Origin of the sequence: Chryseobacterium gambrini (genome assembly GCF_900156825.1) — a bacterium.
Taxonomy (GTDB): domain Bacteria; phylum Bacteroidota; class Bacteroidia; order Flavobacteriales; family Weeksellaceae; genus Chryseobacterium; species Chryseobacterium gambrini.
Genome location: NZ_FTOV01000005.1, coordinates 115,344 through 230,686 on the forward strand (window position 1 = coordinate 115,344; position 115,343 = coordinate 230,686).

At 36.9% G+C, this 115,343-nt stretch carries 79 protein-coding genes, 24 tRNA genes and 1 pseudogene (2 of these 104 cut by a window edge); 18 read left to right on the plus strand and 86 right to left on the minus strand.

Features of this window, described 5'->3' with window-relative positions; all coding sequences use genetic code 11:
• The 35 genes from BW951_RS11190 to BW951_RS11355 all read right to left on the minus strand — a co-directional run.
• Positions 1-1,233 carry the 5' portion of a T9SS type A sorting domain-containing protein gene (locus tag BW951_RS11190; RefSeq protein ID WP_076392814.1) on the minus strand. It extends 174 nt beyond the left edge of the window, so the window shows 1,233 of its 1,407 coding nt (coding positions 1-1,233); its start codon is at positions 1,231-1,233; the stop codon falls past the left edge of the window.
• Positions 1,234-1,358: 125 nt separating this feature from the next.
• Complete coding sequence (locus BW951_RS11195) at positions 1,359-1,922, minus strand: metallophosphoesterase (protein WP_076392820.1); 564 nt, start codon at positions 1,920-1,922, stop codon at positions 1,359-1,361.
• A gap of 196 nt (positions 1,923-2,118) precedes the next feature.
• Entirely contained in the window at positions 2,119-2,988 is an 870-nt protein-coding gene (locus BW951_RS11200; protein ID WP_076392821.1) for a nucleoside hydrolase, read from the minus strand.
• A gap of 45 nt (positions 2,989-3,033) precedes the next feature.
• Positions 3,034-3,978: an MBL fold metallo-hydrolase gene (locus BW951_RS11205; RefSeq protein WP_076392823.1), complete on the minus strand. Its 945-nt coding sequence runs from the start codon at positions 3,976-3,978 to the stop codon at positions 3,034-3,036.
• A gap of 199 nt (positions 3,979-4,177) precedes the next feature.
• Entirely contained in the window at positions 4,178-5,194 is a 1,017-nt protein-coding gene (locus BW951_RS11210) for an RNA ligase, Rnl2 family (RefSeq protein WP_076392825.1), read from the minus strand.
• A 137-nt stretch (positions 5,195-5,331) separates the two neighbouring features.
• A complete protein-coding gene (locus tag BW951_RS11215) occupies positions 5,332-5,895 on the minus strand; it encodes a DinB family protein (RefSeq protein ID WP_084196418.1) in 564 nt (187 codons plus the stop codon).
• Positions 5,889-6,260, minus strand: a complete 372-nt coding sequence (locus BW951_RS11220) for a cyclic-phosphate processing receiver domain-containing protein (protein ID WP_084196419.1) — start codon at positions 6,258-6,260, stop codon at positions 5,889-5,891. Before BW951_RS11220 ends, BW951_RS11215 begins: the two co-directional genes overlap by 7 nt.
• Before the next feature lie 10 nt (positions 6,261-6,270).
• The gene (locus BW951_RS11225; protein WP_076392827.1) at positions 6,271-7,047 is read right to left on the minus strand and encodes an ATP-grasp domain-containing protein; all 777 of its coding nucleotides are present in this window, start codon (positions 7,045-7,047) and stop codon (positions 6,271-6,273) included.
• A 23-nt stretch (positions 7,048-7,070) separates the two neighbouring features.
• Complete coding sequence (locus BW951_RS11230) at positions 7,071-7,883, minus strand: ATP-grasp domain-containing protein (RefSeq protein WP_076392829.1); 813 nt, start codon at positions 7,881-7,883, stop codon at positions 7,071-7,073.
• Between the two features lie 99 nt (positions 7,884-7,982).
• A complete protein-coding gene (locus BW951_RS11235; protein ID WP_076392831.1) occupies positions 7,983-8,468 on the minus strand; it encodes a ribonuclease H-like YkuK family protein in 486 nt (161 codons plus the stop codon).
• Between the two features lie 121 nt (positions 8,469-8,589).
• A tRNA-Trp gene (locus tag BW951_RS11240) sits at positions 8,590-8,660 on the minus strand.
• An 8-nt stretch (positions 8,661-8,668) separates the two neighbouring features.
• A tRNA-Gln gene (locus BW951_RS11245) sits at positions 8,669-8,741 on the minus strand.
• An 88-nt stretch (positions 8,742-8,829) separates the two neighbouring features.
• Positions 8,830-8,902, minus strand: a tRNA-Phe gene (locus BW951_RS11250).
• Between the two features lie 90 nt (positions 8,903-8,992).
• Positions 8,993-9,066 (minus strand) — tRNA-Leu (locus BW951_RS11255).
• A 313-nt stretch (positions 9,067-9,379) separates the two neighbouring features.
• Positions 9,380-9,452: transfer RNA gene (locus tag BW951_RS11260), tRNA-Glu, on the minus strand.
• 162 nt (positions 9,453-9,614) lie between these two features.
• Positions 9,615-9,701: transfer RNA gene (locus BW951_RS11265), tRNA-Tyr, on the minus strand.
• 691 nt (positions 9,702-10,392) lie between these two features.
• Positions 10,393-10,466: transfer RNA gene (locus BW951_RS11270), tRNA-Met, on the minus strand.
• Between the two features lie 100 nt (positions 10,467-10,566).
• A tRNA-Met gene (locus tag BW951_RS11275) sits at positions 10,567-10,640 on the minus strand.
• 100 nt (positions 10,641-10,740) lie between these two features.
• Positions 10,741-10,814: transfer RNA gene (locus BW951_RS11280), tRNA-Met, on the minus strand.
• A 100-nt stretch (positions 10,815-10,914) separates the two neighbouring features.
• A tRNA-Glu gene (locus tag BW951_RS11285) sits at positions 10,915-10,986 on the minus strand.
• A 6-nt stretch (positions 10,987-10,992) separates the two neighbouring features.
• Positions 10,993-11,064, minus strand: a tRNA-Pro gene (locus tag BW951_RS11290).
• 68 nt (positions 11,065-11,132) lie between these two features.
• Positions 11,133-11,204: transfer RNA gene (locus BW951_RS22745), tRNA-Asp, on the minus strand.
• Between the two features lie 5 nt (positions 11,205-11,209).
• A tRNA-Ser gene (locus BW951_RS22750) sits at positions 11,210-11,294 on the minus strand.
• 5 nt (positions 11,295-11,299) lie between these two features.
• Positions 11,300-11,373: transfer RNA gene (locus BW951_RS11295), tRNA-Arg, on the minus strand.
• A gap of 101 nt (positions 11,374-11,474) precedes the next feature.
• Positions 11,475-11,548 (minus strand) — tRNA-Ile (locus BW951_RS11300).
• Positions 11,549-11,637: 89 nt separating this feature from the next.
• A tRNA-His gene (locus BW951_RS11305) sits at positions 11,638-11,711 on the minus strand.
• An 853-nt stretch (positions 11,712-12,564) separates the two neighbouring features.
• Positions 12,565-13,584, minus strand: coding sequence for a tetratricopeptide repeat protein (locus tag BW951_RS11315; RefSeq protein WP_076392834.1), 1,020 nt, complete (start codon positions 13,582-13,584; stop codon positions 12,565-12,567).
• Positions 13,577-15,274, minus strand: coding sequence for a hypothetical protein (locus tag BW951_RS11320; protein ID WP_076392836.1), 1,698 nt, complete (start codon positions 15,272-15,274; stop codon positions 13,577-13,579). The genes BW951_RS11315 and BW951_RS11320 overlap by 8 nt, the downstream gene beginning before the upstream one ends.
• Positions 15,264-17,660 carry a hypothetical protein gene (locus BW951_RS11325; protein WP_076392838.1) on the minus strand — a complete coding sequence of 799 codons (2,397 nt, stop codon included), beginning with the start codon at positions 17,658-17,660 and terminating at the stop codon, positions 15,264-15,266. The genes BW951_RS11320 and BW951_RS11325 overlap by 11 nt, the downstream gene beginning before the upstream one ends.
• Positions 17,651-18,394 carry a hypothetical protein gene (locus tag BW951_RS11330; RefSeq protein WP_076392840.1) on the minus strand — a complete coding sequence of 248 codons (744 nt, stop codon included), beginning with the start codon at positions 18,392-18,394 and terminating at the stop codon, positions 17,651-17,653. Before BW951_RS11330 ends, BW951_RS11325 begins: the two co-directional genes overlap by 10 nt.
• Positions 18,367-19,500 (minus strand): AAA family ATPase, encoded by a 1,134-nt coding sequence (locus BW951_RS11335; protein ID WP_076392842.1) that lies wholly within the window; start codon positions 19,498-19,500, stop codon positions 18,367-18,369. Before BW951_RS11335 ends, BW951_RS11330 begins: the two co-directional genes overlap by 28 nt.
• A 641-nt stretch (positions 19,501-20,141) precedes the next feature.
• Complete coding sequence (locus BW951_RS11340) at positions 20,142-20,840, minus strand: hypothetical protein (protein ID WP_076392844.1); 699 nt, start codon at positions 20,838-20,840, stop codon at positions 20,142-20,144.
• Positions 20,841-20,842: 2 nt separating this feature from the next.
• Positions 20,843-21,442, minus strand: a complete 600-nt coding sequence (locus BW951_RS11345; protein ID WP_076392846.1) for a DUF4919 domain-containing protein — start codon at positions 21,440-21,442, stop codon at positions 20,843-20,845.
• A 272-nt stretch (positions 21,443-21,714) separates the two neighbouring features.
• Positions 21,715-22,329, minus strand: a complete 615-nt coding sequence (locus BW951_RS11350) for a hypothetical protein (protein WP_139326146.1) — start codon at positions 22,327-22,329, stop codon at positions 21,715-21,717.
• Between the two features lie 188 nt (positions 22,330-22,517).
• Positions 22,518-23,180 carry a hypothetical protein gene (locus tag BW951_RS11355; protein WP_076393131.1) on the minus strand — a complete coding sequence of 221 codons (663 nt, stop codon included), beginning with the start codon at positions 23,178-23,180 and terminating at the stop codon, positions 22,518-22,520.
• A gap of 139 nt (positions 23,181-23,319) precedes the next feature.
• Between BW951_RS11355 and deoD the strand changes: the two genes are divergently transcribed.
• Positions 23,320-24,030, plus strand: coding sequence for a purine-nucleoside phosphorylase (gene deoD, locus BW951_RS11360; RefSeq protein ID WP_076392850.1), 711 nt, complete (start codon positions 23,320-23,322; stop codon positions 24,028-24,030).
• Between the two features lie 55 nt (positions 24,031-24,085).
• Here deoD and BW951_RS11365 read toward each other — a convergent pair whose 3' ends face one another.
• The 15 genes from BW951_RS11365 to BW951_RS11435 form a co-directional block, all read right to left on the minus strand.
• Positions 24,086-24,871, minus strand: coding sequence for a TatD family hydrolase (locus BW951_RS11365; protein ID WP_076393133.1), 786 nt, complete (start codon positions 24,869-24,871; stop codon positions 24,086-24,088).
• A 440-nt stretch (positions 24,872-25,311) separates the two neighbouring features.
• Positions 25,312-26,139 (minus strand): SIR2 family NAD-dependent protein deacylase, encoded by an 828-nt coding sequence (locus BW951_RS11375; RefSeq protein WP_084196426.1) that lies wholly within the window; start codon positions 26,137-26,139, stop codon positions 25,312-25,314.
• Between the two features lie 285 nt (positions 26,140-26,424).
• Positions 26,425-26,495, minus strand: a tRNA-OTHER gene (locus BW951_RS11380).
• 6 nt (positions 26,496-26,501) lie between these two features.
• A complete protein-coding gene (locus BW951_RS11385) occupies positions 26,502-28,430 on the minus strand; it encodes a hypothetical protein (protein WP_076392854.1) in 1,929 nt (642 codons plus the stop codon).
• Positions 28,417-28,926: a hypothetical protein gene (locus BW951_RS22385; protein WP_084196420.1), complete on the minus strand. Its 510-nt coding sequence runs from the start codon at positions 28,924-28,926 to the stop codon at positions 28,417-28,419. Before BW951_RS22385 ends, BW951_RS11385 begins: the two co-directional genes overlap by 14 nt.
• Positions 28,927-29,038: 112 nt before the next feature.
• Positions 29,039-29,110, minus strand: a tRNA-Gly gene (locus tag BW951_RS11395).
• Positions 29,111-29,117: 7 nt separating this feature from the next.
• Positions 29,118-29,190, minus strand: a tRNA-Arg gene (locus tag BW951_RS22755).
• 7 nt (positions 29,191-29,197) lie between these two features.
• Positions 29,198-29,269, minus strand: a tRNA-Asp gene (locus BW951_RS11400).
• A 2-nt stretch (positions 29,270-29,271) separates the two neighbouring features.
• A tRNA-Gly gene (locus tag BW951_RS11405) sits at positions 29,272-29,343 on the minus strand.
• Positions 29,344-29,347: 4 nt separating this feature from the next.
• Positions 29,348-29,422: transfer RNA gene (locus BW951_RS11410), tRNA-Ala, on the minus strand.
• 9 nt (positions 29,423-29,431) lie between these two features.
• Positions 29,432-29,502, minus strand: a tRNA-Asp gene (locus BW951_RS11415).
• Between the two features lie 85 nt (positions 29,503-29,587).
• Positions 29,588-29,658 (minus strand) — tRNA-Val (locus BW951_RS11420).
• 5 nt (positions 29,659-29,663) lie between these two features.
• The gene (locus BW951_RS11425) at positions 29,664-31,028 is read right to left on the minus strand and encodes an SDR family NAD(P)-dependent oxidoreductase (protein WP_076392856.1); all 1,365 of its coding nucleotides are present in this window, start codon (positions 31,026-31,028) and stop codon (positions 29,664-29,666) included.
• An 851-nt stretch (positions 31,029-31,879) separates the two neighbouring features.
• Positions 31,880-32,542: a hypothetical protein gene (locus BW951_RS11430; protein WP_076392858.1), complete on the minus strand. Its 663-nt coding sequence runs from the start codon at positions 32,540-32,542 to the stop codon at positions 31,880-31,882.
• Between the two features lie 475 nt (positions 32,543-33,017).
• The gene (locus BW951_RS11435; RefSeq protein ID WP_076393137.1) at positions 33,018-33,731 is read right to left on the minus strand and encodes a DUF434 domain-containing protein; all 714 of its coding nucleotides are present in this window, start codon (positions 33,729-33,731) and stop codon (positions 33,018-33,020) included.
• Between the two features lie 276 nt (positions 33,732-34,007).
• Between BW951_RS11435 and BW951_RS11440 the strand changes: the two genes are divergently transcribed.
• Complete coding sequence (locus BW951_RS11440; protein WP_076392860.1) at positions 34,008-35,036, plus strand: LacI family DNA-binding transcriptional regulator; 1,029 nt, start codon at positions 34,008-34,010, stop codon at positions 35,034-35,036.
• 416 nt (positions 35,037-35,452) lie between these two features.
• Here the strand turns inward: BW951_RS11440 and BW951_RS11445 are convergent, their stop codons facing one another.
• Both BW951_RS11445 and BW951_RS11450 read right to left on the minus strand, forming a co-directional pair.
• Positions 35,453-36,514 carry a hypothetical protein gene (locus tag BW951_RS11445; RefSeq protein ID WP_139326147.1) on the minus strand — a complete coding sequence of 354 codons (1,062 nt, stop codon included), beginning with the start codon at positions 36,512-36,514 and terminating at the stop codon, positions 35,453-35,455.
• Positions 36,515-36,729: 215 nt separating this feature from the next.
• Positions 36,730-36,963, minus strand: a complete 234-nt coding sequence (locus BW951_RS11450; protein ID WP_076392864.1) for a hypothetical protein — start codon at positions 36,961-36,963, stop codon at positions 36,730-36,732.
• Between the two features lie 297 nt (positions 36,964-37,260).
• Between BW951_RS11450 and BW951_RS23045 the strand changes: the two are divergent.
• Positions 37,261-37,506 (plus strand): annotated as a pseudogene (locus BW951_RS23045) (REP-associated tyrosine transposase); the annotation flags it as partial.
• A gap of 290 nt (positions 37,507-37,796) precedes the next feature.
• Positions 37,797-38,126: a hypothetical protein gene (locus BW951_RS11460; RefSeq protein ID WP_076392866.1), complete on the plus strand. Its 330-nt coding sequence runs from the start codon at positions 37,797-37,799 to the stop codon at positions 38,124-38,126.
• Positions 38,127-38,486: 360 nt separating this feature from the next.
• On the opposite strand, the gene BW951_RS11465 is transcribed toward BW951_RS11460, so the two are convergent.
• The 8 genes from BW951_RS11465 to kduI form a co-directional block, all read right to left on the minus strand.
• The gene (locus tag BW951_RS11465) at positions 38,487-40,103 is read right to left on the minus strand and encodes a UxaA family hydrolase (protein WP_076392868.1); all 1,617 of its coding nucleotides are present in this window, start codon (positions 40,101-40,103) and stop codon (positions 38,487-38,489) included.
• Positions 40,104-40,109: 6 nt separating this feature from the next.
• Complete coding sequence (locus tag BW951_RS11470) at positions 40,110-41,573, minus strand: tagaturonate reductase (protein ID WP_076392870.1); 1,464 nt, start codon at positions 41,571-41,573, stop codon at positions 40,110-40,112.
• A gap of 450 nt (positions 41,574-42,023) precedes the next feature.
• The gene (locus BW951_RS11475; RefSeq protein WP_076392872.1) at positions 42,024-43,553 is read right to left on the minus strand and encodes an MFS transporter; all 1,530 of its coding nucleotides are present in this window, start codon (positions 43,551-43,553) and stop codon (positions 42,024-42,026) included.
• Between the two features lie 6 nt (positions 43,554-43,559).
• A complete protein-coding gene (locus tag BW951_RS11480) occupies positions 43,560-44,222 on the minus strand; it encodes a beta/alpha barrel domain-containing protein (RefSeq protein WP_076392874.1) in 663 nt (220 codons plus the stop codon).
• Between the two features lie 235 nt (positions 44,223-44,457).
• On the minus strand, positions 44,458-45,462 hold the full coding sequence (locus BW951_RS11485) for a sugar kinase (protein WP_076392876.1): 1,005 nt from the start codon (positions 45,460-45,462) through the stop codon (positions 44,458-44,460).
• Between the two features lie 533 nt (positions 45,463-45,995).
• On the minus strand, positions 45,996-47,393 hold the full coding sequence (gene uxaC, locus BW951_RS11490) for a glucuronate isomerase (protein ID WP_076393139.1): 1,398 nt from the start codon (positions 47,391-47,393) through the stop codon (positions 45,996-45,998).
• Between the two features lie 16 nt (positions 47,394-47,409).
• A complete protein-coding gene (locus tag BW951_RS11495; protein ID WP_076392878.1) occupies positions 47,410-48,192 on the minus strand; it encodes a gluconate 5-dehydrogenase in 783 nt (260 codons plus the stop codon).
• A gap of 8 nt (positions 48,193-48,200) precedes the next feature.
• The gene (kduI, locus tag BW951_RS11500) at positions 48,201-49,037 is read right to left on the minus strand and encodes a 5-dehydro-4-deoxy-D-glucuronate isomerase (RefSeq protein ID WP_076392880.1); all 837 of its coding nucleotides are present in this window, start codon (positions 49,035-49,037) and stop codon (positions 48,201-48,203) included.
• Between the two features lie 852 nt (positions 49,038-49,889).
• Here kduI and BW951_RS11505 point away from each other — a divergent pair.
• The 14 genes from BW951_RS11505 (at position 49,890) to BW951_RS11570 (ending at position 68,104) form a co-directional block, all read left to right on the plus strand.
• A complete protein-coding gene (locus BW951_RS11505) occupies positions 49,890-52,904 on the plus strand; it encodes a SusC/RagA family TonB-linked outer membrane protein (RefSeq protein WP_076392882.1) in 3,015 nt (1,004 codons plus the stop codon).
• A gap of 10 nt (positions 52,905-52,914) precedes the next feature.
• The gene (locus tag BW951_RS11510; RefSeq protein WP_076393141.1) at positions 52,915-54,747 is read left to right on the plus strand and encodes a RagB/SusD family nutrient uptake outer membrane protein; all 1,833 of its coding nucleotides are present in this window, start codon (positions 52,915-52,917) and stop codon (positions 54,745-54,747) included.
• Positions 54,748-54,827: 80 nt separating this feature from the next.
• Positions 54,828-55,850, plus strand: a complete 1,023-nt coding sequence (locus tag BW951_RS11515; RefSeq protein ID WP_076392884.1) for a pectinesterase family protein — start codon at positions 54,828-54,830, stop codon at positions 55,848-55,850.
• Between the two features lie 32 nt (positions 55,851-55,882).
• The gene (locus tag BW951_RS22550; RefSeq protein ID WP_228427541.1) at positions 55,883-56,020 is read left to right on the plus strand and encodes a hypothetical protein; all 138 of its coding nucleotides are present in this window, start codon (positions 55,883-55,885) and stop codon (positions 56,018-56,020) included.
• A 53-nt stretch (positions 56,021-56,073) separates the two neighbouring features.
• Positions 56,074-57,069, plus strand: a complete 996-nt coding sequence (locus BW951_RS11520; protein WP_076392886.1) for a DUF4861 family protein — start codon at positions 56,074-56,076, stop codon at positions 57,067-57,069.
• A gap of 11 nt (positions 57,070-57,080) precedes the next feature.
• Complete coding sequence (locus BW951_RS11525; RefSeq protein ID WP_076392888.1) at positions 57,081-58,340, plus strand: glycoside hydrolase family 88/105 protein; 1,260 nt, start codon at positions 57,081-57,083, stop codon at positions 58,338-58,340.
• Between the two features lie 251 nt (positions 58,341-58,591).
• Positions 58,592-60,235, plus strand: a complete 1,644-nt coding sequence (locus BW951_RS11530) for a glycoside hydrolase family 43 protein (protein WP_076392890.1) — start codon at positions 58,592-58,594, stop codon at positions 60,233-60,235.
• Between the two features lie 136 nt (positions 60,236-60,371).
• Entirely contained in the window at positions 60,372-61,193 is an 822-nt protein-coding gene (locus BW951_RS11535) for a rhamnogalacturonan acetylesterase (RefSeq protein ID WP_228427542.1), read from the plus strand.
• Positions 61,194-61,197: 4 nt separating this feature from the next.
• Entirely contained in the window at positions 61,198-62,865 is a 1,668-nt protein-coding gene (locus BW951_RS11540; RefSeq protein WP_076392894.1) for a glycoside hydrolase family 28 protein, read from the plus strand.
• Between the two features lie 206 nt (positions 62,866-63,071).
• Positions 63,072-63,980: an alpha/beta hydrolase gene (locus BW951_RS11545; RefSeq protein ID WP_076392896.1), complete on the plus strand. Its 909-nt coding sequence runs from the start codon at positions 63,072-63,074 to the stop codon at positions 63,978-63,980.
• A gap of 181 nt (positions 63,981-64,161) precedes the next feature.
• The gene (locus tag BW951_RS11550) at positions 64,162-65,133 is read left to right on the plus strand and encodes a pectinesterase family protein (RefSeq protein WP_076392898.1); all 972 of its coding nucleotides are present in this window, start codon (positions 64,162-64,164) and stop codon (positions 65,131-65,133) included.
• 266 nt (positions 65,134-65,399) lie between these two features.
• Positions 65,400-66,137, plus strand: coding sequence for a rhamnogalacturonan acetylesterase (locus BW951_RS11555; protein ID WP_076392900.1), 738 nt, complete (start codon positions 65,400-65,402; stop codon positions 66,135-66,137).
• 172 nt (positions 66,138-66,309) lie between these two features.
• Positions 66,310-66,663, plus strand: coding sequence for a cupin domain-containing protein (locus BW951_RS11560; RefSeq protein ID WP_076392902.1), 354 nt, complete (start codon positions 66,310-66,312; stop codon positions 66,661-66,663).
• Positions 66,664-66,985: 322 nt separating this feature from the next.
• Positions 66,986-68,104, plus strand: coding sequence for a pectate lyase family protein (locus BW951_RS11570; RefSeq protein ID WP_076392906.1), 1,119 nt, complete (start codon positions 66,986-66,988; stop codon positions 68,102-68,104).
• A gap of 99 nt (positions 68,105-68,203) precedes the next feature.
• Here BW951_RS11570 and pelA read toward each other — a convergent pair whose 3' ends face one another.
• The 26 genes from pelA to BW951_RS22390 all read right to left on the minus strand — a co-directional run.
• Positions 68,204-69,229, minus strand: coding sequence for a pectate lyase (gene pelA / locus BW951_RS11575; protein ID WP_076392908.1), 1,026 nt, complete (start codon positions 69,227-69,229; stop codon positions 68,204-68,206).
• 11 nt (positions 69,230-69,240) lie between these two features.
• Positions 69,241-70,425 (minus strand): DUF4861 domain-containing protein, encoded by a 1,185-nt coding sequence (locus BW951_RS11580; RefSeq protein ID WP_076392910.1) that lies wholly within the window; start codon positions 70,423-70,425, stop codon positions 69,241-69,243.
• A gap of 441 nt (positions 70,426-70,866) precedes the next feature.
• Positions 70,867-74,052 carry a VIT domain-containing protein gene (locus BW951_RS11585; RefSeq protein WP_076392912.1) on the minus strand — a complete coding sequence of 1,062 codons (3,186 nt, stop codon included), beginning with the start codon at positions 74,050-74,052 and terminating at the stop codon, positions 70,867-70,869.
• A 267-nt stretch (positions 74,053-74,319) separates the two neighbouring features.
• Positions 74,320-77,016: a helix-turn-helix and ligand-binding sensor domain-containing protein gene (locus tag BW951_RS11590; protein WP_076392915.1), complete on the minus strand. Its 2,697-nt coding sequence runs from the start codon at positions 77,014-77,016 to the stop codon at positions 74,320-74,322.
• 81 nt (positions 77,017-77,097) lie between these two features.
• Complete coding sequence (locus BW951_RS11595) at positions 77,098-78,678, minus strand: T9SS type A sorting domain-containing protein (RefSeq protein WP_076392917.1); 1,581 nt, start codon at positions 78,676-78,678, stop codon at positions 77,098-77,100.
• A gap of 86 nt (positions 78,679-78,764) precedes the next feature.
• Positions 78,765-80,465 carry a family 16 glycosylhydrolase gene (locus BW951_RS11600; protein ID WP_084196422.1) on the minus strand — a complete coding sequence of 567 codons (1,701 nt, stop codon included), beginning with the start codon at positions 80,463-80,465 and terminating at the stop codon, positions 78,765-78,767.
• A gap of 248 nt (positions 80,466-80,713) precedes the next feature.
• Positions 80,714-81,610 (minus strand): glycoside hydrolase family 17 protein, encoded by an 897-nt coding sequence (locus BW951_RS11605; protein WP_076392921.1) that lies wholly within the window; start codon positions 81,608-81,610, stop codon positions 80,714-80,716.
• A 114-nt stretch (positions 81,611-81,724) separates the two neighbouring features.
• Positions 81,725-84,073, minus strand: coding sequence for an MFS transporter (locus BW951_RS11610; protein WP_076392923.1), 2,349 nt, complete (start codon positions 84,071-84,073; stop codon positions 81,725-81,727).
• Positions 84,074-84,094: 21 nt separating this feature from the next.
• Positions 84,095-85,579, minus strand: coding sequence for a glycoside hydrolase family 30 protein (locus tag BW951_RS11615; RefSeq protein ID WP_076392925.1), 1,485 nt, complete (start codon positions 85,577-85,579; stop codon positions 84,095-84,097).
• A 133-nt stretch (positions 85,580-85,712) separates the two neighbouring features.
• Positions 85,713-86,924, minus strand: coding sequence for a glycosyl hydrolase family 17 protein (locus BW951_RS11620; protein WP_228427543.1), 1,212 nt, complete (start codon positions 86,922-86,924; stop codon positions 85,713-85,715).
• Between the two features lie 80 nt (positions 86,925-87,004).
• Positions 87,005-90,427, minus strand: coding sequence for a hypothetical protein (locus BW951_RS11625; protein ID WP_076392929.1), 3,423 nt, complete (start codon positions 90,425-90,427; stop codon positions 87,005-87,007).
• A 147-nt stretch (positions 90,428-90,574) separates the two neighbouring features.
• Positions 90,575-91,402 (minus strand): glycoside hydrolase family 16 protein, encoded by an 828-nt coding sequence (locus BW951_RS11630; protein ID WP_076392931.1) that lies wholly within the window; start codon positions 91,400-91,402, stop codon positions 90,575-90,577.
• An 18-nt stretch (positions 91,403-91,420) separates the two neighbouring features.
• Positions 91,421-93,304, minus strand: a complete 1,884-nt coding sequence (locus tag BW951_RS11635) for a carbohydrate binding domain-containing protein (RefSeq protein WP_076392933.1) — start codon at positions 93,302-93,304, stop codon at positions 91,421-91,423.
• An 11-nt stretch (positions 93,305-93,315) separates the two neighbouring features.
• Positions 93,316-96,444, minus strand: a complete 3,129-nt coding sequence (locus BW951_RS11640; protein WP_076392935.1) for a glycoside hydrolase family 2 TIM barrel-domain containing protein — start codon at positions 96,442-96,444, stop codon at positions 93,316-93,318.
• A gap of 564 nt (positions 96,445-97,008) precedes the next feature.
• Positions 97,009-101,631 (minus strand): FG-GAP-like repeat-containing protein, encoded by a 4,623-nt coding sequence (locus BW951_RS11645; RefSeq protein ID WP_076392937.1) that lies wholly within the window; start codon positions 101,629-101,631, stop codon positions 97,009-97,011.
• Positions 101,632-102,069: 438 nt separating this feature from the next.
• Positions 102,070-103,203, minus strand: a complete 1,134-nt coding sequence (locus BW951_RS11650; protein ID WP_175608812.1) for a HupE/UreJ family protein — start codon at positions 103,201-103,203, stop codon at positions 102,070-102,072.
• Positions 103,204-103,207: 4 nt separating this feature from the next.
• Positions 103,208-104,575, minus strand: coding sequence for a DUF3500 domain-containing protein (locus tag BW951_RS11655; protein WP_076392941.1), 1,368 nt, complete (start codon positions 104,573-104,575; stop codon positions 103,208-103,210).
• A 112-nt stretch (positions 104,576-104,687) separates the two neighbouring features.
• The gene (locus BW951_RS11660; RefSeq protein WP_076392943.1) at positions 104,688-106,889 is read right to left on the minus strand and encodes a TonB-dependent receptor; all 2,202 of its coding nucleotides are present in this window, start codon (positions 106,887-106,889) and stop codon (positions 104,688-104,690) included.
• Positions 106,890-106,964: 75 nt separating this feature from the next.
• Entirely contained in the window at positions 106,965-108,104 is a 1,140-nt protein-coding gene (locus tag BW951_RS11665) for a DUF3500 domain-containing protein (RefSeq protein ID WP_076392945.1), read from the minus strand.
• A 105-nt stretch (positions 108,105-108,209) separates the two neighbouring features.
• On the minus strand, positions 108,210-108,887 hold the full coding sequence (locus BW951_RS11670) for a LytR/AlgR family response regulator transcription factor (protein WP_076392947.1): 678 nt from the start codon (positions 108,885-108,887) through the stop codon (positions 108,210-108,212).
• Positions 108,884-109,915, minus strand: coding sequence for a sensor histidine kinase (locus BW951_RS11675; RefSeq protein WP_076392949.1), 1,032 nt, complete (start codon positions 109,913-109,915; stop codon positions 108,884-108,886). Before BW951_RS11675 ends, BW951_RS11670 begins: the two co-directional genes overlap by 4 nt.
• A gap of 1,065 nt (positions 109,916-110,980) precedes the next feature.
• Positions 110,981-111,307 carry a transposase gene (locus BW951_RS11685; RefSeq protein WP_076392953.1) on the minus strand — a complete coding sequence of 109 codons (327 nt, stop codon included), beginning with the start codon at positions 111,305-111,307 and terminating at the stop codon, positions 110,981-110,983.
• 92 nt (positions 111,308-111,399) lie between these two features.
• Complete coding sequence (locus BW951_RS11690) at positions 111,400-111,831, minus strand: transposase (protein ID WP_076392955.1); 432 nt, start codon at positions 111,829-111,831, stop codon at positions 111,400-111,402.
• 354 nt (positions 111,832-112,185) lie between these two features.
• Positions 112,186-112,392, minus strand: coding sequence for a hypothetical protein (locus BW951_RS11695; RefSeq protein ID WP_076392957.1), 207 nt, complete (start codon positions 112,390-112,392; stop codon positions 112,186-112,188).
• Between the two features lie 68 nt (positions 112,393-112,460).
• Complete coding sequence (locus tag BW951_RS11700) at positions 112,461-113,039, minus strand: hypothetical protein (RefSeq protein WP_076392959.1); 579 nt, start codon at positions 113,037-113,039, stop codon at positions 112,461-112,463.
• Between the two features lie 71 nt (positions 113,040-113,110).
• On the minus strand, positions 113,111-115,343 hold the 3' portion of the coding sequence (locus BW951_RS22390) for a DUF11 domain-containing protein (protein ID WP_084196423.1). Its footprint extends 1,121 nt past the window's final position; 2,233 of the gene's 3,354 nt are visible here — the last part of the coding sequence; its start codon lies off the right edge, out of view; it ends in the stop codon at positions 113,111-113,113.

Sequence of the window (115,343 nt, forward strand, 5' to 3'; positions counted from 1 at the left end):
CACTAAATTTTGTTTTACAGGGTTTTCAAAAGTAATTTCACTATTATTTTTTGCGTTTTCTGCTGTAAATAATGTAGCATTACCATTTAAAAGATATTTAACAATTTCAGTTGTAGAACCATCTCCTCTGACAATTATACTATTATCAAAAACTTTTATTGCATTAACATAATGATATAGTAAATTAGGATCACTTTCTATATATTCTCCAAATACAGGATCAACAGTTCCATTCTGATTAAGTTTAGTGATATAATAAGCAGGTGAATTATTAAAATCAGCAAAACCTCCAATATAATAATAGCCATTTCTTTCAAAAATATCCCAGAACTCAAGACCAAGAGTCCCATTATAACTGAATGTAGTATCTTGTGTCCCGTCAGAATTAATTCTTCCTATTTCAGCAGGATTTGTTGAGGCAATTTTTGCATATATGATTCTGTTACTGGAATCTATTTTTACAATGTTAAAATTATCATTAAACAAAACCTCTCCATTGTTCCCAAAACCCGTCAAAGGTTGCCCATCAGGAGTATATTTTTTTATTGTATAATTACCCATAACAATAATATTGGACTGATTATCTAAAAGTATATTAGGAAGTCCATAAGATAACAATTCCCCATTATTTGCAAAGCTGTTGTCTAATGTACCATCAGAGTTTAATCTGAATGTATGCGTATTATAGTCAAAAAATCCGGTAACAGGATCCACACCAACTCCAGAAACAAGAATTTTATTTCCTTGTTCTATAAGATTCCTTTTTAAGTCGAAATTGTTTTGAAAGAAATTGGTTAATACTTTTATTCCACCATTTGCAAAAGAGATGTCCGGCTGTCCGTTTGAGAGTAATCGAATAACATCCAAATAATTAGTATTGCTGGTAGAATCATATCGATTGAGCAGTAAAGTCAACTTATCATTGGTATGTCTTATAAATCCTACAAGAGAGCCTTGTGCATAATTATTAAATGTAACTTTGCCATTAGTTCCAAAAGACAAATCTAAAGAACCATTGTAACTTGTATTTTTAGAAATTATTATTTGATTTGTATTGGAATTAAAGGATTCGTAAAATACCGCATTGGATGTTTCTGTTAACTCCCCTAAATAAGAGCTTCCAACCGGAATATTGTAAATCCCGTTTGAAGCAAATGCAGGATCTTTAGAAATAATTTGTGCTAAAAAAGTTTGTAGTGTGAAAATAAGTACACATGATAATTTTTTTTTCATCGTTTGTTTTTATGATTTGTATACTGCTTATACAAAACAAATGTAAAAAGTTAAGGCAGCAAAAATACTTTTAATGCGGCCTATGTCCTATACCATATTTAAGGTATTTTACATATCTTTTTAACTTAATTTCTCGGTGCAAACGGCGGTGTCCACTTTTTCCTTTTCATGATTTCCTTTACTTCTTCGTAAGAAACCGGATAAAAATTATGGCAATCTACTCCTACATCGAAACTCAGAGCCATTTCATCGTCGGGCAATGTTCCGTGCGAATGTCCGTAGAGCTGCCAAACGCCGCGGTGCGAACCGTTCCATGTTCTCATGGCGTAATGAAAGAGGATGATTTTCTGTTTGCCGTTGCTGTTTTCAGACTCATCAATTTTCAGTTCGTGATAATCTCTGATGGAAGCAAATCGTTTTGGATAAGTTAACGCTGCACCTTCATGATTTCCTTTTATCAAATGAATGTTTCCGTTTAACCGATCCAGAATTTCTTTTGTAAAATCCGGTTTGCCTAAACTTACATCCCCTAAATGATAAACGGTATCATCTTTACCTATTTTCCCGTTCCATCTTTTGATGAGTTCTTCGTTCATCTGTTCCAAAGACTCAAAAGGTCTTTCGGAGAATTTTATAATGTTTTCATGACCAAAATGATGGTCTGCTGTAAAAAATATATTGGGTTTCATTTTTTTAATTGTTTGTTTTTTAACTACAATATTTCACTATTTCCTCTGTCATTCTGAACGGAACGAAGTGGAGTGAAGAATCTCTAAAATCTTTATGTGAGATTCTCTGAACTTCGTTCGCATCCCTTCAGGCTGTGTCAGAATGACAACTTAATGCATAAATTTTGTAATTTTAGTTTAATAAATATTTAATTCGTTAAGGTTTCATCACCATCCACAGATCTTTGAAATCCGGAATATGAGTTGTAATCAATGATGAGTTGTGTCCGGAGCTTTCTTTTACTTCACGGGAGCCCCATTCACCACGTTGTCTGTAAGGAATTACTTCTGCCCAGACTGCTTTTGACGGGTCTATCGCCAATAAAGCTGCCACAGTATCATGAAGTGCCTTTTCTTTGAGTTCCACTGCTTTAAGAAACAGCTTCAATCCTTTGCTTTCATTTCGAAACGGGATCAGGATTTCGGCATCTTTCTTTGTAAAAACAGCAGCATGACAAACATTTTTACTGATCATCCGTCTCTCAGTCATTGGTATTGAAAGCAGCTTTTCAGCAGCCAACGGATTTCCGTTCAGATTGAATGTCGCACAGGTAAGCTTTCCGTCAAATTTTTCCAGTCGATGTTCTTTTGGGACAATATTATCGCCTGCAAAACCGCCCTGACAAAACCAGCGATCAAAGAAAACTCCGGTTTCCCACAATGAATGCGGATTTGTAAGTGCTGCTCCCGTCAGTAAAGTACAATCTGGAAATTGATGAAGTGTTTCAGCCATAATGTTTGCTGCCGTATCATCCGCTTCTGATTCCTCAAATTTTCCGATCCAGTCTTGGTAAAACCCCGAAACACGGCTCGCCGAAGATTTTGGAGTTCCTGCGCCGACGCGGACATCTTCCCTATCCAGAATTTGCAGAACACGTTTTACAAATCCTATCTGATCTTTTCCTCCCGGATGTATGGATACGCTTGCGAGATGAACCTTGGGATGCGTTGCCAAAACAGCCAACGTCATCGAATCATCAGGATCAGCCGTTTCCATATCGAAATGAAAAGGTAATTTATTTTGCATGATTATTTTTAGTTTTTTAAATTTTAATTGAATAAATAGTTTTAATTAATTTCCCTGAAATGCTTTATAAAAAGCGGTTTCAATTTCCAGTTGATCGCTTTCGACATATCTTCTTGAAAAGTGAATCGGAATGGTTTCTTTCACTTCACATTCTTTCATGATTTTTCCCGATGCAGAAGCAAAACTGTGATAGTTGATCTTCGCAAATTCCTGATCTTCATCTTTGTAGAATGTTTCGATATACACCATATCCGCTTCCCTGAAAACTGTTTTTATCTTTTCATAATTATCTTCGCAGACCGCGTGATCCATGATTACGCCTAATTTATATCCTTTGTTTCGAGTCAGAAAGTGAAATAAATCGGAGGCTTTATAAACCGTTCCTTCGATTTCAATTTCTTTGTCGGAATCGTTGTTTTCAAAGGCTTTCTTCAATTCGCTGATCCATTTTCCTTTTTTGAATTCTAAACCGTTTTCATTAAAAGTCACCGAATCTTTTTCCCTGAATAAATAGGCGATGGAATCTGTTTTGTGATCCAAAATTGCAAAATCAACATTTACATATTCGTCTTCAAAAAGGAAATTCTGAGTTTCTATCAATTCCAGATTCCAATGTGGGGGACGAATTTTATAGACATTAATTTCTTCTTTAGAAATGATTTCTCTAATCTCATATTCAATCGCATTTTCATCAATTAAATTCCAAGTGTAGGATTTTAACCTTGCTTCAATCTGCCGGTGAATATTTTTCGGTCCGCAAATCACGATTTTCTCGCCACTTCCAATCTGATGTCTGAAAATTCCGTCGAAATTGGAAAAGTGATCAATGTGAGTATGACTGATGAATATCGCTGAAACCGACTGTACTTCTTTTACCGTCAGTAAACTCGCTTCACCGCAATCACACAAATAATGATTTGCTGAATTCGGGACTTTTATTAATATACTGATGTCTTCTTTTAATAGACTTTTTATTTCTGCCTGTAACATTTTTTTAAATTTTATCAACTATAAAGCTTTACACTCAGTTTGTCATTCCGTAGGAATCTAAGTGTATAATTTTTTATTATTTCTACAAACTTTGCCTAGATTCCTACGGAATGACAAGGAGTGCGTTTAATAATAAAATATTTTAACTTTTATAGCTCAATTTAACACATAAAAAGTTCCGGTAAATATATTACCGAAACTACACTTTTAGAGTCATTAACTCTTCTTTTATCACATCAATGACCAAAGAATTCAGTTTTTTATTGATTCTTTTCTGTTCTTCTTTTTCTATGGTGGTGAAAACTTTCGGGAAATCTTTTTCAAAATCTTCTAAAATATCCTGAGCAAAAAGACCAATGACTTTACCAACCATTTTGGGTTCAAATTCGCCAATTTTGCTGACCACGTTGTTTAGCCTGTTTGCAGTTGCATATTTTTGGATTTCTTCCCAGATATTCTGAGCTTTTTCGCTAAAGCTGATTTGCTTTTGAACGGTTTTTTCCTGTTTTCTTACCACTTTAGATTTCTCGATCCATTTTTCATTTTTATTTTTCAAAATGACTCTTGAGCCGTTGCCAAAATATCTGGTTTTCAAAGTTTTAATAATAGTTCCTTCACACATATTGTTCTCGATTTCAGGAAGTCCAAGCCAGCCCGGAATTTTAGAATCGAAAACATTCGGAAACTTCAAAGCATCTTCCAAAGTTCCCTGATAAAGAATTTTTGCATAGAAAAATCCGGTTTCTTCGAAAATTTCATTCACCACATCGGTATCCAGATAAGTAGTTCCGTTCAGCTTGATGTCGAATGCGTAAAATTCGTTGTTAGGTGCATATTCAACACCTTTCTGCACTTTTACCGCATCTTTTACAGGTTCCACTTCTTTGTGTTTGTAACCGCCACCGAACAATTCACCGTAGATTATGACCGTTTCAACATACGGATGAATATTTTTCACTTTTTCGAATACTTCGATGACGTTTTTTCTGTAACGTTCTAAAATCTGATGTGCGTTGAAGAATTTTTCATCCTTTTCGATAAAAGCGGTTCTTTTGCCGATTTTAATTTCCTTTCCGTCGGTAAAGAAAGAGAAATTAGCTCCGTGAACCTTCTCCTGCACGATGAAAATCTCATCCCAAAAACCCTGAATCCTGATCTGATCGATCACGCGGTTTTGGTAAGCATTTTCTATAGAGTTATATGTTTTGAAAATCATTTTTTTAAGTTTTTAATTTATTTTAACCACAAAAGAGACAAAAGATTTAACACTTTAGGACACTTAAGTTTTTAAAGCTTAACACTTTGAAAACATTAAGTACACATAAGAGAAAATCATAGATTTTCATTTGTAGTTTAACTTATTTCTAATTCGTTATTCCTCATCTGGGTAACGTGTCTTTGGGCGTGAAGCGACAGGAAATAAATGTATTCGTACACATTGATTTTCCCCAGTTCATTTACTGTCATTGTTGTTTTGCAGAGGAGACCTTCACCGTTTTTCATCAAGTCTAAATAACTTGAACATTGATGATATTGCTGAGTAATTAAATTTCTTATTTCAGTTAAATTTAATTCTCCTTTCGGCTCCATATGCTCTGGTCTTATCCATTCAAAAGATCCATACTTGCCTACTTTTTCAAACTTTTCTTTATCGAAACTGTAATTTTTTATTTCAAGATTTAAATCAAGATGCAGATAATTCCGCATTGCTTTTTTCGATCCTTTTTCAATGAGTATCAACAGATAAAAGTTCGTGAGATAAATGTGTTCCAAAATCTGCTGAACCGTCCAACCTCCATTTGATGGCTGAAAATTCAACGTTTTATTGTCTTTATCAAACCACTTGTCAACCTCATCAAAACTGAATTTCAAATGTGTTTTTATGTCTTCTATCAATCTAAAAATATCCGTTACCATTTTTTAAAGTTTTTTAAAAGGCTTTCAATATTTTGCTTTCCAACAGGATTCATGGAGTGGCAATAGAACTGTGGTAAATCCAAATAGTTATCCATACAATATTCTACCAGCCATTTTGCACAATCGTAGCCTGTTTTTTCCACAAATTCCTGAGAATCGGGTTTCAAATAATGTTCATCGGCAAGGTCGTGGTCAAAAGAGATCATTTCCGGAAGTCCTTTTTCCAAAATCCTGTTGACAAACTGTTCGTAATTCCGAACGATATGCCAGTCTTTTATGAGGAAAATATCCTGTTTTGTATAATGATATGCCTCGATTGGATATCTTATATCGTCCAGAAATAATAATCTTTTTGTTAGTTCCATCGCTTTAATTTTAATTTGAAAAGTAAATATTCAAAGCTTTGATAATACTTTTCACGTTTGTATTCGGATAAAATCCTGAACTGTTGATGCAGTTGATTTCAACAATCTTCCATCCTTCATCTGTGAAGCAAATATCCATTACAAAAGCTTTTTCCAGATTGAAAAGCCGGATCATTTTATTGGCGAAATTCAATCCGTCTTCTGAAACTTTTTCCTCAAAAGGAGCATTATCATTGAATTTATAATATCCGGCATCGATAATCTGTCCGCCAACAATCCAAAGTCTTGCTTCTTTTATTGTTCGTTTTGCTTCAGAAATCTGAACCAAAGAATCTTCTGTAATTCTGTTGTTTTGATTTTGCAATGCTTCAAAAGCAAAATCTTTCCATTCCGTTTCGTTGAAGACTTTTCCTGTAAAAATTTTCGCTTCATTGTAAGGTTTGATGAATTTGAGTTCATCTTTTTTCCAAATCAATTCTTCCGAAATTTTATGAACGGAAACTTTGTTATTCAAAAGGTTTTCACCATAATATTTGGAATACACTTCATACAAATGATTACCTCCGTAAAAAGAACCTGGAAACCAATCTGTATTTTGCTTTGCCAATCTTGCAATCGTCACCGAACCGTATACGAAAACATCTTTTCTGTCTGTTTCGAAGTCAATTTTTTGTGCGGTTGGAGGAATATTAATTACGCTGTAATCAATATTTAATTCTTCCAAAGCATCAAAAATCCTGTAATGATCGGGATCTAAATATACATTAGCCTGAACTATAAAATACATGGTTATTTGTTTTTAGGGTTCTTTTATTTGCTTTTTACAATACCCGCCAATTCCAGTTTTGCATCTTCAGGAAATCCTGAAAGTCCGGGAATATCGTTGTATTCTACAATTATTTTTTCTCCGTTTTCTGTTTCCAGAACATCAATCGCCACAATATCTGCTTTGATGTTTTCCTGTAACAGTTTTACTTTTTCTATCCATTCTTTTTCGGGCTCGATGAGTTGATATTCCTGAGTTAAAGAATTGGCTTTCCAATATTTGCCTTTTCTTTTCATCGCCCAGACTTTATCATTGACAGCCAGATAACGAATGTCATATTGATAATCAATAAATTTCTCTGTCGTCACATAATCCTTATGAATAAAGAGTAAATCTTTCAGTTCTTCCCATTGTTCTTCGGTTGAAACCAGACTTTTTCCATATCCACCATGATGATTTCCAACTTTAACCACGAAAGGAAACTGCATTTCCAGATTTTTCAATTGAGTTGTATTGGTTGCGACATTAAAATCAATCACAGGCAATCCAAGCTTTTTCAATCTGTTTAACATGGATAATCTTTCGTAACCTATTAATAATGTTGAAGCTGAATTCACGCATGGGATTCCTGAATATTCAATCAATTCCAAAATGTTTCTGTGTTTTGCTTCAGGATTGATCGCTCCCAATCTCCAAAAAATAACATCCGGTTTGCAGACTCCATTCTCATCAATGGCATACAGTTCAGCATTTTTTACGATAAATTCTGAGGTCTGAACTTTCTTCTGAACCACATCAAATCCTGCAAAGTAATCCTGCCAGTATTTTTCTCCGTTGATGATTAAAATTGTTTTCATTATTTTATTTTTTTTGGATGGAGGCTAGAAGCTGGATGAGGGAGGTAATCGAAGCGTTTTAAACTTCCGTATCCCATCATCCCACTTCCAGCTATTTTATCACACCATCATATCAGCACAACTGGAACTTGCGAAGGCGTAAGGTTTTGCTTTAAACACATATCCCATTCCAAGAATATATCCCATTGCGTCTCTTAAGGCAACATTGGATTTGAAATCCGGATCGGTGTTAATGTCTGCGTGTACCTCCATTTCCACTCCATAAGCATCCAGAACAGCGCAAATAGCGTAAGCAATTTCTACGGATTTGTTCACCTCGTTCAGCATACGTTCTTTGATACTGATAGTCTGTATTTCTCTTTCTTTTCTGATAAAGGTAAACGCTCCTTTTCCCTCACGAATAAATACTACTGCCGTAGCATAATTAATGGCATCCCCGTATACATGGGAGTCTGAACCTACACAAACCTTCAGTCGGTGTCCATTTGCCTGTTCGCGGATGATGGCTTCTTCTACCAGCTGTATGATAGAGTTTTGGAAAATTTTTCCTGTCATGTTCTGCCATACTTGTTGTTGCGTTTCCATTTTTTCTACATGTTTTTTGTTTTGTTTAAATTTTAATAATTACGTCAATTGTCAATTCACTGTATTGTCAATTTAAAATTCACTTGCGAAGCAAATTGACCATTGACCATTAACATTCCTGCACTCCGAATCGGATTCGAACCAATACCATCAGTTTTGGAGACTGAGATGCTGCCATTACACTATCGGAGTAGTTTTTGTTGATTCATCAGGACTCGAACCTGAACAACAAGAGTCAAAGTCTTGTGTGCTGACCAATTACACTATGAATCAGTTTTATAAGTAATGAGTAATAGGTAATTAGTAATTTTTTTGCGCATAATTCATTACTTATTGCACATTACTTATTACTTATATCTCGTGGAACAGACAGGAATCGAACCTGTACCTTTAGTTTTTCAGACTAACGTGCAGACCTGCTACACCACTCTTCCAATTTTATAGGTAATGAGTAATTGGTAATCAGTAATATTTTTTGCCTGCAATTTATTACCCGTTGCTTATTACCGATTACTTATATTCTGTACGGGAAGAGGGATTCGAACCCCCAAAACCTTGAGCCTAAATCAAGTGTGTCTACCATTTCCACCATTCCCGCGGATTTCATTAGTAATGAGTAATTGATAATCAGTAATAAAAATTATCTTCTATAAATTTATAATTCGTATTAACCTTCAATAATTATTCATTGCTCATTACTTATTACTTATATTTTTAGGTTCGAGAAAAGCCTGTCTATATTTATAAACTATGCCTGTAATGTTTTTTTAAAGATCTTCTGCGCTCGACAGACCTTTCTCTTTCCATTTAACCTATTTCTTTGTGAATTGTCAATCGTCAATTTACTTCGTAGTCAATTCTTAAAATTCACTTGAGGAGCAAAATTCACCATTCACCTTTTCACTTTCCTGTACTCTATAAGGGAATCGAACCCTTGTTTTCTGCTCGAAAGGCAGGCGTCCTGAACCGTTAGACGAATAGAGCATTTTTGTTATGAATTGTTAATCGTCAATTTCTTTGCAGTCATTTTTTTTAAATTGACAATTGACTATTTACCATTCACTTTTCTTTGACCATCTGACCAGGAGTCGAACCTGAACAACAAGAGTACATTTCCTGCATGCTGCCATTACATTATCAGCGGTGTGGTGGAAGTAGCAGGATTCGAACCTACTCAGCAATGAAGCAACAGATTTACAGTCTGCCCCGACTCTCCAACTTCGGCGTACTTCCCTTTTTTCATGAGTAATAAGTAATTGGTAATGAGTAATATTTTCCAACTAACTTTTTAATCTTTAATTTTTGAAGAAAAACAAAGCCTGTCTTAATTTTTAGTTTGATGTAAGAACTTCTGCGCTCGACAAACTTTTTTCTTTCTTCGGAACTAATCTCATTTTAGTTATTTGAGATGGTTATGGGATTGTTCATAACCTTTTTATTCTTTTTTATCTGAATTCACGAATGTTTCACATTTCAAACCCACTCAGCTTACGCAACGGTTTTGCAGACCGCCCCGACTCTTCCGCTTCGGCGAACCATCGTTTTTGCAACTATTTGTTCGTTGCTGGTTGATCGTTTTTAGATGATATCACATCTCTAAATTCTAATCAAAAAAATAAAGCCTGTCTTAATTTTTGTTTGATGTAAGAACTTCTGCGCTTTGACAAACTTTATCTGATCTAAAATTTATATTATGTTTAAAACTTTCATTATCCCGCTTCAAAATGAGTTAAGAAAAAGCCTGTCTATATTATATCGTGTTTTTTTGGCTAAAGATCTTCTTCTCTCGACAAGCCTTTTCTTTTTCTCTTTGAAACAATTAACTTAGTGTGAATTGTGAATAGCCAATTGTCAATTTGCTTTGCTTGTCAATTTTTAAATTCACTTACGAAGTAAAATTCACTATTTACCATTCACTTTTCTGTAATTTCGGAAGGACTCGAACCTTCAACCTTCGGCTTATGAAACCGATACTCTAACCCATTGAGCTACGAAATCGTTTTTAATTTGGTGAATAATCAATTGTCAGTCTGCTTTGCTTGTCAATTTTTAAATTCACTTACGAAGTAAAATTTACCATTGACCATTCACTTTTCTGTAATTTCGGAAGGACTCGAACCTTCAACCTTCGGCTTATGAAACCGATACTCTAACCCATTGAGCTACAAAATCGTTTTTAATTTGGTGAATAGTCAATTGTCAATTTGCTTTGCTTGTCAATTTTTAAATTCACTTACGAAGTAAAATTCACCATTTACCATTCACTTTTCTGTAATTTCGGAAGGACTCGAACCTTCAACCTTCGGCTTATGAAACCGATACTCTAACCCATTGAGCTACGAAATCGTTTTTAATTTGGTGAATAGCCAATTGTCAATTCGCTTTGCTTGTTAATTTTTAAATTCACTTACGAAGTAAAATTCACTATTGACTATTCACTTTTTTGCACTCCATAAGGGAATCGAACCCTTGTCGTTCGGTAGAAAGCCGAATGCACTAACCTCTATGCTAATGGAGCAAACTGTCTGGAAAGCAGGGTTCGAACCTGCGACCTCCCGCGTCCAAGGCGGGTAAACAACCACCGTTATCTTTCCAGTTTTGCAGATTCACTTTCATTTTCTTTTCCGGGAGACAGCCGGAGCCGAAATTTTCCGTGAATCTTTGCGGTCTATGCGAGAATCGAACTCGCAGTGCCCGAGAGACAGTCGGGAAGGTTAACCATTACCTCAATAGACCTTTTGCGGAGAGCAAAGGAATCGAACCTTCACTACTGTCGTAGAACTCATTAGCAGTAAGCCGCAAAAAACCAGTATTTGCCTACTCTCCTTTTGTGATTCCGACAGGATTCGAACCTGTAACCCTGGGTTTAGAAAACCCATGCTCTATCCAATTGAGCTACGGAACCTTAGTATTGTAAATGGTCAATGATCAATTGGCAATTTGCTTTGCTTGTCAATTTTGAATTCACTTATGAAATAAAATTCACTATTGACCATTCACTTTTTGTAATCCCAGAAGGACTCGAACCTTCAACCTTCGACGTATCAGGTCGATGCTCCAACCAATTGAGCTATGAGATTGTTTTTATATTTTGTGAATTGTCAATTTGCTTTGCTTGTCAATTTTGAATTCACTTGAAATAAAATTCACTATTGACTATTCACATTTTTGGGGTATCTCCGGGGATCGAACCCTGTTCTTCGGTGCCACAAACCGACGCTTTACCAAATAAGCTAGAGAAACCATATACCATAAAAAAAGCGCCTCTTTTCGGGAGGCGCTTTATATTTCTGGACGTGTCAGTTCATTAGCTGACCCATTTATAAGCACCTTTTTCCCACAAATTCACTATCAAGAAGAATAACACAAGCATATCTTTGCCCCATCGGTTCTGTACCGCATTGTCTTGAATATAAATTAGATATGTTATGTAATTGTTTCATTTTATTCTTGTTGTTTTAAAAATTTTTTTTGAAATGCTTGAAAACCTGTTGCTTTCAATTTTCGGTTGCAAAGTAAATATGATTTTTTTTAACTCGCAAATTTATTTTTCATTTAAGTATTTGAAAATCAATTAATTATTAGCTAATTTCAGAATAGAGAATTTCCGTCCGCAATACTTTGCAGATGTCTCAAATACCTAAATGACTGTCTCTCATCGGGTTACTGATCACGCTCTATTTTCTTATTAATTGTTCATTTGTTATTAAATAATTTTCATTTTTATGGTTATTTTTTTTCATTCTAAATAATTTCTGCTCTAAAAACACAAAAAACGCCTCGGTAATCGAGGCGTTTTTGCAGTATTTTGATAAAATTTTTACGGTTTTACAGTAAATAATTTTCAAAGCAAGCACATTTCGCCTCATAAGATATCATCCATTCATACCCAAACGATCCCTTTATTACAGGGCGATCGCATAGATTTAAACTGATATGTGCTCTTTGTATTGTCATTATTTTATGGTTGCAAAGATAAATCTTTTTCTTAAAAGTTTTTTATTTTGTCATTGCGAACTGAAAGTGAAGCAATCTTATATTATATCATTTTACTTTGAGATTGCTTCGTCGCCTTGCTCCTCGCAATGACGAATCATCAATTCCTGAATATCCTGTTCCTTCCCGTCTTATATCTGGAAATATCTTTCAAAATCACTTCATCATCCGGATTGAAATACTTCAGTTCATTGACGATTTCTGAGCGGGTTGCTACTTTTTCGGCGATGATTTCGTAGGCGATATTTCTTGTGGTCGATTGAAGTTTCGGATCTTTTTTAAATTCATGCTTCATGGCTTCAAGATAGGTAATCTTCTTCTCCGAAGGCGTTTTCTGATAAAGTTCCTGAATTTGCTGATCGAGTTTTTTCACATCAAAAATATTGGCAAAATAATTATTGAGACAGTTGAAGGCATCACGGTCTTCTTCCCAGCCTTTCAACAGAATTTTCTGTGCTTCTTCGGGCAATTCCATTTTTTTACGGTAAATTAAAGAACCTTTTACCATCTGACTGTTGTTTACATAATCGTCCACCACCATCTGATAATAGATATTGGCATTTTTGGCATCATTCATTTTCCTGTAGAGATCGCCTACTTTTTCTTTCTGTTCGAGTTCTTTGTACAAATCGATTGCTTTTTTATACTGCTTTGCTTTTTCGTAGCAGTTTGCGGCTTCCGATTTATTCTTCAGTTTTTTAAGATAAATTACTGCGGCTTCATTGTATAAACCTCCGTCTTCCAGTGTTTTTGCTCCGCGATAGTAATCTTTCATCAAGTTCATGTATACTTTTGCCGCTCTTTTATAATCTTTTTCGCTGATGTATTTTTGGGCCAGTTCTTCGTATTTATTCCTGATCTTATCGAAAAGGGATGCTTCCAGATAAAAATTTCCCCCTCCGTTTCTGCCTTTTCCCGAAGAGTTGTTTTCTTTTTCCTTTTTTTCCAACTGCATGAGTACCACAAAAATGATGAACGCAACAATGGCAAAAATCACCAAAGTTCCCACCACACTCCAAAAACTCTGATGGAAAAGCTGCGCCAGAATTCCGATTATTTTGATGATGGCGAGAATGAAAAATGCCGCCATAAATTTGTCTGTAAATTTCTGTCTATTCATCCTTATCAGATTTTAAAATGGTTTCATCTTCGCTGAAAAGACGGTAAAGAAGCAATACAATGCCGATAATAAGAATCCATACAAACCAGTTGTACCCGAACATTTCGATCAGCGGATAGAAAATATACGCCAACATCGCCATCAGAATAATCATTAGGAAAATCTTGGTTCCCGCCGGAACATTATCACCGCCTACATTCAGTGATTTTCTTTTGACGAAGAAAGAATACAGTCCTACTGCTCCTGTCATCGCAACAATCAGCCAGAAAATTTCTGTAAAAGAGGTGCTTTTTTCTTCCGGATTACTTTTTTCAGCGTTCAATGTCGAAATAGCAGGCGGAGTCTGTGGAAGTTCTTTCGTTCCGTACAGCCTTCCCAATGAATCTTCCACCAAAATGGCTTTCTTTTTCATAATGGTTTTTACAACTCCTTCATCAGCAGGTTTCCCTGAACCTGATTTTTGAATGGAATCTTTAATTTTTTCTCTGATTTTTCCTTCATTCTGAGCCAGATATTTTACAATTTTCTTTCGATACACTCTTTTTAATGAATCGGTTGCCGCATCTGTTTTGTTATTCAGCTTAAAAATATCATTCTGAATTTTATTAAGCGGTCTTCCTCCATTGTTAAGATATTCCTGATAACTTTTTTCACCCGGTTTGCTCATGCTTAGAGAGGCACTCATATGTTCTTTCATCAGTTCTCTCCGCTTTTTTCCGTACATGGAGTCGATCTTCATATCAATATCGGTAACTCCTGATTTGTACGCCACTACGGGAGCCATCATTGTTTTATCCGGAGTCTGGACTTTACCTGAAGAAATGGATTGAGATTCTTTATCTCCATCTTTATTAAGGTTCATAAAAACCCTGGCTAAGCCGATCATTAAAAGGACAACCCAGAATATCCAACGGTAATTTCTACCGGAAGATTTTCCATCCAAATTGTCTTCCTCTTTTTTACCAAATAGTTTTTCGAGCCATGAATTTTTAAATTTAAAAATCCCGAAACCATCTCCTCTCGAAGTTCCCATAATATCCAACGGAACGCCAAGCTCTACTGCTCTGTCCGGATATTTTTCGATATATTTTAGATATTTTTCGATTTCCTTTTTATTTCCCGCCATTACCTTTTTCATGTCAAACGGCAGATTTTTCATCCACTCTTCTTCGGTTTGCGGTTTTTCGAGAGATTCCAGAACTTTTTCATCGTCCATTTCAACGGTAAAACTTTCGATTTTCTGAGGAATCTGTACTCCTTTCGAGGGTTTTCTTACTTTATCTTCCGAGATTTCCGGATTCTGAATAATGGAAATCCAGTCGATTTCTTCATTTAATTTAACCAGACCAAATTCAGGATGCATGATGAGATATTCCGCATCTATATTCTGCCACTCTTCAGGATTCACTTTTGGATAAAAGACCGTGTTTTCCAGAATAAAAAATCTATTGTCGACGCATTGAAAGTAAGAATTTCTGCCAATTTCGTTCGGAGCCAGATTTTTAAACACCAAAAAACATCCGTATAAAATATTCGGCTCTGTGGAAGGAATCGGGAACGACTGAACATCATGCAAATCTATTCCTAATATTTCCATTTCATGAAGCCATACAAGCGGTGAAGAACCTTTGATTAAAAGTCCTTTTTTGGGGTAGTTATTTTTCGGAAAGGGTTTAATTCTAAGTTCCATATTCCCAAATTTGATCTATAAACCGTTCCATATATTCAACATACATTTCTTTCATCGTTCGCACTTTCAAAAGTGTATTCTGCGGAAGATAATATTCTGAGCCTCCGAATTCCGTGTTGGTTGCCAACGCCAGATTTCCATATTCTGTGGAAGGAATATAAAATTCGGGGATATTTTTGTTGCTGCTCTTAAAAGTCAGCATTCCGCGATTGTCCGTGATAATTTCGCTTCCGTCTGAAAAGGTAAATTTGTTTTTATTCTGCTCCGCACAGATTTCCAGCGGATAATTATTTCTGTAAAACGTGATGGAATCTTCGTTATGTAATGTATTCAGTTCATTATTTGAAATAACGAGCTTTTTTTCTGTATTGATTCCGATATTGTGGAAATTATTCAGAATTTTTAATCCACTGTGGATTAATTTGTTAAGTTCAGATCCAACTCTTAAATTATTTTTATAAATTTCTTTCTCATTCACAAATACCTCTTCAAAACTAACATTTCCATCTATGGTAATTTTATTGCTGTAAGGAATATTATCCAGATACAGATAAAAACTTTTACTAAAGTAAATAAGTTCAATTTTAACAGGGATATTTTTTCCTGTCAAATTCAGTTCAGAATATTCTTTAGTATTTAAATTCAATTTGGAAATCAGTTTTTTATCGGGTTGATACTGGCATAAAATAAAGTCTCCCTGCTTATTTTTTGCCAACGCAAACTGACCTTTTGGCTTTACAGAAATATCATCAATTAAAATTTCGCAGCCATGATGCGTTTTATACGTGTCATAATAATTGCGGTTGTAATAATTGTCTGAAAGATAGGTTCTCAGCAACTGTTTTTTATTGCTTAAAATAAAAAATTCCCCTTCATACAGAAAGGTTGCGATTTTATTGATTGGCGCAGGAAACAAAATCGGATAATTGAACGGAACATTTGCTTTTTTGCCGTTTCCTGAAAATTTACTTTCCCTTCTCTGTCTTCGTTCCGGCGGATTTGCCCACAATTCCTGTAGTGGAAGCATAATTTTCTGGATATGTTTTCTTGTTCCTTTATGATATTTGTAAAAGTTAAGTTCACCGTTTGCAGAAGTCGTCACCAAAAATTTCAGGCGGTCTCTGTTTTCGTGAATGATTTTCTGAAGATTTTGATGGCTTAAATTTTCCTGATTCGTGATGAAAAAAACTTCCAGATCTTTTTCTTTATGTTCTTCATTAAAAAACTTTTCAAGTGCTCCTGAAACTTCCAGAACCGGACTTACATGATTGAGATTTTCCACCACTTCATCCACTTTATCCAGAGACATCGGGATGATATTTTGTCCCAATGCAAAAACTTTGCATTCGGAAAGTGCTTTCGGATGTTTGATGACCGCAATTGCCGATGCAAATGCCAAAACTTTCGGAGTTCCCCAGTTTTTCAGGGAAGTATCGATTAAAATAATTCTTTCAAAAATATTTTCTTCGGGCGGAATTTCTCTTTGGATAAACAACGCTTCATTGTTTGCTACACGGTTCATGAAAATGTCATCTTCATTGGCAAATTCAGACAAAAGCATTCTGTGAAGTTCGCCTTTATTCGTCATATCCGAGATTCCTCCAATCGGCTGTTCTCCGGGCGAAAGATGACGCATCGGGATTTTCAGACCGCTCCAGATCCTTTTAATTAAACTTCCGACCTGAAACGTTTTCGGCTCTTCAATGAGTTCCTGAATAAAATCTTTATCGGTTTCAACGGTGGTTTCTTCTTCCACCACTTCATCTTCCAATTCCGAAATATCTGTGAAACCTTTCATGGCATTGATGATGGATTTTCTAGTCGGAAATTTATTCTGAAGAAGCGCTAAAGTTTTAATATCTCTGTTAACCGCAATGGAAGTCAGAGGCTTTTTAACAGCAGCTTCGCCGATGATGTGAGGCTTAGTTTCAAATATTTTTAAGATTAACCCTGAATTTACCGAGGAAACCCGATTGTGACTGTCTTTAAAAATGGTCTGTAAAAGAATGATTTTATTCTGTCCCCGCTTTAAAGAACTTCCGATACTGCTCAGATTTTCTAAAAATTTAATGGCAAGATCTACATCGGATTCATTTTCCGCAAAATTATCTTTCTGTCTGTTCAGATAATAAAAAACGCCGTCTAAATTTAAGTAGCCATCATGAAGCGCATACAAAACAAGCAATAAAGAACCGAAAGGCGGAAGACCCTGTTCTTTAAGTTCCTTAAGAATTTCCATTACGTAAGGTCTGTACGCAATTGCGCCTACATTCGGGATCGAAATAAGGTTGTTTTCATTATATCGGGTGTCGTCCGGAACATCTTCATCAGTTGTCCATTCCCAGAAATAATTGATATATGATTGGAAATATGCAATTATATCCATTCCTGTGATTTTTCGGTCAGTCGGAAAGAGCTTACGGATAATTTGCGGAAATCTTCTTTATTTAGGTACAGAACATTTCCGTTTTCGTTCCATAAAAGCCACTGATCACGACCTGCGTTATATTTTCTCTGTAATAAAGAGCTCATGTTTTTAAATTCAAAATCGTACCCTGTCGGTAAAAGATGTCCGCCTTTTGACCAAAATGTTTTTCCCGGAAAACTTAATAAAGGACTTCCTATAAACAAAGCATTGTCATTAATCACCATCCAGTCGATTTTCTCCAATTTAAATTTCGGCAGTGTGATTAAGGTTTCCCTGATTTCTTTCATTGAGCATAACAATGCTGTTGCAGGATGCTCTTCTTCGCTTGGTTTCAGTTTAATTTCAATTTTTCCGTCAATTCCGAAAAAATTATTATTGAATGAAGGAAAAGTTAAGCGCAAAGCTTTATCAATGGGAGTCCACAGTAAAGCCGTTCTCATTTTTTTGCTCGGAACCAAAGCGTCTTTCCGGAATAAAAGTCCGTCTCTTAATTCGTACAGCAGGAAATTCGGCAACTGTTGAATTTCAGAAGAAACCGCCTGTTCATCGGTGAAACCTTTCAGCCATATCACATCTTCCTCCAAAGCGATCTGAACATTTTTCCAGTCACGGATGGAGCCCAGAACATCTTCCTCTGCACGCGGAATTTCTGCCCAGAATTCTTTTAAACTGTTTGAAGAATCTTTTGCCATAGACTTTCAATTTCCTGTTGAATGTACTGTTTCTGCTCAGGGTTTCTGATCCATTCGCATCGCGTCTGAAGGTATCTTAGTTTATCTTTAATGACATTCTGCTCTTCAAAACTCAAAGATCCCTGATTCCATTTTTCGACTAAGATTTTTACGTCTTTCATCACTTCTTCCGGATTCGGCGTTTTGTTTTGCAACGCCTGTGGATGAGACTTCGGATGGTCATCTTTTTCAATGGTTCTGTTGATGATGCCTTCAAGAATTTCAATCTGTTCTTCGGTATCCCAAATATGTTTCAGCACCCATAAATCTGATAAAATCGCTTCGTTTCTGCCACAAATTAAAGCACTTGCGGCGATAAGGTTCTGCAATTTTACGGCTCTACGGTCGGAAATGGCAATTCCTGTATTTCGGAGACTGATGATGGTGTTTAAATAGACTTCGTAAATGGGTCTTAGATCTACTGTTTTACACAAATCCTGAAGTTCTTTTATTTCGTAGGAAAGAATTTCGGGAGTTTCTGTTTCGATATTATTTTCCAGTTTTCTTCCGGCTAAAAGCACCTGGTGAAGAAGATCGGGATGTACATAATCTACATTAATTCTGATGAGAAAACGGTCGAACAACGCGTTCAATGCTTCGTCTTCGGGAAGAACGTTACTCGCTCCCACGAACATGAGTGCAGGAAGATGTTTGGTTTCTTTTCCTCTTTTAAAAATCTTTTCATTTAAAGCCATCAAAAGGGAATTCAGAATGGCTGAATTGGCATTGAAAATCTCATCCAGAAAAACCATGGATGCTTCGGGCATCATTCCTTCGGTGTTGGTTAATAATTCTCCTTCTTTTAATTTTCTAATATCAAAAGGGCCGAAAATTTCGTTCGGCTCGGTGAAACGGGTTAATAAATATTCGAAGTTTTTTCCGTCTTTTACGGTTTTTGCCAACGTTCTTACAATGGCAGATTTTGCGGTTCCGGGAGGTCCGTACAAAAAGGCGTTTTCTCTTGCCAGAAGACAGATTCCCAATAAATCGACGACATCGTTTTTTCCGACAAAGGTTTCTTTAACGTGGTTAAGAACGGTGTTTAATTTTTCTATATTTTGAGTCATTTGTTTTTATGTTATTTTTCTTTTTTGATGAAAACTTTTGTTTTTTTTAACACAAAGCCCGCAAAGTTTCTTTTAACTACTAGCTGTTTTTAAGTTCGCAAAGGTACTTCGACAAGCTCAGCATAAACTATTCACTTAACAAAGCGAGCAAAGGTTTAAATTTATTGTTATTTTTCTTTCTTGACGAAAATTATTGTTCTTTTGAACTATTTTTTTAACGCAAAGTCCACAAAGTTTATTTTAACTAATAACTGCTTTTAATTTCGCAAAGGTACTTCGACAAGCTCAGTATAAACTATTCACTTAGCAAAGGAAACAAAGTTTTTATTTACTTTCTATATATTTTAACCATTAAGATTTATTAAGGGTTTAAGATTAGTTAAGAGAAATAAATTTCTTAAGCTTGCCTTTAATTTGCTTGCAAATTCTTAATTCGTCTTAACTTCTTACCTATTCTTAATTGTTTAATTTTTTGCGTGATTTTAGGTTTTGAACGCAAAGTCCACAAAGTTTCTTTTAACTACTAAATGCTTTTAAGTTCGCAAAGGTACTTCGACAAGCTCAGTATAAACTATTCATTTAACAAAGCGAGCAAAGGTTTAAATTTATTGTTATTTTTCTTCAAAGTAAAAGATTTAGTTTTATTTAATAAAAAATCTTAACAGGAAAAAGTAGATAAACTGGCTTATGGTCATTGCAAGTAAAATATCAATATAAAATGATAGCGGAAACATAAAAAAAGTCAGATCATATACAAAATAAAGCACAATCAGAATACCCAGACTTATAAATCCCAAATATTTCCAAAGTGATGATGTTAAATTTAGCAAGAAAGAAATAATCATCAGCAATAAAACAACAAAGCACAGAAAGAATACCCTTCCATACATCTGATAATTTTTTGCAACAACAGGAATCAGTTGATTATAATCTATCTTTTTCGTAATCAACTCGTAAGCAATTACTAAAATCTCTCTGCAAATTTTAACAGGATTATGCCCAAAAATTAAAGCCACCGAAAAAAGTACAAAAACAAGTATGCCATGATAGATCACATTGATGATGTTTGATCTTCTCTGAGCATATTTTATCTGTTCTTTATCATCCAGATCATCTGCATCTTTAAATTCTATTGAACTTCCGGGAAGGTATCCGAAATTAATTTTAATGCCATTCTTTAAAGTGTAACTGTATAAAGGTTTACCAAAATGGATCAGCATAGAGATCCCTTTTATGTCTTCCTTCAATAAAAATTTATTGATATAGTAAGGAATAACACAGAATAAAAACATATAGGAAGCAATAATTATTCCTATTACAATTGCCGAATTTATTTCCATAATTAGTTTTTACTTAAAAAATTCCACCAGCTTTTCTTTTTCGGCCTTTCAGTTTTTTCTTCTTCTTTTTCTGCCTCTGCATTTCTTTTGTTGAATGAGAAAGCAATTCTGCGGTAAGGAACAGAAATATCGAAGTAAACTTCAGAACCGTCGTTCAGCGTGAGAACATCCATTATTTTATCTTCTCCTTTAACGAGCCTCTGCATCGTATCTTCTTTATTGAAGTGATACCTTATCAGATCTCTTTCATCAGAAATTCTTGTGACAATGTAAGGTGAATCTTCTGTGCCGTCACCTGTTTTTTCGATACATTCAAAAATGATCTGTGCAATGGTCATTTCAATGTTCATTGCTTTTTCGTCGCCCAATTCTTTATAGGCAAAATATTTAAAGATATGAACACTCGGACTGAGCAAAATATTCACGTTTACATATTTTACGACCTCCTGAAATTTTCCTTCATTTAATAATTTCTGAATATTTCCTGTATCTTCGGAATAAGGATCATATTCCGGATCGTTAATAACGAGTTCTCTACACTTCAAAAAAGTTTCTCTCGTAGGATTGCTTAAAAATTCAAATACTTTTTCGTAGGTTTCCATTTATTGGTTATTGTTTTTTTGTCTTTTTGAATAAACATTGTTTTTAACACAAAGTCCACAATTTTTTTTTATCAACTAACTGTTTTTAAGCTCACAAAGGTTGTTTAATTATGGCAAATTACGCATAATCAGTTGTTTTTTGTCTTTTTTGAAAAGCTGCTTTTATCATTTGTTTTTAACGCAAATTTCTCAAAGTTTTTTCATAACTAAATGTTTTTAAATTCACAAAAGCGTTTCCACTTAACAAAATATACAAAGGTTTATGATTATTTTTATTTAATGAAAAATCTTAATGATAAAAAATATAAAAATCCGCTTACGGTAAGTGATATCAGTAAATCTATATAAAAGCTAATCGGCAATTCAAAATATTTGAGACCCACTATAACATAAGATCCTAAAAGCAAAAACATGACAAGTATATTGGTAAAGACCGAAAATGGTGCTAATGCCAAAAGAAATGATACAAAAACAAAATACGTCATTACCGCAAAAAACAGATAAAAATACTTTCCATACATTACATATTGGCTGTTAACCATTGCTTTAAATTCTGAGAAACTCTGCTTTCCTGATATAAGATCATAAAAACTTTCTACCAAATCTCTGAAAACAGTAACAGGATTGTATCCCAATGCAAGACTTACAATGCTTGTAACAGCGATAATTAAGACCATTGTAATCATCTGCAATAAAAAAATATTTTTAGCCAGATTTCTGAAATATCTTTTTTCTTCAGAAGAGTCTATTGCAAAATCTTCCAGATGGAATTTAAGACCATAATTAAGAGGAATATAACCAAAGTTTATTTTTACTCCGCTTTTTAAGCTGTAGGAATAGAGAAATTTACCGAATGTTGAAAAAATGTGTACTTCCTCTACTTTCAATTTTAAAAATCTGCTGCTCAAATAATAAGCAAAAATGCAGAACAGAAAACCGTAAGTCGAAAAAATGATGCCGAGAGTGAAAGCTGTATTTATTTCCATGGTTAGTTTTACTTAAATGCATTCTGCATTTATTGATTATTAATTTCTATGTTTAAGAAAATTTTCTTTTGTGAAATCTGTTAAAAAAATCAGATCCTGTCCTGTCTTTCATTTTCTTCCGTTATCGTTTTTAATTCTTTCCAAAATACGTCTTTATGCAAGCCAAATTCGGCAGTCAACAGATTATTGAGGTAAGGAATTTCAGCAAGCTGATAGGATTTCTTTTCTACAATTCTTTCCAGATATAATTTCCGGTAGGTTTTGTCTTTTAATTCTTCTTCCCAGTTGATGTCTTCGAGATCGAGATCCATTCCTACTGCTGAATAATGAAATTGTTTCAGAATATTTTCCAGCATTTTCACCAAAGGATCTTCCGGATCTGAAACCTGTAAAGCAGAAACAATCTGTGGTAAAAACCGAAGTGATAAATCCGCAGATAACATGGCTGAAATGTCTTTTTTCCCTTTGAAAGACGGAATTAATTTGTTTAAATCTTTAGCCGTATTTTCTCTTATTAAATGAAGCTGCGCACTGTGATAGACTATTTTGGCAGCCCAGACTGCTGTTTCTGTATCGCAGACAAGTGTGTCGGATAAAAATTCAAGCCTTTCTTTCTCAAACTCAGCCTGAAAATAATCTGCGGCATCCTGCTCTTCTTTTTTGGAAATTTCATGAATATTTGAGAAAATGGTGATGCATTCTTCTTTTCGAAGCAGAAATAAAGTGTCTAAAAAAGCTGATTTTTTTTCCATCATTTAACAAAAATAAAAAATATTCTTTTCGAATTGAAAATTTTGAAGGTAAGTTGATTATAAATCTTTAATTAAAAAATTATTGTTCAAGGATTAAGAAATCACAATTTTATATCTTTGCCCTTTCAAATAAAAAATTATGAGTATCCACATCAGTGCAAAAAAAGGAGAAATTGCTAAAGTTGTTTTACAACCCGGAGATCCGCTGCGTGCCAAATACATTGCGGAAAACTTTTTGGAAGATGCTAAACTGGTAAGCCAGACCAGAGGAATTTTATATTACACAGGGTTATATAAAGGGAAAGAAATCTCTGTGGGAGCAAGCGGAATGGGCTTTCCAAGCATCGGAATTTACTCTTTTGAGCTTTTTACAGAGTATGATGTAAATACGATCATCAGAATCGGAACCTGCGGTGCGTATACCACAGATCTGAAAGTGTATGATCTTCTGAATGTGGAAAATGCAGCCAGTGAAAGCACCTACGCAAAATTCGCATGGGGAATTGAAGAGGAAAGCATTTCTCATCAGGGAAATATCTTCAATACCATCAACGAAACGGCAAAAGAAATGTCTTTAACGGCAAAAGCGACGAACATCCACAGCAGCGATATTTTTTACAGAAAAGATCCTGCAGTTCCTGCCATTGCTACAAAATATAACTGTCCGGCGGTAGAAATGGAAGCTTTCGGATTATTTGCCAATGCTAAACATTTAGGAAAAAATGCGGCAACGATTCTTACGGTTTCGGATATTATTCCTACCCACGAAAATATTTCGGCTGACCAGAGAGAAAAGGCTTTGAAACCAATGATTGAGCTTGCTTTGGAAGCGGGGATTAAGAGTTTGTAATCATTATCAATCATCCAAAATAAAAAGAGTTTTACATCATCTGTAGAACTCTTTTTTATATCCTGAAAAAATTACGGGCAACTTCCGTGGTTTCATCTGCAACTTCTGCTATGCTGATTTTCTTCAGATGGGCAATCGTCTGTGCTACATACGGTAAAAAGGAAGGTTCATTTCTGCGGTTCTGCATTCTCGGCATATTTTTCGGCAGCATAAAAGGCGCATCGGTTTCAATCATCATCCGGTCGAGAGGAACGTATTTTATCACTTCTTCCAAATGTTTAAACCTGTTCTGATCGCTGATGGCTCCCGTAAATCCTAAATAAAAGCCTTTATCCACATATATTTTGGCTTCCTGTAAAGTTCCTGTAAAACAATGAACGACGGCTTTTGGAAGTTTAGACAAATATTCATCCGTTATTTCATTAAATCTTCTGAAGGCAGATCTTTCATGAAGAAAAAGCGGTTTATTCACTTCAACCGAAAGTTCAAGCTGGGCGCGGTAACATTTTTCCTGAACAGGTCTTGGCGAAAAATCCCTGTCGAAATCCAGTCCGCATTCTCCTACGGAAACAACGTGGTCTTGTTTTAATAATGTTTTTAATGCAGGAATACTTTCGCTGTTGAAAGATTTTGCATCATGAGGATGAATTCCCGCTGTCGAAAACAGAATCTCGGGATAGTCTTCTGCAATTTCCGCTGATTCTTTGCTTCCACGGACGCTCGTTCCCGTGAGAATCATCTGTTCTACTCCATTGTCGAGTGCGCGGTTGATTATTTCTTCCTGTTCGTCATAAAATTGTTTATTGGTTAAGTTTATACCAATGTCGATTAATGTGTTCATTTCTTTATTAAATTTAGTTTTATTGGACATATTTCTTTTGCCTTGAAGCAAAAGAAACAAAAATTCAAGACCTGGAATCTGAATGCTAAAAATTAATAATGTTCTCTAAAAATTCTAAACTCGCGCGAATTTCACATTTGTCCTTCGGCTCTAAATAGCTACCGCGCTCAAACAGTAGAATTTTTTTAACGTTCACATGATTAATTTTCTTAACGCTTCAGCTTCCTATGTCCTTTAGTGACTGTTTATTTTTAATTCTATTATTTTTCTAGTCATATTTTTAGTTCCAAAAGAATTTTTATCTGTTTTCCTACCCTTCCTATCTCTAAACCAGCAAGACAAAAAATGAATCAAAAAAAGGTAAACAGGTAGGAATTGAACCTGCAACTCATCTTAGAATGATGCGCTTTTCCGTTAAACTACTGCTTCCGTATGAAAATTTAAGCGTTTATAATTTCTTCAATCATCATTTTTAATTCAGGAAGTGCTTTTGAACTGCTTTCCTGTACCGAAAATAATGTTTTGCTTCTTTTTAAAATATAATCAAAATACGTGTCGCTTTCAGGATTGATCAGGACGATCCATTTTGCACGGATTTTTACCGTTTCCACAATGCTTACAGGCAAAGCCGTTGATCCCGAAGTTCCGACTACAAATAAAATATCTGTATGGTCTGCAATGTTGTAAGCCGTATCGAAATGATAGTATTTTTCATTATAACTTTCATCAAACCATAAAGTATGAGGACGAAGCCAGTTTCCGCACTTTTTACATTTCAGATCGTCGATATCATCTGCTGTTAAATCTTCGGTATATTCTTTATACTTAATATTTTCAGGAAAATCGAAAGGTTCGCTGCATTCTTTTGAACATCGGACTTTCTGTTTGCTTCCATGAATTTCATAGACATTCTGCGTTCCCGATCTTTGGTGAAGCCCGTCAACATTTTGAGTAATTAGCTTAAATCTTTCACCTAAAAGTTTTTCAATTTCCGTAATCGCCAAATGTCCGGGATTAGGTTTTGCTTCGGCAATCATTTTCTTCCAGAACAGATTGTACTGCCATACTTCTTCCTGATTCTGGCTGAAATATTTATACGTCCCGAATTCTTCCGGACGGTGATATTTTGTTCCTTTAATCCAGATTCCGTCGATCGAGCGGTAAGTCGGAAGTCCGCTTTCCGCAGAAATTCCGGCTCCGGTAAGGAAAGTAATGTATCCTTGCTTTTCTTTAAGGATGGTATTTAATATGGTTTGTAATTCTTTCATGATTTTCATTTTAATTTTCTTTTGCCTTGAAGCAAAAGAAACAAAAGTTCAAGACTTGGAATCTTACGCTAAAAATTAATAATGTTCTCTAAAAATTCTAAAACTCGTGCGAATTTGGTATTTGTTTTTTGATTTAATATTTTACTCGCGCTCAAACAGTAGAATTTTCTTAACGTTCACATGATTAATTTTCTTAACGCTTCAGCTTCCTGTGTCGGCTTAATGAAAAAAAATCTGCGAGAGAAAAAGATTAATCCTAAAATGCTTTTTAAATTTAAAAAAAACAGAAACAGGCAGGATTCGAACCTGCAACCCTCCTGGGTTCGGAGTGCTTTTCCAGATTAAACTACTGTTTCTTATGATTAGGTTTCAGCTTCCAGAAGACCGAAATATTCTGAAGCGGTTAAAGCTCTTACTGCTCCACGCGGCGGAATTTTTTTATTCAATTCGCAAATCAGCAGATCTCCCTGTCTTTTTAAACATCTGATGTGCGGGATGATGTTTTCATGAATTCTGAAAGTGGATGCAATTGCCGTTAACGCATTGTCTTTATACGCTTCCTCAATCCACAGCCAATGTTCTTTTTCCGTAGAGGGACACCAGCATTTTACAGCATAAGAATAACGGTTTGCAGAACCCCAGACGAATATTCCGAGTTTTTCATTTTCAACCTGATGAACTTCATACTGATTGATTTTCTTCGTTATATATTCATTTCCATTATCATCATATCCAAAATAATTTACCTCAATTTCTGCCTGATTGATCTTTTCGGCTTTCAGGTTTTTCATTAAATTCCCGACTCCGAAATAACTGAAACAGAAAAGCTTAAAGTTTCGGTCTTTGTCATTGAAAAATTCATCAAAACCGATCGGCTCTACCTTCTCCCATAATTTTTCAATTCTATTTAAAACATCATTAAAAACCGGAGTATTGTAATGCGTCCACTCTCTTTCAAATTCCCGTGTTTTAAAATTCTGAAAGCTGCTGTGTCTAAGTTTTAAAATAGAAATCAGCTTTTTAAAATAATGACGTTGCAAATTCAAAACAAAAGTAAAATTTGACCTTCCGATAATAAACTGATCTTTTGTAATGCAAAGACTGTCCGTAACTCTAAAATAAATATTTTTTGCCACATTCTCCAGTCCGGTATGCGTTCCGTAAAAATAATGCGTAACCTCCTTCAAAGCAGGAAACTCAGAGCCTGCTAAACTGGCATTATCTAAAATTCCTACATGTTCCAGCGCTTTAAGCTGAACTTTTGAAGAACCCAGTATTCTTCCGCTGACTTTCTTTAAATGATCAAATCTATTATGAGTATATGCATGAATGTCTAAATCTCCACCAATTTCAACAATATTTGGAGCAAAAACCTGATAGGTACAAAACGTATTTTTTATCTTTTCCAGTGCATTTAAGTAACAGGTTTCCGAACCATGATTTTTCAATGCTCCGTTTATTTCTTTCAATACGGGAAAAGAAGCTCCGGACCGATGATTGATCATAATTCCGCCAGAGATTTCCAAAGCAGAGAAGTTAACATACGAACCATTTTCAAGATGAATGGTGCCCGTCATTTCCTGAAGTTCAGGAAAAGAAAGTTTTGCCCGCACAAAGCGAAGATTACCTGTCATTTTTTTCAGCACAGGAAAATCATGGGTGCATTCATCGGCTAAAGAATCGGTGATTTCAATTTTAAGCCCTCCATGAACGAATTCCAGATTCGGAAAGGAAATATCTTTACCAAAAATGTTGATCCTTCCGCGGATTTCCTGATGCGGTATCATAATATGGTCTCCGAAAATATCAATATTAAAGATTCCGTCTTTTGGAAGATTTTTAACTTCATACTGATGGTTTATCGGGATAACGACTCTTCCCTGTACCAGCTTTTTACTTTTTGCGTACACGGCAGCGTTTTTCAGTTCAATGCTTCCTCCTATTGCTGCTAAGTTTGTAAAGCTGAAATCAACAATACATTTAAAATTACCTCTTACTTTTTCCAGCCGGTCCAACATTGCAGGGCAATGCATCGTAAAATTTTCTTCTACCATTTTCAGCTCCGGAAAACAACAGTCGGGAGCATCTATGGAGAGATTCCCTTTTACAGTCTCAAGATTCGGAAAATTGCAGCCTTCCCCTCTCAACACGAGATTTCCTTTAATTTCAGTACAATCAAAGGTTGTGTTTTTAGCATAAATTTCTATGGATGCATTCTCATCAAAAACAGCTTCCGTGAAGTCTTTTACGGAAAATATTTTATATCGTTGTATGGGTTTAGTCGTATGCATTTTCTATGAGTCTTGTTATGGGGTTATATTCCTGCTGGATATATTTCACAAAACATTCGCTTTGGATGCGGAGCGTTTTGTGTTCGTTATGCGTGATAAAAGAATCCTCTGAAGTAATGAATGTTTCCGTTACTCCGTTTTTATCATAAATACTGTAATTTTTAGCTTTCAGCATATGCTGGTTGCTTGTTTTTTCAAGACAGTAAGTTTTAAAATCTTTGGTGAATTCTGAGAAGTTTTCAATTGGATCCTGATTATTAACCGGTCTTTTTCTTTCAGTTCTGGTTAATTTTTTTTCAGGCTTTTCCAATGTTTTTTCTACAGATTGGGGAACAGGTTTTGGCAAAGTTTCCAAAATGACTTCTTCTGTTTTATGTACCAAAGATTTAGACTTTTCAGGAAGCTTTTCAACAACCGGTCTTTCTTTCCACTGCATCGGAACAGGGGTATATACTTCATCAATAATTCCGAAAAAAACTAATACTTTTTTTAACATGGCTTTTATTTTTAAGATAAAGCAAAAGAAGGTCGGGATCGAACCGACAACTTATTCGGTCGGAATATATTTTTCCGGATTAAACTACAACTTTTGTCTTATGTATTCATTGTGAAATGGGCAGGATTCGAACCTGCAGCCTCTGACTTGGAAGGTCAGCGCTCTTCCATTGAGCTACCATTTCCGTTTTGGGAGACAAGCAGGACTCGAACCCGCAACTCATTTTAGAAGAATGTATTTTTCCATTTTTATTACTATTGTCTCCATTTTGGGAGCGCAGCAGGACTTGAACCTGAATTTCCGGCACGATAAGCCGGTGTCCTTCCATTTAGACGATGCGCTCTTAGAAACGGGCGGGATTCGAACCCGCAACCCTTAGTGAGGAAGACTAATGCTCTTCCATTGAGCTACCGTTTCTGTTTGGGGAGATAAGCAGGATTTGAACCCGCATCTATTCCGTGCAGGGAATACATTTTTCCGATTAAACTATTATCTCCGTTTTGGAAAGCGTGTGGGACTCGAACCCACGACCTCCGCCGCGACATGGCGGTATTCTTCCTGCTGAACTCACGCTTTCTATTTGGAAACTCAACAGGGCTCGAACCTGTAATTTTGCATAGAAAGTGCAATGTTTTTCCAGTTATAACTATGAGTTTCTTTCTAAAAAGTACAGGACTTGAACCCGTGACCTTCTGGGCGTCAACAGATGCTCTTCCTCTGAGCTAACTTTTTATATTTTACCAGTCATTAATTTTATAATTTTTCAATAAAACTCCGCTGAAATAATTTCCGTTGATTCCTTCCACAATAGGATGCAGAATTCTCGCAGCTCCGTCCACAGAATCCAATGGCGGAATGTATCCCTGCTCAAACTGTTTCTTTCTTAAACTTTCCTTCGCACCTGTAGAAATCCATCCTACATCTACTGCCGTCATATAAATCTGATCTTTTTCAAATTCTTTAGCGGAAGTAAGCGTCATCATATTCAAAGCTGCTTTCGTCATATTGGTATGCGGATGAAACATCGTTTTGTTGTTATAACTGAAAATACCTTCTGAAGATGTTACATTAACGATGAATTTTTCTTTGAAAGAAGAAGCCTTCATTAAAGGTTTTAATTCTTTGATCAGGAAATACGGCGCAATGTGATTGATTAAATTCACCTCAACCAATTCGTACATCGAAATCTCTTCCAGAGTGGAATTCCAGCTTGTTTTATCACGATTATCCACCGGTTGTCCGAAACGTGTTAAAGCGACATTTGTTTCTTCATTTTCCGCATATTCCAGTTTTCCGACCTCTGCGAAAATGGGGGTTGCGTTCGGAATCAATTTATGATTGTTTTTAAACTCAACGAGCATTTCGTTTTCACGTCTGATGATCGGAAGGTAATACTGATCGGGATATTTAATCGTCTGTGCCGCATTATTGATGAGAATATCAAGCGTTTCAAATTTCGACTGATAAAAGTCTATAAATTCCTGAATTGCCTTCAGATTTCTGAGATCGAGACCATAGATCCAAAGTCTGTCTTTCCATTCTTCATAATCTGCTTCCTGCTGCAAAGTTTCCAGTGCCAAAGCCGGAAAACGGGTCGTCAAAACCAAATTGGCACCATTTCTCAGGAGCTTTAAAGCGGCTGCGAAACCTACCTTTACACGTCCTCCGGTTAAAATGACATTCCGTCCCGTTAAATCTGCCGAAAGAAAACGTTTTTCATAATTTTCATCCGCACATTTCGGGCATAATCTGGTGTAAAAGGAATGGGCATACTGATAACTCTGGTTACAGCAGTAGCAGTTTTTGGGAATCTGTAATCTGGTGAGTTGGGTATCATTTTTTTCATCATCATAAAAAGCAGAAACTCCCGCCAAAGCTTTTTTCATCAGTACCGATTCTGAATTAATTTCAAGATCGTGCGTTTTCATCTGAGAATAACTTTCCAGACGGTTTTGTTTTTTGGCGTTCTTATGAATTTTCGTGATCAACCCGGAAAAAGTTTGGTTGTCCGGATTAAGAAATGGCTCATCTTTCAGGGCTTTTAATACCTTGAGACATGATTCCCATTCGTTTTGCGTAAAGTTTTGGTTAGAAAAATCCATTGCTTTTTATTTTACGCTTACAAAATTATCTGCGTAATGCGCAATGTTTTTACGTAGAGATAAAAAATTTTAAATCATTAAGTTTTTTTAAATTCTGATCATCCGTAATATGCTATAAATCAATGTTTTTTACTGTAATCATTATTTTTTTACCACAACGTACACTAAGGTTATCCACAAAGCTCACAACTATTGTGTTCCCTGTGAAACCTTTGGTGTTCTTCGTGGTTAAAATTCAAGTATGATAAATAACGGATATTCAATTTTAAATAGATAAGTTGAGTTAAGATTAAATCATTCTGATTTTGTTGTTTGCTGTAATCATTATTTTTTTACCACAACGTACACTAAGGTTATACACAAAGCTCACAACTATTGTGTTCCTTGTGAAACCTTTGGTGTTCTTCGTGGTTAAAATTCAAGTATGATAAATAACGGATATTCAATTTTAAATAGATAAGTTCAGTTAAGATTAAATCATTCTGATTTTGTTGTTTGCTGTAATCATTATTTTTTTACCACAACGTACACTAAGGTTATCCACAAAGCTCACAACTATTGTGTTCCTTGTGAAACCTTTGGTGTTCTTCGTGGTTAAAATTTAAGTATGATATGATAAATAACGGATATTCAATTTTAAATAGATAAGTTCAGTTAAGATTAAATCATTCTGATTTCTAAGGTTTATACAAAATTTGAATCAACTAATCTCATAATTAACTACAAAAGGCACAAAAGATAATGTTAAAGCGAATCAAAGCGCTCAAAAGAATAAAAATCGAAGTTTTTTTTAAAAGCTACAGCAATATTTTTTATTATCACAAACTCATCATCAACTTCAATAAAACTTATTATAAAGAATTTTCGTCATTAATAAAAAACTCCAGAAAGCCGATCAAATCTTTTCCACCGTGGCTCCAGCGGACTCCGTGACCTTCTTTTTCCCTGACCTCAAAAACCAGTTCGTGTTTATAATGAAAGAAAACATTCCACCATGTGGTATGGTCGAGAATGTAATTGATTTTCTCCATCACTTTTTGCTGTTTCTGCTGATTATTTCCTTTTACTTCGCCCCAGAAATCGTCATTCAGCCGACCAACGTGTTTTTCCCACGCTCTCTGCGCAATGGTAATTTCGCTGTTGAAAGGCTTTTCGCAGGCTTCGATCAGTAAACTTCTTAAAGGCGGAACGGCGTTTTCATCACGAAGACTTGCCGAAGTGAGGCGTTGTCCTAAAATATTCAGCCAATGTTCTAAAGGAATTTCCTCAAGCTGTTTAGCTTTAACCTCATCAGGATTTTCAGATTCTAAAACAGAGATGAATAATTTAAAACTTTCATCACGGTCGATTTTAATTTCTTCATTAAAATAGGGCAGATCCCAATCTAAATTCTGATTTTTAAATTTCTGAATGTTTTTCTGTAAATTTTCAATATGTTCCTCGGCTAGAATGGCGTGATATTTTTCTTTCCATTCCGCAGAAAATAATGATGTATATTTTTGAAATGATTGCATGGTTTTTATTTTTAAAACACGAATAACGCTAATGTCTTTCACAAATATCACAATAAATTATTTGTGTTTTTAGTGTTAATATTTGTGCCATTTGTGTTTGCTTAAACACGAATAACACTAATATTTTCACAGATAGCAAAATAAATTATTTGTGTTTTTTAGTGTTTTTATTTGTGCCATTTGTGTTTACTTAAACACGAATAACACTAATGTTTCCGCAAATATCACAATAAATTATTTGTGTTTTTAGTGTTAATATTTGTGCCATTTGTGTGTACTTAAACACGAATAACACTAATGTTTCCGCAAATATCACAATAAATTATTTGTGCTTTTTAGTGTTGATATTTGTACCATTTGTGTTGGCTTAAACACGAATAACGCTAATGTTTCCGCAAATATCACAATAAATTATTTGTGTTTTTAGTGTTGATATTTGTGCCATTTGTGTTTAGATGTAGCATTTGTGTTTAAATCAACACATTTTGATAACATTAGCCGAAAGGTTTGCTTCCTGAATTAAATATCCGATGAGATTGAACCAGCTTTTGCAGTGATCCAGAATCCATGCATCTGAAGATATTACAATTTCAGCATTTTCTGCTAAAAATTTATCGGGATTAAATTCCAGTTCAACGTTCCAGTTGAGATTATTTTCAATGGCAAAGTCCATAACGATCTGCTTGATTCTTCCGCTGTTTGAAACTGGTTTATCGAAAATCCAGATCAGCTTTTCCGCATGAGATTTATGAAAAAATGAAGCAACGAGTTCAATAGCTTCCTGCGTCTGATTTACTCTTTTGTATGTTCCGAAAACACCGGAAAGATCTCGGAAACAGCCATCTGTTCCTTCGAAAGTATAAGCTCCGGAAAGAAGACTTTCGAGCAAAATCAGGACATTGAAGCCATCGAGATATAAGGTTTTAGCTTTCAATTCAGAAATTTTGAGCTGTTTAGATTTTCTGTTCTGAAGCTGAGTTTCTGAAGCGGAAGCTCCTCGAACCGCCTGAATCTGTCTTGTTTTGAGGCGGTAATGATTTCCGACAAGTTCCGACGAAGCTTTTTCAGCATAATTCCGGCTTAATAAATACTGCATATCCTGAACTGCCGATTTCATCTTTTCAAGCTGTTTTGCGGAACCGAATAAGGTATCGTCTCCTGTATTTTTTCCCCGATTTCTGTTGCTCATGCCCAAAAATAACACAAAACCACTGAAACGGAACATACATCACGAAAATTATAAGCATAAAATACAGAAAAAAATCTGCCGTAAACGCTGATTTACTCTTCACCAAAGAGCAATTAATGCAAATAAAATCAGCAATTTAAGCATACCTTTTTTTTATAATGACAGTTCTCTGTTATAATATCATTTCAATTGCTTTTTAATCTCCATAATTTGATTAAATTTACCTCAATAACGTATTTCGTTTTGAAGTACATCATCATCCTGAAAAAAGTTTTTATGAATAAAAAAAGTGCCACGATATACGATATTTCGAAAAAGCTAAATGTAAGTGTGGCAACGGTTTCCAGAGCATTAAACGATCATCCGAGAATAAGTGAAGCAACGAAGGAACTGGTAAGAAAAACTGCCAAAGAAATGAACTATAAGCAGAACAATCTTGCCAAAGCCTTAAAAAGCGGTGAAACGAAGAATGTGGGAATTATTGTTCCGTATATCAATACCAACTTTTTTTCTTCTGTTATACGCGGCATTGAAGAGGAACTTTCGCCTTTCGGTTATCATGTGATTATCTGCCAGAGCCATGAAGATGTGACCATTGAAAAAAAACATCTGAATACGCTTCTTAATGCGCAGGTTGACGGTATTTTCATGTCAGTTTCCAGAACAACTGTTGAAACGGAGCATATCCAGAATATTTTAGATACTTCAAATACGCCGATCATATTTTTCGACCGTAAAAAGGATATTCCGGGAATAAGTACGGTTACGATTGATGATTACCGGGGTGGTTATATTGCTACGGAACACCTCATCAGCGAAGGTTATAAAAACATCTGTCATTTTTCGGGAGATCTGAATCTTGAGATTTACCGCAACCGTCTTAATGGCTATAAACAGGCACTCATCGATCATCATTTTTCTGTAAAAGAGGAAAATATTATTTCTACAGGAAGTTCTATTGACGCCGGAATCGATGCTATTAAAAAGTTGTGGGAAAGAAAATCTGTTCCCGATGCTATTTTTTCGTCCAGTGATTTTGCTGCTTTGGGAGCCTGTCAGGAACTTAAGAAAAGAAAGATTAAAATTCCTCAGGAAGTTGCCGTAATTGGCTTTTCCAATGAACCTTTTACCCAGTTTATGGAGCTTCCGATGAGTTCTGTAGACCAGACTCCGGTAACGATGGGGAAAATGGCAGGACAGGTTTTTATTGAAAGTGTAAAAGAAAACAGCTTTGGTGTTTCCATAGAGAAAAAGGTGGTTCTGGCTCCTCAGCTTCATATCAGAAAGTCTTCGAAGAGGAAGTAAGTTTTTTATCTTTTCTGAAATATTCTCCTGTTCATTTTCATCAGAAAACATTTACAAAATGGTTTTCAATATCATGGAAATACTGTATATTGCGTAAAAACAGCCCTTACTTAATTGAAAAATATGAATGATTCTAAAACTATAATCACCCAACTCGAAAATACCCTTAATATCAGATTTGAAAAGAAAATTCCAAAGACGAAAACCTTTGTTATATGTCAGACAGATTAGTGAGTAATTTTTTTCTAAAAATTGATTTTATATTTTTTAATAGTTAAATTATTTTCTCCTTAAATCGTAAATAGCAGCTTAGTATCTCAAAGACCTTCAGTATTTTAATTGATCAAATCTTAGTTGTTAACTACCTCAAAATAAATTATAAAAAAAGACTGTCCTTTTGGAACAGTCTTCTTAGTTTATCTCAAATCCGTTATATGAGTTACTTTTTGCGTCTTTTTATCAATGCTTATCATCACATCAGACCACGTCCAATACTCGCTATACTCAGAAACATCTATGCTTCTTGGCTTATTAAATCCTTCTTCCAGCATAGCTTTTGTCATGCCAATAATAATTTTACTGTTGAAAACAGCCTCTCCAAAAGTTTTTCCATATTTTTTAATTAGCGCTGCCTTTCTCTGCTCTGTCTGCTGTGTTTCTTCTTCTTTGGTTTTAAATTTTTCGTCATCCAAAAGATAATTTACATTGATCGTAGGAAAGTATTGATTTTTAACTTTCTTAGGCATGTTATAGAAAAAATCAACTTTAAAATAATTGTTGAAAAAATCTCCCATCGTAAAATAATAATCAGATAAACCTTTATTAATGGTAGAATTATTCTCATAATCAATAAAATGAACTTTACGGGGCTTGTCATACTCAGTTAGTATTTTTTTAATTTCCTGCCTTGCCTTAAATGCCTGCTCTTCAGAAAAATTTAAAGAACTCACATCAAAATTTCGTATAATCTGTTCCATTTTATGAGTTTCTATCTGATTGAAATAATACCTGTCGATAACACTTTTTACCATTTTAATGTACTCAGGATTAATATCATTTTCCTTCTTAAACTTATCCAGTCTTTCCAAAGATTCTTTGTAAGCTAATGCTGCATTCTGATAATCATTTTTCCACAAATAATAATTTGTTTTTATCAGATAGCAATTGGCAACATCATAAGAACCTCTTTCCTGATTATCCATACCTTTGAAACAATTATTTACATAGTTAATAATAATATCGTACTTATTATCATCAAAATTAGGATCAAAGCAGAATGTAGCTAATTGTTTTGCATCTTTGGTAAACCAATAATTAGAATTGTTTACACCGCCTTTTTCTTTTAGGTAAGTTAATGCTTCAGAATATTTTTCTCCTTTAATAAATTTATTGTACTTACTCTCATTCAACTTCATCTGTGCATTAAGACTAAGACCAAAAGTTATTAATAATGATACAAATAGTTTTCGTGTTATCATGGTAATTAATTTTATTGGGGGCAAAAGTAAATAAAATTTTCAGAAATATATGTAGAAATGGGTTTTTGATAAGTTGTTTAATAAATAGTAAATGATGGTTTACAAAACGCTATATGTATTCTAAACTTGTAGGGATAAATGTACACCTCATCTTTTGATTAATATTATAAAAAAAAAGCGGTTGAAAAAACCGCTTTACTTTTACCAAAGATTTGCTAGTAAACACATCCGCAACCTGTTTCCCATTCCTGACAAAGACGAATAGGCTCATTACACCATCCGCCGCCACCTCCACCGCCGCCGGTTACTCTGTAGCATATACCATCATTACAGTAATAAGATCCTACAGTGGGTGGACAGTTTCCATCCAAATCGCAGACTGCATACGCAACGTCGCCGCCGCTGATGAGCACCAGCTGACTTCTTTTTAATTTTTTTAGATTTTTCATAATGAATATTTTTAATTTGCTGATTACTAAGGTATAAAATTTTTAAATCACATACAAGTGTTTTATATAAAACCGAAATTTTAAAGATTATGAACGAAAAGAAAATGCTCTTCGCGGAAGCAAAAAGACTTTTCAAATAATTATTATAAACAAATTTAGTGTCTGAATAAAAATTTTTACTACATTCGTTTTCATTAAAAAAACACACGATTTTATATAAACAGTATTAACCTTTAAAATCAAAAATGATGGGATTAACGAATCTGAACTCCGTTCATTTGAGCAGTGCAAAGATCACTGGATTATTTTAAAAAATCCTGCGAACATTTATCTCGTGAACAAAAATTCAAAGTTTGGCAAGATGGATATCATGCCGAGGAAGTTTTTTCTAACAAATGGATTAAAGAAAAAATAAATTATATTCACCAAAATCCTGTGAAACAGAAAATTGTGACAGAACCTGAGCATTATTATTTCAGTAGTGCACGGAATTATGCAGACTTCGATAATCCTTTGGATGTTCTTGTGGTTTTTATGGGGTGAATTGTTGCGAGTTGTAGTCACGGATTGCAAATCCGCGACATCGGGAAAGCTTTATCTCACGATGCAGAATTCCGACGGAGCAGGTTCTTATGCTGCAATTTTTGTATTTCAAAACGGAAAATTTTTAGAAAAACAAGTTGTTGCTCCTTTTTAAGAATCGTAAGACAATCAATACGAATATATTTAATTTTTTTCTTGTCATTATTTCGCTTTTATATCATTGCAAAGAAAATGTAGGAAATGAAATGTAATAAGTATAAGAATGATGATGAAGAATAAATACAATTTTTATGAAATACTCTGAAAAAGATTTTGACATTAAAAGGCTCATACGAAAATTAGATGCCGAATTTATTCTCCAGTTGTTGTTGCTAGAAAAATTGCCACCTTCAATGCAAACTATTTTGGATGCAGAGATAAAAGCGGGAAACAGAATTGTAGATGTTATGGAAGATTATCCAGATCCCCATTCGGTCTGCGTTACATTAGGTGAAAAATTTATAGTAAAACATAAAAACTTAGATGAAGATGAAGTAGAATTTTCCCTTTGCAACGATCCGCATTATTGGTTTGCAGACTATACATCAAAAACATATCCTAAACATCTCATTATTTGTTGAAGCTATGGGAATATTTTTTTACATATTATCACTTATACCTTTCTTTTTTGTCCGATGTCGCGGATTTGCAATCCGTGACTACACTATCGGTTCAAAGCAAATAAAATATTATAGTTCCTTATTGTAAATATGAAATCAGCACGGATTGCAAATCCGCGCTATCAACAATTACAAATCCGATGTCGCGGATTTGCAATCCGTGACTTTACGCTCAATGAAATGTTATCAAAATGTTAGAGCCACTTATTTTAAGTAGGAAATATGCACGGATTACAAATCCGCGCTATCGCCCAAAAAGAAAATGCTCCCCACACAAAGCAGAAAGCATTTTCAACCCTAATATTTAATATAAGTAAATCATTACAAAGAGACCCCTCGTCTCCATGGAATGAAATCATTCTGATTCAGTAAGTCGGCTTTGGTTTTCACTTCACCGCTTGCCACTTTAATGATGTATTCGAGCAGTTCGTCTGCTGCTTCCAGAATTGTTTTATCTCCGCTGATGACCGTCCCTGCATTGAAATCGATAATATCAGACATTTTTTCAGCCAAAACAGTATTTGAAGAAACTTTAATCACCGGAGCTATCGGATTTCCCATCGGTGTTCCGAGACCTGTGGTGAAAAGGACAACTGTTGCTCCAGAACCGACTAAAGCAGTCGTACATTCGGCGTCATTTCCGGGGGTACAAAGCAAATTCAGTCCCGGTTTTGTTGCGTATTCTGTAAAATCCAGAACCTCAACAATCGGAGCAGAACCACCCTTTTTAGCTGCTCCTGCGGATTTCATGGCATCGGTAATCAAACCGTCTTTGATGTTTCCGGGAGACGGATTCATATCGAAACCTGAACCTGCCGCCACAACAGATTTTTCAAAATCTTTCATCAACTGGAGGAATTTCACACCATCTTCATCATTGATGCAACGGTTCACCAACTCCTGCTCTACTCCGCATAATTCAGGGAATTCGGCAAGCATCGTTGTTCCGCCAACTGCTGCCATAATATCCGAAACTTCCCCCAAAACTGGGTTTGCAGAAATTCCGGAGAAACCGTCGGAACCACCACATTCCAAACCGATATTCAGCTTTGTGATGGGGGCAGGTTTTCTTTCAATATTATTAGCCTGTTTAATTCCTTCATAAGAATCTTTGATCACGCCGGTCAGCATTTCATCAATCGTTCCCGATTTTTGCTGTTCATAAACAACAATCGGTTTTTTATTATTGGGAGCCAAAGCGTGAAGCGCATCCATAAAAATCTGCACCTGAAGATTCTGACAGCCTAAGCTGAGAACCGTAGCACCGGCAACATTAGGGTTGTTTACATATCCTGCAAACAGCCTTCCCAATGCTTCCGCGTCCTGACGAATTCCGCCACAACCGCCTTGATGGGTGATGAATCTTACATCGATATTTTTAAATACTCTGGTGTCTTCTTCCTCTTCCACTGCAGTATGAGAGGTTTCGCCACCATTTAATAATGATCTTAATAAAAGCTGATGTTTATTTGCTTTTTCGTGTAACAGCTCTTTTTCAAAAATATCTTTCAGCGTTTCGATATTTTTGTTTTCACAGAATACCAAAGGGAAAAACAGCCAGATGTTTTCCGTTCCCACCTGTCCGTCTTCACGGTGGTATCCCATGAAAGTACGGTCTTTCCATCGGTCTATATTCGGGGGAATCCAGCCTAAAGTTTCAGTTTTGCCTTCTACTTTTGCGCTTTGGTGTTTTACGTTTTCAGTCGTAATGACTTCTCCTTTTTCGATGGACTGATTGGCTTTTCCGACAATGACACCATACATAATGATCTGATCTCCTTCTTGAAAATCTACCGCAGCAAATTTATGTTTAGCCTTAATGTCTTTTACCAACGTGTATTCTGCACCGTCAAGATGTACCGATTCTCCGGCAGATAAATCAAGCAGCGCTACAATAACGTTGTCGTTGGGATTTACTTTCAGGACTTTCTTTTGCATGATTTTTTAAGAATTGAATTCTACAAAATTGTTATACGCAGTTTCCATGTCATTATGATCGATTTCATACAATGCATTTGCCACTGCTGTTTTCAAACCTTCAATCTGAGTAAGATCCGTATCCCAGAAAGAAGTTTCAGAAAGTGCCAATTCAGCGACTTTTTCATATTCTTCGTTTGTCCAGATTTCTTGGAATTTAGCAACGATTCCTTCTTCATCATTTAAAGGAAGCGCTTTTTCGCCGAAACTTCCCTGATAGAATCTGATGAGACCTGCCAACGAAAAGGTAAGGTTTACCGGCAATTTTCCGTTGTTTTCAACATAGGTGAGTAAACTCGGCAATACTCTTACTTTAAATTTAGATACAAAATATAAAGCAATACTTACCAAATGATGCTTAATGAAAGGATTTCTGAAACGGTCGAAAACTTCTTCCGCGAATTCTTTCAGTTCTGCTTCATCTAAACCTAATGTCGGATTGACTTCATTAAAAATAGCATCCTTCAGGAACTTTCCGATAAATTGGTCATCCACAGATTCTTTAACCGTTTCTTTTCCCGATAAAATTGCCGGAGCCAACATTAAAGTGTGACCGCCATTCAGAATTCTGACTTTTCTTAAACGGTATGGCTGAATATCATCCACCACCAAAATCTGTTCGTTGATTTTATTGAAAGGAATTCTTTCATTTAAATTTCCTGCTTCCTGAATGACAAAAAGTAAGAATGTTTCCGAAACCACCATCATCTGATCTTCATACTCCAGCTGATCTTCATAAGATTCTGCATCATCTTTCGGATAGCCCGGAACAATCCTGTCTACCAGTGTATTATGGAAATAATTGTTTTGATGAATCCACTCTAAAAATGCATCTTCTAAATTCCAGAGTTGAGCATATTTGATGATAATATCTCTTAAAACAAATGCATTGTTTTCAATTAATTCGCAGGGAATAATTCTCAATCCTTTATCAGCCGCTCCATTGAAGTATTTAAATCTTTCGTAAAGTAAAACCGCTACTTTCGCAGGGAAATTTTTGTGCGGGCCTTCGTAAAAAGTTTCTTTTTCATCAAAAGCAATTCCTGTTTCCGTGGTATTGGAAAATACAAATTCCAGCTCTTCTTCTTTCGCTAAAGCTAAAAAATCCTGGTAATCAGAATATGGATTAACTGATTTCTGAATGGCAGAAATAACGTGCTTTTCATCAATAATTTCTCCTTTTTTAATTCCTCTCGTGAAAAGGGTGTATAAATTATCCTGCTCTTCCATTTTCTGAATAGAGCCGTTTGGCGTTGCCTGTAAGTTGACAATACCCCCTTTCCAGTCGGTTTCTTTATTCAATTTATCAATTACATAATCTGTGAATCCACGCATGAAATTTCCGCCACCGAACTGAACGATTTTAATGGGAAGTTTTTCCTGAGTATTGTTTAATTCACGATTTAATTTTTGTTTTATCTGATTTTCCATTTTTCTAATTTGAATTAAACTGTGTTTTTAATTCTGCTAAATCTTGCTGCAGGACGTTTTTTAAAGCAAAGTCCGCAAAGATTTTTTAATATCTCATGTATATTTTTAAGTTCGCAAAGGCGTTTCACTTCAATAAGATCACTAAGAGTTTTTACTTACTTTCTATATATTTTAACCATTAAGATATATTAAGGGTTTAAGAAAAGTTAAGGGAAATAAATTTCGTAAGATTGAATTTAATTTGCTTGTAAATTCTTAATTCTTCTTAACTTCTCATCTATTCTTAATGGTTTAATTTTTTACGATGACTTGGAGTTTTGACCACAAAGTCCGCAAAGATTTTTTTAATATCTCACGTATATTTTTAAGTTCACAAAGGCGTTCTACTTAGCAAAGGATTCAAAGTTTTTATTTGAACTGGTAAGAGTTCTTTTAAAATTTCATCAAAATTTATTTACTGATCACTTTGTATTTAGGAACCAATGTTTTCATTACTGTCCAGGCAATAAGGTAAGCTACGGCGCAGATTGAGAAAATAATCATGTAGCCTTTATCAATTCCGTCCTTAACGATTGCTCCGGATTTTTCCAACTGCTCAAAAAATCCATCCGGTAATCTTTCGTTGATGTATTGAGGATATTTTTCCAGTAAAGGAGTTCCGTCAACTGTTGACCATGCTTTGTGTGCGTGATCGAACAAAACTCCTGAAGATTTATTAATTAAAAAAGAACCGATTCCGCCTGCCATTCCGCCAATTCCGGTAATCGTAGCAATGGCTTTTTTAGGGAACATATCGCCGACCGTCGAGAAAATGTTTGCCGACCAAGCCTGATGCGCTGCTCCGGCAACTCCGATAATCAAAACAGGAATCCAATACGTTGCCGAACCTAAAGGCTGTGCCAAAAGTGCCAAAAGCGGAAAAAACGCGAAGATCAACATGGCTTTCATTCTTCCTGAATAGGCGTTCATTCCTTTCTTTTCCACAAAATATTTTGGAAGCCATCCTCCGATAATGGAGAATAAAGTGATCATATACAATACAAATAACGGGAATGCACTTTGCGTAGAATCCATTTTGTAGACGGAACTTAAATACGCCGGAGTCCAGAATAGAAAGAACCACCAAACACCGTCCGTCATGAACTTTCCGAAGGCAAAAGCCCAAGTCTGTCTGTAACTGAAACATTCTTTAAACGTAAATACTTTTTCCGGAACCGAAGTATCTTCACTCGGAAGATCGTCCTGATCCTGATTGATATACGTTAATTCGTGTTCATTAACTCTTTTATGATGATGAGGTTTTTTGTATACAAATATCCAAAGTCCCATCCATACAAATCCCAAAGCACCAATGATGATAAATGCCCATTCCCAACCCATCGATTTGGCAATGAAAGGAATTGTAACAGGTGCTGCCAAAGCTCCGACCGTTGCTCCTGCATTCCAGATACTGGTAGAAAATGCTCTGTCTTTTTTAGGAAAATATTCTGCCGTGGTTTTAATTGCTGCCGGAAAATTCCCTGCTTCACCAATTGCCAAAACGAAACGTGCAAAAATGAACAACGTAACACTTGTACTGATGATCGCAGAAGTATTGGAAACTGTAGAAATCAATTCTTTAGATCCTTGAAAACCTGCAAACCATTTTCCGGTAAGAATTCCTGAGGTAGCGATTCCGCAAAAAGCGTGTAGAACTGCACCGACTGACCAAACTCCGATTGCCCAAAGGAAACCTTTTTTAGTATCCATCCAGTCGACAAATTTCCCTGCGAAAAGCATTCCTACGGCATAGAAAATGGAAAATAAAGCAGTTATATTTCCGTAATCGTTGTTATTCCAATGAAATTCGGGTGCTATAAAGTCTTTCCAGGTTAAAGATAATACCTGTCGGTCTAAATAATTGATTGTTGTCGCCAAAAACAGCAGCAGACATATCGTCCATCTGTAGGTTGTTGGTTTAACAGTATTAGCTGAACTCATAGTAATCTATTTAGTTAAAGCCTGAATAATTTCCAGCACTTTTTTAGTTTCATTTTCTATTGTCGTATAATCTTTGGCAGCCATCAAATCTTTGCTGATGAGTTTGCTTCCCATTCCTACCGCAGAAACTCCGGCTTTAAACCAGCTTTCAATGCTTTCTTTCGTAGTATCTACTCCGCCTGTCGGCATAAATTTCAGATTCGGGAAAACATCTTTGATGGAACTCATAAATCCTGCTCCCAAAGCATTTCCGGGAAATAATTTAATAAATGTTACTCCTGCTGCTTCAGCGGTGATGATTTCAGTCGGCGTCATACAACCCGGACTGTACAATAGGTCTTTCGGAATTAAAAATGCGGCAACTTCAGCTACAAGACCTGGACTAATGAAAAAATCTGCTCCGATTTCATAATATTCTTCAGCCTGCTGTAGATTTTTAATCGTTCCGATTCCCAGAAGCATTTCCGGCATTTCTGCGTTACGGATTTCTATCATTTTTTTTAAATTTCTTAATGCAGATTCTCCGCGACTTGTATATTCTACTGCCCGAATTCCTGCTTTGTAAAGCGATTTCAGTATGTTTATGGTTACCGTTTCATCATCATTATAATACAAAGGCAAAGCTCCCTGATTGATGATGGTGTTTGTAACTAATTGAATTTTTGTCATTTTGTTGAATTATCTTGTTTAAAAATAATTTTTGATGGGGTTTTGTCTATCCTTTAGTATGTTGTAATTTCAGCACCTCTTTATTTTTAACGCAAAGGGCTCGAAGATTTTCTTTTTAAAACTCGATGTATATTTTTAAGTTCGCAAAGGCGTTTCACTTAAATAAGATCACTAAGTTTTTTGATTTAATTCTAAAAAGAATCGCTATAAACTATAAACCAGCAACTAAAAACTATTATCTCTTAATTCTTCCTCCGGAATTTCCTGCCATTACTTCAAGAATGTCTTCTGCGCTGCAATAGTTGATGTCTCCTAAAATCGTGTGTTTGATGGCACAGGCTGCATTGGCAAAATTCAATGCTTTTTCGTCGTCGAAGTTTTTTAAACCATAAATTAAACCTGCTGCGAAAGCATCTCCTGTTCCGATTCTATCGACTACATTGTCTATTTCTAAAAATTTGGTTTCAAAATAATTTCCGTTGACCAAAGCTCTTCCCTGCGTTTGCTGAGAACTCGCCGTAACCCCAATTCTTATCTTATCGAAAATTTTATGAATGGATGGGCATTGTCTTTTTAATTCTTCACAGGCTTCTAAGAATCCGTTTTTATCTGATGAAAACTGAGTTCCTAAGATTTCGTTGATTTCATTTACTCCACCAATGAAGTTGGTTGATAGAGAAACCAGTTCCTTCAACACTTCGTTTCCGTTTTTTCCATATTTCCAAAGATTGGAACGATAAGCCGGATCGGTCGTGATCTCAATTTCTAATTCACGAGCGGTTTGTAAACCTTCTTTGAGACTTTCATACGCCGATTTTGAAATTCCGGGGCTGATTCCTGTCCAGTGAAAATAATCGCAGTCTTCCAAAGCTTTTTTCCAGTCGATTTTCTCTGCTTCTATGTTGGCAAATGAACCATTTAAACGGTTATAAGCAATTCTGCTTGCCCGAACCGATGATCCTACTTCTAAGAAATACAAACCTAAAGGATGTTCATTTTTAGAAATAAAACCAGTATCAATTCCGAAGCTTTTGACAAAAGAAAGTGCCGATTCTCCTACAAAATCGTCTGAAACAGCACTTACATGCTTTACTTCGCATCCCATGGTTGACAATGAAGAAGCGACATTGAGCTCTGTTCCGCCGAAGAAAAATTCCATTTCGTGGCTCTGCTTCATGGTTCTGTTTCCGGGAGGAGAAAGTCGCATGATGATTTCTCCGAAAGTAAGTATTTTACCCATAAGTTTTTACTAACCTTAATTTTTTGAATATCTGTTGATTTTTTTAAAGCGAAGACCACAAAGACTTTTTATTAAAAAATTACAGATATTTTTATTTAAAACCATTAAGATTTATTTAAGGAGTTTAGAAAAATTAAGTGAGCTTCGCTTTAAGTGCTTTTGCTGAATTAAAATCTTTGATTTTATCTTAATCAAAACTTAACTTCTTAATTCTCCTTAATGGTTTAAAATATTTTTTATTTCTCGCCGATTTAGATGATGACGCAGGTCATTTTAAATCTGCAAAATTTGCTCAATCTGCAAGATTTTTAATTTTAACCATTAAGATTTATTTAAGGAGTTTAGAAAAATTAAGCTGAGCTTCGCTTTAAGTGCTTTTGCTGAATTAAAATCTTTGATTTTATATTAATCAAAACTTAACTTCTTAATTCTCCTTAATGGTTTAAAATATTTTGAATCTCCCGCAGATTTAGCTGCTGACGCAGATCATTTTAAATCTGCAAAATTTGCGAAATCTGCGAGAGTTTTTTCAATTAAAAATCAAAATAATTTTTAGCATTATGGTAACAGATATCGGAAATAATTTTCCCAACGTGTTCCATATCCTGTGGCAATTCTCCGTTTTTCATTTCTTCTCCGAAAAGATTACAAAGAACTCTTCTGAAATATTCGTGTCTCGGGAAAGAAAGGAAACTTCTTGAATCGGTTAACATACCTACGAAACAGCTTATCAATCCCATGTTTGAAAGGGCATTCATCTGTTTGATCATTCCGTCTTTCTGGTCTAAAAACCACCATCCTGAACCAAACTGTACTTTTCCTTTGATACTTCCATCGTTGAAATTTCCGATCATCGTTGCGAAAATTTCGTTGTCGGCAGGATTTAAATTGTATAAAATGGTCTTCGTTAATTTATCTTTTCCATCTAAAGCGTTTAATAATTTAGACAAAGTTTCTGCCTGAACGAAATCGCCGATAGAATCCCATCCTGTATCGGGACCGAGAATTCTGTGCATTCTTTCGTTATTGTTTCTCAAAGCTCCCAAATGGAACTGCTGAACCCAGCCAAATTTGTGATACGCTTCTCCTAAGAACAGTAAAATGGCTGTTTTAAACTGATTCACCTGCTTTTCGGCAATTACTTTTCCTGAAAGTTTATCATTGAAAATGGCACTTACTTCCGCTTCTGTAGCTTCTTCAAAAGAAATATTGTTCAGTCCGTGGTCGCATAATCTGCATCCGTTTTCGTGGAAATATTCAATTCTTTTTAATAATGCATCGCACAAAGTCTGGTAAGAATTGATCTCAATTCCTGCCGATTCGCCTAATTTGGCAATATAATCTGCAAAGTTGTGGTTTTCAATTAAAATCGCTTTATCAGGACGGAATGCGGTACTTACTTTTACTTTCCAGCCGCTTTTTGCCAGATCCTGATGATAATTCAAAATATCTGTTGGATCTTCTGTTGTACACAGAGATTCCACATTCATCATCTCCAATAAACCTCTTGTTGATTTTTCGGGAGTCTGCAACTGAGCGTTGATGTTATCATAAATTTCTGAAGCGTTGTTTTCATTCAGCAATTCATCAATTCCGAAATATCTTTTCAGTTCTAAATGCGTCCAGTGATACAGAGGATTTCTCAAAGTATACGGAACCGTTTTAGCCCACGCTTCAAATTTTTCTTTATCTGAAGAATCTCCGGTAATGAATTTTTCGTTCACGCCCATGGTACGCATCGCTCTCCATTTGTAATGATCGCCCGAAATCCAGACTTTAGAAATATTATCAAAAACCGTGTTTTCTGCAATATCTTTAGGAGTCAAATGATTATGATAATCAATGATTGGCTGTTTTTCTGCGTAGTTGAAGTATAATTCTTCAGCGTATTTATTTTGTAATAAAAAAGTATCTGTAATAAAAGAGTTCATTCTTAAAGTTCTAGTGTTATTCATTAGCAGGTTTCCCGATGGTTGCTAAAATTCCGCCGTCAACGTAAATAATCTGTCCGTTGATGAACTTACTTGCATCTGAAGCAAGAAAAATAGCGGTACCGGCAAGGTCTTCCGGATTTCCCCATCTTCCTTCCGGAGTTCTGCTGATGATAAATTCGTTGAACGGATTTCCGTCCACCCTTATGGGTTCTGTCTGCGACGTTGCAAAATATCCGGGGCCGATTCCGTTTACCTGAATATTATGTTTCGCCCATTCTGTTGCTAAATTTTTGGTGAGCATTTTAAGTCCGCCTTTTGCCGAAGCATACGCAACGACGTTATCGCGTCCCAGCTCACTCATCATCGAACAGATGTTGATGATTTTTCCGGATTTTCTCTTGATCATGTATTTCCCCACTAATTTGGACATGATAAAAGGTCCGGTAAGGTCTACATCGATTACTTTTCTAAAGTCTTCCACTTCCATATCAATTGCCGGAATGCGTTTGATGATTCCTGCATTGTTGACAAGGATGTCTATTTTTCCATGAGCAGCTTCCATTAAGGCTACTTTCTGGGCGGCTTCCCGTTCGTCGGTCACATCGAAAATATATCCGGTTGCTTTGTATCCTTTGGAATGATAATATTCCAGAGCTTCGTCTAATTTTTTCGGTGTTGTACTTGTGATCGCCAGTTCGGTTCCCGCTGCGGCAAGACCTTCTGCCATTGCCATTCCCAATCCGTGAGTTCCGCCTGTAACAACGGCAACTTTACCGGATAAATCGAATAAATTCATGTGGAAAATTACTTGAGTTCGTTAGTTTTTACAGGATCCATATCGCCATAATCCATGTTTTCCCCCGCCATTCCCCAAATGAAGGTGTAATTGGAAGTTCCGACTCCTGAATGGATAGACCATTCCGGAGAAAGTACGGCTTCGTTGTTTTTCATAAAGATATGACGCGTTTCATGAGGCTGCCCCAGAAAATGACTTACCGCCTGACCTTCTTCCAGATCGAAATAGAAATAAGCTTCCATTCTTCGGGTATGCGTATGAGAAGGCATGGTGTTCCAGACACTTCCTTCGTGCAGCTCCGTCATTCCCATCTGTAATTGGCAGGTTTCCAGTACGCTGTTTACAATCAGTTTATTGATTGTTCTTCTGTTCGCATATTTTGTTTCGCCCAATTCTACAATTTCCGCTTCGTTCTTTGTAATTTTCTTTGTAGGATAAGAATGATGAGCGGGTGCAGAATTGAAATAGAATAAGGTCTGCCCTTCGTTTCCGTTTTCAAAAACCACATCTTTTGCTCCTTTTCCGATGTATAAAGCTTCTTTATTTCCCAGTTCGAAAACTTCGCCGTCAACGGTCACCTTTCCGGCTGCCCCTACGTTGATGATTCCCAGTTCTCTTCTGTCTAAGAAATGTTCAGCCTTTAAATCGTCAGTCGGTTCCAGCTTCAATTGCCTTTTTACCGGCATTGCGCCACCGACAATCATTCTGTCGTACATAGAATACACTACATTGATCTGATCTTCATGGAATAAGTTATTCATGAGAAATTCCCTTCTTAAATCCTCTGTTGTATATTTTTTTACATCTTCGGGATGATGGGCGTAACGAAACTCAGATTTTGTCATCTTCTTTACTATTCATTTTTGCGGTTTTAACAAAACCGGTTAAACATTGTGTAATCGATTGCATAAATTACACCGAAAATTTGCAGAAATACTTTCGGGATAAATATATAATTAATATTCAAATGATCAATAAAAATTTAAAAAAATATCGTAAATAATTATAAATCAATATTTTAAATAATAAAAACAATTCATAAGTTAATAAAATATGACCAGAAATTTAATCATTATTTAACCAAAATAATGCTTCAGGATTTGATTGAAATAAAAATCTATTAGAAAAATAGTTGGACTTTAACAATAATGATTCTGTAAACATAATTCAAAATAAATTTATTCTATACATATAATAAGGCTAAACTTTATCACTAAAAAATTTCTCTCTAAATTTCCTTTTAAAAAACTGATAAAAATCAGGAAAATGCATTAATTTTTGTTCTTGATGATGAATTTGGGGAAATCCTGAGTCTTAAAAACATGTAAATTTTAAGATTTTTTTAAGTTATTCTATAATCCGGACAGAAAAATTTAAAGAAAAAAAATATAGAATAATAATCCATAAAAAACTGATTAACAACTATTTAAAATTCTAAATTAATTATTAATTACAGCATTTCACTTCAAATTAATGAAAAAATAATATTTTTTTCTTTGCATATTCAAAAATAATATTAGTTTAGAAGCGAGAATATTTTGACTTGAAAAATTACGCAATCGATTGCACTACGGAAAGTGTAAGATTTTCTAAAATATTTACCACTAAAAAAGCAGTAGAATACTTCCAAGATCCACCAATGAAAACAAAGATTGAAAAAAAACTTTCAACCAAAATTAAAACTATAAGGATACAAAATGGATAAAAAAGTACAATCAGTAAAGTGGTTATATTTAACTGTCTTTCTACTTCCTGTCCTTGCAATGGCTCAAGAAAAAGAAACAAAGAAAGAAAAAGAAACCAAAATCGACGAAGTGGTTTTGGTGGGATATACAAAAGTTTCTAAAAAAGACGTTACCAATGCTGTTTCTTCTGTAAAAGCAGAAGCTATAAAAGATATGCCTTCTACCAATGCTGCAGAAGCAATACAGGGAAGAATGGCTGGAGTACAGGTGTCTCTGAGTGAAGGTTCACCGGGAGCCGATGTAGATATTGTAGTAAGAGGAGGAAACTCCATTACAGGGAGCAATGCTCCATTATATATTGTAGACGGCGTACAGATGGATAATGCGCTTTCTATCCTTTCTCCTAAGGAAATTCAATCGATTGAAGTGTTAAAAGACGCCTCTTCCACAAGTATTTACGGAGCAAGAGGCGCTAATGGTGTTGTCCTTATTACCACAAAAGGAGGTCGTAAGAGAGCAAAAACTTCAATTAATTACAACGGATTTTTAGGGGTAAGAAAAATCCAGAATACCATAGATGTTTTAGATCCTTATCAATACGTGCTTTACCAATACGAAGTGTACAACAAAGGCGGTGTACAGACTGATATTGATGCATTCAAAGCGAGATACGGAACTTTTGCAGATCTGGAAAAATACAAATCCGTAAAAAAGAGAGACTGGCAGGATGAAGTTTTCGGAAGAGAAGCATTCAATTTTACGCATAATCTTTCCGTAACGGGAGGATCTGATAATTCTTCTTTCTCATTATCCTTAAATAATGTACAGGAAGACGGAATTATGATCGGTTCCGGATTCAAAAGAAATATGGCAAACTTTAAGTATGATTATGATGTTTCGAAAAAAATCAGCATCACATTAAATGCCAGATACAGCCGCCAGATGATCTATGGAGCAGGAACTTCTTCCACCGGTTCGCAAAGTACCAACAGACTGAGAAATGCTGTGAGATATCAACCGTTTGAAGGTGGTTCCAATGTAAATGTAGATGAATTCGATCCTTTATTTGCCAACGAAACCAACCTTGTAAACCCTATCCTTTTAGCGAACAGCGAGGTAAAGGAAAACGGAAGAAACGACCTCCTTTTAAATGGAATCATCGAATACAGAATCAATAAAGATTTCACTTTCAGAAGTGTGATCGGATATGTACAGAGAGATGAAATGGTAAATCAGTTTTCCGGACCGGTTACTTCTCTTGCAAGACAAAACAACGATCAGCCTGTGGTTTTCCTTAGCAAGGCTCAATCCAGAAGAATTACGAATACCAATACATTAAATTTCAGAAAAACTTTCGGAAATCACAAACTGGATTTACTGGCAGGACAGGAAACCGTAAAAACAGATGCAGAATCTTTAACGATGAACATCAAATGGTTCCCGAAATCAATCAGCGCAGAAGAGGCATTTGCCAATATTCAGGCGGCCTCTCCTCCATCGGGACAGGTTCAGGATATTCCGAAAACAAACGTTTTACCGGATCGTTTGGTTTCATTTTTTGCAAGAGCCAACTATATTTTTAACAACAAATATATCTTTACTGCTTCCATGAGAGCGGATGGTTCCAGTGTATTCGGGCCCGGAAACAGATGGGGCTATTTTCCGGCGGCTTCAGTTGCATGGAAAGTAAATGAAGAAAATTTCCTGAAAGACAGTAAAGTAGTGAGCGAATTAAAACTTCGTGCAGGATACGGATTATCCGGAAACAACAGAATACCGGCATTTTTATATAGTACGTTTTTCACGACATCATCAGATTACGGGTATGCATTCGGGAACAATGTAACACCGGGAGCTACAACAGGAGCGATTATGTCTAATCTTAATGTAAAGTGGGAATCGGCGGCTTCTAAAAATATCGGGGTAGATTTTGGATTATTCAACGGAAGAGTTTACGGAACGGTAGATGTTTATCAGACCGATACAAAAAACCTTTTATTGCTGGCTAAAATTCCTCAGACTTCAGGATATGAATACCAATATCAAAACTCGGGAAGCACTTCCAATAAAGGAATTGAATTTTCTGTAGGCGCTGCGATCATCAACAAAGAAAACTTTAACTGGAAAATTGATGCGAATTTATCTTCCAATAAAAATGTGATTAAAAGTCTAGGAAACAGTGCTTCCGCAAGTGCAAATTCTTATCTATATCCTTCAGGATGGCAAAATAACCTGAACGATTTCCTTGTACAGGTCGGAAAACCGGTAGGAACATATTGGGGGTATATTACCGCAGGAAGATACGAAGTAAGCGATTTCGATTATAATCCTACCACTCAGGTTTATACTTTAAAAGCAGGAATCCCGAGTTCTGCAGCAGCAGCAAACGGAGCGAAAGCTGTACAGCCTGGAGATCTTAAACTTGCAGACCTTAACGGTGACGGAATTATCGATAATAAAGATATGACGGATCTGGGAAGCGCACAACCGAAGTTTTACGGAGGTTTCAACCAGACATTCCGATACAAAAACTGGGATATGAGTTTGATGTTCAATTTCTCTGTAGGAAATAAAGTATATAACGCGAACAAAATAGAATATTCTACTCAGTATCTTTACCGAGACAACAATATGCTTGCTGAAGTTGCCAACCGATGGAGATGGTTTGATGATGCAGGAAATAAAGTGAATGATCCTACCGCTCTTGCCGCCTTAAACGCCAATACAACAGGATTTACACCGCCTGCAGGAGCTTACTTCCTTCACTCGTATGCTATTGAAGACGGTTCTTTCCTGAGACTGAACAACGTTACAATAGGATATTCTTTAGGAAAAGATTTCACCAAACAATTGGGATTATCCAATTTCAGATTGTATTTTACGATGAACAATCTGTTCACGATTACAGGGTATTCCGGATATGATCCTGAAGCCAATACGAGAAGAAACCCGTTAACACCGGGAGTAGATTATGCAGCATATCCGCGAAGCAGATTTATTTTATCAGGAGTTGATATCACTTTTTAAACCTAATATTATGAAGAAAAATAAATTTTTAGCCATTCTTTTTTCTGTCATCGGAATATTTTCTCTGAATTCTCTGAATTCTTGTGAAGAATATTTAGATGTAGAAAGCTTATCCAATACTTCAGAAAAACAGCAGTTTGATTCCGCGGCAGACACATTTTCCGCTTTGGTCGGAGTGTATAATGCAACCATGGGAGACAATACCTACGGACAGAGAATGAACCTGATTCTTTCTCAATCCGGAGACGACATGAGAACTTCGGGAGATTATAACGCAAACGACCGAAGAGGGGTAAGCTGTTTCGGAGCGATTCCAACGAATACTGAGCTTTTAAGACCGTTTTTAGATACGTACGCAGGAATTGAAAGAGCCAATCTAGTGATTAAAAACATTCCGCTTTCTCCTGTGTATCAGACGGGTTCAGCAGCAGATAAAAAATTAATGGACAGATATTTAGGAGAAGCTTTAACTTTAAGAGCACACTTCTATCATGATCTGATCAAAAACTGGGGCGACGTTCCTTTTCAGGATGTTCCTTCTGCTGATCTTCCGAGCGTGTATCTCCCAAAAACAGACAGAGACGTTATTTATGATAAGATTCTGGAAGATCTTTTAAAAGCGGAAAGTTTAGTTCCTTGGAGATCCGAAGGCGGAACCACCGCTCAGAGAATTTCGAAAGCAGCGGTAAAAGGATTACGAGCAAGAATTGCACTGGCAAGAGCCGGATATTCATTAAGAAGAAGCCCTCAACAGATGATGCAGGGTTCCAATCCTCAGAAATATTATCAGATTGCTTATGACGAATGTAAAGACATCATCAATTCCGGACAGCATCAGCTGAATCCGAGTTATGAAGGATTATTCAGATCACTGCATACCAACAGCGCAGATACATCCAACGAAGTAATTTATGCCATCGGAGCTTTCGGAGGAAACTCCAGAACAGACAGTAAAATAGGATATTACAATGGTTTAAGACATGATGATACCGACTGGAAATCTTCCGGAGGAATCAGCGCAATTCCTGTTTATTTTTATGAATTTACAAAATATGATCTGAGAAGAGATGTAAATATTGCCATCTTCAGGGTAAATACTTCAAAGCAGGAAGAGCTTCAGACTTCCATCAACTGGAACGACGGAAAATTCAGAAAATCGTGGACTTCCATCACAGGAACTTCACAAAACCTTGGAATCGACTGGCCTTTGCTGAGATATGCAGATATTCTATTAATGTTTGCCGAAGCCGATAATGAGCTTAATAACGGACCTTCTGCACAGGCAGTGAATGCAGTTCTTTCGGTAAGACAGAGAGCGTATGCAGGAAATTTAAGTCAGGTGGGAACAATTCCGACCGACAAAACAGGATTCTTTAATTATATCGTTAAAGAAAGACAACTGGAATTCGGAGGTGAAGGTCTTAGAAAATACGATCTGATCCGTTGGAATCTTTTAGAAACGAAAATCAACGAAACAAGAGCTAAACTTACCCAGTTTATGAACGGTACAGGAGCTTATGCCAACGTTCCGGAATATATCTTCTACAAAAAAGTAGCGTATAACAAAGACAGAACGGCACAGCAAAACGTTTCGGATATCGATTTCTACACCGCAACCGGAGTTGCCAAAGCAGATATTTTCTACAGCCCGAACCAAAGTGTTGCAACGCCTTCCGGATACACAAAAGTAAACTGGAGACTGGCGATGACGCAGCCTTACATCAGTGGAGATCCTGTGAAAAGTTATGCGTATTATTTTCAGGCCAACAGAAAGGAATTACTGCCGATTGCTTTAGACGTAATCAACTCCAATTATAATCTTACGCAGGATTACGGATATTAGAAAATAGTTCACATTCATATCAGAAAAATACAGGCTTCATCTCCAAAGTGGAGTCTGTATTTTAATCAAAAAAAATTTCAATGAAAGCTTCCTTTTTTCTTAAAAATTTAAATTCTTTTTTTGCTTTTTTGATCGTTTTGCTCAGTTTTCTTTCTTTTAAAGCCAATGATAAAACCATCGTGGTTTCAAAAGACGGAAAAGGAAATTTCTCCACCATTCAGCAAGCCATAAATGCAGCAGAAAACGGATCTTCCGTAAGAACGAGAATTATAGTAAAAGAAGGAATTTACAAAGAAAAAATTACCATTCCGGAAACAAAAGGCGCTATTTTGCTTGAAGGTGAAAATCCTGAAAAAACCATCATCACCTACAATGATTTTGCATCAAAAAAGAATCCGGAAGGAAAAGAATTCGGAACGACAGGTTCTTCAACGGTTTTTATTTACTCAAATGATTTTACGGCAAAAAATATTTCATTCGAAAACAGTTCAGGAAAAGTAGGACAGGCAGTTGCTGTTTTAACGACGGGCGACCGAATAGCTTTTGAAAACTGCAGATTCTTAGGAAATCAGGATACGCTGTATTTAAAAGGCGTTCAGGATTCATCAGACAAAACAAAGCCTTCCAGAAATTATTTTAAAAACTGCTACATCGAAGGAACAACCGACTATATTTTCGGAGCAGGAACCGCTGTTTTTGAGGACTGCATTATTTATTCCAAAGAATCGGCAAGCTATGTTACTGCAGCTTCTACTCCACATGAAAACGAATTCGGATTTGTTTTTATCAATTCGAAAATAGCAGGAAACGCAAAAGAAAATTCAGTCTATTTAGGAAGACCGTGGAGACCATTTGCCAAGACCGTTTACCTTAATTGCGAAATGAATTCCACCATACAACCGGAAGGATGGCACAACTGGAACAAGCCCGATGCAGAAAAAACCACGTTTTATGCAGAATTTAACTCCAAAGGAAGCGGTTCAGATCACTCCAAAAGAGTATCATGGTCGCATCAGCTAACCAAAACCGAAGCCAAAAAATATACAAGAGAACAGGTTTTAAAAGGAAAAGACAACTGGAATCCGCTAATAAATCTTAAGTAAATTCTAAACACCACAATTTTTATAATGACGGAATGCCCGACGAATGGGAAATTAAAAACAGACTGAATCCTGAAGTTGCCAATGCCAACGGAAAAGATCTGTATAAAAACTATGACAATATTGAAGTTTACTTTAATGATCTCGTGAAAAATATAACCGGACAACAATAAAAGCAAATAACCATGAAAACTTTTATTGAAAACAGTGATCTAATAAAATGTATATGAAATTGAATGTATTTAAAATAATAGCTGTAGCAGTATTGGGGTCCTCAAATTTTCAGGCTCAGACATCTGTTATTCAAAAGATCAGAAGCAATCCTAAAACTCCGTTCTCTTATGCAGAACTTGCAGTGAAAGAAGGCGGAAAATGGGATGGCGACAAATACATCGGCGGAACTTTCAAAAACATTCAGGAACTCACCATTCCGGAATCGCATACCGATCATTCTACCTACATCAGATACGAAGGCATCGGTCTGGAAAACAACCAGATCGGATACCGCTTATATCTCGACTGGAGAAATGCAACAGATATTTTTGGTAAAAAAGTAAACACCCTGGTTTTACTGGAAGTCGGACAGGACGGTTTTGAATCGTATCATCACGATGCAGCTTGGGGACAGGATATTCTGAAATCCGGACGCACCATCGGAATTGGCTCTTACGGAAGATACGATGAGCAGAATGATTTTGTTGAAACATTTAAAATCGTAAAAAGCACCGCCGCGAAAGTGGTGAATGAAAAAGAACAGTCTTACGCAACCATCGAATACAAAGGCTGGAAAACATGGGGTGATGCCATCGATCTTGCTTCAAAACTTACCATTTTCAATAGAGACCGTTTTGTAAAAGTGGATTTAAATCTCAGCAACTCCATTTCAGGGTTATGCACCGGAATTGTTGCCATAAAAAATATTCCGCTAAAACAGGGAATCAGCAAAAATAAAAAATGGGCTTACATCGCAACTTACGGTAACCAGACCGAAACCAAAAAAGACGACAATCTCGGAATGGCTGTCTTCTACTCTCTTGAAAGCTTTGATAAATATATAAAGACAAAATCTACGCATACTGTAGTTTTCAAGAAGACAAAGAACGTTTCCTATTACTTTTTAGGAGCATGGTCTCTGGAACCGAACGGTTTAAAAACTGAAGAAGCTTTCTATCAGGATTTAGATCAAAAACTGGAAATTTTAGATAAAAATAATCAACTTTAACGTTTACAATCATGAATTTCATTAATCAGCATATCAAACTATTCACCCTTGTCGCTTTAAGTTCGGGAATTTTTTCTACCTGTGCGCAGACAAAAACTCCGGTTAACGCTTCAATTCAGAAACAATCTTCAAATTCCGGAAAAATAGTTCCCCTCAATCTGAAATGGTCCGAAAGAATGATGCTGTCCGAAATGCACCGCTTTCCTGAAGCATGGATGCTGGATTTCAGCAAAACCCCGAAATGGACGTATCCTACTGCCATTGTTCTGGATGGTGCAGAAAAATTATATGCCAAAACAGGTAAAAAAGAATACTACAACTACATCAGCGAATTTGGCGAAAAGCTTATTCAGGAAGACGGAACCATCATTACCTATGAGCTTGATAAGTATAATATTGATATGCTGAACAGCGGAAACGTTCTCCTCTATCTTTACGAAAAAGAAAAAAAAGAAAAATACCTGAAAGCGCTTCAGACGCTTCGTCTTCAGATAGATGGACAGCCAAGAACGAAAGAAGGTTCTTTCTGGCACAAAAAGATTTATCCTTATCAGGTATGGTTGGATGGTTTATACATGGGAATGCCTTTCTACACGCATTATACACACGACTTCGTGAAAGGAGCTGATGCGGCAAAAGCGTATGACGACATTCTTTTACAGTTCGATTCTGTTCAGGAGCATCTTCTGGATAAAAAAACAGGTCTTCTTTATCACGCTTGGGACGAAAGCAAAAAAGAAGCTTGGGCAGACAAAGAAACCGGACTGTCGAAGAATTTCTGGGGAAGAGCAATGGGATGGTACGGAATGGCAATGGTAGATGTTCTGGATTATCTGCCAAAAGATCATCCCGGAAGACCCAAATTAATTTCTTACATCAAATCCTACACCGATGCCATTATTAAAGTTCAGGATAAAAACAGCGGACTGTGGTATCAGGTTTTGAATAAGGCAGGAGAAAAAGGAAATTACACCGAAGCAACCGCCTCATCCATGTTTGTTTACACCATCATCAAATCTGTGAACAACGGTTATTTGCCGAAATCCTATAAAACGTATGCTAAAAAAGGCTACGACGGAATTATTAAAAATTTAATCACTGTTGATGAAAACGGAGTGGTGAATTTAAATAAATGCTGTGCTGTTGCAGGTTTGGGCGGAAAACCTTATCGCGACGGTTCTTACGAATATTACATTAACGAAGAGATCCGTTCCAATGATGCCAAAGGAACAGGGCCATTCATTCTGGCAAGTCTGGAGTTTGAAAAATAATACTTAAAACCATTAAGATGAGGTTAAGAAGAATTTTAAAGTATAGCTAATCCTAACTACACTAAACTCTTCAATAAATCCTAATGGTTAAAAATGTTCTTATATAATTTCAACAACTATCATTTGCTGAGTGAATAGTTTATGCTGAGCTTGTCGAAGGATCTTTGCGATCGAAAAATATGAAGTAAGCCATTAAAAAAAATCTTTCCGCTCATGGCGTTAAAATTTAAACCAGATTAAAAATCTGATTTATGAAAACAAAAAACATTTTAAATATACTTTCAATAGCCATTTTTTCCATTACATCAAATTATTTGAGCGCACAGGAAAAAAACTACGTTTCTGAAGTATGGAGTGCCGATCAGGGAAAAAACTACAAAAATCCCGTTCTGTATGCAGACTATTCCGATCCGGACGTGATTCGTGTGGGAGATGATTATTACATGACGGCTTCAAGCTTCAATGAAACTCCCGGTTTGCCGATTCTTCATTCAAAAGATATGGTGAACTGGAAACTGGTGAATTATGCCATTCAGGATATTCTGCCGAAAGAACATTTTTCAACCCCAAAACGAGGCGACGGAATCTGGGCTCCGAGTATGAGATTTCACAATGGCGAATTTTATATTTACTGGGGCGATCCCGATTTCGGAATCTATATGGTAAAAACCAAAGATCCGCTGGGAAAATGGAACGATCCTGTCTTAGTAATGCAAGGAAAAGGACTGATAGATTCCTGTCCGTTCTGGGATGAAGACGGAAACGCTTATCTGGTTCACGGCTGGGCGGGAAGCCGAGCCGGAGTAAAAAGCATTTTAACATTAAATAAAATGAATCCGGAAGGAACAAAAGTGCTGGATAAAGGCGTTCACATTTTTGACGGTCACGATGCTCATCCCACCGTTGAAGGTCCCAAAATGTATAAAAGAAACGGCTATTACTATATTTTTGCTCCGGCAGGCGGCGTTGCTACAGGTTGGCAATTGGCATTGAGATCAAAAAATATATACGGATCTTACGAAGAAAAAATTGTGCTGGAACAGGGCTCCACAAAAATAAACGGACCGCATCAGGGAGCGTGGGTAGATACACCTTCCGGAGAAGACTGGTTTTATCACTTTCAGGATGTGGATGCGGGAGGAAGAATTATCCATCTGCAACCCATGAAGTGGGAAAAAGACTGGCCTTTTATAGGAACAGATTATAACAAAAACGGAATCGGCGAACCTGTTTTAACTTACAAAAAACCAAACGTAGGACAATCCTATCCTATCGTTACTCCGCCCGAAACCGATGAATTTGATGGTGAAAAATTAGGATTACAATGGCAGTGGAGTGCAAATGAAAATATCGTATGGTCTTCCAAACTTCCCGAACAGAAGTTTTTAAGATTATTCTCCATGAAAGTTCCCGAAAGCGAAAACAATCTATGGAATGTCCCGAATCTGTTAACTCAGAAATTTCCGGCTCCCAATTTTGCAGCTTCCACAAAAGTTAAATTAACGCCCGAAGAAGCCAAAGAAGGAAAAACTGCAGGACTTTTGGTGATGGGACTGGATCATCAGTCCATCGTGATTACCAATAAACCGGATGGATTTTACTTACAGTTAAGAAGAGCCGAAAAAGCAGATAAAGACGGCGAAGAAAAGATTTTATTTGAAACAAAATTAAAAAGCAACGAAGTCTATCTGAAAGTGAATGTAAACGAACCGAATGGTTTATGCCAGTTCAGCTACAGCGAAAACGGAAAAAATTTCATCAAAGCAGGTGATCTTTTTCAGGCAAAACCCGGAAAATGGATCGGAGCCAAAATTGGGCTGTACAGCATCAGTACATCAAAAGCACCTCGAGGCGGATACGCCGATTTTGACTGGTTCAGAATCACCAAGAATTAATTTTCATTTGATTTAAAAATCTGCGCCATCTGCAAGATCTACGAGTGAAAAAATAACAATCAGATCCTTCACTACATTTCATTTCGTTCAGAATGACAGTGTAGATAAAAATTTAGTTAAAATCATGAACAGTAAAATGTATAATATAGTTTCATTTTTAATCGTCGTTTTGCTGTTGTCGGGATGTAAATCTCAGAACACTACAGCAGCAAAACACGTTAAAAAAATTACCCATATTTATCTCATCGGAGATTCTACCGTGGCAGATTACACCGGAAACTACGAACCCGGAAAAGATTATATGAAAATAAGATATCCCATTACAGGATGGGGACAGGTTTTTCAGCCGTTTTTTGCGAAAGACAGTTTGGCTTCTTTAAAACCTGCTATTTCAGCGGACTCTGTGGAAATTATCGACAAAGCGCATGGCGGAAGAAGCACGCGTACGTTTTTTCAGGAAGGAAGATGGAGAGAGGTATACGAACATTTGCAGCCGGGTGATTATGTCATCATGCAGTTTGGACATAACGACAGTTCTGAAAAACATCCGGAACGGTACGTAAACATTCAGGGATACAAAGAATTTTTAAGATTATTTGTAACGCAGACGAAACAGAAAGGAGCAAATCCTGTTATTTTAACTCCCGTTGCCAGAAATTACCCATGGAAAGACGGAAAACTGGAAAATGTACACGGCGAATACAGCAAAGCTCCCATTGAAATTGCTAAAGAAATGAACGTTCCGTATATTGATCTGAATACATTATCTATGGAATATTTTACAGGAAAAGGACAGGATTTTACCACAATTCATTACTTTATGAATATTCCGGAAAATGTATACGAAGCCTATCCAAAAGGTCAGAAAGACAACACTCATTTTCAGCCAGAAGGAGCAAAAGTAGTAGCATCCATAGTTTATCAGGAATTTAAAAAAATAATTAAAACTCAAAAATAATAAAATGAAGAAGACTTTTAAAGTGATCGGTTTAGCAGCAGCAATGCTATTTTCAGGGCAAATCTATGCTCAGAATTCTGATATTTATAAAAATATTGAGTTTAAAATGCCGCAGGTTGCAGAAACCTCTTTTGCAGCCAACACCGTTTCCATCACACAATACGGCGGAATTGCGGGCGGAAATGTAAAAAATACAGAAGCTTTTAAAAAAGCAATCGAAGATCTGAGCAAAAAAGGAGGCGGAAAATTAGTCGTTCCCCGCGGAATGTGGCTTACCGGCCCCATCGTCTTGAAAAGCAACATTAATCTTCACATTGAGGAAGGAGCGATGATTATCTTCAGTAAAGATAAAAATGATTATCCGTTGGTAGATGTAAGTTTCGAAGGATTGAATACCACGCGTTGCCAGTCTCCTATTTCAGCAAAAAATGCAACCAATATTGCCATTACAGGAAAAGGCATAATCGAAGGAAGCGGCGAAGCATGGAGAGCCATCAAAAAAAGCAAAGTGTCTGAATCTGAATGGAAAGAAATTGTAAAATCCGGCGGAATTGTATCTTCGGACGGAAAAAACTGGTATCCTTCGGAAAGCTATAAAAAAGGACTGGAAAGCAGCTCCAACTTCAATGTTCCCGACAAGATTTCCAAAGAGGAATTGATTACGGTGAAAGATTTTCTCCGTCCGGTAATGGTAAGTCTGGTGGAATGCGACAAAGTTTTGCTGGACGGACCGACCTTCCAGAATTCTCCGGCATGGAATCTTCATCCTTTGATGTGTTCCAATGTTATTTTGAGGAATCTTACCATCCGAAACCCATGGTTTTCTCAAAATGGAGACGGTCTGGATCTGGAATCCTGCAAAAATGTTCTGATCTACGACAATACCTTTGATGTGGGAGATGATGCCATCTGTATAAAATCCGGAAAAGACAAAGACGGAAGAAAAAGAGGAATGCCGACTGAAAATGTTATCATTAAAAACAATATTGTGTACCACGGTCATGGAGGTTTCGTCATTGGCAGTGAAATGTCGGGCGGAGCAAGAAATATCCACGTTTCAGATTGTACTTTCATCGGAACAGATATCGGGCTCCGTTTCAAAACCACGCGCGGAAGAGGAGGAATTGTGGAAAATATTTACATGAAAAATATTGATATGATTAATATTCCGACTCAGGTTATCGGTTTCAATATGTTCTACGAAGGCGCATCTCCGGTTCTGGAAGACGGACAGAAACAGGAAGGCAACAAAGCTCCGGAAAAAGTATATCCCGTAACGGAAGAAACGCCGGTTTTCAGAAATATTTTCTTTAAAAACATTACAGCAGCCAATTCCGATGAAGCGATTACCTTATTCGGTTTAGCTGAAATGAATCTTAAAAATATTGTGATTGAAGATTCGCAGTTTGATACCAGAAAAGCTTTAACCATAGTAGATGCAGACGGAATTCAGTTAAAAAATGTAAAGCTGAAATATTCCGAAGGAACGGGAGCAACGATCTACAACAGTAAAAACATCAATCTTTCAACCGTGAAGTTTGATTCGGCAAATAAGCCTGTTATAAAAGTGTTAGGAAATAAAACAGGTGCAGTCTTATTACCGAAAGAAATTACGTCTGATAAAAATTCGCTTTCTATTGGAACGGATGTATCGAAAAATGCAGTTAAATAGTTGGATATCGCAAAGACGCAAAGTTTTTTAATTTTAAACAATGTTTTAAGGCGCAAGAAAATCAAAAGATTTTCAACAAATTCTGCAGTGTTACATTTTATCAAAGATAAAATCTTTGCGTCTTAAAGCATAAAGTAAATAAAATTCTTTGCGACTCTGCGATAATCTAACAACAAAAATAGTATTAAAAAAAATTCCTTAAGCGAATGATTTTTAACCGAAAACATACTTATATTTCTATTTTTTTTGTGGGGACAATGGCATTCGGACAAATAAATCGACCGAATGCTACTCCCTATACCAACGAAGGAACATTCGAAAAATTCAAAAAAAAATATCCTTTTGTAACTCCGATTGACCGTCCGGTTCCTCAAAATATCAGAATTGATAAAGACGCAGAATATAAAAACATCAATGGAATTTCTCTGAAAGCAGATGTGTATTATCCTTTAGATCAGAACAAAAAATATCCCGGAATTGCGATGGTTCACGGAGGCGGATGGATTTCGGGAAGTAAGGAAAACGAAAAATTCATGGCAACGGAATTGGCTTCAAAGGGTTTTGTGGTGATTGCCATCGGTTATCGTCTGGCTGATGTTGCAAAATTTCCTGCCGGAGTGGAAGACATCGAAACCGGAATTCAATGGCTGAAGAAAAACCACAAAAAATATTCTTTAGACCGAAAGAAAATAGCGGTTATGGGAGAATCTGCCGGAGCACAGATCGCCACTTTGGTCGGCGTGAAATCCAAAAATAAAATTCAGGCAATTGTAAATGTAGACGGCATTGTTTCTTTTATTCATCCCGAAGCGGAAGAAAGTACTTATGCTTCCTATTGGCTGAACGGAGACAGAGAAAGCAATTTAAAAAACTGGACAGCCGCTTCTCCGTTGGAATTTGTGGATAAAAATACCCCTCCAACTCTTTTCATCAACAGTTCGCAGCCAAGATTTCATGCCGGAAGAGACGATATGATGAAAAAACTGAAGAGTTATAACATTCCGACAGAGTTTCATGAGATTAAAGACACACCGCATTCCTTTTGGTCGGCAGAACCATGGTTTACGGAAACATTGAATTTGACATTGGATTTTTTAGATAAAGTTTTGAAATAGTGATCTTAAACGCAAAGTTTTTATTAATAGATATGTTAAATTTTAAGGAGCAAAGATGAATCAACAAGTTGATTTTATGACGCTATCGTCATGGCTTCGCGAAATAAATTTATTTGCCTTTGCTATCTAAAAACAGGTAATATAAAACAAATCTTTGCGTCAGAAAATAATAAATCAGTTTATGAAAAAATTATTTTTAATTCTTCTCATTTCGATGGCAAATTTGCTGTTTGCAGGAAATGATCCGTATATCAAAATTACCGTTGCAAAAGACGGAAGCGGAGATTTTGCCTCGATTCAGAAAGCTATTAATTCCATCAGAGATTTGGGTGCGGAAGAAGCTTTAATTTTAATAAAATCAGGAACCTATCATGAAAAAGTGGTAATTCCTTCTTCAAAACATAAAATTACGCTGGAAGGCGAAAATAAAGATAATACCATAATTACCAACAATGATTTTTCAGGAAAGCCGGATTCTTTCAATGAAAAGATGACCACGTTTAATTCTTATACGTTATTGGTGATGGGAGATGACATAAAAATCAGCAATATAACGATTCAGAATACTTCCTGTAATGAAGGACAGGCGGTTTCACTTCATGTGGAAGGTGACCGTTTTATCATTAAAAATTCGATCATTTCAGGTTGTCAGGACACCGTTTATGCCGCAACCAATCACAGCAGACAGTATTTTGAAAACTGTTTGATCGAAGGAACCACTGATTTTATTTTCGGACAGGCAACCGTTGTTTTTAAGAACTGTACGATTAAAAGTTTAGCCGATTCGTTCATCACGGCAGCCGCAACAGAAGCGGACAGAAAGTACGGTTTCGTGTTCTTCGACTGTACATTAACTGCGAAAGAAGGTATTACCAAAGTGTATTTAGGCAGACCGTGGAGACCTTACGCGAAAACGGTTTTCATCAATACAGAAATGGGAAAACATATCCTTCCAGAAGGCTGGAATCCGTGGAGAGGCGACAAAATGTTTCCTGATAAAGAAAAAACAGCCTATTACGCGGAATTCGGGAGCAAAGGAGAAGGCGGAAATACTTCGAAGCGCGTAAACTGGTCGCATCAGCTCACAAAAAAAGATCTGAAAAATTATACGCCGGAAAAAATTTTTAATGGCTGGAATCCTCAACATAAGTAATGAGTAATTAATAATGAGTAATGATTACCATTCGCTAAATCGACATAGGAAAATGGAGCGTTAAGAAAATTAATTCTGTGAACGTTAAGAAAATTCTATTGTTTGAGCGCGACCAAAATACTGAATAAAAAGACAAACATCAAATTCGCACGAGTTCTAGGATTTTTAGTGAATAGAAATAATTTTTAGCGGAAGTTTCCAGGTCTTGAACTTTTGATTCTTTTGTTTCCAAAACAAAAGAATATAAATTAAAAAATTTATTTAAAATGAAAAAAATACTTTTAATCTTTAGCATAGCCGTTTCAGCTTTACTTCTGGCTCAGCAAAAACCCACTCTTTTCTTAATTGGAGATTCTACCATGGCAACTAAAGAAAATCCGGACAAAAATCCGGAACACGGATGGGGACAGGTTTTTCCCCAGTTTTTAACCACCGGAATTGAAATTCAGAATCATGCGGTGAATGGAAGAAGCTCCAAAAGTTTCAGAACGGAAGGACGATGGGATCAGGTGGAAAAACAATTGAAAAAAGGAGATTTCGTCATTATACAGTTTGGTCATAACGATCAGAAAATCAAAGACTCTACAAAGTTTACCAATCCTTACACACAATACAGAGCGAATCTTGAACGATATGTGAATGAAGCCAGAGCTAAAGGAGCGATTCCTGTTCTGATGACTTCCATTGTAAGAAGAAACTTCAACGAAAACGGAGTGTTGATCGATACGCATAAGGAATATCCTCTGGTTGTAAGAATGGTCGCAAACGATCTGAAAGTTCCTTTTGTGGATATGCAGTTGTTAACAGAACAGATGGAAATTGCTTACGGCCCCGAAAATTCAAAAAAACTTCATCTGTATTATAAAGAAGGCGAAGATCCGTATTATCCCAAAGGAAAAGAAGATGATACGCATTTATCGAAATTAGGGGCGGAAACGGTGGCTAAATTAGCCGCGAAAAGTTTAAAAACCTTGAAAATTGGGTTGGAAAAGTATATCAAATAATAGAAATCCCGCTGATTTTGCAGATTAAAATTATTTTAAAGATCTGCTCAATCAGCAAAATCTGCGCGAGAACAACATAAAATCAATCAATACATTAGATTTCTCCTTCGTCGAAATGACAGGTTTGATGTAAAAATTAGTTTAGTAAAAATTGAAAAAGTAAAGTAATAAGATGAAATTCAAAAAAGAACCTTTCTTCGATGGGAATTCCGAGTGGGAAGATTTGGGGGGCGGCGTTTCCAGACAGTTTGTCGGATATAATTCTCAGATAATGATGGTGATTGTACAATTTGAGAAAAATGCTATCGGTGCATTACATAATCATTTTCATTCTCAGATCACGTATGTTGCAGAAGGAAAATTTGAAGTTACGGTTGATGGTAAAATGAAAATTTTACAGAAAGGCGACGGATTTTTTGCCCAGCCCAATATTTTTCACGGCGTGAAATGTCTCGAAGCGGGAAAACTGATTGATTCGTTTGCTCCTTTCAGAGAAGATTTTATTAATGATGAGTTTTCAGGCTAAATTTAAATTCGGGATTTAATTTCCATTCAAATATAACAATCTGTTTACCAATTAAATAAAACATATACCAAACAGCTAATATTTTTTTCCGAAGATTTTCCGGTTCAGCAGATCTGATCTGTAAAGCCGGATTATCTTTGGGATTTTTATTTATCATATAACAGCCAAATCAATTTTAAACATTAAATAAAATGCAACCGATTAACCAAATTAAATAATCAACATTATAATTATATAAATATATATATGTTAAAATATAAATTATTTAGTTATCGTATTTGTAATTTTATAATCTAATCTTAATTAAAAACAATTACTTACTATGAAAAAAACATTTAAAGCTGTTTTTACTGCGGTAGCGCTCTGTTCTGTTTTTGCCTTAACCGGATGCGGACAGGAAGACATTAAATCCGATTTATCCGAAAACAACAGTGACCTGAACATGAGAAGTGAACTGGTTGCGAGTGCAGTAATTCCGTTAGCCAATTGTGTTGCACCGGGATGGGCTTCTCAAAACGGTGGAACTACAGGAGGCGGAACTGCCGCTGAAACTACCGTTACCAACTACGCCCAGTTAAAAGCTGCTATCGAAAATTCAGCCGTAAAAGTGATTAAAGTAACCGGAACGATTACTGTTTCAGCACGTCTTTCATTTCAGGATCAGACAGGAAAAACCATCTACGGAACGAGCGGTGCGAAACTGGTTTCTACGGATCAGACCAAAGATGGTTCAGGAATCATCAATATTAAAAGATGCAACAATATCATCATCAGAAATCTGATCTTTGAAGGTCCCGGAGCGTATGATACAGATGGTTGGGATAACGCGATTCTGGACGACTGCCGAAATGTATGGATCGATCATTGTGAATTCAGAGACGGGGTAGACGGAAATTTTGATATTAAAAATAAATCTGATTTTGTAACGGTATCCTACACGAAATTTCATTATTTAAAACCTCCAAAAGCGGGAGGATCCGGAGGAACAGACGACCACCGATTCTCCAACCTCATCGGTTCGAGCGACGGCGCCACAACGGATGCAGGAAAACTGAATGTAACTTTTGTTCGTTGCTGGTGGGCTCCGGGATGCAGAGAACGTATGCCGAGAGTGCGCTACGGAAAAATCCATATCCTGAACAGCTATTTCAACAGTTCTGTAAGCAACAAATGTATTGCAGCAGGAGTTCAGGCTAATATTCGTGTAGACGGAAATGTTTTTGAAAATGTAAACGAGCCGATTAACCTAATGAGCGGTTATACGGCAGTAACGGTTACTTCCAACAATACTTTTACCAACGTTACGGGTAATAAGTTAGGAAACGGAACAGCTTTCACGCCTCCTTATACAATTCCAACGCTTTCTCTGTCATCCGTAAAATCTGATGTTACGGCAAATGCGGGAGCTACATTATCCGGAAATATCTGCAATTCTTTTTAATACTATTCATACAGTAAGCGGCTGTCCCGATCGGGACAGCCGCTTTTTTCTGCAGAACACGGAATAAAATTGATCTAACGTTCCAAGTACTGCCACTAACTATAAATCAGAAATACTGTTTTTTTCAAGCCACTTCGGATATTCTTTCCCAAGCAGTTTTTCGGCATAATCTACGTACCAGCTATAGCCGTTTCTTCTTTCTTCGGAAACTTCGTAATAATTGTATTTTACGCTTCCGTCGCGGTCGCCGAAAAGAGGTTTATTGTTGTTGATGTCGTAAAATCTTGCCCAGATCACAGAATTTTTATCTTCGGCTAAGGTTCGCACTGCTTTTCCGTTTACCTTAGACACTTCATAGCTGTAACCTTCAATTTTATTTTGCCTGAACCATTTTATGGCAGATTTTACAGATTTTTCGATTTCCGGAGTTACAGGCTGCATCATTAAAAACCGTACAATTCCCACAGATTCTGCAGTGGCTAAAGAAACAGGCTCAAAAGCTCGTGCTTTATCCGGCTGTAAGGTTTCTTCGTTGTACTGATCTCCCCAGATCACAGGAATATTTTTCTGCAGAACCTGGGTTCTTAAAATACATTCTATTCCTTTCTGAACTGCGGTTTTTGATTTTTCTTTCAGCTTTGCATCCACCACATCGAAACCATTTTTTCCTTCGGCAACATTATACAAAACCGTTAATGCATTAATCATTGCATTGTCGTTATATGTAATCTGCTTTCTGTACAGTCCTTTATTGGGATAGTACTGCGGAAAACCTCCGTTGTTTTTATACTGCATCTGCAAAAGATAGCTGATTCCTTTTTCTGCTGATTTTAAATATTCGGGATTTTTGGTGACAGAATATGCTTTAATGAGTGCATTAATCTCCCTTGAAGTCGCATTATTATCAATGGTTGCATGATCGTCTCCTGTTGCTTTTATCTTTCGTAAAAGTTCTTTGTTGAGAGGAAGATTGTAGTTTACGACAGATTTATCTTCAAGCTGTTTTCCCCAACCTCCGATTGGAAGCTGATAGATCATTATTTTTTCAGCCAGAGTATCTTTTGTTTGAGCGGAAAAATTGACGGCAGCTAAACCTAAAGTCAGTAAATAGAGTTTTGTTTTCATCTTTATGATGTTTATTTAATGGTTACCTGTAAAGGGTTTGCGATGATCTGCGCCTGTTTTTTCAACATATCTTCCCAGTCCTTCTGAGTATGAATCTGTCCGCTTTTCTGCCATGCAAATCCTGCGTAGTAGGAAAGTTTTTTCTGAGGTTTTGTGATGACCAGTAAGTTGCTCTGATCCGGAGTTTCAGATTTAAAAGCTATTGATTTTTCAATAGCTTCAGGGTTTACCACAATTCCCTCTCCTACAAAGGCGTCATCAATTTTTTCCCAATGAAGATAATACCCTTCTTTGTCATTAAGCTTTGCTTCTCCTTCGTTTTTGTGAAGGGTAATTCCGATGGTATAATTCGGAACCTTTTTTTCCGCTTCAAAAGTGGATTCGAATTTTGAAAAGTTTGAACCTAAATCTAAAGAAATTCTTTTGGTTTCTTTTACTCCAAAATCGCTCCAGGGATTGTATGTAAGCTCAAAAACTGTTCTTAAAGGTCCTTCAGCAATGGTTTTAGAGGTAACAAAATTCTGCGAAACCTGTAGTTTTCCGTCTTTCCAGATTCCGATTCCTCCGGTTCCTCGGCTGTCTCCGACGTGATAGGGATCGTAGCCTTCTCCTCTGGAATCTTTGTGGTAATACATCGGATCTGTTAAATAGCCTTTATACCATTTATTGATAACCGGCTGTTCTGTTCTTTTCAGCCAGATATCCACTCCGCTGGAAAGGGTACTTCCTTTTATTCCGGCTAAAGCTTCTTTCTGCCCTTTCGGACCGTACATTCTGAATGCAATTTTATCATTTTCCCAAGCATAATCGTCTACTCTTTCAGGAACCAGTCTGGAATAGGTGGTTACTTCACTTTCAGGAACCGGAGATTTTCCATCGGCTGTAATGGTATATTTTTCAGAGGATTTTCCGGCAATGTGCGCCATGAAAAGCAATTCATCATTGTTTCCGTCTCCATCGTTATCGATCCATTGAAGCGTTATTAATTGTCCTTTGCTGTTTTTTATCCTTATCTCTGCTTCTTTATTTTTGTCTAAAAAAGATCTTAGCTGTGAAACGGGAACTGCAACCACTTCATTTCTTTCAAAATTCAGATTATTTTTCACCTGAACAGAAGTCTGGGCATTGCACAAAGACGAATTAATGCAACCGATTGCACAAATGAATCCAAGAATTGATTTTTTAACCGTAAACATATTCTGTACTGTTGAGTTAATTTTCCAAAAGTAAAAATAATTTTTGTTCAGGAAGAGAAAATTTTAATGATTTAACAAAATATTGTGACTTTTAGTTTCAGATTCTGACTGGTTTATGAAAGTAGCTGATTTTTTAATTTCCAATTTTAAAGTTAAATAAAAAAGCGTCCGCATTTCTGCAGACGCTCCAAACTCAATCTTCTTCATCATACATCGACCACTATTTTAACTTCTCCACATACCATTTTATTGTGCTTTACCCTCTTTTTTTTCTAAAAATTCCGCAGACTGACAGTTTATTCTTCTATCCAATTAATTGATTAAAATCTCAGATCATTCGTTTTATAAGGCTTAATTAAATATACAGATCTGCTTCGCCTGCGGAAAAAACCTGAACAAATTCTTAAAAACCACAATCATCTGAATTTGTACAGTTCCTAATTAAAATTCAAACTCACCAATCAGAATTCCGTCATCATTCCCTCTTACATTTTCTTTCTGATTCTGAAACACTACTGTTTTTCTTTCCTGCTTCCCTGTTGCATAATTAATATAAACTTCTGCCATAATCGCGGTTGGTCCGGCAATTCCCACCTGTCTTTCTCCAAAGAAATTGGTCTGGATTTTATATTTTCCTTTAATTGCTTTTTTCAGCAGAAATTGTTCCGGTCCGAAACCTCTCGTAAAATCATTGCTCAGTCTCCCTCCAATTTCTGTTTCCGGATGACTGTAGTAACAACGTTCGTTATTGGGATCAGTAACCCAAAGATCGATATCGGTATCGTCTTTATTCCAGTTGATCACTACTCTGATATTTACCGGAAGATCTGCAATAATCTTAGGATTGATGTTCTTAAGATCCAGTCTGCTTCCGTACTTGCTGATCAGTTCATTGATCTCCATGATCACTATTTCCTCTATTCCATCGTCTCGGTCTGCTAATTCCCTTGTATAAGACTGGGTGAGAACTTTATATAAATTTTCCAGAGCCTGATGATATTTTCCGTTATCTTCCAATGCCAAAGCATAATCTCTGTAACTTTGCGGATCAAACGGTCTCCATTCCAATACCTTCTGAGAGACAAAAAGTTCTTTATCATAAACTTCAGACTGCTTTAATTTATAGGCTAAAAGCTTGTACAATTCTTCATTTTCAATATCAAGATCTGCAATAGAACTCAATACTTTAAGTCCGTATTTTTTATCATTATTTTTAAACAGCAACTGAGCAACATCAAAATAATACTGAGGCAGGTTTTCATATTGCGCTCTGTTTTTCAGATAAACTTCATATATTTTTTCAGGGTTTTTAGCAGAATTAAAAAATTTCATATAATCTGCATTGGATTCCACCTCAATTAAATTCACTCTTCCTGAATTCATTACTTCGGAAATTCCCTGCGTTTTCATTGAATCTGCTTTTGCAGTCCATCCTGAATTAACACTCATTCCTGAAACTCGCCCTTCAAGCGACTGAACTGAATTATTTGAAGCAATAGAAGCAGTTCCTCTTACATTGATCTGTTGATTTCTTACTGGTTCAGATGTTATCACCGTCGATGAGGAAACCATTGCATCTTGTCTTTTTTTAACTCCCAACGCTCCGGTTATCACCACCTCCTGAATATCATTAGATCTACGATTAGAAACAGGTACTTCTAATCGATCAACTTGCACAGGTGGAGCATCCACTTTCGGAGGAACATTCGCAGTTGGCGGCGGAGCATAAACAGATTCTTTCACTCCTTCCTGATTAGTTACTCCGGTAACTACCACCTCCTCAATTCTTTGGGTTCTGCTATCAGAATCGATTAGTTCATCATAATCAGGTTCCGGATATCGTTTTAATTCCTTCTTTTTCTTATATTCTGTTTTCCACCAGTCCTTCAGGTTTTGTGTCATTCTTTCCGCATCATCCATCAGATCTTTCACGCGCTCATCTTTTGCAGCCCTGTTGTTTTTAACCATCTCATCAAACCTGGCTTTTAATTCTACAGGCGGAGCGATATCATAACGGACGTAATCTTCCACATTTTCCAAAACCATCAGGCTCATATTATTACTTACCAAACTGAACTGTTTGCTGATATTTTTAATCTCCTCTTTATTTTCTTTTTCAAAGATTTCAAGTTCATTCAGTTTCTTCTGTGCCCAGAATTTTGAAATTTCCCAGTCTTTTACCGCGTGTTCATTTATATTTAAATTAATGACTTTTGTTTCGGTTACTTCATTTCCATATCCGAATTTTGCCTTAACTGTTGTTTGGTTTTCTTTTAAAATACCTGTCAGCACAAAATCCTCAGAAATGGTTTGCGTTAGAGAAGGATAGACTTCAGAAAGCTGAGCATTATTTTCAATTCCTAAAAATTTTAAAGGCTGAAATAATAAACTTCGAACCACCTTTTTAGGATCATTTTCGTTCAGGTTTAAAAATTCTCCGCCTGTTTTGCTGCTGATGAATTTCAACTGATTAAAATTCGCAGCATTGGATGAGGAAATGGTATAAACCGGCTTTGTCCAGATCATTTTCAGTTCTCCGAAAGACGACAATCCGTCTGTAAAGAAAAAGATTTCATCTTCACGAAGCGACTCCAGTTTTCCGAAATCTGTTCCGCCGTCGTATGTTGTTTTTAACAGATAAGCTTTTAACTGATTCCAGTTTCCGTCATTAATTCTGAAAGTCTGTCCTTCTTCGAATGTATTATTAATGAAATATATCTTTACATTCAGGTTTTTATTGGTCTTAAAATATTCTTCCAGTAAAGCCAGTTCTTTTGAATGATCGCGTTTCTTTCCGCTTAAAGAATTATCCCAGACAATCGCCAGTTTATTGGGAAGCCTTTTGGCTCTTTCGTTTGAACTAACCGCAATATTTGCAAGAAAATAAGATGAATTACCAGAAGCTTTCTGTATTAAAACACTTTGGTTTTCATGATCCTGAGGAAAATTAATCTTTAAATTATTTCCGGGCTTATATTGTGTTTTGTGCGTTTCGGCAACCCAAATATTTCCGTTTTTAACGAAATGAAAACTTCCGTCCGGCTTTTCTTCGAGCCGTGGAGAATTCAAACTCTGAAAAACGGTTGTTTTAACATTAAATTCAGGAATCTCTGAGCTGTAATTCAACGGTAAAAAATACTGGTAAGAGTTCCCTGCTTTTTTCAGTTCATAATGATAGGTAATCTGAACAGTTCTTTCGCCACCATTTGCAGCGATCGGATAAACTGTTGTACGAAAGCTGTTTCCTTCTACTTTTTCAAGGATTCCCGGATCAATATTTCTTTTTTTAATCGTTTCGTAAACTTCTTTTGCTTTTTCTTTTTCAACAGGAACAGCATTTCTTAGTTTACCATTGATGTCTAAAGCATAACCGCTTGCATTAACTCCTTCGGGAAGCGGAAAGGTAACTCTCCCTTCTCTTAACCTATCTGAGTTATTTTTAAAAACCATCGTCACGATATTGGTAGAAATTCTTCCTGTGATTTTGGTTTCAATATTCAGTTTCTGAAGGACAACCTGATTGCTCTTTTCATAACCTCCCTTTCCATTACCCGTTTCAATCGTCGGAATCTGCGCCAAATAGAAAACCGGTAAAAAAAGCAGGATCTTTATATATAAATTTTTCATAGGTAATATCATTTTAGTTTTTACAGATGTCTCTATTTATATAGATGCAGAAAAATGGAAAAGCGTTGGAAACAATTTTAAAGAAATGTTGTATTTTATAACTGCAAAATCATAACATATTGATTATAAGCAATATAAAACCAGGTGTTTTTTTTATTTTTTTTCATGATTATTACAAGAAGTATAGCCTCCGAATTGTAATCAGAAGAAAAAAAGGATTGGAAATAAAATTACGGGACGTAGATAAATGGATTTTTCTTAGAAAAACTATTCAAAATTATTCAGAAAATCAAACAGATCATCTTCCGGTTTCAGCCCGAGTTTTTTTCTCAGTCTGGATCGGCTTACATTGATACTGGAAGGCAATACCTGAAAAATATCTGCCATTTCTTTAGAATTCAGCCCAATTTTAAGGTATGCGCATAAACGCAGATCGTATATGGAAAGATTGGGAAATTTCTTCCTCATTGCCTTGAAAAACTCCTGATGAAGTTCATCCATCTGGATTTCGAATGTATGATCGTCTGTTTCCAGATAGGTTTTCAGGGTTCTGCGGATTTCACCGAGTCTTATTTTAGAAATATTCGGGTTATTTTCTATTTCAAGTATTTTTTCATTAATGGTAGAAAGAAGGCGGTTTTTATCTTCATCTTCTTTGGCTTTGGTGGCAAGTTCTATGGTTTTGTTTTTGATCTCTTCTTTGAGGTTATTTTTCTCATTTTCAAGCTGTCGCTGTTTTTCAAAAAACATTTCCTGTCTGTGCTTTTCTGCCTGTTCGCGAAGTGCATTCTGCTCTTTTTTCAGAAGTTCCAGTTTTTGTTTTTTCAGTTTATTTTCCTGATATTTTTTAAGGAAGTAAAAAAAGCCCGCTATCATAAGAAGATAAGCTGCATAACTATACAGGCTTCTGTACCAAGGCGGATTGATTCTAAAGGTAAATGTTTTTACGTCAGATATCTGGTTTCCGATTTTAGCTTTTACCAAAAAGCTGTATGTTCCTTCTTTGAGACCAAGAAACTCTATTTTATTTTCAGAATTCCAGACAGACCAGTCTTTTGAAAATCCATCCAGAAAGTACTGATATTCTACTCCTTCTTCGTTGGGAAGCGAAAATACAAAACGGAGATTATTGAACCGGTAAGGAAGCTTTTGATTTTCTTCCAGATCAAAATTTCCCATATTGTTAAACATCTGTGCCTTCGTGAAAATAAGCCGGGAACTGAACCTGTTCTTATCCTGAAAATTCAGTTTTTCCAACGCAAAACCGTTGTATATAGGGAAAAAGTTATATTCCGCAGATAATTTTTGGGGAATATAAAATCCGGAAAGCTTACCGTTAATAAGCGGGAGCTGTAATTTTTCAGAAGCAGGAGAAAATGTATTGTTTGAATAACTGAAATCATACTGTTCTGAAGAAGTAACAATTTTTATCTTCCCATTATTATTGTAAATATGCGGCAGATTTCCTTTAAAATTACTATCGGGAAAAATCTGACGATTAACCGCGTTAAAACTGGCATCAACGGTTGTCCGCAAGATCCCGTAATTAGGAATATTGATCCAGATTGTATGATCATTTTCCACTTCAATCTGACTTACCGCTCCTACAATTAAATTCAGCTTTTTTATGAATTTGAGTGTATTGTTTTCTTTTTTGTAAACGAAAATTCCAGAATAGTTTCCTGTTAAAACATAATCTTTCCTGAAAGGGGTAATTGCAGAAACGCCATATTCATTATTAACTTTTTTTAAACTGTTTTTCTCCAGAATAAAAAGTCCTTTATCGTGACCGCAATACAGATTTCCGTCAATATTTTTAAGCGTCCAAACCTGTCCTTCCGATCCTTCTACCATTCGTAAAAAATTGCCGGATCCCGAATTTCCCATTTCATTCCAGTCTGTAAAATACAATCCTTGATTAGAACCTAAAAAGAAAGTATCGTCTTTAAAAGCTGCTGTGTAACCCGTCCCGAAATCATCATCCTGACTGTAAAAATAGGTAATATGATTTTGAATATCTACAGAAGAGATTCCATAATCCAGACCGAGCCACAGTTTACCGCTTTTTTGGTAATTCATGCACAAAACGGTATTATTAGGCAAGCCTTTGCTTTTGTTAATGTGCTGAATGATTTTTCCGTTCAGATCCGTAATGTATATTCCGTCCAGTATAGTTCCGAAAGCGTAATACTGTGTCCCCAAAGTAATGAAACTGAAAACTTTGTTTTTGATAAGCACTGAAGAAACTTCAAGCTGAATAGGGATAAGTCTGCCGTTATTCCATTCAAAAATTCCTTTATCTTTAGTAATGATGCGTAGAGAATTTCCGTTAAAAAAAACACCGCTTACATCCAAAGAGCTCTTATCGGGATAAGAAAACAGGAGTTTCAACTGTATTCCGTCGTACTCAAAGAGTCCTTTTTTTTCATCGGCAAGAAACAATCTTCCGTTGACGAAGAAACTATTGGAAAATCTGGATTTTGCAGAAAATTTGGTGAGTTTTTTTTCCGAACGTATATAAATGTTTTGATGAGATACAAAAACCATCTGATTTTTAATCTGATATGTTCCCCAAAACTCCTCATTAACGCCACCTATTTTCTTTTTGAAAGGATACAGCGAAGTAAAAGTGAATTTTCTGAATTTATTTCTTTTCCAGATCCCAAAATCCATATCCGCTCCAGCGTAAATGGTAGAATCATTGGCAACATATAAAGATCTTGTATAGCCACGGTAACTTTTAAAATGTCCCCATGTTTTACCATCAAACTCCAGAAGCCCGTCTTCGGAAGCCATGTAGATCATGCCGTTTTTTGCCGATTTAATATCCCAGATTTTACCGTGATTTCCATAGCTTTCGGGCAGATAATTCTGCACAAAGGGCATTCCTTTTTCTAAAATGCTCTGTGCATTAGAAAAAAAACTCAGGAACAGTAAAAAGTAAACAAAAAAGTATTTCAGCATTCTACTCAAATATAGATAAAATTTAAGAAAAAAACGTCCGTTTTTTTCAACGGACGTCTAATTATTTATTGTTAATTTTAATTATTTCACAATAACTTTTGAAGACTGAACTTCCCCTTTATCTGTCGTGGTTTTCAAAATATACATTCCTTTAGCAAATCCTTGTGTGGATATGGTATTTGAGTTCTCACTCTTTACTTTTTGTCCCGATAAAGTATACACTTCGATCGTTTTTACTTTACTTTCTGCCGTAATTGTTTCACCAACATTCGCAGGATTAGGATAAACTCTCAAGCTTTTGGAAACGGTAGTTTCATTGGTTCCCAATACTGTAGCTTTATGAAAATAGAGATTATCAAAATAAACCGTTCCGATATTGGAAGTAATCACAAACTGGGCGATATCATTTCTTGCAGCATTATTCGTCCAACTGCTCAACGGAACATCGATAGAAAGCCATTGTCCTTTTACCAAAGCCGGTGTACTTCCTGTATTAAGCGGAAGTTCCAGTGCAGAAACCTCTCCGGAAGTTCCTCCCCATTGTGAAAGTTTGAGATTGAATACTTTTCCTACCATATCCACACTATTGTCGATCCAGATATCCATATGGAAATGGGTGAAATTAGTTGCATTGATATGATGTCCGGCTCCGCTAAAATCCACTCCCAGGAAATTAGTGAAAATAATTTTTTTAGTATCATTTCCCGATACCTGAATATCAGAAATACTGGAATCGTCCCAAACCGCAGACCATGCATCAATAGGAATATTGGCATAAGCATTACTGAACATGGAAATAACGTCTGTCGCAGCTCTCGCAGGAGGAGTTGGCGCAGCAACATTAGGTCCTGAAACCACATAATTTACCGTGTATGTTTTGGTTACCAATCCGTTTTGTGAGGTTACCAGAACAGTTGCCGTACCCGGAATTGCCGATGACTGAGTAATGACTTTTGTTGCGCTTGCATTGGTGGTTGTAGCAGCAGTAATTTGCGGAACCGCCGTTGTACCCTGCGGATATTCCAATGTATAGGAAAGAATCGCAGAACTGAACCCTGAAACAGTGGTTCCGTTTACTTTTAAATCGCTTAAAGTAGCATCTGCCGCCGGATTTATGGGATTTTTCCAGAAATAGATGTTATCTAAATAAATATTAGATGGGTTTGTTCCTGACTGTCCGTCAAATTTTAGCTGAAAAACAGAATTCCAGGTCATTCCCGTAAATGCAGATTTTGGCAAATCCACACTGCTCCATCCTGCATTCGTAAGAGGAACATTCACCAAAAATTCACTGGCGCCCGTTCCATTGTTGATGGGCGAAACTTTAAGAACAGCTCCTGCGGTGTTTGTCCATACATCAATATGAAGATATTCCATAGAAGCTGCATTCTGAGTAGTGAGTTCGGTTCCCTGATAATTGAAATTGGTATAAGCCAATATACTATTTCCGGAACCAGAAACGGCTACAAAGTTAGGGTTTACAGTTACCGGGGGATTTTGTCCCCAATAAGGGCTGTAATTAGTAGCTACATTCGTATACGCATCACTGAATATAGAAATCACATCCGCGGCGGCTTTTGTAGGTGTCGGTGCATTAGTTGTTGGCTGAGAAAAGCCAAAACTAAATGCCAAAAGCATTAGAAAAAGAGATAAATTTTTCATCTTTATAAAGTTTTAAAAATTAGTATTATTGTTGATCTTTAATTTTCAGAAATGATATTCTTAAAAATCGCGAATCGTTTTTTGTCTTATTTTTTTACGATTTTATACGTATTGGCTCCTTTGGAATTTTCAATTCTGATTAAATAAGTACCTGCCGTAAAGGAACTAAAATCTAAATCCAAAGTCGTCCCCACATTTTTTTCAAAAAGTTTCTTCCCTGAAAAATCATAAAGTGTAACCATATTTTTGTTTTCAGGTAATTTCAGATTCAGGATATTTTCAACAGGATTGGGATAAAGCAGTTCTTTGGCTTTTAAAAAATCTGTAACTCCCAGAGAAATACACGCATCACCAACTACGTAAGAATAATATTTGGTCACCGACATTCCTCCTGCGTAGGCAAACTTCACCGCATAATTAATGGGAGAACCCGCGGTTTGTCCTGTAATGGTACTCGAAAATTTCTTTCCGGAAACATTGGTCATTGGAGTTTCTGTAAAAGGAGTTTGTTTCCATAAATACGCTACAACACCTGTTTTATCAGTATCTAAAAGTTCAAACGTAATTTTCACATCGGTTCCAATGGTTTGGAAGTCGTATTTGTATCCGGTAGAAAACGCGCCCTGCGAAGCTAAAGTAGAGGTTCCGCTGCAAGCGGTATTGATATTGGAAAGAGTGGTTGCATTTACCGTGATGGGATTATTGGCAGCGGTATTTCCCGCAGCATCGCTTGCTGAAACCGTAAATGTATAGCTGGTTGTTGGACTCAAACCTGAAATTATCACAGATTTCGGTATTCCTGATGTACCGTAAACCGTTTGCGTTGCACCACCCGAAATCTGATAGGTAATCGCTCCAAAATTATCGGTTGCATTTAGTAATAATTCTACGGAATCGCTGGTTACTGCTCCAACAGTTGCCGTAAAATTGGTAGGCGCAACCGTGTCCGGAGTAGTGTTTTGATAGACTCTCACATAATCAATAATCATCGAAGCATCGGTAAATGTGGAAGGAATAGTTCCTGCAACACCGCCCATTGCAATATTAAGCAGCAGATACTGTTCTTTATCAAAAGGCCAGGTTGATGCATTTTTTACTGAAGGATTATAGGTATAATACGCTACTCCATCCAGCAAAAACGTAATTTGATTCGGCGACCAGTTCATCGAATAAATATGATAATTGGCGGTAATATCCGATGATGCCAACATTCCGCCATGGTTGACAGAATTTCCTGACGAAGACGGCGTGTGCAAAGTACTTTGAATAAAGTTATCAGGAGCAGAAGGGAAAATTCCGTATTCCATCATATCGATTTCTCCGCAAGCCGGCCAATTGGTATTTCCGAAAGTAGAAGCGAAATAACCACCCGGTTCATTCACATTTTTTCCTAAAAGCCATATTGCAGGCCACGTTCCCTGATTTTTTGGGACTTTTGCTCGTACATCTACTCTGCCATATTTAAAAGCAAATTTTGAATTGAGACGCGCTGAAGTATAATTTTTGGTAAATCCTTGATCGGTAAACACTTCTTTTTTGGCAACAATATTCAGTTCGCCATTGTTGGTGAAAGAATTTGTAATTGAATTCGTATAATGTTGTTGCTCATTATTATACCAACCTCCTGCAACTGGTAATTGCGTCTGATGAAACCATTTGACATTGTCAACCGCTCCGTTGGTGGAAAATTCGTCGGACCAAACCAGATCATTGTACACGACATCGACCTGCGCCAAATAGAGTGTGCTGAAAAGGAGTAGAACGATATGGTGTAATTTTTTGATCATAATATTTTTTTAAATTTTAGATTATAGATTTTAAATTATAGATTAAACAAGTCTATATTTTTTAAACCTCGAATTTCTTGCAGCCCGACTTGATTGGAGCTCTTTTTCTTTTTCGTTGCCTTCGACTTCGCTCAGGCAACGGAAAAGAAAAAAAATGGGAACCCTTCGACTGGCTCAGGATAAACTTCAGGTGGATTAAGCTGCCCAAATAAAACTTCCATTAACCGACAACCATCAACCAAAACTCCTCAATACTTCAACTTCTCGTGTTTGTCCCAAATTCCCCAATGTGCGCCGACTTCGCCTTCGGGACCGACTTTCCAACTTTCATCGAAAGAGGAAAAGTAGAAACAGTCGATTTCCTCGTCCATACACCACAATTGGGTATTGATGAAATAATCGAGCGCATTTTTTTCTGATGGAAAAGCGCCTTTTAGTTCTTCGCCTTTACTTGGCCAACCTGTTTCGGAAATGATAACGGGTTTTCCGTTGGCTGCCTGTTTTGCCTGATAGTACATTTGCTTCATATAATTGAGCGAATTTTCGGCGGGACAGCTTTCCCAAAATGGATAACAGTTCGCTAAAATAACGTCGCAAGCTTCGGTAATTCTTGGTTTTATGGTGAATTCGTAATAAGCATCTACATAGCCTACTGGAATTTTGGGGATTTCTTTTTTTACTCGGTTGATGAAATCCAGCAACTCGTCTTCGGACAAATCTTTTCGGTACATTACTTCATTTCCGACTGCTGCAATGTCTACAAAACCTTCTTTGGCAAGTTTTATCAATCCTTCCACTTCTCTTTCGTTGATTTCGGGATCGTCGCCCAACCAAGCTCCGACCAAGGTTTTCATTCCGAATTCTTTGGCGATTTTCGGGATATGTTCGTTGCCTTCGGTGCAGGAAAACGAGCGAACCCACGAAGTGTGCGGTTTCAGGATTTCCATTCTTCGGCGAACCTGTTCTTCGGAAATGATGTCGCCGGGTTTTTGTCCGTCTTCATATAAACTGAAACAAAAGCCGTGAACGCCGTTGTACAGAATTTCTCTGAACAAATCTTTTTTTTCGGTTTCGGTTTTTCCTTTGATGTAATTATCCTGATTTTGCTTGGGTAAGGATAAATACAGCTCTGCTCTGTATGACATGTTCTTAGATTATAGTTGTGATAAATGATAAATGATAAATGATGATTGATAAATGATGATTTAGTCTAGCATTTCCTGTCTTTTAGTCTTGTGTCTTTTTTAAAATTTGAAATTTTAATTGGCATCCCACAATCCCCACGAAGTTCCTGCCCAACCTTCGTAATGAATTTTCCAAGATTCATCGAAAGAAGAGAAATAAAACAGGTTGATTTGTTCTTTTGATGTCCATTTTTGCGCTTCGACAAAGTATCTCATCAGATGTTCGGGAGATGGTTCTGCATGTTGTACCGCTTCGCCTTTACTCGGCCAACCGGTTTCTGCGATGATGATTTCTTTTCCACCTGCGATTTTTTGGGTTTGATGATACATTTCCTGCAAATACATTCCGGCGTGGTCTATGGATGCGCCTTCCCAGAAAGGATAACAATTGATTAAAATTTTATCGCTTGCAGAAATCAATTTCGGGTGATTGATGATTTCGTAATACACATCAATATACGTTACAGGAACATTCAGCGTTTGATTTTTAACTTGTTGAATGTAACCCAATAAAGTTTCTTCGTTTTGGTCGCCACGGAAAAGCACTTCGTTTCCAACGGCGGCGATATCTACATTTCCTTCTTTGATCAATTGAATTAAAGACTGAATTTCCTGCTGATTTTCGGTTTCATCTTTGCCAATCCAAGCTCCCATTAATATTTTGAAGCCCATTTCTTTGGCGATTTTCGGGATATTTTCGTGTCCGTGGGTGGAAGAAAATACCCTGATCCATTGCGTATGAGGTTTTAATACTTCGAGGCGTTTTCTGATTTGCTCTTCGGTGATGAAGTCTCCCGGAAATTGTTTTTCGGTAAAAACGCTGAAACAAATTCCGGTCATTCCTGCTTTGAAAACCGTTGAAAATTCGGTTTTTATACCTTCAACATTTGTATAATCGAAAGTTGGAAAATAATATTGTGGGAATTTCTGTTGCAATTGCAGTCTGGAAAGTCCGGCAAGGTTCATTCCTTCTAAAACATTATTGGCACCGTATCCTGAAGGTTTTGGGGCTTTTCTTTTTTCTAACAAATCTCTTACTTCTCTGGCTTTGGCTTCATCTACATCATAATTTTTCATAGTCCAAATGGCAGTCAAAGTTCCAAGAATCGGAATTCCAACAAAGAAAATTCTTAACCAAAACATCGTTTCATCGGTTTGTGTAGCGGCATTGGATTGAAAAGCGACCAGAGAAAGAATCATCCCACTTAATAATCCCGCAACAGCGGTTCCGAATTTTACCATCCACCAATAAATGGCGCCTAAACTTCCTTCTCTTCTTTTTCCTGTGTTGAGCTCATCAATATCGATTACATCCGAAGTCATCGACATCATTAAGGTAAACAAACTCCCGATTCCGAAGGAGAAAAACGGCAACGCAAACAAAAACAGATACGGTTTGCCCGGAACGAAAAGTAAATACAGTAAAATATAACCAACGATTGAAATACCCTGAGAAACCAAAAATGCTTTCTTCTTCCCCATTAGTTTCGACATTCTTGCCACGATAGGAATGACTGCAACGGTTGTAATAATTGCGCCTACACTCCCGAATAAAGTGGGCCATAATCCAAATCCCTCTTCATTTCCTTTGAACAAATAATATTTGATGATGAAGTAGGAAAATCCGGCTGTAGTCTGAAATGCATTAAATATTAAAAAAGTGGCAATACATATTTTTCTGAACGGTTTAATTTCTACCGAAGCTTTCAATCCTTCTTTTATTTCGCCGAAACTTCCTAAAATTCCTTTCAAATCAATCGGGCTGTAGTTTTCGTGGAGTGTCGATTTGCTCGGAATAAAAAATGCCGGAATTGCCGCTAAAATGGCACAACCAATAGCAACATAAACCGCCAGAGTTCTCACCGCAACATCACTGGATGGAAATAAGGACTGATCTGCCATGATTACCCAAAACCAAGGTGCAACCACCCAAGCTAACTGACCAATCAACTGAGAAGTCGCCATAATATTGGTACGCTCATGGAAATCGTCGCTCATTTCGTAACCCATTGCTACATAAGGAATACTGAAGATGGTTAATCCTGAATAAAAAATAAGTGAAACCACCAAAAAGTACCAAAAATTGTACGTAACGCCATTTTCAGCATACAACTGCCACATTAAAGCAAACGAAATCCCTAAAATAATAGCTCCTGCTAAAACATACTGTCTTCTTCTTCCCCATTGGGATTTGGTATTATCGCTTACGTATCCCATAATCAAATCAAACAAAGCATCATAAAACTTGGGAATAAAGTAGGTTAAGCCTAACAAAAATCCGCTAAAGCCGAGTTTCTCTACCAATACAACGGTGAAAATCCCGATCATTGCAGGAAACATCTGGTTCGCCAACATTCCCAACCCAAAAGCGACCTTCTGACCGATTGGAACTTTATTCGCTGATTTTTTGATTTGATCTGCCATTTTTCTTGTGTGTTTTTTTAATTAAAAAGTTAAATGAACCGTTTGCAGTGCTTTTGCACTGATGCGAACCGGAATTTTTTGATTTTCTAAGGAAATTTCGATATTTTTTGCCTGTTCCGATGGATTGAAAACTACCACCGCAACTGAACCGTCGGGATTTTTAGCGGCTGTTACTTGCAATTCTTTATCCGTATTTTCAAAACCAATTCTTACGGCTTCGGGACGAATAAATTTGCTGAAATGCACCATCGTGTAGTATAAAGGCGTCACATACACTTCGTCTTTTTCGGGATCTACCAAAATCGGTGCGCCACACCAGTTTTTAAACCAGTTCGGACCGCCGTTTTTATCCAAAACCATATTCCAATCGATCCAGCCATCTACCTGATTGTTCAAGCAACCGATGATGTCTCCTGCGTAACGGAAAACCGGAACGTATTTCGGATGCAGATATTTTTCTTCTTCTTTCGCCCAGTCAAATCCCCAATCTGTCGCTTCTGCGCTCCAATACCACGAATCATCTTTCCATTTCGGAATATCGCCGTCTATACAAGCTTCAGTTTGAATCAAATGTTTTGAAGGATTTTTCTGATGTGCATATTGCAGCTCGTCTTCAAAAATTTTATAGGTGCTGTCGTACCAATGAATGGCTGTTCCTGCAAAATATTTGGAAGATTTTTCGGAGCGGTACATTTCGTCTACCCAGTTTTTAAGTTCAGAACGGTTTTGGTCGTAGCCGAAAATTTTTACGTTTCCGTAGCCGTCTTTTTCTAATTTCGGACCTAAGAAATTTTCCACGAAATCGGTCATTTCTTTTGGGGTAAACAACATACTTTCCCAGTTTCCGCCGTTTCCATGGGGTTCGTTGATTACGGTAATTCCCCAGATCGGAATGCTCAGTTTTTTATATTCGGTTAAATATTTTGAAAAATAGAGTGCAAAGGTTTCGCTGTATTGCGGCAATAATTTTCCGTTGATCCACGCATTGTTATCTTTCATCCAAGGCGGTGAAGTCCACGGTGAAGCCAGTATTTTAAACCCGTTTTTTGAAATTTTCTGCGCTTCTTTAATCATCGGAACCAAATCATCCATATCTTCCTTCACCGAAAAATGTTTTAGTTCTTTATCATCCGCAACCGGAGCGTAGGTGTAATTTTTCAGAGAAAAATCGCAAGAGGCAATCGTGATTCTGGTTAAAGAATAATTGGCGCCATCTTCCCCAAAATACAATTGCAATACTTTTTCCCTGTTTTCCTTGCTTAATTTGTTGAGCAAATACGCAGAACTTTCGGTAAAAGCACCACCAAATCCCGTAATTTTTTGGAATTTCTGTTCGGGATTGAGTTTAATTTTAATTGAATTTTCAACAGGTTTTACCGCATCAATTTTGGTTAATTGATTTCCACTTGCAGAGGTTTCGTAGATGTCTGTCTTCCACGATTTTTGAGATTGACAACTCATCATCAAACTGGTTATTAAGGCGATATGTAGGATTTTTGTTTTCATATTTTTGGATTTTTTTCCAAATGTTTTTTATCTCGCAGATTATACAGATTTCGCAGATTAAAAAAGTTTAAATAAATCTGCCCAATTAGCTAAATCTGCGAGAGCATTACCTTTTTGAATCATCTGAAAATCATCATTTCGTTTCCAACAATTGTTTCTCAAATTCGCGGTGTGGAGGCATTTCCACAGAATCTAACAATCGTTTCAGATTTCCGTTAAAGGTTTTCTGAATGGTATTTCCGTCTCGTTTTAGTTTTTTAAACGCACCTTCATCCACCAAATACCAAACTGCATATTTTGCATTTCCGTCGACGGTAAACAATCCGAAATGATTTTCCGAACCACCTGAATTTCCGGCATCTTTCCAAGGTTCATCGAAGGCTTCGAAATAGAAACAAGAAATTCCCGCTTCATTTGTCCAATCTCTCATTTTATGGTAGAAAATTCCGGCTTTGTATTCATCTACTGCTTTAGAATCGTTACTTCCGTACAACTCATTGGAAAATGTTGCCCAACCGGTTTCTCCAATATGAATTGGTTTATCTACGCCTAAACTCTGCATATACTTTTTCACCGAATTGTACTGTGATTTTGCATAATTCACGGAGCGATTCATCGCCAAATCCAATTGTTTTTCTTTGGAAAACTGAAATTCCTCTTCCGAAATTCCCCAAAAAATGGGATTGTAATGCGTGTCGTGCATCGGATAGGTGTGCATCGAAATATAATCCACTGCTTTTATCAACTCATTGAGCTCTTTAGTGTGATATTCTTTGTCGACACCGCCCCAACTTGCAAAATTGTCGGAACTGGTAATCCATAAATCTTTCGGCAATTCACCCTTTTTCTTTAATTCCTGCAAATGATTTACCCATTTCAAAATCACGGAAGGCTGCACGTAGTAGGCGGTTGCCCATTTTACCATCGCTTCGTTTCCTACTGCAATCACTTTAATGATTTCCGGATATTCGTTCGCCAATTCTACGGCGTGTGCCATTTCCGAAGCGTTTCTTTCGCTTTCTTCGTGGTGATTGGGTTCAAAACCTGTCCACGCATTTTTACAGTCGATCCACGCGCCGAGCATTACATACATTTCAAATTCAGGATTTTCCTGACGCAATTCTTTAATCGCTTTCAGCACATTTACGGCTTCCGGAAGATGCACATTATACGTTCTGATGATTTTCACACCCATCGCCGAAAGAATTTTCATATCTTCTTTCAACTGCGAAACGGTAGGTTGCACTCTTCTGGAATTGGTTCGGTAACCACCGTAAGACATCGCTAAATAATCGGGATTTCCCAAAATTTCGGATGCACTTTTATGTTTGATTGTGTTTTGCATACTGTTACATGACATTAAATAGGTCAAAATAAGAATTGGTATTACACGGAATAATTTCATTAATCATTGAAATTTTTTCATTATTTCAACTGTTCTTTTCTAATTTTCACTTTAATCAAAGAGATTTTTCCGTTTCTTTTGAAGATGTTCGCGGAGTCTTCTTGATTGACGGTTAAACTGTTCTCTATTTTTGCTTCGCATTGTTCATTAAAAATTTCTACGCTTTCGGTTTCCGAAATTTCATAGATTACCGGAACTTCACACTTGGTAAAAAACAAGGAATTTTCGGGTAATTTCAGTGATGAAGCATTGGATTTCACATCAAAATATTCGATGGTTTTTTCTTCGGTTAAGAACTCTTCTTTTCTTAATAAATCGGGCTTAAACTGCAATTGTCCGTATTTTACCAAGATCCCCAATTCTCCGAAACGGCTCAGCAAGTCTTCTTTTACCTGTCCCGTCATTCCCGGTTGCTGTGCGCCTTTTCCAAATGGAGAGTGCGAATAGGCATCGGTTGGAAATGCGCCGTACAATTCTGGAGATTTGTGAACGCCGATTCCTTCGTTGATTTCGTAGAAATGTTCCAGTAATCTTCCCACCGTTTCTGGTGAAGCATTTTCATTGATGGCTTTTTGGCAAACTTCCATTACGGCTAACAATAATTTGGAAACCATATGCCAATAAATGGAGCCTAAACCTTCGTAACCGTAGAACGTTCCGCTTCTTCCTGTAAATTCTTTATGATTAAAAACTTCTTCAAAAATTCCTAAAATCAAGGCTTTTTCCTGATTTTCAACCTTTAAATCATCTAAAGCTGATTCTAGATCTCCTGCATTTTTGAAATTTCCATTGAAATGATAATTTCCTAACACATCTTTTTCGATGATTTGGGTGTTTTTTTCGGAAACCAAATTTTGAAGCAATGCTGATTGCTGCACTAAATTTTCCGGAATGCTGTTTCTTTCTAAAAAGCCTTTCAATTGCTTGTTCGGATAGAGTAAATAGCTGTATTGATCCTCCCTGAACAAAGCCGAATTTTTCAGCGCATCCAAAACTTTCAACGCTTCATTTGAACTTAAAAATTGAGAACTCAACACCGCAACTTGTCCTTCCAACATTTCGCTGAGATACGAAACCGCCACCGATTTTTCGTTAGAAGTCATCAAATTATACGCGTGATACAAACCGTCTTTTCTTTCGTTGGCTTTGATGGAATGTTCCAAAAACTGTAACGAAAGGTTGGTAAATCTTCTTAAACCTTCCAAAGAAACGGTTCGTTTTTTACCCCAAAATCCTTTCTGATAAACGTGATTTCGGTATTCCGAAGCGGCTTCTCCGAATACATCGAGGATTTTTTTGCGGTCTTCGTTGCTGATATTTCCTTCCAACAAATGAAGATTTTCCAGAAAACCTTCTCGTATTTTTTTGTAAAAATCGACCAGTTCGCTGGAGATTTGTACGTTTTCCAAAGCCGAATTTTCAAAAACAGCCTGGAAGAATTTCATCATTCTTCTTAAGTAATACAGCGTCACCATCGAAACGCCGTTTCCAACCAAAGCGTTATTGGCATCGTTCCATTCCGGACGTTGCGTGTTCATCCAGATGCCACCTTCCAAAATGAAATTGGATAATTTGGCGAGAACGGTTGCGAGTATTTTTTCGGTGAAATTCACCTTCAAAACGTCTCCGTTTTCGTCACAGAGCAAAGCACCGTCTGCTCCGATTTCTTTTCTTCTTTCGTGAATTGTTGAATCCAAATCGAAATCAAAATCAATGGTATCTTTCGGATTTTCCAAGATTTCGGTGTAGGATTTTATTTTGTACGGAACATTTGCATACACGAAATATTCTTTGTCTAAAAGTGTTTCTAAAGAATTTGGGAAATAATTTTCGGCAAATTCTAAAAATTTCAACAGATAAATAATCTGATGATCGCCCCAGTAACCAATGTAGCTCCAAGGATCGTCGGCTTCTATGGTTTCCCAATCGAAACCGTCTTTGGTTACCCGGTACGGATTGTAACCGTCAAAAGTCGTTGCATTCAGGAATTTAAAAATCATTCCTTCGATAAAATACGGATACGAATGCGCCAAAGCTTCCCAATTCTGGAAAATATCTCTCCAGTTTCCTTCATAATCGAGGATTTTAGAACCGTTGATTTCACTTCTGGTATTGATGGAAAATTTGTTCCAGGGACGGGAAGGATCGCCGTGACGGCGGGAAAATTTGAGCGGTAAATATTCTTTAGCCAATCTTATGAAATCAGCATCTTCTGTATTTTTTAACGATTCATTTAATTCAAAAAGACTAAATTTTTCTGGAAGATTATTTAAAATTTCTTTTGAATGATTGAATATATTTTGATTCGCTTTTTCTAAATATTTGGAAAAATCCCACTTTTCTATGGTGTAATTGTCATCAAAAATTCCGCCACGCATTATATTGAACAACGTGTTGGAAAAATGTCGGCTGTCTCGCAGATCGTCGTTGGTAAACTGCAATCCATCGGCAGACGCGACTAGTTTTTTGAGATTTTCAGTGCCTAAATCAATATCGTTCTGGATTTTTTCAGCAAGATTTTTTTCGTTTTTAATGCGTTCAATCCAACCGATTACATTGGATTGAGACTGATTAACATTGGCGATAAACCACCATTCTTTCTCATCATTTGTGTTTAATGCTAATTCCTGCTGAATAAAATAGGCTCCTTTTTCGCCTTTAATATCGTTTTCCTGTATAATTTTTTCGCCTTTTCTGAAATTTTTCAACTGAAGTGAAGACAGCAAATACGTTGGATTTTCTGTGCCAATGGAAAAAACGGTGTTTGCTTTCAAGGCTTCACTTGGTTCTGCTTTATCCACAATAATGGCACTTAATGCGAAAATTCCGAGTCCGGATTTTTGATCGAGTTCGGTGCGTTTGTATGCATCGCCCAAATTGCTGACACGGTTTTGCAAATCGCTTCCGATTCCGTACGGTAAAATATTTTGCAGTCCGTCTAAAACGGTTATATATTGATTTCCAGTCGCTAAATTTTTGATTTTTGATTTTTTGATGAACCCAAATTCGCTGCTGTTGTTCCATTCATAAGAAAAAGCGAGTGCTAAATCGTGGTTGATTTCTTCAAAAATAATCTTGTTTCCAAATTCGTTTTTATAGACATTTCTCGAAGTGTGAAATTGCGCTTCATTGCGAACGGAAAAAGGTTCCCAAACAAGAATTTCCTCTTTTTTATGAATCTGAACCATCGTTTTGCTTCCGGTAATTTCTGCCGATTCGGTGATTTTATCATCGGTGTAGTACGGAAAAAGGGCAAATTCTGAGTTTTTTCTCCCTGCAGAAAGTCCGCCATTGCTGGAAACGAACATCCAATGATTGGAATCGCTTACGATGGTCATAAAAAACGGACGCAACGATTCTGCATCGGAGATTTTAAAAAAAACTTCGTGGTTGATTTTTACAGTTTCTAAAGAGGATTCGATATGGGAAATCGTGGATTGCATTAATGAAATTTTGATGAATTATTTTTAAAATTGGTTTGTAAAGCCCTTCCGAAGGAAAAATTTCCTTCGTTGAAATGTTTTGAGAGTCTTGTTTTCGGGAAACCTTACAGGTTTTGAAAGCCTGTAAGGTTTGAGTGGTTTAAAATTTTATTTTGCTTTGTAAACTCTTACATAATCGATGTACATACTTTGAGGGAAAGAGGTTCCGTCCGTTGGAAATCCTACAAAGTTTCCACCGACTGCCACGTTAAGAATCAGGAAAAAAGGATGATTATACACCCACTCTCCTGAAACATCCGAAGATTTTACGCGATGATAAAGGTATCCGTCTACAAAAAAGTCTATCTGGTTTTCCTGCCATTCTACTCCAAAGACATGGAAGTCCTGATCGAATCTGGCATTTTGTAATCCATAGGCTTTTGTTTTTGCATTTCCTCCTGAATATCCGGGACCGTGAAGGGTTCCGTATACGACATTCGGGATATGCCCTTTCAGTTCCATGATGTCTATTTCGCCACACTGAGGCCATGAAACAGTATTGATATTATCGCCCAACATCCAGAAAGCTGGCCAGATTCCGGGACCATAAGGTGTTTTGATTCTTGCTTCTATTTTTCCGTAAGCATGAGAAAAAAGTCCCTGTGTTTTTACTCTTGCCGAAGTGAAAGCGTTTCCGTTTTTTCTTGCGGTGATTACTAAATTTCCATTTCCGTCTAAAGAAACATTATTGGTGGAATTGGTATACGACTGCAATTCCTGATTTCCCCATCCGTTATCTCCGGTTCCTAAATCGAATGTCCATTTTTTATTATCCGGAAGGCTTCCTGCGGTACCGTTGAATTCGTCACTCCAGACCATCTCAAAGTTTCTGTCGGGAAGCGTTTGTACCGATTCCTGATCGCATGAACTCATCGAAAACAAAAATGCAGGAACAGCCAGAAGTTTTAAAATTTTATTTTTATGTAAATATTTCATAATTGTTCTTTTAAAATTTTAGTTATGGAAATAAATATTATCAAAGAAAATATCTCCGTTTCCGTCTACTTTGAATTGAATGATGTTGCTGAGTACAACCGGTGAGAAGGAAGACAGCGGAATGTCTACACTTTTCCAGCCATTGGTATTGATCCCAATTCCCGAAGGTACAGATAAAGTATACGGCGTTTCTACAGGACCGGGACTGATTAAATAGAATTTTAAATTTGTAGAATTAGCGGTATAATAATCTATATGAATGAATCCGTAGGATGAAGCGTTAAGCGGACTTGCAAACTGAGTTCCCTGATAGTTTAGTCCTGCATATTTCAGGGTATTGTTTCCTGCTATCGGAGTCTGGGAAACCTGTGTAGCCTGTCCCCAGTTCGGATTAAAATCTGTACCCGCAACATTTGTATAAGCATCACTGAAAACTGAAAGAACGCTTGCCGCAGCATGAGTTGGTAGAGGTGCAGCCGCAGTAGGCGTTGCAGGAATTATGCTTCCGTCGTTGTAGAAGTAAATATTATCTGCATAAAAATTAGAAATATTGGCTCCTTCAAAAATTATCTGACCGATATGCGCTTTCGTTGTTAACCCTGTAATTGCTGTAATGGGAATATTCAGACTGATCCAGCTCTGACTTTGTAATGAAGCGGTATTTACGGTGTACTGCCCTGTTTTATCATCAGTTCCTCCATATACTCCATCTGCTCCGAAGTCTGCTACTTTTATGGTAAAAGATGATCCTGCCGCTACAGCATTCGGTAAGTACATATCCATGCGTAAATGTGACATGGATGATGCATTTACAGTAGGTGAAGTCATCTGGATTCCCACAAAATTAAAGTTGGTATAGTTAAGCACATGGTCATTATTTACCGTAAAATCTGCTGATTGTGTCGTTTGATAAGGAGCCCAATATCCGTTGTAATAATCCACCGGAACATTGGTGTATTTATCGCTGAAAATAGAGATGACATTATTTGCTGTCTGTGTCGGTACAGGTGCATGAACAAAATTTCCTGAGGAATTAATGGTAAGGCTTCCTGTTGCCGTATTGCTTCCTAAAGTTGCGGTAATAACAGAAGAACCGGATCCTACTGTACTTACATTTCCAAGCTGGTCTACCGAAGCTACCGCTGCATTGGAAGTTTTAAAGTTGAAATAATACGGCGTAAGGTTCACTGCCTGTGTTGCTCCGTTGGGCATACTGTAAGAAGCAGTAAGTCCGTCTATTTTATTATTAACGCCTACAAAAGAGGTAATCGTTTTGTTGCTTCCGTTCAGGATAGATGCGGACTGATAGGAAATGGTTCCGAGTTTTTCAAATTTCACCTCATCTACCCAAAAGGTATATCCTTTGTTGTTTTCGGGACCTTCGGAATAGAAAAACATTCCTTTTTCCATTTTTAATTTTGAAGGATCAGGAATCGGGATGATTACTTTTTTCCAGTTGGTATTTACCGGAAGCGCAGAAAGGGAAACCTGATATTTGTTTTCACCAAGATCGTTTCCAAAACCGATAATATCTATATTCGCTGCCTGAGTCGCTTTGATCCAGAATGTTAATGCATTGTAATCTGAAAGATCTCTTCCTACAGAGGTGTAAAAAGATCCTCCTGCATAAGCTCCTTCGGGACTTCCGTAATCCGGAACGGCAAATTTCATGGAAGTGGTTCCTGAATATTTTACCTGTGTGTCTACATCAAATGCTTTTACATCGGATCCTCCGAAGGCGGAATAATTTAACCCTGAACTGAAGGCATCCATAAAAACTTCCGGATTTTTAGGATATTCTGCCGTTTCAAGCTCGTTGATTTCTCTCTGACAGCCAAAAGCCACTAAAAGTGAAGCACTTAATAATACTTTGGTGAATTTATGTCTGAATATATTTTTCATTTTTGTACAAGTTATTTACCGATATTGATTTGAATATACGTTCTTATTTCCCATTCGTTTCCGTTCGGGAATCCGATTGCGGTAGGATCAGGAACCCAGTTTCCGGCACCGTTTATGGTATAAGTAGGTGCATATCTCGGAGAATACTGATCTAAAGTTCTGTAGGTACCGCGAACTCCGATTCTTGTTCCCGGAAGGATCCACCACTCCGGTTTTCCTATTTCAAGGGAGAGATCTCCCATGAGCTGCATCGGGAAGGTAAGGTTATAATCTCTGTGGTAATCGTAAGGTCCCCAATCGTTCAGTTTGAATGCGGTCACAAATTTTAATTTTTTGTAAATGGTTCTCAGCTCTAATCCGAATCTTTCGATTTTTCTGGTATCGCTTCCATTTGCCTGTGCCGTTCCGCCATAAATATTGGCTATCACTCCGAAATCGGAGCTTACTTTAGAAACAATTCTTGCATTGGCTTCCCAAAGATTGGCTGCCGGTGCAGCTCCCGGAAATGCGAAAGTGGTTCTTCCGTCCGGTAAAATTCCTATTGCAGCATCCTGTGTTGTCGGCAAATGTCTGTACACAAATCCTGTACTGAATGCAAATGGTGCATCTTCTGTTTTATCGCTGTCCCACGCGTACATCCATGTAGCTGGAGTAGGATCATACGTGAAAAGAATTTCTCCTGCGGTCTGCTCGCGGTTTGCTCTTACCACAAAAGGATCCTGCAGTATATTTCTTGGTCTTCCCGGTGCAGGTGCGTCCATTGGAACCGGTCCTTCGATCGGCTTTTGCCAAAGGAAATTAGGCGCAATCTGGAAATTCCCGATGTTGTAGGTAAATCCTGAAAGGACATTATACTGGTTTCCGCTTCCGCTGTCTTTTAGTCTCCATCCTGTAAAGGTCTGTGTGTAATCTGCTCCTCCATTGGCAACCAGCCCCATCATCGCTCCCTGTGCGTACCAGTTGAATTTTCCGCCTGCGTAGGTAAATTTGGCTTTTCCACCCCAATTGTCTTTGCCGCTGATCTGATCCTGATAAATGTTTCCGTCTCTGTATAACTGGAATGTTCTTCCGTTAAGCGGCTGTCCGCCCCAGATTCCGCCCAGATCAATTCCGAAGTTTCCGAATTTTCTCTGAACTGCTAATGTTACTCTTCTGGTTTTAGGCTGCGGAATAGCAAATGAACTCTGCGTATCTCCTCTTTGATCAAGATCTTCATGATAGATTCCTGTAAGATCGAATTTCCCTGCTTTTCTTGAGTATTTTACCAACAATGCAGGATTCGCTCCCCACCAAAGTTCCGGTCCGAAAGCGACTTTCAGCCCATTGATTTCTTTTTTTCCTGTGAATTCAAAACCGAAAGGGGCTTCTCCGTTGTAGATGTCCATATTAGGACCGTAATTGGCTTCAGGATAGAGTCCGAAAAGATCGCCTTCGTATCCCCAATGGTAATGCCCTGTTCTGTAGAATCCGTGGAGATCAAAATATTTCTGATTCCATGTATAACTTGCGTTGTAGACCTGAATTCTGTTAAGATCTCTCATTGTAGTTGTGGTTCCGTCTGCATTCATTACCTGAATTGCTCTTCCCCTGTTTTCGTAAAAGATCTGGTCGATAGGATTTTCTGCCACATTTCCCAGAATATTAAAGTTAACATTGGCTCTCATATTGGCAGTCGGATTTCCTTCTATTCCCACGTAATAGGATTGCATATGATCAAAGCCCTGTCTGTTAGGATAGGATGTATAGGCATCTGTTTTTTCTTTTGGTGTGGTGATAAGACTTCCTCCGGTGTTGAAGGTTGAAAAATCTGCTCTCAGATTGCTGATTCTGATCATATCATTGCTTTCTCCTTTCAGAGCGGCTTTATCGCCTCTTGCTCTCAGATTTGCATCGGTAATATTGATGTCATTAAAATAGTTTTTAACCACGCCGGAAGATTTCATCTGAGTGCTCTCGTAAGGATTGTACTGATGAACCTGCTTCAGGGTGTAATATGCGCTTCTCGGATATAACTGATAGTGTCCTGTAGCATCTGTTTTTCCTTTGGCGCAGATTCCGAACCATTCTTCGTTCATGTTATTTTCGCCTTTACGGAAATCTCTGATGTATCCTCCGTTGCTCCACGATGCATTGGTATTGTGTACCTCCAGATCTTCGGTCTGTTTGTATTTCCACCAACCGTCGCTAAACTGGAATGTGAATCCTCCCAGTGCATTTCCCGCTTTTCCTAATCCGGCTGCATTTTCATAGATTTCCTGCCAGTTTCCGAGCAGATAATAAGACTGTGCATCCTGATCTTCTTTTTGAGAAAGTTCGTTAAAGGAGTCTGCTCCAAATTCGGTGAAGAGAACCGGTTTTCCGTATTCTGTTTTTACTTTCAGGAAGAGATCGCCAAAAGAAACGCCACGGTATACATTGGTTCCGAAAATATCTACATCTTTACATTCCTGGGCAATGATGTCTAAAAACAGGGTGTCTCCGTTACATAAAGCAACCGGATGGTTCTGATCTAAAGATTTTATTTCTAAAGCTGCCTGATTGAAGAGCTGATACATCGGGATTGCTTTTTGCGTAGATTTTCTGTCCTTCATAGGAATATCTTCCGTTTCTGCGCCTTCCCAGAATAAGCCGTAATTGTTTTCGTTTCCTAAAAGGTACAGCAAAAGTCCCGGTGTGTTTTTATACTGTTCTGCCAGTTCTCTTGCTTCTTTCAGTAAAAGTTCTCTGGTTGCAGGGTTTGCGTAATCTGTGTTTACGACCCATGAACCATTTACGGTAAGACCGTATCTTCCGAAAGAATGGTTGAGCATGGTGTAAATTCCATAATTTTCGTAGATGTAAGTAATCCACTTTGCCGGAATTCCTGTGTAGATTCTAACGGTATTTACGCCCATATTTTTCAGAAGTCCCATTTCATCGTCCAAAGCTTTTTTGATGAAATCATCAGACTGTTTCCAAAGGGAATAATTATAATTGGTTCCGACAGGATAGTAATCCCAGTTCATCCCGTTTACAATGAAAGGTTTTCCGTTCACTTCTAATTTTTGTCCGTCCGTGTTATTTGCCACCTCAACTTTCTGGGATTGGGCATGGGAAAGATGAGCGCCGATACAGACTAAAAAAAATAATATTCTTTTCATTATGGTATATAATTTCTATTCAGGTTTATGATTTAAACTGACGCAGCATCTGATGATGAATCGTCTCTGCCTAATTTAAAAATGTTAACAATCAGTTCATAAATAATATGTATATACATTTGATATACACAATTAAATAACTGAATATCAATAATTTAAATAACAAAGTCTAATACATAAAATCATTTTCAGGCAGAACATTCAGGGTATTTCTGAGCAAATGAATTATGAATTATTTAACATTTTACATCTCCTAATGCGACATTTTTTAACATTTAAATAAAAATATTGAAATGAAAAATCAGCTTTAAAATTTCACCCTTTTGAGAATTTAAGAAGGATATACCGTCAAAATGTCCGTAAGAAAATTATATTTTCAGAGTTAAAATCTTCAAAGAATTATTGAAATTGAAATGATGATTTCGGTGAAAATTATTTATAAATGTATCTTTATTTTAAGACAAAAAAACCATCCGAAAATTTCGAATGGTCTGACTGAAATCAATTATTTAAATTTTGCTTTTTCTATGCTGACTCAATAGGGTGAGCCTAAAAACTGAAAGACTATTCTCTAAATTTAACGATCATTTTTTTGGTATACGCTTTATTATCTGAATCTGTAACTTTGAGCAGATAATATCCTTTAATCTGTAAAGGCAGATCTATTCTCACTTCTTCTGAGGCACTGAAATTCTTTTCTAAAATAAGAACTCCGTTCACATCAATAACCTCAGCTTTTATTATTTTTTTTCTTGTGTATTCTGAACCTTTTCTGTGCTCCAGTCTTATAAATGCAACATCGTTTACAGGATTTGGATACAGATGAACGACTGTCATTTCCTGTTCTTGTGCTTTAGACTGAATGGTATTGGTTACCGTATTGGTTTTCAGAAGGTTTTCGTCATCAAATGCAATGAATGCACTGCTTTTAATTTTTGTATCTTCTTCTAATCCTTTTTTAGGAAGAATGGAGAAGGTAACATACCCCTGAGATCGGTCTGAATCTTCTGAAGTAGGCGGTAAAAACACATTTTCCAGCTTAAACGTGATCTTATTGTCTATAATTTCCACAGATACGTTATCATGACTTGCAGACACCATTTTAAAGGTATTGATGTCTAATTCCTGCGGAATGTTATCTATAATGGATACATTCTGAGTAGCAAAATTTCCTACGTTTTCAAATCTGATGGTATAGGTAAGCAACTGATCGGGTAATATATATCCTTCTGTTCCATAGCCTTTCGGAGAAACCAGAATATCATTAGGATCTATCGCTCCATAAACAGGGTATTTTTGCATCAGCAGGTTATCATCTATATTGCAGTCTGCCGATGAGTTTACAATTTCTCCTTTAAAGTCTAATTCATCACCCACTGAAACGGATGCGTCTGTACCGGTCATAAAGCTAATGACTTTATTGTTAAAAGGATTTAAAGATCCCATGCTCCAGGAATATCTTGTATAATTTTTTGAATTTTCAACAAAGCTTTCCTGCTGCGCAATCGGCAAGGACGGACTGATAATATTTACAGAGGAAGGTACTGTAAATTTTAAAATGCTTGAATTGGATATATTACGGGACTGATTGCTTACTACAATTTTAAACTGGTTATTGGTATATCCTTTTCGGATAGCTGTTCCTCCCATATTTATTTTTAAATCTGTATCGTTACAGGTTGACGTTGCAGCGATAAATATTTTTTGGGAAGGCTGATAATTGGTCAGATCGAATACTTTAGAACCTGCACTTAATCCGTTCTCTTCTAAAATTCTCAGCTCAACATCATTCTGAGTGGTATAAAAGCTGAATGTACCTGCATCACTGGAATATACTTTGGCATTGGTAGGCACCACTTTAATAGCCGCTCTTGAAACGGTAGGTTCGCTATCCTGTTTCACCCCGTCGTTATTGGTGTCAAAATAAACGATTCCGGAAACTTTTGTCTGTTGAGGCTCTACGATTTCGAGTATTTGGTTGGCAGAAACATTCGTCAGTTTCTGAATGATTCCACTCGCCCATTTAACGGTGATGGTATTGATGGTTGCCGCGTTTCCTAATCCAAAATGCTGTGTATAGCTGCTTTGTCCTCCAAAACCACTCTGGCTGTTTACTTCTCTCATCTGCGTTCTGCTGCCTGTTTCTACAAATATTTTTGTTCCGATGGCAGAACCATTGCTTTCTGTGGCTTTCAGATTAATTTCCAGCCATTTATTGGTATTTCCGTTATTGATGAAAATGTGGTTTTTCTGATTGGAATGCGTTGCCACGGCAAGATCCAGATCGCCGTCATGATCGTAATCGCTCCATGCGTGTCCGAAAGAAAGTCCGAAATTATAGGTAATCGCTTCGTCTCTGTTTTCAGTAAAATTTCCGTTTCCGTCGTTAAAATAAAGGAATTTTCTGATTCTGTCATTGGTTACAAACAAGTCTAAATCTCCGTCATTATCAATATCTGCAAAGCTGCATCCGTGAGAACTTCCTCCCTGATTAACAATAGAATTGGTTATTTTCTGGAAATTTCCGTTTCCTAAATTTTTATACAGGAAATTGGTTGTTGTGTTGGAATTGGTTACGAATAAATCCAAATCTCCATCATTATCTATATCTCCCCAACAGCTTCCTACGGATTTTCCGCCTTCCTGATTAATGATGTTATTTTTCTTGGAGAAGGTTCCGTTTCCGTCGTTATGGAATAAAGAGTTCTTATTTCCGCTTCCATTAGGGACAAATAAATCCATCAGTCCGTCCTGATCATAATCTGCCCATGTTGGTCCAAGAGAAGAATTGGCTTCCAGCGGAATTGCATCTGCCTGCTCTTTTACAAAACCTCCGCTACCTGTATTTCTGTGCAGCTCATTGTATTTTGTAGGGAAATAATTACACATAAATACATCTGCTTTGTTATCATTATCATAATCTGCAAAGGCACCGCCATGATAATAGGAAACATCCTGAGTAAAAGATTTGGTATTGTCTGCGACCAATGTACCGTTGTCATTTCTGTAAAAACGGTTGGGATTTCTGGTATTATTAAGAACCAATAAATCTTCATCTCCGTCATTATCCACATCTGCCCATGTACTGCTCATAGAAACCCCGTCTTCAGGTAAAACCTGTCCTGCTGTAAAGCCTCCGGCTGTATTATTCATAAAGATTCGGTTAGGAGAAGTAAGTCCCATATCTGTAATGTATATATCATCATATCCATCATTGTTGATATCTACCCAACTGATGGTCCATGAGTTGGAGGTGAATGAATCAAACAACGGATTTTCAAGACGTGAAAATATCAGCTTTGAAGTATTGGTGGTCTGTACAGATACCGAATTCGCAATAGTTGACTGTTGTGTTTCTCCGTTCACTTTTCCTGTTATCACGGTTTCAACGGTGGAATTAAGCGTGGTTCCTACCAGTTCTCCGTTATTGGCACCTACGGTTGCCACCACTTTGGTTTCAATCTGATACGTAGAGTTTGGCTGTAAAGTCGGTAAGTTATTATATTCTACTTTTGTTTTGTCATTAAGTTCCGTAACAACACCCTGTGTTTGGGATTGATTGGGATTAATAATTTTCGATTCTACTACTTTAAGTCCTTCCTGTACAATAACTTCTACCGAAGGATTTGTTACTTCCCCGCCCGTTTTAACCTGAGAAACTACGGTTGCCTGTTCGGTCGGGATGAGCGCATCGTCGCTTACGTTGCTTGTCTGGGTGAAAGAATGTCCTAAAGAACTTCCGGTATAACACATCCAGTTATCGTTGAAATTACTGTTCATCACCGCAATATCATTATTGCTTTCCACGATCAGATAAGGTCTTTCCGATCCGGAAGCTGTTCCTGTTCCGTTGTAAAATGCTTTCCATTCATTTAGACTTATGGAGCAGTCTGCGTATTTCTCGGGAGTAATGGTAAATGTTTTATTAAATTTTGTCCCATTGGTTAAAGCATCTTTTACGGTAACGGTAGCTCCTGTTTTTGAAAATAAATACAGGTGAGAAAAGGAACCGTTATACTTTGATCCTGTTAAGGGGTTGGTTACATTGGTTTCATTTCCCGGAGGAGCAATATAGGTGAGGAACTTTTTTCCTGCCGTTGTTCCGCTTTCGGAAGAAACCATTGTTGCCATATCGGAGGTTCCCGGAGAGCCAGTTTCAAACCAGTTTCCTTCAAAAACAGAAACTTTTTTTCCTGCGGTGCAGGTAACTCTGAAAACGGTAGGATAAGAAACGTTTCCATTGGTTTTTCCCACCCAGTCTCCCGCGGCTAACCGATTGAGAGAGAAGGTTTGTACAGGTACCCAGTTTCCATTTACAAAACGATCCAGTTTCACGGTATTGGCATTGTCCCAGCTCACAATTCTTATTTCCTGTTCACCACCCGACTGATAAGGAACCGCGAAATACATCAGTTCTCCGGAAGAGCTTCCATTGGAGGTAGGAACATATCCTCCTCCGTCCCGCTCATTTCCGAATAAGGCTCCGTACTGCATCGTTACAGGCTTATTGGCAACCAGCATATAGGTTTCTCCAGAAATCATGGCATCCCTTCCTTCCGGAAAGCTGTAAATTAAATCCTGCCCCACGTTCAGTGTTTTGGAAAAAACTTTTACGGGATTTTCAGCATTAACATCTGTAAAACCTGTATTTGTTTTTGCCTGAGTAGAGATTTTGTAAAAGTCTATTACGGTATTATTCTGATAAGCAAATACATTGATGTCTCTGTTTGAAGAGGTAATCATGGGAGCATACACAATGAATTTCTGTCCGATAGAGCTTTTATCCACACTCGGAACCCAGTCGTGCTGCCAATCGCTGTTTGTACTTTGGGAAGCATACACCAGTTTATTGGATTTTACAATAAAATAGTCTCCGTCCCATTTTAAAACACCACCGGAAGCATAACGGGCATCATCATTAATCCCATTGTCTTTAATATACAGGACGTAGCTCTGCCCAGCTTTTAACACTCCGGTTTTAGAATCATCCGTATCTCCGTCCGCGCCGTCATCGATGATATTAAATTCCGTATCATCGTAGATGGCTGTTACTACTAAACAGACGTTTCTTTGTACGGCATCGTTATTTGGTGGAACATAAATTTGAAAGTACGTTGAGGGCTCTCCTGTTGCGTAGAGATTATTTACCCCTAAAAAAAGAATAAATAAAAAGAATAAATTTTTCATACTTGCTGCTATTTTAGGTAGTAGACCGCATTCAACAAATATGCTTATTTTAAAATGTATTGATTTTCAAAAGCTTACACTTTTTTCTTTGAAAAAAAATTCCAAAAAAAAGATTTTGTTTCATTTTTTGGAATTTTAAAGAGTTTATTGGCTCAATGCAAATAGTATGCAACGATACCCTTCTGAAAATCAGAATAAAAAAAATCAATTATAGCCAATCCAAGACTCAAAACTGTCTGAGCTTCTGTGAAAAATTTTACAGCCATCGCAAGATCTACTTTTAGCAAATAGATGAAACATCAGGAAAAATTAAAGAGAAGATGCTTTCATCCTCTCTTTATTAAAATCTAAAAATCAAACACTTAAACCTCTTTCACTTTCCAGATCATAGAATGGATAAGTTTTCAGAATTTTTAAAACAAAATCCTCATCTCCTTGTTATTGCAGGAAACTTTCTACTCTTTCATACATCCAGTAACAGGCCATTACAATCACAAAAACTGAAACAGCAGACCTGTAAAGATCGATATTTTTAAACCTGTTGGAAACATAGAGGATAATGGGAAAACTTATCAGTACAATCAGGATCTGCACCAGTTCTATTCCTATATTGAAGCCTAAAACACTCCATATAAACTGACTGATATCCAGATTAAAGAACGTAATGGTATTGGCAAAAGCAAGTCCGTGCACAAATCCGAAAAGCAGTGCAATAAGAACTTCTTTCCCGAAAAAGATGGGTTTGGAGATGTTGATTCCGGACAGTAAAATGGTAATCGAAATCCCGATCTCTATATTATTAGGGTTGATGTTTATTAATTGTATGGCTCCCAAAATAAGCATCAGCGAATGTCCTACGGTAAAAGCGGTTACGATCTTTACCAATCTTTTTACCGCAGATTTTTTATTGTGCAGAAGTTTCCATTTTCTGTCTTCTACAAAAAACGGAGCAACCAGAAGCAGGGAAATTAAAAACAAAATATGGTCTTTCCCTTCTAAAATATGCTTGAAACCCATTTCAACCATACTTTTGAAGCCTGTAAAAAAGCTTCCTTCCTCTAATGATATATTTAAAGGCTGAATATTTCCGTCCAGATCGCGTGCTGCAACCCCCAGAATCTGATTAGAATTCTGTACTCCTTTTTCCCAGTCGGAAGCCAATCCTATAATCGATTTGTGATTATAGATCTGGTGTACAAAGGCATCGTAATGAAGGGTGAAATTACGGGTATCTTCTTTTTTTTGTGGTTTTGCCGTAATCCTGAAATCTATTTTATCATACAGCCCGACCACAGAATCCTGTGTTCTGGAGATCTTATAATCAACAAGTTCTATATTCCAGAATCTGTTCTCAGAGGAAATTTTGATATGATTCTTAAAATACTCCTGAATTTTTTTTTTCTGATCCGGTGTTATTTTACCGTTAAAAACGATTTCAAAATCACGAAGCGGCGCAGTAATATCAATCGCTGCACCGCTCGGATACATATGAAACATGACCTTCGTATCCGGCAGCGGATGCGCCGATGCAAAGACTGAAAAAAAGACAAATAAAAGAAACAGTTTCTTCAACCCTTTATTTTTTGATGAGTTTTTGTCCGCTTGTTTTTGTACCATTGTGTTGTATATTGAAGGTATAAACTCCTTTTTCAAGACTGCTTAAGTCGGCAGAGACAGAATTTTGTCCTTTCGGCAGATTGTTCTTTTCTATGCTCTTCACTAATCTTGCGCTTTGGTCATAGATGTTGATTTTTGTATTTCCTTTTTCAGAAGCTGTAAAGTTAAAAATAGCAAAATCCTTTACCGGATTAGGATAAATCATAGGTTTAGAAATGGAAGTATTGGTTTCATCCGTAGATAAGGTATTTCCTGTTCCTCCGTAATCTGTAGTGTGATCTCTCCAAATGCTGTGAGGATGTTTCGGAGTAAGGATGATTCCGTTCTGTACAGAATATTCTATCCATACCGATGGTCCGTCTATTCTTACATAACCGTTCTGGTTGGTCAGTGTGGCATCGGTAGACCATGCAATGTATGTATTATCCAGTTCATTATTATATTTTGTCATAATGGTTGCAGCATTCGTATCGTCCACATCATTTACGTAAGTTGCAATTGCATTGTAAACGAGCTGTTTCTGAGCTGTTGTTAAATTGCTTACTTTCAGTCCGGATTTTGTGGTTGGGAACAGCCAGTCTTTTCCGGGACCGCAGACCAAATCGGTATACGTTGTGGAAAGCTGTGCCGTAGTAAGCTGTGCGGAAGATAATCCGGACAACATATTCACAAGAGCCGTTTTTTCTTCAATCATTGGTTGGTAGGTTGCCGAATTATAAGTAAAAGAGGCAAAAGGTTCTGCTGCAACGAAAGAAGGAGTTGCCCCCACAAGAATTCCGTTGATATAGGTGTTGGAAACCGTTCTGTGATGTCCTGTCATCTGGATTTCAAAGGTTCCTGATAAAGATGGAGTTCCGAAAAACCCAATATAAAAATTACCTTCTCCGTAAGTGGTTCCGCCTCCGTTGTTTGAAAGATAATTGTCTGCCATCCAAAGTCCGTAGATCTCGTTATAGCCTTCGTTTCCCGTTCCGGATAAAGCCTGAATGAGATTTCTGGCAGCAGTTAACTGAGCCGTTGTAAGAGTTCCCATTTTCAGCCCGATTCTTGGGGACATGGCAGCAGGAAGATTAGACCATGTTTTTGCGTTGGCATACGTATAAGCCAGCTCCAGCGTTGCAATCTGTGAACTGGAAAGGGTGGCTTTGAAGGCATTTGCCAGATCAATAATCTGTTGTGTGGTTACCACTGTTTTCGCAGCTTTATTTTTCTTGGCAATATTCGTCATAAACGCTGCTTTTGGGGTTTCCGTATCTTTTTTAAAAAAGCTGAAAAATGAAAGTGCCGCAACAGAAGTGGCTACGGTGATGCTGAATAGTGTTTTCATTGTATAAGTGTTTAAATTATAGGTTGAGTTTGTTTAAACTTTTTTTTATTAAAAATATTTTTCTTGAAGAGCGCAAAGATTTATATGTTAATAAGCTTAAAAAAGTTTGTTTTTAAAAATTGTATTTTAAAATTAATCGTGCATTAAAGGGCGTTCCTGCGGTGTAATGTATCTCTTCCACGCTTTCGGTTTCGTTTTGAAGACGGCTTTCGGTGAGGAATTGGGTTTCTTTCCATTTGGTATTGAAAATGTTATCGATATTAATTCCCACAGAAACTTTTCTGAACTGATAGTTCACAGAAAAATCGGTGATAAAATACCCTTTTGCTATTACAGAGTTATCCTCATTTGCAGGTCGGTCTCCCAAATATCTTGCATTGATGCCTGCCGAAAAATTCTTAAGGTTTTTCACGGATAATCCACTGACAAAGGTAGTTTTGGGAGCAAGCGGAATGTAATCGTTCCCTTTGGCTTCTTGTATGGCTCTTGCGTGGGTGTAGGTAAAATCGGTATTCCAGAAAAGCCAGTTGTTCAGCTGATAACGCAATCCGACATCAACACCTTTTCTTGCTGTTTTTCCTGAGGGTTCCACCACCGCTTCATCGCCTACATAAACAAACTCCTGTTCGAGAAAAAGATACCACAGTGAGGCGTTTATTAATACGTTGGGAAGAGGTTTCCACGAAAATCCCAAATCGGCATTGTAAGAAGCCGGCAGAATACTTTTCCCTTTTTCGGCAATTACCACTCTTGCATCATTGCTGTGAAAGCCTTTTCCTAACTTCAGAAAAGCATTAAAACCTGTATTAAAAAAGTATAAAAAATTAAGTTTCGGACTAAGAACAGCTTTTGCTTCAGACTGATTCTGATAGTTTTCTGCCAATTGATCCACAACATTAAATTTGAAATAATCTACCCTCAATCCTGCATTAATCAGCCACTTTCCGAAAGAGAAATCCCAACTGCCGTACCCGAATAGATTAGTCTGATTAATATCTCCCAAACTCAGATATTGCAAAACGGTTTGTCTGTTCTTGGTATGAGAAAGTTCTATATCCTTATTATTATCATTTCGTAAACCGCCTCCTGTTTTAAAACTGATATTGTCATTTATTTTCCCGTTGTATTCCGATTGAAATCCCACAATCGTTCTGTTGTCTTTCTGTCTGATCTGATCTCCATTGATGGGGTCATTCAGGAAAAAGGTAAAATTGGAGTACAATTTAAAATCATATTTGTTGAAATACACCTGATTTCTGATAAAAGAATCGTCATTCATTTTTCTTTCGTACTGAAGATTGAAATTGCTTCGGCTTGTTGTGCCTCCTTCCGTATTGTCTATTGCTCCAAAATGCGAAATAAGTCCGCTGTTTACAGCTCTTTCCGGTATCTGTCCGCTTGCATCCCATTTGCTGTTAAAGTGCGAAACAGAGACAGACAGTCTGTCTTTATCGCTGAGTCTTGAAGTATATTTTCCAAAAAGGTTGATGCGGTTGAAGTTTTGAGGGGCATCAAAATAATTATCCGTCATTAAAAACTCACCTGCAAAATAGGCAGACTGGTTGTTTTTGTTGAGTAGATTAAAAATCCCGTTGGTTCTGAAGGTATTAAATTGTCCGATTTCCAATCCTAAACTGCTTTTGTCGAAGAAATCTCTGGTTTTAAAAGCTACAAATCCGGCAGTGGCAAAATCGCCTTTATCCGCAAAATAAGATCCTTTATCAAAATCGATGCTTTCTACGGTTTCCGGAATCACGAAATGCAGATCGGCATATCCCTGTCCGTGAGCGTGAGACACCATATTTACAGGCATTCCGTCCACAGAAATGGCAACATCGGTTCCGTGATCGGCATCAAAACCGCGCAGAAAAATCTGCTCAGCCTTTCCTCCTCCTGCGTGCTGCCCGATAAATAAGCCCGGAACTTTTCTCAGCAGATCCTGAGATGAAGCAACAGGCTGCACCTGCAAATCGATTTTCGAAATGGTATTTAAATTTTTTAAATTTTTCGTAATGGTGATTTCTTTAATCTGAAATGATTTCTTTTCTAAGATAATATTCAGGTTTTCCAGATTTTTCAGAACGATCTTTTGGGTCTCAAAATCCTGATGAACAAATTCCAGACTATCCTGCAGATTTACATTTTCCAACGAAAAATTCCCTGAAATATCGGTATGCGTATGATACAGAGATTTAGAAATATTTTTTACCAAAACATTTTCTACCAGATGACCGTTTTCATCAGAAACAATACCTCTCACAATATTCTGAGAAAATATAAAAACCGGAAAAAGAAGCAATAAAAGAAATTTCATTTTTAAGGATGCTTTTTTGAGAAATTCTAAACCTTACAGGCTGTAAAAACCTGTAAGGTTTGAGTAAGAATCTTTTTATGAATTAGTCGTTGCATAATCGTTCACTCTGTCTCTCCAGATGGAGTGATAATGCACTCCGCTGAGAACAATCCCGCCCTGTACGGAAAATTCGATCCACACTTTTGGACCTGCAATTCTGAAGTAATCATTTTTTACCGTCATCGAAGTATTTCCGCTGTAATAAATGTAGGTATTGTCTAATTCTGAAGTGTAGGTTGCCAGAATAGAAGCTGCATTAGTATCGGAAACATCGTTTACATACGTTTTAATCACATTCAGTACCAGTGCTTTTTGAGTCGCATCCAAAGCAGAACACTGCAGCCCTGAAAAAGCAGTCGGGAAACTCCAGTTGGCATTAGGTCCGCAAACGAGATCCGTAAACGTTGTACTGGCTTTTGCAGTGGCAAGCTGCGTGGAAGAAAGTGCGCCAAGTAAAGCAACAATAGCATTTTTCTCCTGATCCATCGGGGCATACGTTGTAGAGTTAACCGCAAAAGACAACGGCTCTGTAGCGGTGAATAAAGGGGTTGCAGCCACCAAAGCACCATTGTTATAGGTATTGGCAATGGTTTTATGATGCCCTGTAAACATAATTTCGAATTTACCTGTTGCAGAAGGAGTTCCGAAGAAAGCCAGATAGAAGTTCCCTGAGCCATAGGTGCTTCCGCCGCCATTGGCATTGAGATAGTTATCGGCATACAGCAATTGCTGAATTTCATCATAGCCTTCATTAGCAGCGGTTCCGCTCATTTCTTTAATGATGGCTTTGGCGATACCTACCTGTGTTGCATTAAGATTTCCCAAAGGAATTCCTTTTCTTGCAGACATCGCGGCAGGAAGATTAGACCATGTTTTGATGTTGGCATATGTATAATCCAACTGAAGGGCGGCAAGCTGTGAGGAAGTAAGCGTAGCTTTTAACTGTTCGGTAAGGCAGACGATTTTGGAAACGCCTGTTACGGAACCACAAGCCGTAACATCTGTAGCGGCTACGGATGCTGCTCCGGTTGTCCCCACTGCATTATCGGATGCGCCTCCTCCTGTAGTGCTCGTAGAATTACCAGAATCTGCAGAATCGCTGTCACCCGAACACGAAACGATAACCGTACCCAGCGCAATACCCAGAATACTTACCATCGAAAGGATCTTTTTCATAATATGTTATTTTAAAATTCATTACAAAAAAAATCAATAATCCGATGGGTTTCAGGAAAGTGTGGTCAATGGTAAAATAGTTGTGGTGAAAATGTATGCATTGAATTACAGCTTTTTAAGAAAATCTTCTTCATAGGTATTGCCTACGGGAAGCGCAATATCTTTTATATAGACTGTTTTGTTTCTGAAGGAAGTAATTTTCGATAAAGAAACAATACTGGAACGGTGGATTCTGCAAAAACTGTTCTCAGGAAGTTTTTCCAGCAGTTCTTTTATGGTTATTCTTACCAAAAGTGATTTTTGGTTTTCAAAGTAAAATTTCACATAGTTATCCTGTCCTTCAATATAAAGAATCTCACTGAAAACAACTTTTACCAATCCGTAATCTACCCGAAAATAGATAAAACCTTCATCGTGGGCAGAGAGTAATCTTTTTTGCTCCGCCACTCTGTCGATTGCCATTTTAAAACGCTGAAAGCTAAACGGTTTCAGCAGATAATCGAAGGCGCCGATTTCGTAGCTTTCTACGGCATATTCTTTATAAGCCGTTGTGAAGATCACCAAGGTTTCCTGAGGAAGTGTTTTATAAAAATCGATTCCTGAAGTTGCGGGCATATTAATGTCCAGAAAAAGTAAATCGACAGGGTTGTTTTCCAGAAAATATCTTGCCTCGCTGGTTTTGAGGAAGGTCTTTTTTAAATCAACAGTCTCAATATTCGCGCAAAATGCTTCTATGATCTCTAAGGATGGCAATTCATCGTCCAGTGCAATTGCTGTAATCATATCAAATTAATTTTCAGGTTTACAACAAATGCTTTTGGATCTTCTTTTATTTCCAGCGTGTGTTTCTGAGGATAATAAAGCATCAGTCTTTCTTTTGTATTCTTAATTCCGATATTGCTGGACTCTATATTTTTAGTGGTTACGATTCTGTTGAAAACCGTAAAATTCAATTCATTTTCCTTTATAGAGATTCCAATTTTTATTTCAGAATTTTCATCCGGATTTACGCCATATTTGAAGGCATTTTCCACAAAAGTGAACAAGATGAGGGGAGCAATTTTTTTATTATAAAAATTCCCTTCTTTTTCAAATTCGATTATAACGGAATTTCTTAATCTTGATTTCTGTAGTTCGATATAATTGCTGATGTATTGGATTTCTTTTTCCAGCAATACTTCATTTTGATAGGAATCCTGTAATAAATACCGCATAAAATCTGAAAAAACCAAGACCGTATCTGCCGTTTTATCATCTTTTTTTATGGCGGAAGCATAGATGCTGTTGAGCGTATTAAACAAAAAATGGGGATGAATCTGTAACTTGAGATGAGAAAGTTCTGCCTGCAATTTTTCGTTTTTTATTTTTTGATTCTGCATTTTCTCGAACCAGAATGTGGAAAAAAACACGGTTCCTCCAAACAGGAATACCAAATGATCCACATCTGAAAAAAACATCTGGATTTTATGAAAAATTGTCTGATCATGGGATCTCGGATGGAAAGGCAGCTCCGGAAAATCCGGAGGAAGGTGGGAGCCGAAAAGCATCCAGGGCAGAAGCAGAACAACCAACAGTCCGCCAAAAACGGAAAACCCGTATTGCAGATACTTCTTCTGAAATAAAAGTCGCGGGATGAGGTAAGTATAATTGATGTAAAAAAAGATGAGGATAAGCAAATTGCCCAATATATTTTCTGATAATTCCTTAAAATAATGCGGCTCTGAGCTCTCCATTGGAAACGCAGGAAATACAACGGGCTGTAACAGAAAAATCAGTACCCCTATAAAAATAAATACTTTTCTTTTGCTCATACTTATTCTGCAAAATTATTGTTTTTGTAATTGCAAAAAGAAAAATGTTGTGAAGAGGGATATTTTTGGGGTGAATGTTTATTCAATAGGATTTCAAAAAGTGGCTTCGGCTCCGCTCAGCCACCTTCGTTTTACGTTCAGCCATCTGTTTATATGCTCTATCACCTTAGTTTTACGTTCAGTCATCTGGTTATATGCTCAGTCACCTTAGTTTTATATTCAGCCATCTGTTTATTCTCCTTTTCAAAATATTCTTAACTTTTAGTACTAAAAAAATCAAAATACAACAGGTGGCTTCGGCTCCGCTCAGCCATCTTTTGTGTTTCAGAAATAATCTTAGTTAATTATCAAATTCCAAGCTATGTTGTCTCCGGCTTCTCATAATGTCCTAGCCACGGCAGTTCGCGCCTGCAACCACCCCTACTTTTCCTGAAAATCCTCCGAGGATTTCTTTTGTTATTCGTGCCATTTTGTGCATTTTTATTGGTTAACAGAACGAAGGTATTACAGAATTTTCCCATTTCAGGCATCTGTGAAAAAGATGACCGGTTTTGACTGCTTTTGACCGGTTTGAAAACCCATTTCTTCGGATCATGTTCGGGTCTTCTTCGGATCGGCTTCGGAAAAATGGGATTTTTTCCGAAGAAAGACCGAACAACAGTCGAAGGATTTCGGGAGAATTCTGAGTGGTTTTTGATTGGGGAATGATAATTTAGGTTAAAAAACATGACCGTTTTTGTAATCAAAAAACTAAATCTTGAAATAAAAAAGAGTCCGTCTCACAACTATTGAAAACGGACTTTTTTTATGTTTTTTCTCGACCTTATGATGGAGAATGGTTTTCGTACAGTGAATCTCAAACCATATCATAGAGTTATGATACAAACTCTTTTTATGTGGTTTCACCCGGGTTCGAATCAGAGACACTGAGATTATTAATTTCCACCTCTAACTAACTGATCTAAAAACACTTATGGAACACTATTAATATCACTCATTTATAAAGAAACAGAATAATCTCAATGATATCATGATTTTATATTCCGGTTACTCTTTCAATTACCATTAATTAATAAAAATCTTCCTCCATTTGGCAATTGTATTACGGCTTAGATTAAAATGTTTTGCAAGAGCAACATTGTTGTAATGATTCTTCTTCTGATAATCTAAAATTTTCAGTATGGTCTCTTTATCATAAGATTTATGTTTCTGATTGAGTCTGTTTATGTTGTCATCACCCTTACCAAATATAATTTTATTAATTCTTATTACATCTAATACCGTTAAGTGATTCTGTAAAAGCGGTAAAATCTCTTCTTTTCTTTTTATAAATTTTTTCTCTACAATGTCTCTGAAAATTTTGTTATAATCAGGCTGTTCAAATTTTCCCATTTACAATATAGTTAAGATTATATTAATTATTTATATTCTAAATTAATGCAGTTTTTGGTTATTTACTTTCATTATACATTTCTGTCTGAATATTACATCTGAGAATACTTATTAATCCACTTATAAAGCGTATTTTTAGGAATTCTATATTCGTCAATTATTTCTTTTTTATCCTTCTCTCCTTTTTCAATTAATTCCAGAATAAATTCTATTATTTCTTTCGTATAGATATTCTTACGAAATTGAGGAAGAGTTGAATTTTTACTATTTTTTGAAACACTACTTTGTGGAGGGGAATAAAGAATCAAATGTTGAGTATATATTCTGAAAAAATCAAACTTTAATAATTTACTCCATTTGAGAAGCAAATCGGTTTCCAGATTTTCGGAAGCATACATCATTTGTATTTTTTCCTCATCACAATCAAAAAAATTACAAATTCTGTCTAGCGTTATATCTTCATGCTCCAAAACTTTACTTTTTATGAGATGTCCTATGTGTATATTTTTAAAATTAAATTTCATTTTTTAATCATTGTTTTTTGATAAAAAGCTTTCGTTTCTATTCTCACTTTTATTTTACCATCAAATGTTGTGATCGACACTATTCCCTTTCGAAATAACAACATTCTCATTCAAAATAAATTGTATTGATCTATCTCAGTAACAATAACTGATATACTTCATTGTAATTTTTGATCCTACAGTTTATTCTTTTTAAAATGAATTTCAAACTTTTGAACGCCAATACTGATTTCCTATATCTGAATATAGCATTTAATAAATTCTATTTAAAAACAGTATGGATATCTATGTGTAAAATCCATCATTCTCTTTTCATATCATACCTTTCAAGCTGTATCATAAGAATAAAAAAACTTAAAACTTCCAGTATCTAATAATGATTTTAAGATCAACAACCAGATCCTTCTGAAAATACAGATACAATATTGCCTGTTTGCCCCACCAGGTTGTATACAGTTCATAGCTCCAATGATCCGCCGGAAAAAAATTAAATTCCTGTCCCAGAATGGAAATGACTTCCTGTTTGGTTTTTCCTATGAGATATTTATATTTTTCAGACATATGGAGGTTGCAATGTTGGAAATGAACAGCTTAAAAAGTAAAAATTTTAAACCGTTCATTTTTCTATATTAAGGTTTCCAGAATGTCCACTTCTGTCCATTAAACACCACCAAACGGTGCTTGTCTGCAGTCGCTCCTTTCAGAAAAACCATCATTCCGGGCGACGGATTCTTGATGTTGGTATAATTGGTAACTATAGGAAGAACCATGGCTTTGTTTCCTGAATCCAAAACCAGAACACCGTCCGTTGTTGTGGCAGAATTTCCGATCACTGCTTTTGCTCCGGCTTTGTCTGCCAGTGGAGCCGCCTGAGGATTTTTCACTACCGTTTCTAACGCTGTGCTGTAGCCTGATTGTACACTGAGATCTGTCCAGCCCGTATTCTCATTTTTTACTTTAACTTTATATTCCGATGATGCAGACACATCAAAAATAAAAGTACCGCCTTTAGCATTATTGGCTCCTGCAGGAACCGTTTCTACATAAGGGAGAACAATTCCTTTGTTATTCGTATCCCCGAATTCCAGTAAAACGGAAGCACTGCTTAAATCGTAATTGGTAGGATTAATTGTTTTCTCCCCGATTCTTACCTGAGAAAATGATAAAACCGAGGTGTATATTCCAATAAGTATGATTATTTTTTTCATTGTTTTATATTTATATTTAATAACACAATGGGCATGGTCAATAAACACCATTACCCAATGGTATTAAAATGTTATGGACAAGTCTGTGTATTAAAACATTTCCAGCCTTCACCGGATCCGGATCCTGTATAGATTTTCAGGCATCCTTTGCCCGAATTTTCATCCGTATCAAACACCATCATTCCCACAACAGGAATAGCAATACTTCCTTCAGGATTAGAATTTCTGGTAATCACGAAACCTTTCGTTTTGGATTCTAATACGGTATAAGCCGAATTTCTCAGCATCGGCCAGTTTCCGTTGCCTGCTCCTGCTCTTCCTAATAGGGTAATCCCATGTTTTACCGGAACTGAACTGCCTGTATCGGTAGGAGATTCATAGCAAACCGCCAGATTGATTCCGAAATCAATACCATCCAAATCAACATTGGTTACAACTACCGTAGTGATTCCATCTGTAGGAGTGCTGTCTGTAGATGTAACATTAACATAGTTTGGCGGCAATGAAGATGAAACAGGGGCCGTTACTCCCACTGTCTGCAGTGCGTTTGTAAGTATTATGGTATAGGTTCCTGCGATTACATTGCTGAAACTGTATATTCCGGTTGCTGTACTTACCATTTGGGAATTTACAATGATCCCGTTTGGATCTACCAGATTTGCATATACATTACCCGCAGTATAAGGTACTCCGCTTGGTATTCCTCCATCCGTATCGGTATAAAGTTTTCCACGGACAATCTGCTTGGTAAAGTTATTGGTTCCAGAGAAGTCACAGCCAAAGTTAACTGACGCATAACGATTTGCAAGATTTGAACTGATGCTTCCGGTTCCTCCTCCATTAATTACAATCTCATTATCTAATTTAAAGCTAAACTCATTGGTATAACCGTAATTTCCATAAGCAGAATACTGAGGATCTACTCCTATACCCGGTTGTGAAGTTCCATTAGATTTCACAACATTTCCTGTAACAATCTGTGTTGTAGGGGTACTCGTTAAAATCTGAGCCGGAAGCGGAGATAAAAACTCTACACTTTCAATCACATTTATTGTTGAAGACAGCGATCCGTCATTATCCAGTACCTGCACAATAGACGGTACACTGTAAGGTGTATTCGTTCCTGCTTTGTATATTGTAACTTTCCAGGTTGAAGACTGGTGATAAGTTCCATTCGGAATGTTATTTATATTTCCTGTAGTACTTCTTATAAAACCAGGCTGAAAATTATTTTCAATACCTGCAGTAGATTGGGGAACATCAAAAACAAAATTATAATTCGATTGTAATAAAGATGACCCATAATCCAACGCTGTAAGTTCAAACACAACGTCTGCTTGCTGGCTCACTCCCGTTCCTCCAATAGCATTACTGTATTTATATTTTGCGCCTACCGTATTTGCCGTACCGGAAATCAAAACTCCTCCGGATAAATTTAACTTAGTTGCCGTACTTCCCATACATTCATTCTGTACTACAGGTGCTGTAGTTGCCGAAGATGTATTGTTGCCAGAAACAGGATCTGATACATTTCCACTAACAGTAGCTGTATTCAGATACGTTCCTGTAGAATTTGCTAAAGCCGTTATGTTGAGAGTACTTGCTGCTCCGTTGGCTAAATTTCCAATTGCCCAAATCCCTGTTGCCGGAGTATAAGAACCTGAGGTTGCTGTAGAACTCTGATAGGTATAACCGCTAGGCAAGAGATCTGTTACGGAAACCCCGGCAGCATTATCCGGACCGTTATTGGTGACCACCAAACTAAATTGTACAGGGCTGCCTACATTTGGTGTGGCATTATTAACAGTTTTCACAATTGACAAATCAGCTACAGGGTCAATGATGGTATAAGTTGCAGATACAATACTCTGGAAACATCCCGCAGCTGGTGCTATTAATACATTTCCAGTAGAATTCTGTATAGAAAACTGAATCGTTTCATTAGATTCTGCTATATTATCCTGATTGATCTGAATATAAGGCGCTAAACTAATAGCAGTTGCATCTGTTCCATCATAATTTCCTGCAGGTATTGTTACTGTAATTAATCCTGTTGCAGGTATTGTAGTATAATCTACTCCTCTGGTGGCTGTACCTCCGGTTATATTAATCTGAATGGTCTGTGCTGTGCTAACACTCCCATTGATGGTTAATTTTGGAAGATTAGCACTCGGTATTGTTTCCAGACCGCTGCTGGACGCGGTTGATAAATTGGCAATACTGTTGAGAGAGGTTATTTTAACATCATCAATAAAGTTACCTGACCCAATATCTCCACTTGCAGAACTTTTGGAATAATATCCA

What these genes read in the sequence shown, in the direction of transcription:
- BW951_RS11330 (WP_076392840.1), bottom strand. Translation starts at nt 18,394, where the DNA reads ATGGCAAAAGATTCTTCAAACAGTTTAAAAGAATTCTGGGCAGAAATT.
- BW951_RS11595 (WP_076392917.1), bottom strand. Translation starts at nt 78,678, where the DNA reads ATGAAAAATTTATCTCTTTTTCTAATGCTTTTGGCATTTAGTTTTGGC.
- BW951_RS11605 (WP_076392921.1), bottom strand. Translation starts at nt 81,610, where the DNA reads ATGTCATACAGAGCAGAGCTGTATTTATCCTTACCCAAGCAAAATCAG.
- BW951_RS11225 (WP_076392827.1), bottom strand. Translation starts at nt 7,047, where the DNA reads ATGTATTTTATAGTTCAGGCTAATGTATATTTAGATCCCGATCATTAC.
- BW951_RS11695 (WP_076392957.1), bottom strand. Translation starts at nt 112,392, where the DNA reads ATGTCTGAAAAATATAAATATCTCATAGGAAAAACCAAACAGGAAGTC.
- BW951_RS11670 (WP_076392947.1), bottom strand. Translation starts at nt 108,887, where the DNA reads ATGATTACAGCAATTGCACTGGACGATGAATTGCCATCCTTAGAGATC.
- BW951_RS11585 (WP_076392912.1), bottom strand. Translation starts at nt 74,052, where the DNA reads ATGAAAAATTTATATATAAAGATCCTGCTTTTTTTACCGGTTTTCTAT.
- BW951_RS11475 (WP_076392872.1), bottom strand. Translation starts at nt 43,553, where the DNA reads ATGAGTTCAGCTAATACTGTTAAACCAACAACCTACAGATGGACGATA.
- BW951_RS11555 (WP_076392900.1), top strand. Translation starts at nt 65,400, where the DNA reads ATGAAAAAAATACTTTTAATCTTTAGCATAGCCGTTTCAGCTTTACTT.
- BW951_RS11440 (WP_076392860.1), top strand. Translation starts at nt 34,008, where the DNA reads ATGAATAAAAAAAGTGCCACGATATACGATATTTCGAAAAAGCTAAAT.
- BW951_RS11570 (WP_076392906.1), top strand. Translation starts at nt 66,986, where the DNA reads ATGAAAAAAACATTTAAAGCTGTTTTTACTGCGGTAGCGCTCTGTTCT.
- BW951_RS11355 (WP_076393131.1), bottom strand. Translation starts at nt 23,180, where the DNA reads ATGGAAAAAAAATCAGCTTTTTTAGACACTTTATTTCTGCTTCGAAAA.
- BW951_RS11525 (WP_076392888.1), top strand. Translation starts at nt 57,081, where the DNA reads ATGAATTTCATTAATCAGCATATCAAACTATTCACCCTTGTCGCTTTA.
- BW951_RS11210 (WP_076392825.1), bottom strand. Translation starts at nt 5,194, where the DNA reads ATGATTTTCAAAACATATAACTCTATAGAAAATGCTTACCAAAACCGC.
- BW951_RS11495 (WP_076392878.1), bottom strand. Translation starts at nt 48,192, where the DNA reads ATGAATTTATTCGATTTATCCGGTAAAGTTGCCGTTGTTACAGGCGGA.
- BW951_RS11540 (WP_076392894.1), top strand. Translation starts at nt 61,198, where the DNA reads ATGAAGAAGACTTTTAAAGTGATCGGTTTAGCAGCAGCAATGCTATTT.
- BW951_RS11215 (WP_084196418.1), bottom strand. Translation starts at nt 5,895, where the DNA reads ATGGTAACGGATATTTTTAGATTGATAGAAGACATAAAAACACATTTG.
- BW951_RS11625 (WP_076392929.1), bottom strand. Translation starts at nt 90,427, where the DNA reads ATGCAATCCACGATTTCCCATATCGAATCCTCTTTAGAAACTGTAAAA.
- BW951_RS11460 (WP_076392866.1), top strand. Translation starts at nt 37,797, where the DNA reads ATGAAATACTCTGAAAAAGATTTTGACATTAAAAGGCTCATACGAAAA.
- BW951_RS11435 (WP_076393137.1), bottom strand. Translation starts at nt 33,731, where the DNA reads ATGAGCAACAGAAATCGGGGAAAAAATACAGGAGACGATACCTTATTC.
- kduI (WP_076392880.1), bottom strand. Translation starts at nt 49,037, where the DNA reads ATGACAAAATCTGAGTTTCGTTACGCCCATCATCCCGAAGATGTAAAA.
- BW951_RS11345 (WP_076392846.1), bottom strand. Translation starts at nt 21,442, where the DNA reads ATGGAAACCTACGAAAAAGTATTTGAATTTTTAAGCAATCCTACGAGA.
- BW951_RS11425 (WP_076392856.1), bottom strand. Translation starts at nt 31,028, where the DNA reads ATGGATTTTTCTAACCAAAACTTTACGCAAAACGAATGGGAATCATGT.
- pelA (WP_076392908.1), bottom strand. Translation starts at nt 69,229, where the DNA reads ATGAAAACAAAACTCTATTTACTGACTTTAGGTTTAGCTGCCGTCAAT.
- BW951_RS11315 (WP_076392834.1), bottom strand. Translation starts at nt 13,584, where the DNA reads ATGAATAGACAGAAATTTACAGACAAATTTATGGCGGCATTTTTCATT.
- BW951_RS11445 (WP_139326147.1), bottom strand. Translation starts at nt 36,514, where the DNA reads ATGATAACACGAAAACTATTTGTATCATTATTAATAACTTTTGGTCTT.
- BW951_RS11220 (WP_084196419.1), bottom strand. Translation starts at nt 6,260, where the DNA reads ATGGAACTAACAAAAAGATTATTATTTCTGGACGATATAAGATATCCA.
- BW951_RS11660 (WP_076392943.1), bottom strand. Translation starts at nt 106,889, where the DNA reads ATGAAATTTCTTTTATTGCTTCTTTTTCCGGTTTTTATATTTTCTCAG.
- BW951_RS11375 (WP_084196426.1), bottom strand. Translation starts at nt 26,139, where the DNA reads ATGAAAGAATTACAAACCATATTAAATACCATCCTTAAAGAAAAGCAA.
- BW951_RS11580 (WP_076392910.1), bottom strand. Translation starts at nt 70,425, where the DNA reads ATGTTTACGGTTAAAAAATCAATTCTTGGATTCATTTGTGCAATCGGT.
- BW951_RS11480 (WP_076392874.1), bottom strand. Translation starts at nt 44,222, where the DNA reads ATGACAAAAATTCAATTAGTTACAAACACCATCATCAATCAGGGAGCT.
- BW951_RS11430 (WP_076392858.1), bottom strand. Translation starts at nt 32,542, where the DNA reads ATGCAATCATTTCAAAAATATACATCATTATTTTCTGCGGAATGGAAA.
- BW951_RS22385 (WP_084196420.1), bottom strand. Translation starts at nt 28,926, where the DNA reads ATGTTAAAAAAAGTATTAGTTTTTTTCGGAATTATTGATGAAGTATAT.
- BW951_RS11530 (WP_076392890.1), top strand. Translation starts at nt 58,592, where the DNA reads ATGAAAACAAAAAACATTTTAAATATACTTTCAATAGCCATTTTTTCC.
- BW951_RS11465 (WP_076392868.1), bottom strand. Translation starts at nt 40,103, where the DNA reads ATGCAAAAGAAAGTCCTGAAAGTAAATCCCAACGACAACGTTATTGTA.
- BW951_RS11600 (WP_084196422.1), bottom strand. Translation starts at nt 80,465, where the DNA reads ATGATCAAAAAATTACACCATATCGTTCTACTCCTTTTCAGCACACTC.
- BW951_RS11365 (WP_076393133.1), bottom strand. Translation starts at nt 24,871, where the DNA reads ATGAACACATTAATCGACATTGGTATAAACTTAACCAATAAACAATTT.
- BW951_RS11640 (WP_076392935.1), bottom strand. Translation starts at nt 96,444, where the DNA reads ATGAAAAGAATATTATTTTTTTTAGTCTGTATCGGCGCTCATCTTTCC.
- BW951_RS11470 (WP_076392870.1), bottom strand. Translation starts at nt 41,573, where the DNA reads ATGGAAAATCAGATAAAACAAAAATTAAATCGTGAATTAAACAATACT.
- BW951_RS11610 (WP_076392923.1), bottom strand. Translation starts at nt 84,073, where the DNA reads ATGGCAGATCAAATCAAAAAATCAGCGAATAAAGTTCCAATCGGTCAG.
- BW951_RS11620 (WP_228427543.1), bottom strand. Translation starts at nt 86,924, where the DNA reads ATGCAAAACACAATCAAACATAAAAGTGCATCCGAAATTTTGGGAAAT.
- BW951_RS11195 (WP_076392820.1), bottom strand. Translation starts at nt 1,922, where the DNA reads ATGAAACCCAATATATTTTTTACAGCAGACCATCATTTTGGTCATGAA.
- BW951_RS11515 (WP_076392884.1), top strand. Translation starts at nt 54,828, where the DNA reads ATGAAAGCTTCCTTTTTTCTTAAAAATTTAAATTCTTTTTTTGCTTTT.
- BW951_RS11665 (WP_076392945.1), bottom strand. Translation starts at nt 108,104, where the DNA reads ATGAAAAAGATCCTTTCGATGGTAAGTATTCTGGGTATTGCGCTGGGT.
- BW951_RS11615 (WP_076392925.1), bottom strand. Translation starts at nt 85,579, where the DNA reads ATGAAAACAAAAATCCTACATATCGCCTTAATAACCAGTTTGATGATG.
- BW951_RS11655 (WP_076392941.1), bottom strand. Translation starts at nt 104,575, where the DNA reads ATGAAAACACTATTCAGCATCACCGTAGCCACTTCTGTTGCGGCACTT.
- BW951_RS11690 (WP_076392955.1), bottom strand. Translation starts at nt 111,831, where the DNA reads ATGAAATTTAATTTTAAAAATATACACATAGGACATCTCATAAAAAGT.
- BW951_RS11630 (WP_076392931.1), bottom strand. Translation starts at nt 91,402, where the DNA reads ATGAAATATTTACATAAAAATAAAATTTTAAAACTTCTGGCTGTTCCT.
- BW951_RS11535 (WP_228427542.1), top strand. Translation starts at nt 60,372, where the DNA reads ATGTATAATATAGTTTCATTTTTAATCGTCGTTTTGCTGTTGTCGGGA.
- BW951_RS11560 (WP_076392902.1), top strand. Translation starts at nt 66,310, where the DNA reads ATGAAATTCAAAAAAGAACCTTTCTTCGATGGGAATTCCGAGTGGGAA.
- BW951_RS11320 (WP_076392836.1), bottom strand. Translation starts at nt 15,274, where the DNA reads ATGGAACTTAGAATTAAACCCTTTCCGAAAAATAACTACCCCAAAAAA.
- BW951_RS11485 (WP_076392876.1), bottom strand. Translation starts at nt 45,462, where the DNA reads ATGGGTAAAATACTTACTTTCGGAGAAATCATCATGCGACTTTCTCCT.
- BW951_RS22550 (WP_228427541.1), top strand. Translation starts at nt 55,883, where the DNA reads ATGCCCGACGAATGGGAAATTAAAAACAGACTGAATCCTGAAGTTGCC.
- BW951_RS11685 (WP_076392953.1), bottom strand. Translation starts at nt 111,307, where the DNA reads ATGGGAAAATTTGAACAGCCTGATTATAACAAAATTTTCAGAGACATT.
- BW951_RS11335 (WP_076392842.1), bottom strand. Translation starts at nt 19,500, where the DNA reads ATGACTCAAAATATAGAAAAATTAAACACCGTTCTTAACCACGTTAAA.
- BW951_RS11230 (WP_076392829.1), bottom strand. Translation starts at nt 7,883, where the DNA reads ATGAAAACAATTTTAATCATCAACGGAGAAAAATACTGGCAGGATTAC.
- BW951_RS11325 (WP_076392838.1), bottom strand. Translation starts at nt 17,660, where the DNA reads ATGGATATAATTGCATATTTCCAATCATATATCAATTATTTCTGGGAA.
- BW951_RS11635 (WP_076392933.1), bottom strand. Translation starts at nt 93,304, where the DNA reads ATGAAAAATATATTCAGACATAAATTCACCAAAGTATTATTAAGTGCT.
- BW951_RS11385 (WP_076392854.1), bottom strand. Translation starts at nt 28,430, where the DNA reads ATGCATACGACTAAACCCATACAACGATATAAAATATTTTCCGTAAAA.
- BW951_RS11340 (WP_076392844.1), bottom strand. Translation starts at nt 20,840, where the DNA reads ATGGAAATAAATTCGGCAATTGTAATAGGAATAATTATTGCTTCCTAT.
- BW951_RS11450 (WP_076392864.1), bottom strand. Translation starts at nt 36,963, where the DNA reads ATGAAAAATCTAAAAAAATTAAAAAGAAGTCAGCTGGTGCTCATCAGC.
- BW951_RS11520 (WP_076392886.1), top strand. Translation starts at nt 56,074, where the DNA reads ATGAAATTGAATGTATTTAAAATAATAGCTGTAGCAGTATTGGGGTCC.
- BW951_RS11545 (WP_076392896.1), top strand. Translation starts at nt 63,072, where the DNA reads ATGATTTTTAACCGAAAACATACTTATATTTCTATTTTTTTTGTGGGG.
- BW951_RS11550 (WP_076392898.1), top strand. Translation starts at nt 64,162, where the DNA reads ATGAAAAAATTATTTTTAATTCTTCTCATTTCGATGGCAAATTTGCTG.
- BW951_RS11675 (WP_076392949.1), bottom strand. Translation starts at nt 109,915, where the DNA reads ATGAGCAAAAGAAAAGTATTTATTTTTATAGGGGTACTGATTTTTCTG.
- BW951_RS11505 (WP_076392882.1), top strand. Translation starts at nt 49,890, where the DNA reads ATGGATAAAAAAGTACAATCAGTAAAGTGGTTATATTTAACTGTCTTT.
- BW951_RS11645 (WP_076392937.1), bottom strand. Translation starts at nt 101,631, where the DNA reads ATGAAAAATTTATTCTTTTTATTTATTCTTTTTTTAGGGGTAAATAAT.
- BW951_RS11510 (WP_076393141.1), top strand. Translation starts at nt 52,915, where the DNA reads ATGAAGAAAAATAAATTTTTAGCCATTCTTTTTTCTGTCATCGGAATA.
- BW951_RS11200 (WP_076392821.1), bottom strand. Translation starts at nt 2,988, where the DNA reads ATGCAAAATAAATTACCTTTTCATTTCGATATGGAAACGGCTGATCCT.
- uxaC (WP_076393139.1), bottom strand. Translation starts at nt 47,393, where the DNA reads ATGAACTCTTTTATTACAGATACTTTTTTATTACAAAATAAATACGCT.
- deoD (WP_076392850.1), top strand. Translation starts at nt 23,320, where the DNA reads ATGAGTATCCACATCAGTGCAAAAAAAGGAGAAATTGCTAAAGTTGTT.
- BW951_RS11205 (WP_076392823.1), bottom strand. Translation starts at nt 3,978, where the DNA reads ATGTTACAGGCAGAAATAAAAAGTCTATTAAAAGAAGACATCAGTATA.
- BW951_RS11590 (WP_076392915.1), bottom strand. Translation starts at nt 77,016, where the DNA reads ATGCTGAAATACTTTTTTGTTTACTTTTTACTGTTCCTGAGTTTTTTT.
- BW951_RS11700 (WP_076392959.1), bottom strand. Translation starts at nt 113,039, where the DNA reads ATGAAAAAAATAATCATACTTATTGGAATATACACCTCGGTTTTATCA.
- BW951_RS11235 (WP_076392831.1), bottom strand. Translation starts at nt 8,468, where the DNA reads ATGGAAACGCAACAACAAGTATGGCAGAACATGACAGGAAAAATTTTC.